The sequence below is a fragment of the Kitasatospora sp. NPDC006697 genome, assembly GCF_042869935.1.
In the GTDB taxonomy this organism is placed as follows: domain Bacteria; phylum Actinomycetota; class Actinomycetes; order Streptomycetales; family Streptomycetaceae; genus Kitasatospora.
In genome coordinates, this window is sequence record NZ_JBIAGU010000012.1 from 1 (window position 1) to 110,718 (window position 110,718).

The window sequence follows — 110,718 nt, forward strand, 5'->3', positions numbered from 1 at the left end:
TGGGGCACCCACACCCCCCCCCCGGCCGCCCCGCCGGCCGACGCCCCCGACACCGCCCCGGGGGGCGGGGGGGGGCGGGGGGGGCGCGGGGGGGGGGCGGGGGGGGGGCGGGGGCCCCCCCCACGGCCGTTGCCGTCACACTGTACTGACCGACCGTCAGACGTGAGCCGCGAAGACCGGCAGGAAGCCGCCGGCCTGGCCCGAGGAGTTCGGGTGGTAGCTCTCGTCGATCGGCAGCGTGGTGCTGTTCAGCCACTGGTCCAGATCGCCGCAGATCTCGTGGCCGGAGAAGGCGCTGCGCACGTCCGCGTAGGTGAAGCCGGCGTTGGCCGCCGCCTTGTTGATCACCGTGTCCAGCTGGTCCGCCGCGCCGTTGATCGCGGTGCGGGAGGTGTCGCTGATGCCGAACCAGCAGCTGCCCGGCACCTGGTAGAGGTGCGGGTAGCCGAGCACCACGACGTGGGCCGACGGGGCCTTGCTGTGGATCGCCGAGAACAGCTGGCTCAGCTGGCCGGGCAGGGTGTTGTTGGCGTAGCTCTCGGCGGTGGAGACCGCGCTCAGGCAGGAGTCGGTGCCGCTCAGCACGCAGGTCTGCATGGTGTTGCTGAACCCGGCGTCGTTGCCGCCGATGGTGATGCTGACCAGGCTGGTGCCCGAGTTCAGCGCCGACAGCTGGCCGTTGAGCACGTCACCGGTCTTCGCGCCGGAACAGGCCACGAAGTTGAAGCTGGACGGCGCGTGCTGCTGCTGCCAAAGCGCGGGGTAGGAGCTGTAGCTCCGCTTGCAACTGCCGCTGTTGCTGTCGTAGTTGCCTGCGCCGACCCCGGCGGAGTACGAGTCGCCGAGGGCGACGTAGTTTACGCCGGCCGCGTTGGCGGGGGCGGCCAGTACCAGGGTCGAAGCGGCGATGGCGGCGGCCATCAGGGCACCGGACAGCACACGGACAGGACGCATTGCGCCTCCATGGGACACGGGAGAGTGACGGGGGTTACTCAGTGGTACCAGTGCCCCAGGCGGACGGGAAGTGCCCATGCCAAAGTTGTTGACGCGAATTCTCGTGGCAGGTCCCGAAGTTGGCCCGAACGTCGAAATCGCGTCGCTTCAGCGGCGGTTCGACAACTAATCGTCACAAACGAGTTCGAGCTCAAATCCCTGACCGTCCACCAGGTGTACGGTCGCCCCGGTGTCCACCCGCAGCGTCCAGCCGGCCGCCAGCGCGGCGCTCACGGCCGCGCGCGAGCCGTGCACGGCGAGGTGGTTGAGCCCCGCGCGCATCCGGTCGTGTCCGCCGGGGCGCAGCGCCGGCGACTGCTCCATCACGAGGTAGCTCTCCCCCAGCCGCCAGCTCCGGCCGCACGCCCAGTCCTGGAAGAGCGAGCAGCCCAGCGCCTGCAGCACCGGGGACCACTGCTGTTCGGCGAGCCCCAGGTCCGCCACCCAGAGCTCGACGTGGTGGAACAGGCCCCTGCTCGACCCGGACATCCGGCTTCCCCTCTCACGAGCGCCCGTCGTGCCGACCCTAACCGACCCGGACGGGGTCGGGTCAGAGATCGGGGAAGACCTCGCAGCCGGCCGCCGGCAGCTCCTCGATCACCTCGTTGGCCGCCGCGGGCACCCCCAGCTCGGCCACCGCCACCCGCACCGCGGCCCGGGCCTGCCGCAGCCCCTGGCCGCCCCAGCCCAGCAGCTCCACGGCCAGGCCGGGCGCCACCAGCAGCCGCCGGTAGTGCCGCCCGGAGGCCGGGTCGGGCCGGCTCGGGCCGACCCGGCGCAGCGCGGCCGCCATCCGGACCCGGGCGCACTCGTTGCCGTTGTTGGCCGAGCCGACCCGGTCGTAGAGGTAGCCCAGGTAGTGCGCCGGGCCGATCACGGCCTGCGCCTCCTCGCCCGCCTCCCGGGCCAGCGCCGCGCCCGGGTCCCCGCCGTCCTCCGCCTCCAGTGAGCCCCCCGGCAGGCTGACCACGCCGTCCTTGGGGTTGACCAGGGTCAGCACCCGGCCGTCCGGGGCGAACAGCCAGCCCCAGGACTGCTTCACCGGCAGCCAGGCGGGCACCTCCTCGGCCGGCCGCCAGGGCCACCCGGCGGCGGGGCGGCGCCGGATCCGGCCGAGCAGTTCGGCGACCTCGGCGCTGTACTCGATCCGCTGCACGGGGGCCCCTCTCCGGTCTCGGTCCGGTCGCTCCGGCGGTTCTCTGGCAGGTCGGTCGGCGGTTCCGTCCGGTCGGCCGGCGCGCGGGCCGTTCGGGGCCGACGCGCAGGGTCCGACCTGTTGATCTTCCCCGAACAGGCGGTCGATGAACAGTCCTCACGCCCGCATGGGGCACAAGCCCGGAATCGTCCTGGGCCGGGTCTGTCCGCGCCGCCCGCTAGGGTCGGGTGCATGCGACTGCTGCACACCTCCGACTGGCATCTGGGACGAAGCTTCCACCGGGAGAGCCTGCACGAGGCGCAGCGGACCTTCCTGGACCACCTGGTCAAGGTGGTCGAGACCGAGCGGGTGGACGCGGTGCTGGTCGCCGGCGACGTGTACGACCGGGCGCTGCCCGGCCTGGAGGCGGTCGCGCTCTTCGACGAGGCGCTGCACCGGCTCGCCGACCTGGCCGTGCCCACGGTCTTCATCAGCGGCAACCACGACTCGGCGCGCCGGCTCGGGGTCGGCGCCGGGCTGATCGGGCGGGCCGGCATCCACCTGCGCACCGACCCCGGCTCGGTCGCGGCGCCGGTGCTGCTGGCCGACGAGCACGGCGAGGTCGCGGTCTACGGACTGCCCTACCTGGAGCCGCTGCTGGTCCGCGAGCGCTTCGGGCTGGACCGCGGCGGGCACGCGGCGGTGCTGGGCGCCGCGCTGGAGCAGGTCCGGGCCGACCTGGCCGGCCGGGCGCCGGGCACCCGCTCGGTGGTGCTGGCGCACGCCTTCGTCACCGGCGGCGCGGTCAGCGACAGCGAGCGGGACATCGCGGTGGGCGGGGTGGCGAGCGTGCCGGCCGAACTCTTCGACGGGCTGGACTACGTGGCGCTGGGCCACCTGCACGGCGCGCAGACCCTGGCACCGCACCTGCGCTACAGCGGATCCCCGCTGGCGTACTCCTTCTCGGAGGCCCGCCAGCGCAAGACCATGTGGCTGGTGGACCTGGCGGCCGACGGCTCGGTGGCGGCGGAGCGGATCGACTGCCCGGTGCCCCGGCCGCTGGCCTGCCTGCGCGGGACGCTGGAGGAGCTGCTGGCCTCCGAGCGGTACGCGGAGCACGAGGACGCCTGGGTGCAGGCCACCCTCACCGACGCCGTCCGCCCGGCCGACCCGATGGAGCGGCTGCGCCGGCGGTTCCCGCACACCCTGCAGCTGCTCTTCGAGCCCGACGAGCAGCCGGAGGACGGCCACGCCTCCTACGCCTCCCGGGTGCACGGCCAGGACGACCTGACCGTCGCCGAGAGCTTCGTCCGCCACGTCCGCCCGGGCACCGGCCTGGCCGGCCGCGAGCGCGACTGGCTGCGCGAGGGCCTGGAGCGCGTCCGCACCGACCAGCAGGACCGCGCGGAGCTGCCCCGATGAGCCCCCGCCACCCGGCGGCCGGCCCGCCGGCCCCGGGGCACGGCCGCGCGCCCGCCCCCGGAAGCCCCCGCGCCGTCCCCCCTCTCCTCTCCCCGGAGCTGCCCCGATGAGGCTGCACCAGCTCACCGTCACCGCCTTCGGCCCGTTCGCCGGGCGCGAGCAGGTGGACTTCGACGCGCTCTCGGCCGGCGGCCTCTTCCTGCTCCGCGGGGCCACCGGCGCGGGCAAGAGCAGCCTGCTCGACGCCGTCTGCTACGCCCTCTACGGCGAGCTGCCCGGCACCCGGCGGGCCAACCGGATGCGCAGCGACCACGCCGACCCGGCCGTGCTCACCGAGGTCCGCCTGGAGCTCACCCTCGGCGGCCGCCGGCTGGAGATCACCCGGCTCCCCGAGCAGCCCCGGCCCAAGAAGCGCGGCGCCGGCTTCACCCTGGAGAAACCCCAGACGCTGCTGCGCGAGTGGGTCGCCGACAGCGGCGACGGCACCCCCGGCTGGCAGGGCACCAGCAAGTCCCACCAGGAGACCGGCGAGGAGCTGCTGCGGCTGATCGGCATGAGCCGGGAGCAGTTCTGCCAGGTGGTGCTGCTCCCGCAGGGCGACTTCGCCCGCTTCCTGCGCGCCGACGCCGGCCAGCGCGCGGACCTGCTCGGCAAGCTCTTCGACACCGAGCGGTTCCGGCTGCTGGAGGGCTGGCTGGGCGAGCGCCGCCGGGAGCAGGAGGCCGCCGTCCAGGCCGACCAGCAGCGCCTGCGCGAGCTGGTCAGCCGCACCGGGCAGGCGGCCGGCGCCGCCTGGCCTGCCGACGCCGAGGACGGCGAGGCGCTGGGCTGGGCCGCCGTGCTGCGCGCCGACGCGGCGGAGGCCCACACGGTGCGCGCCGCCGCACTGGCCGCCGCCGAGCAGCGCCACGAGGCGGCGCAGGCCCGGCTGACGGCGGCCCAGGAGCTGGCCCGCCGTCAGTCCGAGCACGCCGCCGCCACCGCCCGGGCCGACCGCTTCTCGGCCGACGAGGCCTTCGAGGCCTCCGAGCGCGACCGCCTGGCGCTGGGCCAGGCCTCGCTCACCGTCGCCTCCGCCTTCCGCACCCACGCCCAGGCGGCCGCGGCCCACCAGGCGGCCCGCGCCGCCGAGGCCGCCGCCCGCGACCGGCTCGCCGCCACCGCGCACGCCGCCTCCCCCGCCACCGACCTGCTCGCCGCCGAGGCCGAGGTGCGCGCCGCCCTCGGGCGGCTCGACGCGGCCGCCGCCGACGAGCGCCGGGCCGCGGAGCTCGCCGCCGAGGAGCAGCGCGAGTCCGCCGAGCGCCGCCGGGCCGAGGAGAGTGCCGACGAGGCCGACCGCTGGCTCGCCGAACAGCAGGCGGGCGAGGCCGAGCGCCGCGAGCGCGAGGAGCGGCTGCGCACCGCCGCCCTGCGGGCCGACCAGCTGGCCGCCCGCCGCGCCGAGGCCGAGCAGCAGCACCAGGCCGGCCGGCTCCGCGACGAGCTGCGCACCCGGATCGCCGGGGACGACCTCGCCCTGCGCGGCCTCCACCAGGCCGCCCTGGACGCCCGCGAGCACACCCTGGAGCTGCGGGCCCGCCGGCTGGACGGCATGGCCGCCGAGCTGGCCGCCCGGCTCACCCCGGGGGCGCCCTGCCCGGTCTGCGGCTCCCCCGAGCACCCGGCCCCGGCGACCGCCCCCGCCACCCCGGTCGGCGCGGCCGACGAGGAGGCGGCGGCCGCCGCCCAGCAGTCCGCCGAGCAGGCGCACGCCCGCGCCGAGCAGGCGCTCACCGCGCTGCGCCTGCGGGAGGCGGCCGCCACCGCCACGGCCGGCGAGGACCCGCTGCCGCGGCTCGCCGGGCAGCTGGCCGAGCTGGCCGAGGAGCACCGCGACGCCCTGCGGGCCGGCGAGCAGCTCACCCTGCTGCTCCAGCAGAGCGAGCAGGCCGAGCACCGCCGGCGGGAGCGCACCGAGCAGTTGCGCGAGGCCCGCGAGCGGGTGGCCACCCGCACCGCCACCCTGGAGGCGCTGGCCGCCGAGCGCGCGGGCCTGGCCGCGCGGATCACCGAGGCCCGCGGTGACGCCCCGTCAGTGGCCGCCCGCACGGCCTCGCTGGCCCGGCTGGCGGAGGCCCTGGCGGCCGCCGCCCAGGCGGCCCGGGCCACCGAGCAGGCCGCGGCCCACCTGGCCGAGGCGGCCGGGGAGTTGGACCGCACCGTCGCGGCCGCCGGCTTCGCCTCCCCGGAGCAGGCCGCCGCGGCCGCCATGCCGCCGGCCGACCTGGACACCCTGCGCGGCCGCCTGGAGCAGCGCGCGGCCGAACGCCGAGCCGTCCAGGAGACCCTGGCCCGCCCGGACCTGGCCGCGGCGGCCGCCGCCCCGCCCGCCGACCCGACCGCCGCCCAGAGCGCCCTCGCCGCCGCCACCGACGCGCTGCGCACCGCCGCCGCGGCCGAGCACGCCGCCCGCGAACGGGTCGCCGCCCTGCGCGCGCTGGGCGGGCAGCTGGCCGCCCTGGCCCGGGAGGCGGCGCCCCGGCTGGCGGAGTTCGGCGAGATCAGCCGGCTGGCCCAGCTGACCGGCGGCACCAGCGGCGAGAACCGCCTGAAGATGCGTCTGGAGTCCTACGTCCTGGCGGCCCGCCTGGAGCAGGTCGCCACCGCCGCCAGCGCCCGGCTGCTCCGGATGTCCGGCGGCCGCTACACCCTGGTGCACAGCGACGAGCGCGGCCCGGGCGGCCGCCGCTCCGGTCTCTCGCTCCTGGTGGTCGACTCCTGGACGGGCACCGAGCGCGACACCGCCACCCTCTCCGGCGGCGAGAGCTTCTTCGCCTCGCTGGCCCTGGCCCTCGGCCTGGCCGACGTGGTCACCGACGAGGCCGGCGGCATGCCGCTGGACACCCTCTTCATCGACGAGGGCTTCGGCACCCTGGACGAGCAGTCCCTGGAGGAGGTCATGGACGTCCTCGACGGGCTGCGCGAGCGCGACCGGGCCGTCGGGATCGTCAGCCACGTCCCGGACCTGCGCCAGCGGATCCCGTCCCAGCTCCTGGTCCACAAGACCCGGCGCGGCTCCACGCTGCGGCCCACCACCCCCGAGGCGGGCTGAGCCCGGTCAGCCCGAGCAGGCCCCCCGCTGCGCCTCCAGCCAGGCGCAGGCCGGGCAGAGCGGCGCCGTCACCGCGGTGTCGGCGGGGTACTCGGTGGGCTCGCCGCAGCGGACGCAGGCGGCGCGCGGGGTGTCGGCGGGCAGCGGGGTGAGGGCGCGCACGGCCTGGTCGGCGGCGGGGAGTTCGCAGTAGGGCTTGGACTCGGTCATCGCGGTCAGCCCAGGAAGGAGAGGCGCAGGGTGCGGCGGGGGTTGTCGCCGTTGGTGTCGACCAGGACGACGGACTGCCAGGTGCCCAGCGCCATCCGGCCGGAGATCACCGGGAGGGTGGCGTGCGGGGCGACCAGGCCGGGCACCACGTGGTCGCGGCCGTGGCCGGGGCTGCCGTGGCGGTGGCGCCAGCGGTCGTCGGCCGGGAGCAGGTCGCGGAGCAGGGCGAGCAGGTCGTCGTCGCTGCCCGCGCCGGTCTCCAGCACGGCCACGCCGGCGGTGGCGTGCGGCACGAAGACGTTGAGCAGGCCGTCCCGCCCGGTGGCGACCTCGTCGAGGAAGTCGGCGCAGCGGTCGGTGATGTCCAGCGCGACTTCGCGGTCGCCGGTGGTGATCTCGAGCAGCCTGCTCTGGAAGGTGTCGGCCATGCTGCCATCCTGCGCCGCCGCGGGGTCCGGGGACAACCACCGACCGGTCCTCGGACACGCCGATGACCCGATGGGCGGATCGCACCACCGGGTCGGGCGGGCGGCGGTCAGCCGCGGCTGCCGAACAGGCTGCGCTTGAGCCGGCGGAGCGGTGCGAGCAGCCGGATCCGCGTGGTGCTGCGGCGCGGCGTGGCCGGGGTGCTCACGCCGCGGGGCGTCAGCTCCCTTATCAAGCCGAGCGCCTCCGCGGTGTCCACCGAGGAGAGTGCGGGCGCGCCGAGCACCGAGAGGTGGCGGTCGATCCGCCGGCCGGTCGCTCCCGTGCTGCACTGAATGGCCGGCACGCGCGGCCTGGGCCGCACTTGCATGTGTTCCATGACTGATTCCCACCCCTACGAGGCGCCAGGGCCGTGAGGCGAAGACTATCCGTGCGAGACGGTCCTCACGCAACCGTCCTGGTGTTCTGCCACCGTATCGTGTGATGACAACTCACGAGGCATCAGGTCCCCCCGACTACGTCACGACTGCGCATCGATGCGCGGACTCGGGCCTTGCTGACGGACTGTCAGCCAGGGGCGGTCCCCTCGGGTCGTCCCCTCCCCCCTTATCCGCGCCCCGTGCGCCCCTCGTTGCATCCCCCGCCACAGGTGCGGCGACACCTGGAGCCCACCATTCAGAAACTGAACGCAAACAGGGGATTGACTCAGGCGTTACATCCAAGCAGTATCTGATCCAACGCGAAAGCATCGCGAGAACGCTGGCCACGAGCCCGCTTCCTTGTTCGACAGCGTTCGATATGTGAACACATAGCGTGATGACATAGATGATGTGATTGCTTCCACCACTTCCTGGAACCAACTGTCCGGCCGCCTCGACGCTGCGGCGGCCAGGCTTCAGGCGGTGGAGGATCGGCGGCAGGCCGTTGAGGGTCGGCCGAGCTGCCACAACCGACTGCCGGTGCCGACCGCCCCCCGGGCGCGGCACCGGCGGTCGCCGTTTCCGGCGCTTGCGGCCCCGCGGGTTCGAGGCCGCCGCGAGCGCTCCGGCAGGCGCACTAGAGTGGGCCCCGCCCGAGCCCGCGGAGAACAGGAAGACCGTGCCAGCCCTCCTCAGCATCGTCATCCCCGTCCACGGCGTCGAGGAGTTCCTCCCCCGCTGCCTGGACTCCGTGCTGGCCGCCGGCGCCGCCCGGCCGGGCGAGATCGAGGTGGTCGCCGTCGACGACCTCTCCCCCGACGGCTGCGGCGCGATCCTGGACGAGTACGCGGCCCGCGACCCCCGGCTGCGGGTGCTCCACCTCACCGAGAACCAGGGCCTGGGCGGCGCCCGGACCGCCGCGCTGCCGCAGCTGACCGGCGAGTTCGTCTGGTTCGTGGACAGCGACGACTGGCTGCCCGAGGGCGCGCTGGCCGCCGTGCTGGCCGAGCTGCGCACCGAGCAGGCCGCCTCGGTGCCGCTGGACGTGCTGGTCACCGGTTTCAACCACGTCTACCCGGACGGCAGCACCGAGCCCAACCCCTGGCGCCACCTGCTGGCCGGCTCCCCGCTGGAGTCCGCCACCGGCAGCACCCTGCGGGCCCACCCCGCGCTGCTGCGCACGGTGCTCTCGGTCTGGAACAAGGTCTTCCGCCGCGCCTACCTGGCCGGTCTGGAGGTCGCCTTCGGCCGCGGCTACTACGAGGACATCTCGGTCACCTACCCGGCCCTGATGGCCGCCGGGCGGCTGCGCTACCTGGACACCGCCTGCTACAACTACCGGCGCAACCGCACCGGCGCGATCACCGCCACCGCCTCGGCCAAGCACGCCGACGCCTTCGCCCAGTACGACGCGATCTTCGGCTTCCTGGACCGCCGGCCGGAGCTGGCCGACCTGCGCACCCTGGCCTTCGAACGGACCGTCAAGCAGGCGCTGACGGTCTACGACTCCCCCGGCCTGGTGCCCGAGGAGCTGCGCCGCGACTTCTTCGGCCGGATCACCGCCCACTTCGCCGCCCACCGCCCGGCCGAGTACCGGTTCCCGGGCGGGGTGGCGGGCGTGCAGTACCGGCTCGCGGCCCGCGGCAGCCGGCGCGGGTACGACGAACTGCGCCGGGCCGGGAAGCTGCTGCGCGGCCGCTGAGCGGCACCGCGGCCGCCGGCCGCCGTCCACCCCTCGGTCCGCCGGTGCCCCGGCGCCGGGTGCGGATGATATGAAAGTGGCTTCGACGAAGTGACCGGCCGGTAACGCCGGTGCGGGCCGCGGCCCGGACCGGACCGGCCCCGGGGAGGGACAGGATGATCAAGCTCATCACCAAGCTCGTGCTCAAGCCGCTCTCCAGGGCGGTCTACCGGCCTGCCATCGAGGGCCTGGAGAACGTGCCGCGCAAGGGCGGGGTGATCCTGGCCAGCAACCACTTCTCGTTCATCGACAGCGTGGTGATCCCGCTGACCGCGCCGCGGCCGATCAGCTTCCTGGCCAAAGTCGAGTACTGGCAGATGAAGGGCTTCAAGGGCCGGGTGCTGCGCGGCTTCTTCGACGCCATCGAGGCGGTGCCGGTGCGCCGCGGCGAGATCCACCTGGCCCAGGCGGCGCTGGACTCGGCGCTGGAGGTGCTGAACGACGGCAAGGCCTTCGGCATCTACCCCGAGGGCACCCGCTCGCTGGACAACCGGCTCTACCGCGGCAAGACCGGCGTCGCCTGGCTGGCGCTGACCGCCGGCGTGCCGGTGGTCCCGGTCGCGCTCTCCGGCACCGCCGAGATCCTGCCGGTCGGCTCCCGCCGCCCCCGGCTGCGCAAGGTCACCGTGCGGTTCGGCGAGCCGCTGGACTTCTCGCACCTGCACGGCCAGGCCCGCAACGCCCGGGTCCGCCGCCAGGTCACCGACGAGGTGATGGCGGCCATCCACGCGCTCTCCGGCCAGGAGCTGGCCGAGGTCTACAACGAGGCGCCCAAGGCGGCCTGAGCGGCCATCGGGGCCCCGGCGGCCGTGCCCTCCCGGCGCAGCAGCGCCGCGTAGCGGCCGCCGAGCTCCACCAGCTCCCGGTGGGTGCCCAGTTCGGCCACCCGGCCGTGGTCCAGCACGGCGATCTGGTCGGCCTGCCGCACGGTGGAGAGCCGGTGCGCGATGGTGATCGTGGTCCGGCCGACCGCCAGCGCGTCGATCGCCTGCTGCACGGCCCGCTCGGTCTGGTTGTCCAGCGCGCTGGTGGCCTCGTCCAGGATCAGCACCGGCGGGTTGCGCAGGATGGTCCGGGCGATCGCCAGCCGCTGCTTCTCGCCGCCGGAGAACCGGTAGCCGCGCTCGCCGACCATGGTGTCGTAGCCGTCCGGCAGGCCGGCGATGTGGTCGTGGATCTGGGCCGCGCGGGCGGCGGCGACCAGTTCCTCATCGGTCGCGTCCGGCTTGGCGAACCGCAGGTTCTCGGCCACCGAGGCGTGGAACAGGTAGGTCTCCTGGGAGACCACGCCGACGGCGGCGGCCAGCGTGGCGAAGGAGAGCTCGCGCACGTCCACCCCGTCCAGGGTGACCCGGCCGCCGGTCACGTCGTAGAGCCGGGGCACCAGGTAGCTGAGCGAGGTCTTGCCGGAGCCGGTCTCGCCGACCAGGGCCAGCGAGCCGCCGGCCGGCACCGTTAGGTCGATCCCGGCCAGGGTGCCGGCGGGCCGCTCGGGGTCGTAGCCGAAGTCCACCCGCTCGAACCGCACCTCCCCGCGCACCCGGTCCAGGGCGACCGGCTCGGCGGGCTCGTCGATCTCCACCGGCAGGTCCAGGTACTCGAAGATCCGCTGGAACAGCGCCATCGAGGTCTGCACGTCCACGCCGGTGGAGAGCAGCGAGACGGCCGGGCGGAAGAGCTGCTGCTGCAGCGAGACGAAGGCGACCAGGGTGCCGATCGAGACCAGCGGCGCGCCGTGGTCGGCGGTCAGCCCGGCGGCCCAGTAGATCAGCGCGGGCATCGCGGACATCACGATGCCGATCACGTTCATCCGCCAGCGCCCGGCCATGCTGGAGCGCACCTCCAGCTCGGCGAGCTGGTCGGACTGCTCGGTGAACTCCCGGGAGAGCGAGCCGGAGCGGCCCATGGTGCGGCCGAGCAGGATGCCGCTGACCGAGAGCGACTCCTGCACCGCCGAGGACATCACGGCCAGCTGCCGCTGCCGCTCGCCGGTGATCTTCTTGCGCTCCCGGCCGACCCGGCGGCTGATCCAGACGAAGAGCGGGAGCAGCAGCAGCGAGACCACGGTGAGCCGCCAGTCCAGCGCCGCCATGGCGACCACGGTGGCGACCACGGCGGTCAGGTTGGAGACCAGCGAGGTGGCGGTGGAGGTCACGGTGGACTGCATGCCGCCGATGTCGTTGGCGATCCTGGACTGCACCTCGCCGGTGCGGGTCCGGGTGAAGAAGGCCAGCGACATCCGCTGCAGGTGGGCGTAGACGGCGGTGCGCAGGTCGTGCATCACCCGCTGGCCGACGGTGGTGGAGATCAGCGTCTGCAGTACGTTGAAGACGCTGTTCACCACGGCGGCGCCGATCATGCCGAGCACCAGCAGGCTGAGCAGGCCGGTGCGGCCCTGCGGAATCGCGGTGTCCAGCACGGCGCGCAGCAGGAACGGGGTGACCACGGAGACCACCGCGGAGGCGGCCACCAGCAGGCCGACCACGGCCAGCCGGCCGCGGTAGGGCTTGAACAGGCGCAGGATGCGCGGGATCTGGGACGGGGGCCTGGGCTCGCCGGGCTCGCGCGCGGGCGGCGTCCAGTCGATGTGGTCGGGCCTCACGACACCTCCAGGCGGGAACGGGTGCGGGGGCGCGTGGCGCGGCCCCAGCATGGCGAGCATAGCTCATTGTTAGCGATGCTAATAATGAGCTAGCCACCCCGTTTGTTCCCGACCGGCGCGCACCGGGAGCTACTTGTACTCCCGGCCCGCCTTGCTGGAGACCTTGCCGAGCCGCCCCGGGGGCAGCAGCCGGGCCAGCGCCACCACCAGCCGGTAGCGCCGGCTGGGCACCGAGAGGCTGCGTCCGCGGGCCAGGTCGCGCACCGCCTCGTCCACCACCCGGTCCGCGTCCAGCCAGGCCCACCCCGGGATGTTGCCGGTACCCATGCCGGCCCGCTGGTGGAACTCGGTGTGCACGAAGCCCGGGCAGAGCGCCATCAGCCGCACCCCGCTGCCGGCCAGGTCGCGGGCCACGCCCTGGGTGAAGCTGACCACCCAGGCCTTGCTCGCCCCGTAGGTGCCGCGCGGCAGGAAGGCGGCCACCGAGGCGACGTTCACCACGCCGCCGAAGCCGCGCTCGCGCATCCCGGGCACGGCGGCGCCGGTCAGCCGCAGCACCGCCTCGACGTGCACCTTGAGCATGTCCAGCTCGGCCTCGAGCGGCACCTCCAGGTAGGCGCCGCGATTGCCGAAGCCGGCGTTGTTGACCAGGATGCCGACCGGCCGGGCGCCGTCCCGCAGCCGCTCCTCGACCGCGCCGATGCCAGTCTCGGCGGCCAGGTCGGCGGGCAGCACCTCGACGGCCGCGCCGTACCGCTCGCGCAGCTCCCCGGCGGTGCGCTCCAGCCGGGCGGCGTCCCGGGCGACCAGCACCAGGTCGTGGCCGTCCCGGGCCAGGCGGCGGGCGAAGGCGGCTCCGAGGCCGGCGGTGGCGCCGGTGATGAGGGCAGTTGTCATGCCCCCGAACCTACCGGAGCCGACGCCCCGTCAGGAGGGCCGCCGGACGCCCCCCGCCGGACGGTCCGTCAGGACGGCTGGTACGGCGGCGGAACCGGCACCGGGCGCGGGCCGGACTGCCGGGCGGCCGCCTTGCGGGCCCGCCGGTAGAGCCGGTGCACCCGCTGCAGGGCGACCAGCTCGTCCATCCGGTCCGACAGCGTGAGCTGGTACTTGAGCTTGGCCGGGCCGCTGCTCAGCCCCGCGATCCGCTCCACCCCGATCTCCCGCAGCAGCCGGCTGACGTGCTCCTGGTAGAGCTGCCGGTAGGCCTTGTCGCCCTCGGGCAGCCACCAGAAGAACATCGGGATCTCCTCGACCAGGCAGTTGTGGTCGTAGGAGTCCAGGTAGCCCCGGAACTTCGGGTCCTCCTGGGCGAGCAGCCACTCCCGGACCAGCTCCATCGAGCGGACCCGGTCCACCAGGCCCCTGGGGTTGGTGTGCCCCTGGGTGATCGAGACCTCGCCGACCTCGCGCTCGCGCCAGTGGTAGATGTGGTCGCCCAGCACGTCGACCTTGGCGGCCAGGTAGTGGTGCGGCACGCTGACCGGCGCGTCCTCGTAGAGGATGCCCTCCGGGTAGAGCAGGCCGGCGCCGTCGAAGAAGCTGCGGCGGTAGACCTTGTTCCAGGCGGTGCGGTCGGTGACCAGCGCGGGCAGCTCGGTGACGTGGGTCTCCAGCCGGGTCTCGCGGAACGGCTTGAGGTGCGCGCCGGACTGGTAGTAGCCGATCGAGCGGAACCGCAGCACGTTGCCGGTGCAGAAGTCGGAGCCGGTCCGCTCCAGCGTCTCGGTCATCAGCTGGTAGGCGTGCGGCGGCACGGTGTCGTCGCTGTCCACGAAGGTCAGGAACCCGGTGCCGTCGGCGAGGTTGCGCCAGCCGGTGTTGCGGGCCGCCCCCAGGCCCTGGTTCTGCTGCCGGACCAGCCGGAACCGGCGGTCCCTGGCCGCGTAGGCCTCGGCCAGTGCGGCGCTGGAGTCGGTGGAGCCGTCGTCCACCATCACGCACTCGAAGTCCTCGAAGGTCTGCGCGGCGATCGAGTCGAGGCACTCCTCCAGGTAGCGCTCGACGTTGTAGACCGGGACGACGACGGAGAGGCGGGGGGCCATCGGCGGGGCGGGCCTTTCGATCGGGAGCTGCCGTGCGCGGCGGGGCGCACCGGGCGGAATCCTACCGCCCGGCCCGGTGCGTCCCCGCTGTTCAGTAGCGCCCTACTGCCGAGAGGTCCGGCGGGCCGAGTCGTCGGCCGCGCCGCCCGCGCCCACCGGGCGCAGCCGCTCCCGCGCGGTGGCCGCCAGCCGCGGCGCCATCTTCGCCACCTCGCGCGAGCCGACCGCCGCCACCAGGGCCGGCAGCACCCAGCGCACCGGCTGCATGCCGCGCAGCCAGGCCTGCGCGTAGACGTGCGCCGAGCGCCGGGCCAGCCCCGCGACCAGCCGGTCCACGGCCGGGCCGATCGGGTAGGTGCGGTTGGCGGGCCAGGGCAGCTTGGACCGCATCTCGCGCATCACGTCGTCCTGGTCCGCGCCGCGCACCATGTCGGTGTCGGTCCAGCTGAGGTAGCCGACGCCGACCTTGACGCCCTGGTACGCCACCTCGGCGCGCAGCGCGTGCGCGAACGCCTCCACGCCCGCCTTGCTGGCGCAGTAGGCGCTCATCAGCGGGGCGGGGGTGATCGCGGCCAGCGAGGCGATCTGCAGGTAGTAGCCGCGGGATTCGGTCAGCGCGGGCAGGAAGGCCCGGGCGGTGGTGGCGCTGCCCAGCAGGTTGACCTCGACCACCCGGTTCCAGGCGGTCGGGTCGCTGTCCAGCAGCGGTCCGCCGATCGCGATGCCGGCGTTGGCCACCACGGTGTCGATCCGCCCGTACCGCTCCTTGATCCGCTCGGCCGCCGCGGTCATCGACTCCAGGTCGGTGACATCGGCCTCCCAGTAGCCGGCGCCCGGGCCGCAGAGCGCGGCGGCGGCCTTCAGCTCCTCGGGCTCCAGGCCGACCAGCGCCACCTTGGCGCCCCGGTCGGCGAGCTTGCGGGCCATCAGCGCGCCCAGCCCGCGGGCTGCGCCGGTGACCACCACGACCTGCTGGTGGAGCGGGGGAACGGCGGTCATGCGACTTCGGTCCTCTCGGTGGTGAGGTGACGGGTCACCAGGCGGCGGATCTCGGCGGCCACCTCGACGGGGCGTTCGACGGGTGACATGTGGCCGGTCCCGGGCAGCCGGAGCAGCCCGTCCGGTCGGGCCAGGGCGGCCTGCATCAGTTCGGCGTGCGGCGGCGGGGTCAGCTTGTCCTGCTCGCCGACCACGATGGCGGTGGGCGCGCCGATCCGCTCCAGACCGTCCCGCACGTCCAGCCGGTCCAGCACCCGGGCCCAGCCGGCGCGCACCCCGGTCGGGCAGGCGAAGACGATCTCGGCGGTGGCCCGCACCTGGTCCGGGCGGCTGTCGGTGCCGAGCACCGCGTAGCGCAGCACGGCCCTGCTCGGCGCGGTGACCGGGCCGAGCGGCAGCCGGGAGAGCAGGATCCGGCGGTGCAGGAACCGGCGCGGTCCGGCCGGCACGGCCTCCGGCAGCACCCGCAGCCGCTCGACCAGGTGGGCCGGGCCGGTGCTGCAGAGCAGCACGGCGGCGGTGCGGTCGGCGACGGCCGGGCGGTCGCCGGCGGCCATGATGGTCATGCCGCCCATGCTGTGGCCGGCCAGCACGGCCCGCTGCCCGTCCGGGACGGTGGCGGTGAGCACCGCCTCCAGGTCCTCGGCCAGCGCGGTGGCGGTGTAGCCGCGCTGGGCGGGCGGGATGTCGCTGCGGCCGTGGCCGCGCTGGTCGTAGGCGATGAGGCGGTGGTCGGCGGCCAGCCGGTGGATCACCGGGGCCCAGAACCGGGTGGAGCAGGTCCAGCCGTGCGCGAGCACCACGGTGGGGGCGTCGGCGGGGCCGTAGCTCTCGACGTTGATCCAGTGGCCGTCGGCGGAGCGGACCCGGCGGCGCTCGGCGGGGGCGGGGAGCTCGAAGTCGTTCACGCGGTCACCCGCCGCTTCTCCGCCGGTGCGGGCTGGCGCTTGATCAGCTCGTACTCCGTCAGGTCGATCCGCCGGGTGGCGCGGCGGTAGGAGCTGGTGGAGCCGGGCCACAGGGTGGTGTTCTTGCCGTCCTCGGTGAGGTACCAGCTGCGGCAGCCGCCGGTGGTCCAGACGGTGCGGGCCATCTTGTGCTGCAGCCGCTGGTTCCAGTGCCGCTGGGCCCGCTCGGTGGGCTGCAGGGCGGTGGCGCCGACCGACTGCAGGGTGGTCAGCGCCTCCACCAGGTAGGCGACCGAGGACTCGATCATCAGGATCATCGAGCTGTTGCCCAGGCCGGTGTTGGGGCCGATCACGAAGAACAGGTTGGGGAAGCCGCGCACGGTGGTGCCGCGCAGCGCCTCCATGCCGCCCTCCTTCCACTCCTCGGCCAGGCTCTGGCCGCGGTCGCCGAAGACCCGGCCGGCGATCGGCATGTCGGTGACGTGGAAGCCGGTGCCGAAGACGATCACGTCGGCCTCGGTCTCGGTGCCGTCGGCGGCCACCAGGGTGGAGCCGCGCACCTCGCGCAGGCCGGCGGCGACCACCTCGGTGTTGCCGGCCGCCAGCGCCGGGTAGTAGCTCTGGCTGAGCAGGATGCGCTTGCAGCCGATCCGGTAGTCCGGGGTCAGCTTGGCCCGCAGCGCCGGGTCCTTGACCTGCTGGGCGAGGTGCCGCTCGGCCATCCGCTGGACCAGCTTGAGCAGGCCCGGGCGGCGGACGAAGGCGTCCACCTGCAGCTCCCGGGCGGCGAACAGCGCGGCCCGGCGCAGCGCGGTGGTGGCGGGCACGGCCCGGTGGATGCGCTTCTCCAGCTCGCTGATCGTCCGGTCCACCTTGGGCAGGACCCAGGCGGGGGTGCGCTGGAAGACCGTCAGCTTGCCGACCTTGGGCTGGATGGACGGGACGATCTGGATCGCCGAGGCGCCGGTGCCGACCACGGCGACCCGTCGGCCGGCCAGGTCCAGGTCGTGGTCCCAGCGGGAGGAGTGGAACACCTGGCCGGGGAAGTCGGCGAGGCCGGGGAGGTCGGGCAGCTGCGGGTCGGAGAGCGGGCCGGTGGCGGAGACCAGCGCGTCGCAGGTCCAGCTGCCCTGGGTGGTGGTGACCCGCCAGCGGGTGTGCTCGGGCTCCCAGCGGGCCTCGGTGACCTCGTGCCGGAACCGCAGGTGCGGGCGCAGGCCGTGGCTGTCGGTGACCCGCTCCAGGTAGGCGCGGATCTCCTGGTGGCCGGAGAAGCTGCGCGGCCAGTCGGGGTTGAGCGCGAAGGAGAAGGAGTAGAGGTGCGACGGGACGTCGCAGGCGCAGCCGGGGTAGCTGTTGTCGCGCCAGGTGCCGCCGACCGAGTCGGCCCGCTCCAGGATGACGAAGTCGGTGATACCGGCCTGGCGCAGGCGCACCCCGGCGCCGATCCCGCCGAAGCCGGATCCGATCACGACGGCCCGCAGGTGGGGGGCGTCCGCCGGGTTCGCTGGGTCCACGGCTGTGCGTGAGGCGCGCGGAGTGGGGGTTCGGGCGGCCATGCGGGTCCTCTCTCGGGGGGCAGGGCGAGCGTAGAGGAGGTGGGATCGCGCCAGTGATTACTGGCATGGTTGGCAGAGTAGCTGTTGACACTGATTCTTGTAAGGGGGTCCGCAAGGCCGAATTCCCGGCGCCGCAGCCTATGCTGAGCTGCGTGGCGATGATCGGGAACGGCGGCGGGGCGGACTCGGACTCCGGCATTCGGCCGGGTCGGGAGTACCGGGTCGAGGAGCTGGCCGAGGCCGCCGGCATCACCACCCGCACGCTCCGCTTCTACCGCGAGCGCAAGCTGCTGCCGCCGCCGCGCAAGGAGGGCCGGATCGCCTGGTACGGCGAGGCCCACCTGGCCCGGCTGCGGATGATCGCCGAACTGCTGGAGCGCGGCCACACCCTCGGCGGCATCGCCGAGCTGATCGGAGCCGGCGAGAGCGGGCGCGAGGTGGCCGAGCTGATCGGGCTCGCCGACGCGATCACCTCCCCCTGGTCGGACGAGACGCCGGTCTCGCTCGGCTGGTCGGAGCTGGCCGCCGCCTTCGGCGACCAGCTGACCGAGGCCAACACCGCCGAGTCGCTCGCCCAGGGCTACATCACCGTGCACGAGGACGGCATCACCCACGTCAGCCGCCGGCTGATGGACGCCACCGTCGCCCTGGTCCGGGAGGGCATCCCGCTGGCCGCCGTGCTGGACGCCTCCCGCAAGGCGCAGGAGTACGCCGACGCGGTGGCGGAGGTCTTCGTCGGCCTGATCCGCGACCAGCTGCTCGGCGCCCTCGCCGACGAGCGCCCGCTCGCCCCGGGCGAGGCCGCCCGGCTGACCGAACAGCTGCACCGCGTCCGACCGCTGGCCCGCACCGTCGCGGACGCCCAGTTCAGCCTGGCGCTGGACCACCGGGTGCACAGCGAGTACGACGAGGTGCTGCGGCGCCGCCGCTGAGGGCGGGACGACCGAGGGCGGGAGGACCGAGGGCGGGGCCGCGAACCGAGCGCACCCCTCACGGCGTCTCCAGACGTACTCGATCGACGACCGCGCAAGGAGTTCTGACGGTGTCCCAGGAAGTTCCGGCCTACCTCTCCGCCATCGCCCGCGCCTTCCCCGCGGTCTCCTGCGTCGTCACCGACCCGCAGGGCCGGGTGCTGCTCGTCCGCAACTTCAACCGCGAGCCCTGGGGCTGCCCGGGCGGGGTGATCGACGCCGGCGAGTCGCCCGAGCAGGCCGCGGAGCGGGAGCTGCTGGAGGAGACCGGGCTGCGCCTGACGGCCGGACGGCTGCTCCACATCGCCTGGGCCACCGGCGACGCCGGCGACCTGCCGAACATGCCCGGCGTCCAGTTCTACTTCGACCTCGGCACCGTCCCCCTCCCCCACCCGCCGCTGCGCCTCCAGGCGGACGAGATCCGCGACGCCGCCTGGGTCGACCCCGCCGACCTCCCGGCCTACATGGGCGCGCTGCGGATGTCCCGGCTGCGCGCCGCGCTGGCCGCCCGCAGCGGGGGCGAGGTCCGGGTGCTGTCGGCCACCCGCGCCGAACTGGGCGCGGACGCGGCGGCGTACACCGCGGCCGTGCGGGGCGGGCCGCACGGCGGGGACGGCGCTCCGGTCACGCCGCTGCCGCGTCCGCCCCGGCCAGGAACGGGCGCAGCAGCGCGAGCAGGGCGTGCGGCCGGTGCAGCGGAATGATGTGGCCGCAGTCCTCGATGACGTGTCCGACGAGATCGTCGGCGACCGGGCGCAGTTGGCGTTCCAGCGCGGCGCCGACGGGCCGGGCGCCCAGCGCCATCGTCGGCACCGCCAGGCGGGCGGTGGCGACCGCCTGCTCGATCTGCGCCGCGCTCTCGGGCAGCGCCCGGTAGTACGCGAACGCCCGGCTCAGCGCCTGGCGGCCGGTGTAGGCGCGGACGAACGCGTCCCGCAGGGCGGGGCGCACACCGTCGCCGAGCGTGCCGGTGTCGAGGAACCAGTCGACGTAGGCGGCCTCGTGGCCCTCCAGCACGGTCTCGGCGAGCCCGGGCGCGGCGCGGTGGAAGCCGAACCACCACGGCGGCCCGTCGGCGAGGAAGCCCTCCGCACCGGGCAGCCTGCCCAATAGGGACTCCATGAGGACCAGGCGTCGGACGAGACCGGGGCGGCGCATGGCGAGGAGGAAGGCCGGCGCGGCGCCGGCGTCGATGCCGGCCACCGCGGCGGAGTCCACGCCGAGCGCGCCGAGAAGCGCCGCGGCGTCCTCGGCCAGGGTGCCCGCGTCGTACCCGGAGGCGGCCCGGCCGCTCGCGCCGAACCCGCGCAGGTCCGGCGCGATGACGCGGTAGCGGTCGGACAGCTCGGCCATGACGTCCGTCCACAGCTCCCAGGTGTGCGGGAAGCCGTGCAGCAGCAGGACGGCGGGGCCCGATCCGGCGAGGGCGACGTTCAGTTCGACGCCGTTGGCCAGGACGCGTCGCAGCTCGGGCACGGCAGGACTCCAGGGGTGGTGAGAGATGGTGACCAGGTCACGCTAGGGAACTAGGCTGGTCGGCCCAAGACGGCACTTTCCCTTCAGGTGGTGAGCTCCAGGTGACCACGTCGACGCCCGGCGGACCCGACCGGCGACCCGGTGAGCGCGGTGACCTGCTGGATCCGCTCTGCCCGACCCGCCGGCTGCTCGACCGCATCGGCACCAAGTGGACGTCGATGGCGGTCAAGGTGCTGGCCGAGGAGGACCCGGGTGAGCTCCGCTTCGCGGAACTGCGGCGCCGCATCCCCGGCATCTCGCAGAAGATGCTCTCCGTCACCCTGCAGAGCCTGGTCCGCGACGGTCTGGCCGCGCGCCGCGTGGAACCCACCGTGCCGCCCGCCGTCCACTACCGGCTCACCGAGCTCGGCCGGTCCCTCGAGGGACCGCTCTCCACGCTGCGGATCTGGGCCGAGACGCACATGCCGGAGGTCGACCGCAGCAACCGGCTCGCCGACGGGTCGGCCCCCGGCTAACCGTGCCGGCCGCCGCCGCCCGTCGCCGCCACCCCGTCAGCTGTCGAACCGCCAGGTGTGGGCGGCCGCCCACCCCTCGAAGGTGTGCCAGGCGATGCCGGGGCTCTCCCGGTGCAGGGCCTCGGCGTCCAACTCCAGGCCCACCTCCTGGAAGTAGCGGAACATCGTCGCCAGGTCGGGCGAGTAGGTCGCGGCCACGGCCAGCGGCACCTCGCGGGCGGCGATCGGGCGGCCGGTGGCGGCCGCGATGGCGGCGGCCAGCCGGGAGGGCGTGCTCCACTGCGAGGCCAGGTCGATCCGGCGGCCCGCGAACCGCTCCGGCTCGGCCAGCGCGAGCGCGGCGAAGGCGCCGATGTCGGCGGCGGCGACCACCGGCAGCGGGTGGTCCACCGGGAGCGGGATGGCGAGCTCGCCCGCGCGCAGCGAGCGCATGGTCCACTCGTTGGCGTAGTTCTCCATGAAGGCGGCCGGGCCGAGCACCGTCCAGGGCAGGCCGAGGCCGGCGAGGTGGCGCTCGATCAGGTACTTGCTCTCGAAGTGCGGGATGCCGGTGCCCCGGTCGGCGTTGGCGGCCGAGCTGAGGACCACGTGGGCGACGGAGCCCGCCGCCCGGGCGGCGTCCAGCAGCGCGATGCCCTGCCGGGTCTCGGCGGCGAAGCCGGTGCCGAAGGGCGTCGACATCGCGAAGAGCGCACCGGCGCCGGTGAGCGCGGAGCGCAGCGAGCCGGGGTCCTCGAAGTCGGCCCGGACGACTTCCGCGCCGAGCGCGCGCAGCGCGTCGGCGGCGGGCGAGCCGGGGGTGCGGGTGAGCGCCCGCACGGGCCGGCCGGCGGCGAGCAGGGCGCGGGTGGCGGCGCCGCCCTGGGCACCGGTGGCACCGGTCACGGCGACCGGCGCAGAGTAAGATATCTGCGTCATGCAGATAACGTACGAGGCATTGCCTGCGTCGCGCAACTAATTTGAGAGGCATCACGATGACCCCGAGCCGTGCCGCCCTGCTGGCCGACCTGCGCGACGAGTCCCGCCGCTACGTCGCCTCCTACGTGCTCTTCAACCAGGCCATCGCCGACCACCTGGGCCTGCACCCCACCGACGTGCAGTGCCTCAACCTGCTCTCGCTGGAGCCCGGGTCGGTCACCACCGGCCAGATCGCCGAGCTGACCGGCCTCACCAGCGGGTCCGCCACCCGCCTGGTGGACCGCCTGGTCAAGGCCGGCTACGTGCGGCGGGAGCGGGACGCGCAGGACCGCCGCCGGGTGCTGGTCCAGCTCGACCCCGCCGCGATGGCCCGGTTCGGCGCGCTCTGGCGGGAACTGGCGGTGGACTGGGACGCGCTCTTCGACCAGGACACCGAGGCCGAGCTGGCCCTGCTGATCCGGCACATGCGGCGCACCACCGCCCTGGGCCGCCGCCAGGTCGCCCGCCTCGCGGCCCGCGGCCCGGCGGCCGGCATCGAGCACTGACCCGGGCCGCGCCTCACCGCCTGCGACCGCCCGCCCCGCGCAGCGTCACCCCCGGCCCGGCCCCCGCCCGGCCCCCGCCCGCGCCTGCCGGACAGTCAGCACCCGGACCACGCCTGCCCCGCCGCTCCCCGCCCCCGCCCGTGCCGCCAGCCGGGTGGCCGCCGCAGGTCGCATCACCAGGGCCGTGCGAGAGTGGTAACGAGCGAAGGGAGCGTGCCGGCGTGCTCATGGAGAAGGTGGCGGAGATCCTCACCGAGGCGTCCGCCCAGGCCGTCGAGCCGCGGTTCCGTGCCCTGGCGGCCGGCGAGGTGATGGAGAAGGCCCCCGGCGACCTGGTGACCGTCGCCGACCGCGAGGCCGAGCAGATCATCACCCGCCGGTTGCGCGAGCTGCTCCCGGTGCCGGTGGTCGGCGAGGAGGCGGTGGCGGCCGATCCGGCGCTGGCCCGGGCGCTGCACAACGAGCCCGCCTGCTGGCTGGTCGACCCGGTCGACGGGACCGCCAACTTCGTCGCCGGCCGCCCGGACTTCGCGGTGATGGCCACGCTGATCCGGGACGGCGAGGCGGTGGCCTCCTGGATCTGGCAGCCGATGACCCGCACCAGCTACATCGCCGAACTCGGCGCGGGCGCCTGGCGGGACGGCCACCGGCTGGTCCGGCCCCCGGCGGCGGGCGGCCCGGAGGAGTGGCGCGGCTCGGTCAAGCACTACCTGCGCCGCCCCGGCCTCTTCCCCGGCCTGGACACCCGGATACCGGCCTTCGGGCAGCTCACCGCCGGCCGCCGCTCGGCCGGCATGGAGTACCCGCTGGTGGCCGACGGAGACCTGGAGTTCCTGCTCTACTGGCGCACCCTGCCCTGGGACCACGCCCCGGGCTCGCTGCTGGTCCGGGAGACCGGCGGCGTCTCGGCCCGCCTCGACGGCGCCCCGTACCGCGCCGACCCGCCGGGCGGCATCGACGGCCTGCTGGTCGCCTCCGACCCGCACGCCTGGGAGCGCACCCGGGCGATCCTGCTGGGCCTGCACGAGTAGCGGCGGCGGCGGCCGGCGGCGACAACGTCCGGCGGCAACGGCGAGGGCGGGCACCCGGTTCGCCGGGTGCCCGCCCTCGCCGTCAGGCCTACCGCTTACCGGCGCCCGGTCGGCTGGCCGGTGGCCGGGTCGAGCAGGAACGGACGCGCGTTCGGGGCGTCGTCCCCGTCACCGCGGCCGTGGCCCTTGCCGCGCGGGAAGTCGAACAGGTTGTTCAGGCTGCCCGCGACCGCGTCGGTGCTGCCGGGGATCCGCGGCAGGGTCCAGTTGTCCTCGACGAACTTGGTGATCGAGGACTGGTCGGTCAGCGTGTGGTCGACCGAATTGCGCTTCGCCCAGGGCGAGATGACCACCAGCGGCAGGCGCGGGCCGTAGCCGCAGCGGCCGTTCTGGCCGGCGATCGGGGTGCCGCTGCCGCAGGCACCGGTGCCCGAGAGCGAGTCGGCGGCCGAGGCGGACGGGTTGGTCACACCGGAGTACGCGTGGTCGTACCAGCCGTCGGAGTCGTCGTAGGCGATGACGACCGCGGTGTCCTTCCAGTCCGGCGTGTGCTGCAGCGCGTTGATCTCGTCGACGATGAACTTCTGCTCGTCGTACGGGTCCGAGTACGCGGCGTGGCCGTCCTGGTAGCCGGGGGCCTTGAGGAAGCTGACGGCCGGCAGCGCCGAGCCGGGCAGCTGGCCGTGGCCGATCGCCGTCACCAGCTGGTCGAAGTCACTGGTGTCGTACTGGTGGTTCGGGGTGTCGAACTGCGGCTGACCGCCGGCGTAGTGCTGGGTGTCGGTGCCGATCGAGCGCAGCCCGGCGCGGGTGTCGCGGCCGTTCGCGTCGGTGGGCAGGGTCAGGTGGTGCGGGTTGGCGGTGGAGGCGTAGTACTGGAACGGCTGGTGGTGCGGGATGTAGTCGTCCTTCCAGCCGTACTGGCCGGTGCCGGTGGCCAGCGGGGCGGCCAGGCCGGTGCCGACCGGGTGGACGGCGTCGCACAGGCCCTGGTTGGAGGAGTGCGGCACGGCGTTGTTGAGGCCGGCGCTCTTGAACTCGTCCGCGAGGAAGGTCGAGGTCGGCTGCCCGGCGTGGCCGGTGGCGGCGGCCGCGGCGTCGAAGGTGGTGGTCGGCCGGAAGCCGCCCTCGAAGAAGCCCCAGGACAGACCGGCCGCGTTCAGCTCGTCGCCGACGTTCCTGCCGCTCAGCGCGACCGCGTCGCGGGTGGAGCAGTCGTCCCAGTACGGCTGGGCGTCGCTGGTCAGCGAGTAGCCGCCCCGGCCGTCCGCGGTGAGGTCGGCGTTGGGCTTGGCGGCGGTGGCGACCGACGGGTTGTTGGCGGTGTGCGACATGTCGACGCCGCCGGTGTTGCCGGAGATCAGGTTGACGGCGCCGGGCGACGACGGACCGAAGGTGGTGCCGTAGGAGTTGTCGCTCATCGCGTACCGCTGGGCGTAGTTCCACATCGCGGTGACGGTGTTGCCGTCGTAGTAGTTCATCACGTCGCCGGCCACGCAGGGCGTGCCGGTCGGCGAGACGCCGCTCTCGTTGCCGACGGTCTGCGGGAACCGGTCCATCCTGCCGCCGTCGAAGGCCTGCTGCTCGTCGGCGTAGTTGTGGTCCTGGTCGCAGGTCAGCACGTCGCCCACCGCGTTCGGGGCGTAGCGGCGCGGGTTGACCCCGTTGGGGTTGGCGGTCAGCAGGCTGGTGGTGAGCCCGTTGACCTTGGGCGTGCCCGGCTTGGCCGTGAACGCCTGCCCGGCGGTGTTCGCGGCGTTCGGGTAGGTGCCGAAGTAGTGGTCGAAGGAGACGTTCTCCTGGTAGATGACCACCAGGTGCTTGATCGGCGACTGGGTGTGGCGGGCAGGCTGGGCCACCGCCTCGCCGGGCGTGGCGGCGACCGCGGAGAGACCGGCGGCGACCGCCGCCGCGCCGGCCAGCAGACGCTTGGTGCGATGCACTCGATGCATGGAAGCCTTCTTGCCAGAGAACGACGGGACGGGGGCGAGCGAACCGCACCCAGGAGACGGTGAACCGACGTCCGGTCAAAGGTCCGGTGCCGACCGTGCGAACGGCATCCCGCTGCGCACCGGCGGGCGACGGCCGAGGGGTGGGGCCTGCCGGCATCCGGGCTTCATCAAGCGGCTACTGGAGCACCGGCAGCCGTTCCGGCACCCGCTTGACGAAGCCCGGGCGCCAGGCCGGTTGCTCCACCGGCAGGGCATGTCCGGGGCACCCGGCCGTGCGGGCGCCCCGGGTTCCGGAGCGCCGTCAGCCGAGGTCGCGGGCGGCGCGCAGCACCTCGTCGAGCACCCGGTCCAGTGCGGCCTCGGTGGTGTGCGGGTTGAGCAGGGTCAGCTTCAGCCAGACCTCCACCGCACCCGCCGTGCCCGCCGGCGCGTCCGGCGCGGGCAGTTCGGCCCGGCCGAGGACCGCCCGCCCGGCGGCCAGCAGCCGCCGCCGCAGTTCGGCGTTGAACGCGTCGCCGCCGTCCGCCCGCCGGACCCGGAACACCACCGTGGTCAGCGCCGGCTCCCCGTGGAGCTCCAACTCCGCCTGCTCGCGCACCCGTCCGGCGGTGTACCGGGCCAGCTCGTGGCAGCGGTCCACCAACTGCCCGAGCCCGGCCCGGCCCAGCGTGCGCAGGGTCACGGCGATCGGGAAGGCGTCGGCCCGCCGGGTGGTGCGCAGCGAGCGGCCGAGCAGGCTGGGGTAGCCGGCCGCCTCGTCGTCCGCCGGGTTGAGGTAGGCGGCGCGGCGGGCCAGCGAGGCGTAGCTCTCGGCCCGGCGGACCAGGAACACCCCGGCGGCGACCGGCTGCCAGCCGAGCTTGTGCCAGTCCAGGCTGACCGAGTCGGCGAGCTGCACGCCGTCCAGCAGCGGCGCCAGCCGGTCGGAGAGCAGCGCGCCGCCGCCGTACGCGGCGTCCACGTGCAGCCAGGCGCCGTGCTCGGCGGCCAACTCGGCGCAGGCGGGCAGCGGGTCGATCGCACCGGTCTCGGTGGTGCCGGCCGTGGCCACCACCGCCACCGGCGTCTCGCCGGCAGCCCGGGCCGCCGCCAGCGCCCCCGCCAGCGCCCGCGGGTCCATCCGCCCGGCGCCGTCCACCGCCACCGGGACCACCGCCCGCTCCCCCAGCCCGAGCAGTGCCGCCGACCGCTGGACGGAGAAGTGCGCGGCGGCGGAGGCGAAGAACCGCGGGCGCCGGGCCGGGTCGACCCCGTCCAGCTCGACCCGGCGGTCCGGGCCGGCCAAGACGGTGTCCCGGGCCAGCATCAGCGCCATCAGGTTGGACTCGGTGCCGCCGGAGGTGACCACTCCGGCCGCCTCCGCCCGGCGGTAGCCGACCAGTTCGGCCAGCTCCCCGATCAGTTCGGTCTCCAGCACGGTGGCGGCGGGCGCCTGGTCCCAGGAGTCCAGCGAGGGGTTGAGCGCACTCACCGCCAGGTCGGCGGCCACCGCCACGGCCAGCGGCGGGCAGTGCAGGTGGGCGGCGCAGGCCGGATCGGCGGGGTCGGCGGCGCCCTGCGCGAGCAGCCGGGTGAGCGAGGCGAGGTCGGGCCCGGCGGCCGCGGCGATCGCCTCCCGCACCGCCGCCGCCTGCTTCTCCGGCTCGCCCGCCGCCACCGGCCCGCCGCGCGCGGCGGCGCCGTCGGCCAGCGCGGTCAGCACCGTCTCCAGCAGCGGCCGCAGCGCCGCCGGCCCGTCCGTCCCTCCGGCCAGCGCCGTCGCGTCCCCCACCGCACTCCCGGTTCCCTGCCCCAGCACTCCGCCGGCCTCCTGACCAGATGCTCCGTCATTCACCCCGTGACCCTGCCACGGACTCGATCGCATCGGCCAACCGGTCCAGCACCGCCCGGACCTGCTCGTCCGTGATGGTCAGCGGCGGCAGCAGCCGCAGCACCGCGTCCTGCCGCCCGCCCAGCTCCACGATCAGCCCGCGCGCCAGGCAGGCCTCGCGGACCCGCAGCGCCAGCGCCGGATCGGCCGGCCGGGCCCCGCACTCGTCGGCCTCGGCCGCGGCGTCCACCAGCTCGACGCCGATCATCAGCCCGCGCCCCCGGACGTCACCGATCACCGGCAGCCGCCCGCGCAGCCCGTTCAGCTCCGCCAGCAGCAGCCGGCCCACCTGCGCGGCGCGCTCGGCCAGCCCGTTGGCGGCCACGTAGCGCAGGGTGGCCGCGCCCGCCGCCATCGCCAGCGTGTTGCCGCGGAAGGTGCCGGTGTGCGCGCCGGGCCGCCAGCCGTCGTACTCCTCCCGGTAGACCAACACGGCCAGCGGCAGGCTGCCGCCGATCGCCTTGGAGAGCACCATCGCGTCGGGCATGATGCCGCTGTGCTCGACGGCCCACATCGCGCCGGTGCGGCCGAGGCCGGTCTGCACCTCGTCGACGATCAGCGGGATGCCGCGCTCGGCGGTGATCCGGCGCATCTCGCGCAGCCAGCCGTCGGGGGCCGGCACCGCGCCGCCCTCGCCCTGCACGGCCTCCACGATCATCGCGGCGGGCCGCACCACACCGCCCGACGGGTCGTCGAGCAGCCGCTCGGTGTAGCGGGCGGCGACCCGCTCGCCCGCCTCGCCGCCGAGGCCGAACGGGCAGCGGTAGGAGAAGGGGTAGGGCAGCCTGGTCACCTCGCCGCCGGCCGGCAGCGCCTCCTTGGCGGCCACGTTGCCGGTGACGGCGAGCGCGCCGGCCGTCATGCCGTGGTAGCCGCCGGTGAAGGCGAGGGTGCCGCGCCGGCCGGTGGCGGTCTGCATCAGCTTCAGCGCCGCCTCCACCGCGTCGGTGCCGGCCGGCCCGCAGAAGTGCACCTTGGCCCGGGCGGCGAACTCGGCGGGCAGGGTCTCCAGCAGCGCGGTGGTGAACTCGTCCTTCTCGGCCGTGGCGAGGTCGAGCAGGTGCAGCGGCGCACCGCTGTCCAGGGTGCGGCGGATGGCGGCCAGCACCACGGGGTGGTTGTGGCCGAGCGCGAGCGAGCCGGCGCCGGAGAGGCAGTCCAGGTAGCGGCGCCCGTCGGCGCCCTCCACGGTCATGCCGGCGGCCCGGACGGGGACGATCGGGAAGGAACGGGCGTACGTCCGGGCGGCGGACTCGCGCACCCGCTGACGGCGCAGGATCGCCTCCCCTGCTGTGGCGGGCTCCGCGTTGGGTGCGGCGGTGAGGGTCACGACACCTCCAAAGTTAGGTAAGCCTAACCTTAGCTCAGCTGTCATGCGGCTCAGCGCTCCACCCGGCCCAACGAGGGGGCGACCGTCGGGTCACGGCTGACGGGTGCTCATTTGTTGACATATGGTCATATCGCCAGCTGGTCAGATCGATCTGACGAGTCAGTCGGCGCTGCCGGGGGTGACCAGCCCGCTCTCGTAGGCGAGCACCACGGCCTGGGCCCGGCTGGAGACGTTGAGCTTGGCCATCGCCCGGTTCAGGTGGGTCTTCACGGTGGCCACGCTGACCAGCAGCCGCTCGGCGATCTCGGGATTGGACAGCCCCCGGCCGACCAGCCGCAGCACGTCCACCTCACGGCTGGTCAGTGGATCGAGCACGGGCGGCGCGACGGCCACCCCCGGGGCGCCGGGGCCGCCGGCGTAGGCCTCGATCAGGCGGCAGACCACGCTGGGCGAGAAGAGCATGTCGCCCGCGGCCACCGTCCGCACCGCGGCCAGCAGGCGCTCCGGCGGGGTGTCCTTGAGCAGGAACCCCGCGGCCCCGGCGCGCAGCGCGGCGTAGACGTACTCGTCCAGGTCGAAGGTGGTCAGGATGATCACCCGCGGCGCGGGCTCGACCGCCTCGGCGAGGATCCGCGCGGTGGCGGCGATGCCGTCGATGGCCTCGGGCTCGTCCCGGACGGGCTGGCCCGGCTCCCGGCGCGGCGGCAGCATCCGGATGTCCATCAACACGATGTCCGGCCTGGTCTCGGCCGCCAGCGCCACCGCCTCGACCCCGGAGGCGGCCTCCCCGACCACCTCCATCCCCGGCGCGGCCCTGATCAGCGCGGCCAGCGCGCCACGGATCAGCGCCTGGTCGTCCACCACCAATACCCGTGTCACGCCCGCGGTCCTCCCCCAAGCCAGCCGCACTGTCGGCGATCCCCACCTTACTTAGAGGATCCACCAATCCCTCGCCCAGCCCACCGCGCACCGCAAACGGCCCACCAACGGACCGACAACGTAGGAACGGTAAGCGCAGGTCAGGGCACCAGCGGGCGGTGGGTGCCCGGCGGGGGCGCTAGCCGGCCGGGCCGAGGCCGCCACCTGGGGCGCCGCTGACTGGAAAGCCTGAAGGCCGAAGGCCCGAAGAGCCCCCACCCCCCTCAGTCGTAGTCGCACCCGCTCACCACCCACGCCAACCCGCTCGCCGGGTCCTCCAGCGCCAGGTGCAGGTGCCAGATCTCGTCCGCCGGCTCGCACCACGTGAAGCACCGCATCCGCGCCACCAGCGCGTCGACCTCCGCCGCCGTGGCCCGGCCGCCCGGGTCGGCGATCGCGGCGAGCGCCCGCCAGACGGCGAGGCGGCCGCGGGCGGCGCCGCTGGAGCGGCGGTGTGCGCCGGCGCCGGAACCGGCGCGGACCAGGGCCGGGTAGACGGCCGCGAACGGCAGGTAGCCGCCCGTCACCGGGCCGCTGCGGGCGGCCGGACAGAGCAGGGCGGCCGCCTGCGCGGCGGTGCCGCGGGCGCATCTGACGTCGAGCCAGTCGCAGAGCGCGGCGAGCGCCGCGGTGGCGGGCCGGACCGGGCCGGTGAGCGGGAGGGCGGGGGCGGGCAGCCGGAGCGGGGCGAGGCCTTCGCGGCTGTCGGGCAGCGAGTGGTGCGCGGTGGCGGCCCGGCCGTCCGGGCCGTAGACGGTGACCCGGCCGGACGGCTCCCAGCCGGCCGTCTCCCACGGGCGCAGCCGCAGCGGCACGGGGTCGGCCGGGTGCTCCTCCGGGAGCCGGTCGCCGAGCAGCGCCCGGGTGTGCGCGACCAGGGTGCGGACCGGCTCGGGCAGCGGCAGCGGGGCCAGCACCTCCCAGCCGTGGCGGCGGGCCAGCACCTCCCAGAGCGGGCCGACCCAGCCGTCCTGCTCGCCGGCCGCGCCGGTCCCGGCGGCCGGGTCGAAGAGGGCGGCGGCCAGCGGGGCGGGGGCGCCGAGCGCGATCTCGTGGCCGAGCGGGGCCGCGGACCGGCCGTGGTCGCCGGGCGCGGCGGCCCGGCTGCGGCGGTAGCTGCCGAGCAGGGCGGCCCAGTGCTCCGGGCTGCGCGGTCCGGTCTGCCGACCGTGCTGACGCGTGATCATATTTGTCAGCGTACGGTCCAGATCGGCCACACTCCGTCAGCAGACCACTCCGGTGCGTCGCCAGCACCCCGCCTCCGGCCCCGTTCGCACAGCCCGGCCTCCCCTCCCCCGGGTTTCGGCTGTGCAAAGGAACAGGGGATTTCAGGCTTGCATTTGCGGCACTATGATCGCCACGGCGGTCGCACCTGCGAGCCCCCAGGAGCACCAGCCGCCACCAGGGCCGCTCCCTTCCGCCGCACCGCGCGGCGGACCGGCCCGCACCTGACCGCACCGCCGGTGCCCACCGGGCCCGGCAGGAGGGGAACCGCACATGATCACCGCCCCGACCCGGGTCGCCGCCGCGACCGCCGCCGTTCTCGCGCTGGCCGTCGGCCTCACCGCCTGCTCCAGCAGCGCGAAGTCGTCCTCCGGCAGCCCGTCCACCGGCACCTCGGCCGCCTCGGCCGCCGCACCCGCGCTCTCCGGCACGATCACCGTCTTCGCGGCCGCCTCGCTCCAGGGCACCTTCACCGACCTGGGTAAGAAGTTCGAGACCGCCCACCCGGGCACCACGGTGAAGTTCAACTTCGGCGGCAGCTCCCAGCTGGCCCAGAGCATCGTCAGCGGCGCCCCGGCCGACGTCTTCGCCGCCGCCTCGCCGGCCACCATGAAGACCGTCACCGACGCCAAGGGCACCGCCGAGGACCCCCGGGTCTTCGTCCGCAACACCCTGGAGATCGCCGTCCCCAAGGGCAACCCCAAGCACGTCGCCGCTCTGAGGGACCTGGCCGCCCCGGGCGTCAAGGTGGCGCTCTGCGCTCCGCAGGTGCCCTGCGGCGCGGCCGCCCAGACCGCGCTCAAGGCCGGCGGCGTCACCCTCACCCCGGTCACCCAGGAGCAGGACGTCAAGAGCGCGCTGACCAAGGTGGAGCTGGGCGAGGTGGACGCCTCGATCGTCTACCAGACCGACGTCAAGGCCGATGCGGCGAAGATCGACGGAGTCGACTTCCCGGAGGCGGCCAAGGCGATCAACGACTACCCGATCGCCGATCTCGCCAAGGCGCCCAACCCGTCCGCGGCCAAGGCCTTCGTCGCCTTCGTCGAGTCGGCCGAGGGCGAGCAGGTGCTGACGGCCGCCGGCTTCCAGCAGCCCGCCGCGACGGCCTCCCCGTCGGCCTCCTCTTCGTGAGCCGCCGCGCCTCCCGGAGCCGGGTCCCGGTCGCGCTGCTGCTGCCGGGGCTGCTCGGGCTGCTCTTCCTGGTACTGCCGCTGGTCGGCCTGCTGGTCAGGGCGCCGTGGCGGTCGCTGCCGGAGCAGCTCACCAGCCCGGACGTCTGGGAGGCGCTGAAGCTCTCGCTGTTCTGCGCCACCTCCGCGACCGCCGTCTCGCTGCTGCTCGGTGTGCCGCTGGCCTGGCTGCTGGCCCGCACCGAGTTCCCGGGCCGCGGGCTGGTCCGGGCGCTGGTGACGCTGCCGCTGGTGCTGCCGCCGGTGGTCGGCGGCGTCGCGCTGCTGCTGGTGCTGGGGCGCAACGGGATCGTCGGCCGCTGGCTGGACTCGGCCTTCGGCTTCACCCTGCCGTTCACCACCACGGGTGTGGTGGTGGCGGAGGCCTTCGTCGCCATGCCGTTCCTGGTGATCAGCGTGGAGGGCGCGCTGCGCGCCGCCGACCCCCGCTACGAGGAGGCGGCCGCCACCCTGGGCGCCTCCCGGCTCACCGCCTTCCGCCGAGTCACCCTGCCGCTGGTCGCCCCGGGCGTGGCGGCCGGCGCGGTGCTGGCCTGGGCCCGGGCGCTCGGCGAGTTCGGCGCCACCATCACCTTCGCGGGCAACTTCCCGGGCCGCACCCAGACCATGCCGCTGGCGGTCTACCTGGCCATGGAGAACGACCCCGAGGCGGCGATCGCGCTCAGCCTGGTGCTGCTCGCGGTCTCCGTCGCCGTGCTGGCCGGCCTGCGCGGCCGCTGGATGAGCACACCATGACGGAGGCCCCCCGCATGACCGGACTCGATGCCGAACTGCGCATCCGGCGCCCCGGCTTCGCCCTCGACCTGGCGCTCACCGCCCGCCCCGGCGAGGTGGTGGCGCTGCTCGGCCCGAACGGCGCCGGCAAGTCCACCGCACTGCGCGCCCTGGCCGGCCTGCTGGAGCTGGACGGCGGCCGGCTGCGGCTGGACGGCACCGTGCTGGCCGACCCGGACGCCGGCGTGCACACCCCGCCGGAGCGCCGCCCGGTCGGCGTGGTCTTCCAGGACTACCTGCTCTTCCCGCACCTGAGCGCGCTGGACAACATCGCCTTCGGGCTGCGCTGCCAGGGCCGCGGCAAGGCCGCCGCCCGGGCCGAGGCGGCCGGCTGGCTGGACCGGCTGGGCCTGGCCGACCACGCCGCCGCCCGCCCGGGCCGGCTCTCCGGCGGGCAGGCGCAGCGGGTGGCGCTCGGCCGGGCGCTGGCGGTGCGGCCCCGGCTGCTGCTGCTGGACGAGCCGCTGGCCGCGCTGGACGCCCGCACCCGGCTGGAGGTGCGCTCGCAGCTGCGCCGCCATCTGGCCGGCTTCGAGGCGGTGGCGGTGCTGGTGACGCACGATCCGCTGGACGCGATGGTGCTGGCCGACCGGCTGGTGGTGATCGAGGACGGCCGCGAGGTGCAGTCCGGCACCCCGGAGCAGGTCTCCCGGCACCCGCGCACCGACTACATCGCCCGGCTGGTCGGCCTGAACCTCTACCGGGGCGAGGCCGCCGGGCACGAGGTGCTGCTGCCGGGCGGGGTCCGGCTGGCCACGGCCGACGAGGTGTCGGGCCCGGCCTTCGCCGCCTTCCCGCCCGCCGCAGTCACCCTGCACCGCGCCCGCCCCGAGGCCAGCAGCGCCCGCAACCGCTGGGAGCTGACGGTGGCCGGACTGGACCTGCACGGCGACCTGGTCCGCGCCGAACTGTCCGGCCCCCTGGAGCTGGCCGCCGACCTGACCCCGGCCGCCGTGCACGAGCTGGACCTCTCCCCCGGCACCCGCGTCTGGGCCACCGTCAAGGCCGCCCAGACCCGCGCCTACCCGGCCTGACAGGGGCCGGCCGCGCCCGCTCAGCCCTCGGAGCGGGCGGCGCGGGAGCCGAGCCGGTCGGCGAGCGCGGTGACGAGGTCGCGGAGCCGATCGGGGCGCTCGATGACGAACGGCCGGTCGAGCGCGGCGAGCACCGCAGGCAGCCAGTCGAGCCGTTCCACCCGCAGCTCGACCCGCCGCCACCGCTCGGCCGCCGGATCGGTCTCCTGCTCCTCGAGGCGTGCGACGGCGGCGGGCAGGTGCGCGCGGACCTGCTCGACCGTGCCGTGGATCCGCAGGGTCACCTCGTGCCGGTACTCGGCCGTGGCGAACCCGGAGAGCAGGCGCTCCGCCGGACCGGGGCCGGCGGGCACTTCGAAGGAGCCGGGCAGGGTCCTGGCGTCCGCGATGCGGTCGAGCCGGAAGGTCCGGTCCTGGTCGCTCCGGGCGTCCCGGCCCGTGACGTACCACTGGCCCGCGTGCGCGACGATCCCGTACGCGTGCAGGGTGCGGTCGCTGCGCCGTCCGTCGCGGTCGGTGTAGCGGATCGCGACCGGCCGGCGGTGGCGCACGGCGTCGGCGAGGGTGAGCAGGATCCCGGCATCCGGCGGGTCGAGCTCGCCGGGCCGGTCCGTGAGGACGAGGGCCTCCAGGAGTGCGTCGAGCCGGCGGGCGAGGTGCTGGGGCAGCACCCGCCGGATCTTCGCCGCCGCCGTCTCGCTCGCCGTGTGATCCGTCGTCAAGCCCGCCCGGCGGCCGGCGAGCAGGCCGAGCAGCACGGCCAGCGCCTCCTCGTCGTTGAGCATGAGCGGGGGCAGGCGGTGCCCGGGGGCGAGCCGGTAGCCGCCGTAGCGGCCGCGCACCGACTCCACCGGCACGTCCAGGTCGATCAGCTGGTCCACGTACCGGCGCACGGTGCGGCCTTCGACGCCGAGCCGGTCGGCGAGCTCGGCCACCGTCCGGGTGCCGCCCGACTGCAGCAGCTCCAGGAGGGTCAGCACGCGGCCGGTGGGTCGAACCATGTTTCGCAGCCTAGCCCGAATACCGGACCGATTCTGTCCACTATTTCTCCTAGCCTGCGAGGTGCCCGCCTCCCGCAGAGCCAAGGAGAGTCCCGTGCAGTTCGTCTCGATCCGCATCATCACCGGCGACATCGCACGCCTGGTCGACTTCTACGAGCGGGCCACGGGGGTGCGGGCGACCTGGGCCACCGAGGACTTCGCCGAGCTCAGGACCGCGGGCGCCACCCTCGCGATCGGCAGCACCCGCACCGTCCCGCTCTTCGCCCCGGGCTCCGCCCGCCCGGCGGAGAACCAGAGCGTGATCACCGAGTTCCTGGTCGAGGACGTGGACCTCGTCCACCGGAACCTCACCGGCTTCGTCACCGACTTCGTCGCCGGGCCCACCACCATGCCCTGGGGCAACCGGTCGCTGCTGTTCCGCGACCCCGACGGCAACCTCGTCAACTTCTTCACCCCCGTCACCCCGGAGGCCGTCCAGAAGTTCGCGGCCGGCCACGGGGTCAGCTCGTGAGGGTCCCGATCAGGATCGAGGTCCACCAGGCGGCCTGCGACACGACCGCCGAGCAGCCGGCCCGCCACAGGACGGAGGCGGGCAGGTCCTGCCAACGGCCCGCCGCCGTCCCGGCGGGGAGGGTCCGTCGCAGCCGGTTGGCGAGGACCCCGTTCACCGCGGCGACCAGGGCGGCGGTCAGGTTGACGGCCGTCCACCGGCTGCCGAAGTCCGGCTGCAGGGCCGTGCCGGAGACGGCGAGGCCGAGGAAGCCGGCCCAGATCAGCCACTCGGCCCGGGCCGAGAACGCGAGCAGGGTCGACAGCCTGCTGCGGCCCGCGAGCACCGCCAGGCCCAGCCCGTCCACGGCGAGCACCGCACCGAAGCCCACCGCGAGGCTCACCAGGTGGACGCCGAGCGCCGCCGAGCGCAGGCCCGGCCCCGGATGCGCGTGCTGGGACGCCAGGATGACGGCGTACCAGCCGATGCAGACCGCGGCGATACGCCAGACGGTTCGCTGCAGGTGCTCGGCGCCGCAGCCGCAGTGGTGGGAGGTCGAAGCGTTCACGCCGAGATATTAGCTTAGCCTTGCCTAAGCCACTCCGGCCGCCGGCCTCGCCCGCGCGGCCTCAGTGCCGCAGGGCGACCGCGAGCGCCTCGGCCAGGGGCACGGGCGGGCGGCCGATCAGGCGCCGCAGATCGCCGGAGTCGGTGTACATCTCGCCGCGGCTCATGCCGCGGTCGGCGTCGGCGAGGAGCTCCGCCAGCTCGGCGGGCACGCCCGCGGCGGCCAGCACCCGGGCGAACTCGGCCATCGGGAGGTCCGCGTAGGCGACCGGCTGTCCGGCCGCGGCGGAGATCGCGGCGGCGAGCTCGGCCAGGGTGAAGGACTCGTCGCCGCCCAGCTCGTACACGGCGCCGGTGTGGCCTTCGGCGGTGAGGACGGCTGCCGCGGCCTCGGCGTAGTCGGCGATGGGCGCGGCGCTGATCCGCCCCTCGCCCGCGGCGCCGGCGACGGCGCCGTTCTGCAGGATCTGCGGCAGCTGGCCGGTGTAGTTCTCCAGGTACCAGCCGTTGCGCAGGACCACGCTGGGGATTCCGCGGTCCCGCAGGTACTCCTCGGTCTCGCGGTGCGTGGTGCCGATGACGGTGGTGGCCGTGTCCGCGTGCGCCGCACTCGTGTACACCACCAGCGACACGCCCGCGGAGGCCGCGGCGTCGATCACGCGGCGGTGGTGGGCGACCCGCTCGACCAGGGGTACCGAGGCCGAGATCAGCAGCAGCCGGTCCGCCCCCGCGAACGCCTCGGCCAGGCCGTCGGCATCCGCGAAGTCGGCGCGGCGCACCGTGATGCCCCGGTCGGCCAGATCCTTGATCTTCGCGATGTCCCGGCCGGTCGCGATGATGTCCGCGGCCGGGATCCCGCGCCGCAGCAGTGCCTCGACGGTGAGCCTGCCCAGCCGGCCGGTGGCTCCGGTGACGACGATCGACATGGCGGTCGTTCCTTCCTTCCACGCGTGCCTCGCACGCCTGCCGCGGTCCGTCCGCGGCGGGATGGAACCCAGAATGACCTGGATGCTTTCCATTGGGGAGTAGCCACTTCTTGGTAGGGTACTTACCTAGCCGAAAGCATCGAGGTGAGCCGCATGACCGCTGTCGAGAACGCGACCGGGCCCCTGCCGCCCTTCGATCCGTACGCACGCGGCTGCCCGTCGCGGGACCTGCTCGACCAGATCGGCAGCAAGTGGGCGGTCCTCGTGCTGGGCGAGCTCGGCCGGACCGGGACCTCCCGGTTCAGCCGGCTCCGGCAGGCGCTGGGGGGCGTGAGCGAGAAGATGCTCACCCAGACGCTGCGCACCCTCGAACGCGACGGGCTGGTCGGCCGGACCGTCTACCCGGAGGTGCCGCCGCGCGTGGAGTACGAACTGACCGCACTCGGCCGGACGCTGCGGGGACCGCTGAAGGCGCTCACGGAGTGGTCCGTGCTGCACATCGAGGAGGTCATCTCCGCCCGCGAGGCGTACGACGACCGCACCGGGCGCCCCCGGTAGCCGGCGGTCACCGCTCAGGATGCCGCCGCGTGGCGGGGATCAGCGCGCGGAACGCCTCGGCGGGCTGACCCGCCGCGGCCTCCGGGGCGGCGGCCAAGCGCTCACGGGCGCCGGAGGCGCGGGGTGGGGCAGTAGCGGGTGCCGCCTTCGACGGCGACGGTCGGCCCGGGGGCGATCTCGGTGAACCCCGCGTCCCGCACCACCGGGAACGGACCGCTCATCAGCTCGGCCCACCGCTCGGCGGGTGCGGTGCGCACGGCGAGCGCGAAGCCGCTCGCCTCCCACTCCTTGCGCTGCGCCTCGTCCAGCCGCCACCAGGCGAGCTGGGCGGCGTGGCCGGTCTGCGCCATGGTCTTGCCGGCGCTCATCGACACCTCCGGGTTGAGCCAGAGCACCGGCACCTCGGGGTCGGGCTCGGGCGCCTCATAGCCCTCCGGGTCGTCCAGTTCGGTGCCGGAGACCTGCAGCTTGGCCAGCTCCTTGGGCCAGCCGTCCAGCGGGATCGGCGGGAAGACCCGCACCTCGGCGGCCTGGCCGGTCACCGTGATGCCGGGCAGCTCACCGGTCCTGCGCCACTCCCCGCCCCGGGCCCGCCGGACCACCTTGCGGATCCGCGCGTCCTCCCAGGCGTGCACGGCCGCCGCCCACTCGCCCTCGCCCACCGCCCGCGGATCGGCGAGCAGCGTGAGCACGGCGCGGGCCGAGGTCTCCAGCGCGTCGGTCCGGGCCGGCGGGTCGGTCTTCTCCAGGTGCACGACCAGCGGCAGCACGTACTGCTGCTTCTCGTCGCGGTCGTCCGGATCGGTGGTGAAGGGCGAGGGGGAGGCGGGAGCAGTCACCGCGCCAGCCTAACCAACCGGCTACCTGCGGTACCCGCGCCCCGGTTCGCGCTCCTCGGCCTCCTCGTAGCTGAGGAACCAGCCCTCGGGGTGGGTGGCGGCGAGCAGGGTCTCCAGCCGGGTCTCGCTGTCCTCCTCCGGGTCCTGGCCGGCCATGTCGTAGACGCCCAGGAGCTCGTCGGAGCAGCCCTCCCAGTCGTAGTCGTAGAGGTCGGCGGGCAGGTCTCCCATCAGGTCGGCGACGGCCTGCGGCTGGGCGCAGAGCAGCCCGCGGGCGTCGGCCAGGGCGAGCCGCAGGGCCAGCTCCTCGCCGGGGCAGCGGGGCAGCGGCCACTCGCCGAGGCCCAGGTCCTCGGCGAGGTCGTCGAAGGCCCGGGCCATCGCCCGCCGCCAGGAGCGGTGCAGCGGCCAGCTGGCCTGCGGGAGGCGGGCGAAGATGGCCCAGTCGTGGTCCTCGCCGGCCACCACGGGCTCGTCGCCGTGCTCCTCGAGGTCGTCGTAGGCGGCGTCGGCCAGCGCCAGCAGCTGGGTGTGCAGCAGGCAGGCGGTGCGCGGGGTGAGGGTCCAGTCGCCGGCCTCCTCGTCCTCGCCGTCCAGCGGGAAGAGCTCGGCGAAGTCCGGAGCGAAGTCGTCGGTGGTGCTCAGCTCCAGCGTGCCGCCCAGCGCCTCGATGCCGGGCAGCGCGCCGATCAGCCGGTCCGGGTGCAGCAACGCGCCGAGCGCGGCGTGCGGGTCCTCCTGGACCTCGCGCAGCAGCTCGGAGCGCTGGCCCGCCGCGTCGATCCCGTCGAACTCCAGTGCCTCGACGGCCGCGACGGCCGCCGCCCGCAGCGCCGGCCAGTCCGTCACCCGGAGCCCGAGCACCACGGTCGCCTCGATCTCCAGCGCCCCCGGATTGTCCGTCGCGCCCGACCCCTGCGGATGATCCCTACGCTCGCCCATGCGCCTACGGTACGGCCTTTCCCGGCCGGGCTCACCGCCCCGGTACCGGTTTTCGGGCGCGTTTGCCGCCGTCCCGACGGGGCCCGTCGCAGGATGGGGGGATGACCAATATCGCGGATTACGGCGGCGGGCTCCCGGCGGACAGCGGAGTGCTGGTGGTGACCACCAACGACGTGCCGGGCTACCGGGTGGACCGGGTGATCGGGGAGGTGTTCGGGCTCACGGTGCGCAGCCGCCACCTGGGCACGCAGATCGGCGCCTCCTTCAAGTCGATGCTCGGCGGCGAGCTGAGGGGGCTGACCAAGACCCTGGTGGAGAGCCGCAACCAGGCGATGGAACGGCTGGTGGAGCAGGTGAAGGCGCGCGGCGGCAACGCGGTGCTGATGATGCGCTTCGACGTCACGGAGGCCGCCGACCTGGGGACGGAGATCTGCGCCTACGGCACCGCCGCGGTGATCAGCCCGGTGGGATGATCCGCCCGGCCGCCGGTGTTTCACCGGCGTGACCGTTGAAACTGCAACAGACGTCGTGGTGATCGGTGCCGGCCAGGCGGGCCTGTCGGCCGCCTACCACCTGCGCCGGCGCGGGTTCGAGCCGTACCGCGGTTTCCTGGTGCTGGACGCGGACCCGGCGCCGGGCGGGGCCTGGGCGCACCGGTCCCCGTCGCTGCTGATGGCGACGGTGAACGGCTTCCACGACCTGCCGGACTTCGAGCTGCCGGTGCCGGACCCCCGGGCGCCGGCCCGCGAGGTGGTGCCGGGCTACTTCGCGGCCTACGAGGCGAAGCACGCGCTCCCGGTGGTCCGCCCGGTCCGGGTCACGGCGGTGCGCGACCTCGGCGAGCGGCTGCTGGTGGAGTCCGCCGCGGGCAGTTGGACGGCGCGGGCGCTGATCAACGCCACCGGCACCTGGACCCGCCCGTTCGTCCCGCACTACCCCGGGCACTTCGGCGGCCGCCGACTGCACTACGCGGACTACCGCGGCCCGGCGGAGTTCGCCGGCCGCAGGGTCGTCGTCGTGGGCGGCGGCGCCTCGGCGATCCAGCTGCTCTCCGAGCTGGGCGAGGTGGCCGAGACGCTCTGGGTGACCCGCCGTGAGCCGGAGTACCGGGACGGCCCGTTCACCCCGGAGGCGGGCCGGGCCGCGGTGGCGCTGGTGGAGCAGCGGGTGGCCCAGGGCCTGCCGGTGCGCAGCGTGGTGAGCGTGACCGGGCTGGGCCCCTCCGTGGCGCTGCGCCGGGCCGAGCAGCTGGGCGTGCTGGACCGGCGCCCGATGTTCGACCGGCTGACCGAGCGCGGGGTGGCCTGGGGCGCCGCGGAGGAGCCGGTTGACGTGATCATCTGGGCCACCGGCTTCCGCCCCGAGGTGGGCCACCTGGCGCCGCTGGGGCTGCGCGAGCCGGGCGGCGGCATCCGGCTGGACGGCACCGCGGCCGCCGCCGACCCCCGGGTGCACCTGGTGGGCTACGGCCCGTCGGCCAGCACCGTGGGCGCCAACCGGGCGGGCCGGGCGGCGGTCAACGGGATCGTGCGGCTGATCGGGTCGCCGCGCCCGGCGGTCGCTCAGGCGTCGTAGTCGACCGTCACCCGGTCCGAGACCGGCCGGGCCTGACAGGTCAGCACGTAACCCGCCGCCAGCTCCTTCTCCTCCAGCGCGAAGTTGCGCCGCATCTCCACCTCGCCCTCGGTGACCTGGGCCCGGCAGGTGCCGCAGACCCCGCCCTTGCAGGCGAACGGCAGGTCGGGGCGGGAGCGCTGGGCACCGTCCAGCACGGCCCGGTCCCGGGGCAGCCGCAGCACGCTGCGCCGCCCGTCCAGCACCAGGGTGACCTCGCTCAGCTCGCCGGCCGCCGCCTCCGGCTCGGCCGGGCGCTCGGCGACCGGCTCGTCCTCGGCGTGGAAGAGCTCCTGGTGCACCCGCGCCGGGTCCACGCCCAGCCCGGCCAGCAGCTCCCGGGCACCGGCCACCATGCCGAACGGCCCGCAGAGCCACCAGTGCCCGACCGAGCCGACGTCCACCAGGGCGGTCAGCAGCGCCCGGACCCGCTCGGGGTCCAGCCGGCCGCTGAGCAGTTCGGCGTCCCGGGCCTCCCGGGAGAGCACGTGCACCAGCTCGAACCGGTCGAGGTAGCGGTCCTTCAGATCGGCCAGCTCGTCGGCGAACATCACCGTGTCGCTGCTGCGGTTGCCGTAGAGCAGGGTGACGGTGGCCCCGGGGTGGGCGGCCAGCACGGTGGCCGCGATCGACACCATCGGGGTGATGCCGGAGCCGGCCGCCAGCAGCACGTGGTGCGCGGGCACCGTCAGGTCGGCGGTGAACAGGCCGCCGGGCGGCAGCACCTCCAGGGTGTCGCCGACGGCGGCGCGGCGCACCAGCTGGCCGGAGAAGAGGCCGCCGGGCACCTCGCGCACGGCGATCCGCAGCGGGCCGCCGGCCGGGGAGCAGATCGAGTAGGAGCGCCGTTCGTCGGCCCCTTCGACCTCCTGGCGCAGGGTCAGGGTCTGGCCGGCCCGGAAGGCGTACTCCTCGGCCAGCGCCCCGGGCACCTCGAAGGTGACGGCCACCGCGTCCTCGCAGAGCCGCTCCAGCGCGGCGATCCGCAGGGGGTGGAACTGCGCGCGGCGGGCGGCCATCAGATCTCCTTCATGCGTTCGAACGGCTCCCGGCAGGCGCGGCAGCGCCAGAGCGCCTTGCAGGCGGTGGAGCCGAACCGGGACAGCTCCTCGGTGTCGCCGGAGCCGCACTGCGGGCAGTGCACCGCGCGGCGGGTGGGCCCGAGGGTGAGCAGCCCGGGCGGGCCGGCCGGCCCGGGCGGGGCGATCCCGGCGGCGGCGAGCTTGGCCCGGCCGCCCTCGGTGATCGAGTCGGTGCTCCACGGCGGGTCGAGCCGCAGCCGCACCTCGGCGCCGGCCACGCCGGCCGCGCGCAGCCGCCGGTCCACGTCGGCGGCCATCTCGGCGATGGCCGGGCAGCCCGAGTAGGTGGGCGTCAGCCAGACCGTCACGCCGTCCGTGCGCTCCTCGACGCCCGCCAGCACGCCCAGCTCGGCCAGCGTGAGCATCGGCAGTTCGGGGTCCGGCACGGCACCCGCGATCTCGGCGACAGTGGCTACCACGTCGCCCCCGGGTGCTCGCGGGCCACGCACTGCAGCTCGGCGAGGAGCAGGCCCAGCGCCTCGGTGTGCACGCCCTCGCGCCCGCCCCGGCCGCCGACCCGCGCCAGCGGCGCGCCCTGCGGCACGGCCAGTCCGGCCCCGGTGATCAGCCCGGCCAGCTCGGCGAGCACCGGCTCGCGCAGCTCGGCCGGGTCGAGCCCGAGCCGCAGCTCGCTCTCGTGGGCGGTGAACAGCTCGTCCAGCAGCGGCCAGAGCGCGTCCAGCCCGGCCTGCATCCGCTCGGCCGAGAGGGCGGTGCCGCCGCCGAGCCGGACCAGCCAGTCGGCCGCGTACTCCTGGTGGTAGGCGAGCTCCTTGACGCCGCGGGCGGCCACCGCGCGCAGCACCGCGTCCGGCGCCCGCTCGGCGAGCCGGGTGTAGAGCGCCCGGCGGGCGGTGGCGAAGAGCAGCAGCCGGGCCACGCAGTGCCCGAAGTCGCCGTTCGGCAGCTCGACCAGCCGCACGTTGTGGAACTCGTGGTCGGCCCGCCAGTAGGCGAGGTCGTCCTCGGTGCGGCCGCTGCCGTCGGCCTGGCCGGCCCGGGTGAGCAGCAGCCGGGCCTGGCCGAGCAGGTCCAGCCCGAGGTTGGCGAGCGCGACCTCCTCCTCCAGCTCGGGCGCGTGGGTGCACCACTCGATCAGCCGCTGGGCGAGGATCAGCGCGTCGTCGCCGAGCAGCAGGCAGTAGCGCGAGAGGTCGGCCCCGTCGACGTCCGGTGCCAGGGTGGTGTCCACCCCGAGCAGCGGGTCGGCGAACCCGGTGCCGTAGGCCCAGCGGGCCTCGGCCTCGTGGTCCTCCTGGGCCAGTGTCAGGTAGACGTGATCGTCCGTCATCTCGGTCCCCGTCAGATGTGCGGGACATCCTCGGGGATGTCGTAGAAGGTCGGGTGGCGGTAGACCTTGTCCCCGCTGGGCTCGAAGAAGGGGTCGCGCTCGTCCGGGGTGGAGGCGGTGATCGCGCTGGAGCGCACCACCCAGAGGCTGACGCCCTCGTTGCGGCGGGTGTAGAGGTCGCGGGCGGCGAGCAGCGCCTTGCGGTCGTCGGGCGCGTGCAGCGAGCCGACGTGCACGTGGTTGAGGCCGCGCCGGGGGCGCACGAAGACCTCGTAGAGCGGCCAGGAGGCGTCAGACATCTTCCCGTTCCTTCTGCTTGCGCGCGTACTCCGCGGCGGCCTCGCGGACCCAGGCGCCGTCCTCGTGGGCGGCCCGCCGGACGGCGATCCGCTGGGTGTTGCAGGGGCCGTCGCCCTTGATCACCCGCATCAGCTCGGACCAGTCGGGCTCGCCGAAGTCCCAGCCGCCGCGCTCCTCGTTCCAGCTCAGCTCCGGGTCGGGCAGGGTGACTCCGAGGTGCTGCGCCTGCGGCACCGTCATGTCGACGAAGCGCTGCCGCAGCTCGTCGTTGGTGTGCCGCTTGATCCGCCAGGCCATCGACTGCGCGGTGTTGGGCGAGTCGCCGTCCGGCGGGCCGAACATCATCAGCGAGGGCCACCACCAGCGATCCACCGCGTCCTGCACCATCCGCCGCTGGCCCTCGGTGCCGCGCATCATGGTCATCAGCAGCTCGTAGCCCTGCCGCTGGTGGAAGGACTCCTCCTTGCAGACCCGCACCATGGCCCGGGCGTACGGGCCGTAGCTGCAGCGGCAGAGCGGCACCTGGTTGCAGATCGCGGCGCCGTCCACCAGCCAGCCGATCACGCCGACGTCGGCGTAGTTCAGCGTCGGGTAGTTGAAGATCGAGGAGTACTTCTGCCGGCCGCTGATCAGCTTCTCGGTCAGCTCGGCCCGGTCCACGCCCAGGGTCTCGGCGGCGGCGTAGAGGTAGAGGCCGTGGCCGGCCTCGTCCTGCGCCTTGGCGAGCAGGATCGCCTTGCGCCGCAGCGAGGGCGCCCGGGTGAGCCAGTTGCCCTCGGGCTGCATCCCGATGATCTCGGAGTGCGCGTGCTGGGCGATCTGCCGGATCAGGGTGGCCCGGTAGGCGTCCGGCATCCAGTCCCGCGGCTCGATCCGCTGCTCGGCGTCGATCACCGCCTCGAACCGCTCGGTGAGCTCGGGGGTGCCCGGGGGCTCCGCCGTCTGCACTGGGACCATCACCACTCCTCCCGACTGACCATTCGGTCGGTACCATTGTGTAGCGAAGGCCCTACGGATGACAAGGACCACCGGAAGCCCGAACCTGCTGAACGCCGGAAGGGGGCGGGTCCACGGGACCCGCCCCCTTCCGGTGTTCCGGTTATCTGCGGCCCAGCTGCCCCAGCGAGGCGGGCAGCGGCGCCGCCAGCAGCCCGGCCAGCAGCGCCAGCCGCGGCGCCAGCTGGGCGGTGCTGATCCGCTCGTCCCGGGCGTGCGCGCCCGCGCCGACCGCGCCCAGGCCGTCCAGGGTGGGCAGGCCGCGGGCGCCGGCCAGGTTGGTGTCACCCGCGCCGCCGGCCGGCGAGCCGTCCAGCTGCTGGCCGAGTGCGGCGGCCAGCGCCCGGACATGCTGCAGCAGCAGGTTGTCCTCGTGCCGCTCGGGCCAGGCCGGCCGGCTGGACAGCACCTCGGTGGTGACCAGCGCACCCGGCCGCAGCGCGGTCAGGTGGGCCAGTGTGTCCAGCGTGCTGGCCTGCGCCTCCGGCGTCGAGAAGCGCAGCCCCAGCTCGGCCTCCGCCGACCCGGCCACCACGTTCGCCCGGGTCCCGCCACGGATCCGGCCGGTGTTCAGCTCGGTTCCGGGCTGGTGGCCGAGCTCGTTGCGGATCTCGACCAGCTGGTCGACCAGCTCGTCCACCGCCGAGGTGCCGTCCTCCGGGTGGCTGCCGGCGTGCGCCTCGTGGCCGGTGACCATCAGCCGCACCCGGGTGGAGCCGCGGCGGGCGGTCTTCAGGCTGCCGTCCTCGTGCGGCGGCTCCAGGCCCAGCACGGCGGCGGCGCCGCGCAGCTGGCGCTCCACCACCCGGCGGCCGTCGGGGCTGCCGATCTCCTCGTCCGCGGTGATCACCACCCGGACCGACCGGTGCGGGCGCAGGCCCAGGTCGCCCAGCAGCCCGAAGGCGCCTTCCAGCAGCGCCAGGCCGGCCTTCATGTCCAGCACGCCCGGGCCGGTCAGCACGCCGTCGTGCTCGGCCACCGGCCAGTCGGCCAGCGTGCCGGCCGGCCAGACGGTGTCGTGGTGGCCGACGAAGAGCAGGTAGGGCAGGCTCTCGTCCTGCCCGGCCCACTCCAGCAGCAGGTGGTCCCCCGCCTTGCCGGGTTCGCGCCGGACGGCGGCGCCGACCGCCCGGTAGCCGGCCTCGAGCTCCTCGGCCAGCCGGTTGAGCCGCTCGGCATCCCCGCTCGGTGACTCGATCTCGGCCAGCTCGGCGCAGCGGCGGCGGACCGCCCCGGTCAGCGTGCCGGCCCTGGCGGTGAGGCTGCCCGGGAGGCCGGGGACCGCCTCGGCCCTGGGGAGCGGATCGCCTCCCGGCTCCGCGGGCGCGGCCGGCGCCGGCGGGGTCTCCAGGGTCCGGGCCTGCGGTCCGGGCGCCGGGCTGGTGGTGTTCGTCACCGGACACCTCCGCACTGGCTGCTCGTACTCAGCACACCGTCGCACGGCGCGCCGGCCGCTCGGCCGGGTGCGGCCGGTGGCAGCTGGGTGCGTGGTGCGATGGAACGGCTGGTCGACATGTACGTCCTCCTCGCTCGATCCGGGTGGTCCCGACTCGACCGGGACCCCCGTGGGCTGCGCCTCCGGCTGGCGGCGCGGGTGTCACCGTGGCAGGGGAAGCCGATGTGAGCCTAGAAGAACGGTCCCGTTCCAGGCGAGGTGGCCCTGCCGGCGAACCCGGGCGGACCGGCGCTGCCGTGCCTGGCGGCGGTCGGATACGGGCGGCCGCCCGGCCGGGCCGCGAGGAGCGCGCCCACCCCTCCACGATGGACCCGCGGGGCCGCTTCGGCCCGGTGAACCGCCTGTTGGGCGCCGATCCGCGCCGGACGGGTGACGGCCGGACGGCGGTCGGCGCCGTCCGGCCGCGGTGCGCTGACGCCGGGTCAGCCGGCGGTGACGAGCCGCCAGCTCTGGTTGGCGCCGCCGTTGGCCGGCCACTGCACCACGCGTGCGCCCGGCGCGGACGAGGCGCCCTCGACGTCCGCCAGATCGCCGTCCGAGCGGGCCTGCAGGGTGTAGCGGCCCTGGCCGGCCGGGACGAGCCGCCACTGCTGCTCGGGGCCGCCGGTGGGCGGGGCGAGGCGCAGCTGGGTGCCGGGCACGGTGCTGGCCTGCGGCACGGTGAGCGCCCGGCCGCCGTCGGCGGTGCTGACGGTGTAGTAGCCGTCGCCGGTGCCGGTCAGGCGCCAGGTGACGGGCTGGTCGCCCTGGACCAGGGCGTCCGAGTCGGCGGCCAGCTGCCGGCCGCTGGCGGCGTTGACCAGGCGGTAGCTGCCGTCCAGCCGGGCCGGGACGCCGTTCGGGGTGATGGTCAGGCCGCTGAACTGGGCGGGCTGGTAGCCGCCGGTGCCGAGCCCGATCTGGCCGGCGCCGAGCGTGTCGTCGGTCGTCTCGGCCAGCACGGCGCCGTCCAGGCTGGCCGTCAGGGCGGTGCCGCGGAAGGCGAGGGCGAGGTGGTGCCAGCTGTTCAGGCCGGGCGCGGGGGCGGTGCCGGCGGCCAGCGGGTGCGAGCCCCAGGCGGTGTCGGTGCGCAGCAGCGTCCAGTGCCCGTCCTGGTCGAGCCGCAGGTGGTAGGCGTCCAGGCCGTTGTTGTTGCGGCCCTGGGTGCCGACCCGGCCGAGCAGGTCCACCGTGCCGGGCTGCTCCAGCAGGGCGTCCACGCCGACCGTGTAGTCGGACCAGCCGAGGTCGCCCAGGATGGCGTAGGGCTGGTCGTTGCTCTCGTCGGTCCACCGGACCGGGGTGCCCTGGGCCTGCTGGCGCAGGCAGTCGCCGGGGCGGCCGCCGGCGCAGGGGACGGTCCGGAAGGCGCCGTTCATGGCGCTCAGGTAGCGGACCTCGCCGCTGGGGCCCGCCCCGGTGCCGTCCAGCGGGTCGGCGTACGGCAGCGCGAGCGGGGCGCGCTGCGGGGAGAGGGCGCCACCGGCGCCCTGGCCGGTGGTACTGGTGGCGGTGTAGACCCGCCCGGGCTCCAGTGTGAGCCGGTAGCCGCCCTCGGTGCGGACGGGGTCGGGCTCGCGCACCAGGTGGGCGGTGGCGGTGGGCGAGGAGAGGTCGGTGGACCAGAGGTGCGGCGGCCCCTCCGGCAGGCCGCCGGCCGTGCGCAGGGTGACGGTCTGCTCGGCGCGGGCGGTGGTGGTCTCCAGCACGGTGGACCAGGCGGAGCGGTCGGGCGCGGCGTAGCTGACGTAGCTGCCGTTGGCGCGGTCGCCGCCCAGGTAGCCGGAGGCGGTGTCCAGGTACTGCCAGCCGGGGGCGGTGAACTGCGTGGTCTGGGCGGTGACCCAGGCGGAGCGGCCGACGGTGTAGGCGCCGGACCAGGGCTGGTTGGCCGTCACCAGGCCGTCGGTGCTGAAGCCCAGGTTGGGGTAGAGGGCGGCGACCAGCGGCCAGTTGATGAAGGCGGTCATGGCGCCGTCCAGGTAGCCGCGGTTGATCGCCCGGGCCATCGGGGCGGCGCCGCTCTCCGCGTCCTGCGAGCCGTTCTCGCTGGCCCAGAGCCGCTTGCCGGTGGCGCGGGCGTCGGCGGTGCTGGGGCAGCTGGTCATCGCCGACAGGTAGCCGCACGGGTAGTGGGTGCCGACGATGTCCACCGCGCCGGCCAGGCCCGCGTCGGAGCGCATCGCGCCGGCGATCGCCCAGGTGTCGTCGGCGCCGACCACCTGGGTGGCGCCGTAGCCGCGGGCGGCGAGGGCGGCGTGCAGGTCCTGGTACCAGGACGAGTCGTAGCCGCGCTCGTTCCAGCCGCCCAGGTAGTCGATGGCCAGGCCGTGCTGCTTGGCGCAGCCGAGCCAGTCGGTCAGGTAGTCGACGGTGCCGTGCGACCAGAACGTGCCGTCCGCGGTGCCGGCCCAGCCGGGGGCGCCCCAGGAGAGGGCGTACAGCTTGATCGCCGGGTTGCGGGCCTTGGCCTGGGCCATCAGCCACCACTCGTAGCCCGCGTCGCAGTCGATCGCGCCGCGGGTGTGCTCGATCGAGGCCTCCGCGCCGTCGGTGGAGTTGGTGTCGCCGCCGATCTCCACCTTGAGGATCTGCAGCGCGGCGCCCTGGCCGGGGCTGAAGAGCTGGTCGAGGATCCGGCTGCGCTGCGGCTCCGGGTAGTCGAGCAGCAGGCGGGTGTTGCCGCCGCCGCCGCTGATCGCGCCGACGCCGTCGAAGGTGCGGCCCGGGGAGGTGCCGTCGACGGTGATCGAGGTGGTGGGCGTGTCGGCGGGGGCCGGGGTGGCCGCGGGCAGGCCCAGGAGGAGGACGACGAGCGCGAGCAGGGCGCGGGAGTGGGTTCGCATTTGCGACAAAAGGTATGAATCCTCCGATCCGCCATCAAGGCAGCGCGCGGAAGGCCACCCCGTTCGGCGGAGGGGCCGCCGAGTGGAGACGACTGACAGAAATTGAAATCTGTCAGTCGTCATGCCATAGTTGTCACCGTCAGCCCCGGCCCCAGGCCCCTGAAGGGAGCCCCCCATGACCACCGTCCCCACCCGCCGCCTCGGCGCCACCGGCCCCACCACCTCCGCCCTCGGCCTCGGCGCCATGGGCATGTCCGACCTCTACGGGCCGGCCGACGAGGCCGAGAGCATCGCCACCGTGCACGCCGCCCTGGACGCCGGCATCACCCTGATCGACACCGGCGACTTCTACGGCATGGGCCACAACGAGCTGCTGATCCACGACGCGCTGCGCGGCCGGGACCGCGACGCGGTGCGGATCTCGGTGAAGTTCGGCGCCCAGCGCGGCCCGGACGGCGCCTGGCTCGGCTACGACGCCCGGCCCGCCGCCGTGAAGACCGCCCTCGCCTACACGCTGCGCCGGCTGCGCACCGACCACGTCGACATCTACCGTCCGGCCCGGCTCGACCCGCAGGTGCCGGTCGAGGAGACCGTGGGCGCCATCGCCGAGCTGGTGCAGGCCGGCTACGTGCGCCACATCGGCCTCTCCGAGGTGGGCGCCGAGACGCTGCGCCGGGCCGCCGCGGTGCACCCGATCAGCGACCTGCAGATCGAGTACTCGCTGCTCTCCCGCTCCCCCGAGGCCGAGGTGCTGCCGGCCGCCCGCGAACTGGGCATCGGCGTCACCGCCTACGGCGTGCTCTCCCGCGGCCTGCTCAGCGGCCACTGGTCGCCGGACCGCGAGCTGCACGGCTCGGACTTCCGCGGCCACAGCCCCCGGTTCCAGGGCGAGAACCTGGCCCACAACCTCGCCCTGGTCGAGGAGCTGCGCCGGATCGCCGGAGCGAAGGGCGCCAGCACCGCCCAGGTGGCGATCGCCTGGGTCGCCCAGCGCGGCGAGGACATCGTCCCGCTGATCGGCGCCCGCCGCCGGGACCGGCTCACCGAGGCCCTCGGCGCCCTCGACCTGCGCCTCGACCAGGCCGACCTGGCGGCGATCGAGGCCGCCGTGCCGGTCGGCTCGGCGGCCGGCGACAGGTACGCTGCCGCACAGATGGCCTCCCTGGACAGCGAGCGGCACTCGGCCTGAGCACCGCCGGCCGTCCAGGCCTACGCAGCGAAGGACGTACCTCCCCCGTGACCACCGAGAGCGCACTCACCCCCGAGCAGATCCTGGGCGCGGCGGAGGACGTCCTGCGGCGGTTCGGCCCGAGCAAGGCCACGGTGGTGGACATCGCCCGCACGCTCGGCGTCAGCCACGGCAGCGTCTACCGGCACTTCCCGAGCAAGGCGGCGCTGCGCGAGGCGGTCACCCAGCGCTGGCTGGACCAGGCGCACGACAGCCTCCAGGCGGTGGCCGAGGAGAGCGGCCCGGCGGGCGAGCGGCTGCACCGCTTCCTGGCCACCCTGTTCGCCGCCAAGCGGCGCAAGGCGCTGGACGACCCGGAGCTGTTCGCCACCTACCTGGTGCTGGTGGCCGAGCACAGCGGCACGGTCGCCGCGCACCTGGAGGTGCTGACCGACCAGATCGCCCGGATCGTCGCGGACGGCGTGCGGCAGGGCGAGTTCGCCGACCTCCCGGTGGAGGGCACCGCCCGGGCGGTCTTCCAGGCCGCCGCGCACTTCCACGACCCTTCGCACGCGCCCGAGTGGGCCGACACCGAGCGTTCGGATGCCGACTTCGCGGCACTGTGGCGGCTTATCAGCGACGGGTTGCGCCGGCCCTGACGGAGCGTGAACAGTCCGACCGGCTGCCGTGGTTGCGGATTGCGGGCAGGTGAAACCTCCGTGGAGTGCCTTGCCGCCCGCAGTTGAGGGATCTACGCGCTCGCCGCGCACAACCTCGACCCGGGCGACACCTCCAGCGGCATCTCGGCCGGCATCCAGGCCAGCGACTTCATCGTCAGCCTCGGCAGCTTCACCAACCAGGTCGGCAGCACCGACGAGCGGGCCGGGACCTTCATGCACGAGCTCGGCCACAACCTCGGCCTGCGTCACGGCGGGAACCAGGACCTGCCGAACAACAAGCCGCAGTACTACAGCGTCATGAACTGCTCCTACCAGATCGGCCTTTCGTCCAACGGAACTACCGGCGTCGTCGACTGCTCGCGGCAGAGCCGCTCGCTCGACGAGACCGCGCTGAACGAGAACACCGCGCCCGACAGCGGTGACCGGAAGTACGACACCGACGACAACCAGACCACCGCCCTCACCGGCAACGACGACTGGTCCGGCATCCAGCTGCGCGGCGGCTCCATCAGCCGCCCGGGTGCCCCGGCCGGTGTCCCCGAACCCACCCCGATCGACGAGCTGACCCCGCAACAGGCCGCCCAGATCCTCCCGGTGGACACCGTCGCGCCGCTCACCACGGCCACCCAGGCCCCGCCGGCGAACGCCAACGGCTTCGACAACACCGACGTGACGGTCACCCTCAGCGCGACCGACGACTCCTTCGGCGTGGCCCGCACCGAGTACGACCTGGACGGCGGCGGCTGGACCGGCTACACCGCGCCGCTGACCCTGACGGCCGAAGGCACCCACACCCTGCTGTACCGCTCGACGGACCGCGCGCAGAACCCGGTGACGCCCGGCCAGTACGTCCGCGGGCGGTCGACCGACGCCGGCTCGGGAGTCGACCACGTGGTCGTCACCTACACGCCCTACGACGTGACCCTCGGCCGACCCTCACCGTCACCGCCGAGCTGCACTGCGAGGACTCCGGCCGGCACAGCTGCACCTGGCGTGCCCCGCTGCCGGAGGGCATCGGGCCGTTCCACGTGACGGCGACCGCCACCGACCTCGCGGGCCACGACGAACCGCGCGGCCCGCGGATCCACGTCCTGCTGGACCGGGAGGCGCCCGGCTTCGACTGATTCACCGCATGACCACGCGCAGTCGGTCGGCCATGCCGACCAACTGCGCGGTCGGCAGCGGCGGATCCGCCACCAGCGCGTAGCTCCGCACCGCCCCCTCCGCATCCCGCTGCTGCCAGGCGATCCCACCGGGCCCGACCCGCGCCAGGCGCCCCTGGACCACGACCAGCGGCGCCACCCCGCCCCCCGGCCAGCCGTCCGGCCAGTGGCGGCCGTACTCCACCACCAGCCAAAGGCGCGCCGTGCCCGCGAGGAAGAGTTCCGAGGCGGCCGGACCCCACTGGCCGGCGGAGGCGGTCCCGAGGTACCCCGGAGCGTCATAGGCGTGCCGGTACCCGGGCGGCAGCGGTCCGACGGCCGGCAGGTCCGCCGCGCGGAAGTACGGCACCGGTGCGCCGCCCCCCGCATCGCGCAGCGCGCGGGTGCCGAGCGGGGCGGCGAGGCGCGCCGACCAGACCGTCAGCTCGGCTCCGCCGTAGCAGTCCGGGGTCGGCGGGTCGTTGCGGAAGTCGAGCAGGACGGCGGACGGCGTCTCGCGGGCGCGCAGTTCGCCCGTGCCCAGGCACTCGCCGCTGCGCGCGACGCTGAGCTCCCGCCCGTCCGCGGAGAGCAGCACCGTGGTGACCGCGGCGCGGGGCAGGTCCGGGCCGCCGGCCGCCCGGTCGCCGGCCAGGGCGGCGAGCGCGAACGCCGCCACCACCACCCACCGGTGGCTCACCGGACGGTCCCCGCCTCGGCGAAGGCCTGGGTGCAGAGCTGGTCGATCGTGGCGTCGGGGCTCGCCTCGCGGTCGAGCTCCAGTTCCTGCGCCGTCCCGGCCTCGGTCCACTCGACGACGGCTTCGTAGGCTCCGTCCACGCAGACGGCCGGAACGCCGTTCAGCACCGTGCGCTGCTTCACCCGGTCCGCCGGGCCGGTGGGATCCGGGGCCACCGCGTCGAGGGACTGGGAGAGCGACCAGGTGAGCTTCCGGGAGGTGTCCAGGTAGTGGCGGATCAGGGTCACCGAGCCCAAGCAGTCGCTGGGGTTGGGGAGCTGGTGCTCCACGCACAGTTCGCTGCGCTGCTCGGTCTGATCCGGGTCGCGCGGCCGCGGCAGGTCGGCCTCGGCCACGGTCCGCAGCGGCCGTCCCTGACTGTCCGTCAGTGCACGCGAGCCGAGGGCGTGCGGGAGTTGGCGCAGGATGCCGCTGGCCACCGCGCAGGAGCCGGTGACCCCGCCGCCCTGGTGCGGGGCGCTGCGCAGGTGGAAGTGGACGGCCACCCGGCCGGCCTGCTCCTCGGCCACCAGCGCGACGGTGAGGTTGCCGGTGCAGTCGCCCGGCATCCAGGCCGGATCGGGCACGCCGGGGAAGGTGAGGGTCTTCCCGTCGGCGGAGACCAGCACCGGCCCCTGGGCGTCCACGTCCCACTCCTTGACCGGCCCGCCCGTCCCGGAACACCCGACCAGCGCGCCCGCCAGCGCCACCCCCAGGCCAGCCAGCAGAACCCGCCTCCCGCGCACCCGTCCTGACCCCATGCCCGTCCCCCTCGGTGTCGGCCGAACGAAAACCCGTTGCCCACCCCCTCTCCCCCGGCCATCGTGACCGCATGCCCGATCTCCTCCACCGCATCACCGCGTTCCGCGCCGCCTTCGCCCGCCGCCAGGCCGCCGAACTGGTCGAGCTGCCCGGTGCCTTCGCCGTCCGCGACCCCGGCTTCTTCCGCTCCCAGGAGCACAACCAGCTGATCGTCGACGCACCGGACGCCGACCCGGCACTGCTAGCGGAGCTGGCAGCGCAGACCCTCGGCTCACAACGGCAGTACCGCATCACCGTGTTGGACGAAGCACTCGGCGAGCACGCCACCCCCACACTGGAGGCGGCCGGGTACACCCGCGAGACCGTCCTGCTGCTCGCCCGGGAGACGGCGGGGTGCATCCCGCCCGACCCCGCCGCGCACCCGGTGGCGCTGGCCGGCGAGTTGCGGGCGGCCGTGCTCCGCCAGCAGCTGGAGTGGGGCCTGGACCAGGAGCTCGCCCGGCAGCTCACCGACCGCCGCACCGCCCGCCTGCGCGGCGCCGAGGAGGTGCTCCTGCTGGCCGCGCGCACGCCGGCGGGCGAGATCGCGGCCTGGGCCGACCTCTACCTCGACCGGTCGTCCGGGCTGGCCCAGCTGGAGGACCTGGTCACCGCCGGCCCGCACCGCGGGCAGGGCCACGGCGGCACCGTGCTGGCCACCGGCCTGGCGCTGGCCGCCGCGGCCGGCATCCCGGAGCTCTTCCTCCTCGCGGACGCGGTCGACTGGCCGCGCGAATGGTACGCCCGCCGCGGCTTCACCGAGTGCGGCCGCGGCCACTCCTTCGTCGGCGCACCTGACGGGCCCTGAGCAGCGCCATTGCTCACCCGAGTTGTTGATTAGGGCAGGTAAAGGATCCGTACGACGCCTTGCCGCCCGTAGTTAATGGACCCTAACCTCACCGTGCACCGACCCACCCCTCAGGGTCGGCGCAGGGGGTACCTCACACCGCGTCACCTGTCATGCACGGGTCACGACGGGCTGCCCTCTTCCCGCCCGGAACAGCGCACCAACCCCGGAACCACTCGACGACCCCCACGGAGGGTTCACCTTGCGCTCCCACTCCCCCAGCGGTCTGCGCGTACGCGCGCTGACCGCCGTGCTGCCGGCCGGCGCACTGACCGTGCTCGGCCTGCTCGCGCCCACCGCGCACGCCGCCGGCACCACCACCGCCGACCACGTGACGGTGAAGCGGTCCTGCGCCGCGCCGACCCACCCGGGTCAGATGGCCTGCCTCGCCCTGGTCCGCACCGACCTGGTCCAGCCGCACGCCCTCTCGCCGAACGCCACGCCGTCCGGCTTCGGCCCCTCCGACCTGCAGAGCGCCTACAACCTGCCGTCCAACGGCGGCGCGGGCCAGACCGTGGCGATCGTGGACGCCCAGGACGACCCCAACGCCGAGTCCGACCTGGCCGCCTACCGCAGCCAGTTCGGCCTGCCGGCCTGCACCACCGCCAACGGCTGCTTCAGCAAGATCGCCCAGGACGGAAGCACCAACTACCCGACCGCCGACACCGGTTGGGCCGGCGAGATCTCGCTCGACCTGGACATGGTCTCCGCGGTCGCCCCGAACGCCCACATCCTGCTGGTCGAGGCCACCTCGGCCAACATGGGCGACCTGGGCGCCTCGGTCAACGAAGCCGTGGCCAAGGGCGCCAAGTTCGTCTCCAACAGCTACGGCGGCGCCGAGGACTCGACCGACACCTCCTCGGACAGCCAGTACTTCAACCACCCCGGCGTGGCCATCACCGTCTCCGCGGGCGACTCCGCCTACGGCGCCGAGTACCCGGCGGCCTCGAAGTACGTCACCTCGGTCGGCGGCACCGCGCTCAGCCGCGCCTCCAACTCCCGCGGCTGGAGCGAGTCCGTCTGGTCGACCAGCTCCACCGAAGGCACCGGCTCCGGCTGCTCGGCCTACGACGCCAAGCCGACCTGGCAGACCGACAGCGGCTGCGCCAAGCGCACCATCTCCGACGTCTCCGCCGTCGCCGACCCGGCCACCGGCGTCGCCGTCTACCAGACCTACGGCGGCTCCGGCTGGAACGTCTACGGCGGCACCTCCGCCTCCTCCCCGATCATCGCCTCGGTCTACGCCGACGCGGGCACCCCGGGCGCGACCGACTACCCGGCCCAGTACCCGTACCTGCACACCAGCGCGCTGAACGACGTGACGACGGGCAACAACGGCTCCTGCTCCCCGTCCTACCTCTGCACCGCGGGCGCGGGCTACGACGGCCCGACCGGCCTCGGCACCCCGGCCGGCCTGGCCGCCTTCACCAAGGGCGGCAGCACCGGCGGCAACACCGTCACGGTGACCAACCCGGGCAGCCAGACCACCGCCGCGGGCGGCAGCGCCTCGCTCCAGGTCAGCGCGAGTGACAGCGCCTCCGGCCAGACCCTGGCCTACTCGGCCACCGGCCTGCCCACCGGCCTGTCGATCAACGCGAGCAGCGGCCTGATCTCCGGCACGGCGACCACCGCCGGCAGCTACACCGTGACCGTCACCGCCAAGGACGGCACCGGCGCCACCGGTTCCACCACCTTCACCTGGACCGTGACCGGTGCCGGCGGCGGCTGCGCCGGCGGCGGCCAGCTGCTCGGCAACGCGGGCTTCGAGACCGGCTCCGCCTCGCCGTGGACCGCCTCCTCCGGCGTGGTCGACAACTCCACCAGCGAGCCCGCCCACAGCGGCTCCTACAAGGCCTGGCTGGACGGCTACGGCAGCGCCCACACCGACACCCTCTCCCAGACGGTGACCATCCCGGCCGGCTGCAAGGCGACCTTCAGCTTCTGGCTGCACGTCGACACCGCCGAGACCGGCACCACCGCCTACGACAAGCTGACCGTCCAGGCCAACTCCACCACCCTGGCCACCTACTCCAACGTCAACGCCAGCACGGGCTACGTGCAGAAGTCCTTCGACCTGTCGAGCTTCGCCGGCCGGTCCGTCACCCTGAAGTTCACCGGCACCGAGGACTCCTCGCTGCAGACCAGCTTCGTGATCGACGACACCGCGCTGAACGCCTCCTGATCCAGCGCCGGTAGCGGCGGGCCCGGGAACCCGAGGGGTTCCCGGGCCCGTTGCGCGCCTCCCGGCACACCGCCCGCACACCTGAGTCCGGACGGCGCAGGGCCCGGTACGCGCGGACGCGTACCGGGCCCTGCGCCGCGGCGTCAGCCCGCGCAGTCGATGCAGATCGGCTGGCCGTTCCGGTCCTCGCCCGCCAACTGGCTGCGGTGGTGGACCAGGAAGCAGGTCATGCAGGTGAACTCGTCCTGCTGCATCGGGATGACCCGGACGGTGAGCTCCTCGCCGGACAGGTCGGCGCCCGGGAGTTCCAGGCCCTCGACGCCCTCCGGGTCGGCATCGACAGCGGAACTCTGCTTGTTCTCGCGCTGGCTCTTCAGCGCCTCGATGCTGTCGTCGCTGCCCTCCTCGCCCTTGTCGCGCGGGGCGTCGTAATCGGTAGCCAAGGCGGTGCCACTCTCCTCAAGATTCACTGACTCGCGGCGGGACGCGCCGGCGGCCCGCCCCGTTGACGCACCCACGATGCCATGAGCTGGGGCCTACGCGCGTCACCGGCGCATCGGCAGCCGCACCACCAGGTGCGCACCCCGGCCGCTCGGCGGCTCCTCGGCGGCCGCGGTACCGCCCAGTCCGGCGGCGATGGTGCGCACCAGGGCCAGGCCCAACCCCGCACCGCCGGCCGCCCGGTGGCGGGCGCTGTCGAGCCGGACGAACCGGTCGAAGACCCGTTCCCGGTCGGCGGCCGGGATGCCGGGACCGTCGTCGTCCACGGTCAATTCGGCCCAGCCGTCGGCCGTGCGCAGTCGGACGGTGACGGTCGTGGCGGCGTGCCGCACGGCGTTGTCCAGCAGGTTGCGCACCAGCCGGCCGACCAGCACCTCCCGCCCCGGCACCACGGCTTCGGCGAGTTCGTGGCGCAGGGCGGTGCGCGGGTCCGTGTGGGCGCGCTCGGCGAGCTGTTCCGCCACCAGGTCGTGCAGGTCCACCTCGCCCGCCGGGTCCGCCTCCTCGGCGCGGGCGAGCAGCAGCAGGTCGTCGGCCAGCTCCTGCAGCCGCTCGGTCTCCACCAGCGCGCCGGCCACCACCGCCGGCCAGTCGGCCCGCTCGGGGTGGGCGAGCGGCACCTCCAGCGAGTTGCGCAGCACGGCGAGCGGGCTGCGCAGTTCGTGCGAGGCGTCCGCGACCAGCCGGCGCTGCTCGGTGAGCGCCCGTTCCAGCCGGTCGAGCGTGGAGTTGGTGGTCTCGGCCAGCCGGGCGATGCCGTCCCGGGCCGCGGGGACGGGCACCCGCTCGTGGAAGGCGCCCTCGCCGATCCGGGCCATCCGCCGCCGGATCGACTCCACCGGGCGCAGCGCCAGCCCGGTGACCACCCAGGCGGTGAGCGCGACGACCAGCGCGGCGGCCGGGGTGAGGTAGCGCAGCAGGGCGATGATGGCGGCGGAGGTCTGCTCGGCCTGCCGGGGGTCGACCATCACGTAGACGGTGAGCGTCTGGGCGGGCAGGCCGCTGATGCCGGAGTACCGGGCGATCTGCTCGCTGGTCAGCGGGTTGGTGACGTCGCGGTAGAAGTCGAGGGTGCGGCCCTTGAGGGCGGCCGACTCCGGACCGGGGCCGAGGCCGGGCGGGAAGTGCATGGGGAACGGGCCGAAGGGGTTGAACGGACGGGTCGGGTCGGCGGCCAGCGCCAGGTTCATCCGGTCCTGGTCGGCCTCGGTGAACGGGACCAGGCCGGTTCCGTAGCCGCTGTTCCGGTAGACCTCGTAGAGCTTGTCGGAGCGCAGCCAGCGGCCGTCCTCGGTCATCACCACGTAGGTGGTGTCCAGGTAGGGCTCGTCGGTGCTGTCGGGGATCCTGGCGGACACGTTCTCCAACGCCGTGTAGGCCCGCTCCCGGGTCTGGGCGAGCAGCCGCTGGTGCACCACCTGGCCGATCCAGTAGCCGGCGGCCCCGAAGGTGATCAGCGCCGCGACCAGCGCGCCGAGCGCGGCCCTGGTCCGCACGCCCGGCCGCGGCAGCCGCCGCTCACGAGGCATGCGGCACCAGCCGGTACCCGATGCCGCGCACCGTCTCGATCGCGCAGCGCGCGCCCGTCCGGTCGAGCTTGCGGCGCAGCGCGCCGACGTAGACCTCCACGATGTTGACGTCGCCGCGGAACGCCGAGTCCCAGACCGAGTCCAGGATCTCGGTCTTCGGCACCGCCTGCCCGGCCCGCCGGGCCAGGCATTCGAGCACCCCGAACTCCTTGCTGGTGAGCCGCAGTTCCCGCCCCGCGACGGTGCAGCGGCGGGCCACCGGGTCGATCCGCAGGTCCTCGACGTCGAGCACGGTCGGCCGGGTGGCCCCGCCGCGGCGCAGCAGCGCGCGCAGCCGGGCGGTGAGCACGACATAGGAGAACGGCTTGCTGAGGAAATCGTCCGCGCCGTAATCCAGCGCCTCCGCCTCGTCGTACTCGCCGTTCTTCGCGGTGAGCATCAGAATCGGTACCGGATTCCCTTCCCGGCGCAGTTCCTGGCAGACCCGGAATCCATTGAGCCCGGGCAGCATCAAATCGAGTACGACCGCGTCGTAGTCGCCCTCGCGGGCGCGTTCCAGGCCGTACCGGCCGTCGGCGGCCAGGTCCACCGCATAGCCCTCGGCCCGCAGGCCCTGGCCGAGCGACTTGGCCAGCCGCTCCTCGTCTTCCACCAGCAAGAGTCGCACCGGTCGATGGTAGGTCAATTCAGGTTTACCGAAAACGGGGGTTGCCCGATCTGTCGAGAAGGTCCGTCCTGAGCTTTCCTCAGGTTCGTTCAGAATCCGTTCAGCGGGCCTTTCCTAGCGTCATCCGGGTGACTCACCCACATTTCTCCGACGCCCGCCGGCGGATTTCCCCGGCCGCCTGGCTCCCGGCGGTTCCCACCGTGCTCTACGGCCTGCTGCTCTCGCTCCCCCGCCACCGGCGGATGGAGACGACCGGGTTCGACCTCGGCATCTTCGAGCAGGCGGTGCGCGGCTACGCGGCCGGGCGGCCACCGGTGGCCACCCTGAAGGGGGCCGGGTTCGACCTGCTGGGCGACCACTTCAGCCCGGCGCTGGCGGTGCTGGCGCCGTTCTACCGGCTCTTCCCGGGCCCGCAGACCCTGCTGGTCGCCCAGGCGGTGCTGTTCGCCCTCTCGACCGTGCCGGTCACCCGCACCGCCACCGCCCTGCTCGGCCGGGCCGGCGGGCCGGCGCTCGGCACGGCGTACGGGCTCTCCTGGGGGCTGTGGCGGGCGGAGCTGTTCGACTTCCACGAGGTGGCGCTGGCGGTCCCGCTGGTCGCCTGCTCGGTGGCGGCACTGGCCCGGGAGCGGCACCGGGCGGCCCTCTGCTGGGCGCTGCCGCTGCTGCTGGTCAAGGAGGACCAGGGGCTGCTGCTCGCGGGGATCGGCCTGCTGCTCTGGTGGCGCGGCGAGCGCCGGCTCGGTGGTCTCGCGGTGCTGGCGGCCGCGGCGGGCACCCTGCTCGAGGTGCTGGTCCTGATACCGGCCGCCAACCCGGACGGGAGCTACGGCTACGGTGCGAACGGCAGCTGGCACGGCGATCCGCTGACCCGGCTGCTGCAGCCGGCCGACCTCAAGTGGCACACGGTGGCGGCGCTGCTCGCGCCCACCCTCCTCCTGGCGCTGCGCTCACGGCTCTGCCTGCTGCTGGTGCTGCCGCTGGCGGCGCGGTTCTGGACGCCCAACCCGACGTACTGGGGCTGTGGGGAGCACTACAACGCGGTGCTGATGCCGGTGCTCTTCCTCGCCCTGGCGGACGGCCTGCACCGGCTGCCCGCCCGCCGCCCCACCCGCTGGGCTCCGCCCCTCTGCCTGCTGCTCGCCCTGCACACGGCGCCGCTCCCCGACCTGGCCGGCCCCACCCCGGCGGTCCGGGCCGCCCGGCAGGCGCTCGCGGTGATCCCGGACGGCGCCACGGTGGCCGCCGCCAACCGGCTGGCCCCGCAACTGACCGCACGCTGCACGGTCTCGCTCTTCCCCGACCTCAGCCCTCCGGACGCCCCCGGCCCGCCCTCCCGACCGGTGGCCCACTGGGTGGCGGCCCTGGACGAGCCCGACGGCTTCCCGGTGCCCCGCTCCGAGCAGCTGGCGGCCCTGGCCGCCCTGCCCGCCGCCGGCTACCGGCCGGTGGCGGCCGGCGGCGGCGTCACCGTCTACGAATGGACCGCTCAGCGCCGCGAGTTGCCGAACAGCAGCCGGTAGGCGATCAGCAGCACCAATGCGCCGCCGATCGCCGCCCACCAGGTGGCCGGGTCGTAGAAGTTGCGGCTCACGTGGTGGTGGAACACGTGGACGGCCAGCCAGCCGCCGGTGAACGAGCCGGCGATGCCGATCAGGGTGGTGACGATCAGGCCGCCCGGGTCGCGGCCGGGCAGCAGGAACTTGGCGATCGCGCCGGCCAGCAGGCCGAGGATGATCCAGCTGAGAACGGACATTCTGTCCCCCTTCACTCACTGACTAGGACGTCCGACCCGGTGGACCGGGTTCCTCGGTTGCCCGGGTGTTGCGGAGTCCTGACCATTTCGATGAGAAAACTCTCATCCGACCATGGCACCGTGCCCCCATGGTCAGCACCGAACACCTCGGACAGGTCCTGGTGGTGGACGACGACGCCACCATCCGCCGCTCGCTGGAGCGCGGGCTGCGGCTGAGCGGCTTCGCGGTGCGCTCGGCCGGCGGCGGGCTGGCGGCGTTGGAGGCGGTGGCGGCGCAGGCGCCGGACGTGCTGGTGCTCGACGTCTCGATGCCCGACCTCTCCGGCACCGAGGTGTGCCGGCGGCTGCGGGCGCAGGGCTGCGACCTGCCGGTGCTGATGCTCTCCGCGCTGGACGAGCTGGCCGACCGGGTGGCCGGGCTGCAGGCGGGGGCGGACGACTACCTGGTGAAGCCGTTCGCCCTGGAGGAGCTGGTGCTGCGGCTGCGGGCGCTGCTGCGCCGCCGTCCGCCGGCCGGCGACGGGGTGCTGCGGGTCGGTCCGCTGGAGATCGACCCGGCGACCCGGGAGGTGCGCCGGGACGGGCGGCCGGTGCAGCTGACCCGCCGTGAGTTCGAGCTGCTGGAGCAGCTGGCCCGCAACGCCGGGCAGGTGCTGACCCGGGACCAGCTGCTGGACCGGGTCTGGGGCTACGACTTCGAGGTGCGCACGGATGCCGTGGACACCTTCGTCAGCTACCTGCGCCGCAAGCTGGAGGAGGGCGGCCGGGAGCGGCTGGTGCACACCGTGCGCGGCGTCGGCTTCGTGCTCCGGACGGGGGCGCCGCGATGAGGCTCGCCACCAGGATCGCGCTCTGGTCCGGCGCGGTGGTCTGCCTGCTGGTGCTGGGGGCGGGCGCGCTGCTGCTCGGGCTGGTCACCCGCGACCTGCGCGCCGAGCAGGACACCAGGCTGCAGGACCGGGCCGCCGCCGTGCTCCCCGACGTCCGCACCCTGCTCAACGCCGACCACCAGGGCCGCAGCCAGGTCGCCCAGAACCAGCACCGCAAGCTGCTGGAGGCCGCACTGGACGTCGGGATCCGGGTGGAGGACGCCGCCGGGCAGCCGGTCGCCTCCGGCGGCCCGATGCCGAGCGCGCTGCCCGCCGCCGCGGCCGCCGCCAGACCGCTGACCGTGCGCGCCGACGGGCGCGGCTGGCGGGTGCTGGCCCGTCCGGTGGGCGGCGCCGATCCGGGCACGCTCTGGGTGGCCGTGCCGGCCTCGGCGGCCGATCCGCAGGTCAGCGCGGTGCGCGGGCGGGTCCTGCTGGTGGCCGGCCTGGCCGCGCCGATCGGCGGGCTGCTGGCCTTCGCGGTGGCCCGGCGGGCGGCCGCGCCGCTCAGCCGGCTCGGGCGGCAGGCGGCGGCGCTGGATCCGGGCGCCGGAGCGGCGGGCTTCCGGCACCGGCCGAGCGGGATCGGCGAGGTGGACGAGCTGGCGGCGGCGCTGGCCGGCGCGCTGGCCCGCTACGACCAGCAGGCGGCCCGGACGGCGCAGGCGCTGGAGACCGCCCGCTCGTTCTCGGCCGCCGCCTCGCACGAGCTGCGCACACCGCTGATGGGCCTGCAGACCAACCTGGACGTGCTCTCCGCCCACCCCGACCTGCCGGAGCCGGACCGCTCCGAGCTGCTGGCCGACCTGCGCGACGACCACCGCCGCCTCCTCGACCTGCTCACCGCGCTGCGCACGCTGGCCCGCGGCGACCTGGTCGAGGAGGAGGCCTTCGGGCCGGTGGACCTGGCCGAGCCGCTGGCCGCCGCGGTCGCCGAGCTGCGCCGCCGCCGGCCGGAGCTGCAGCTGGACTGCGTCCAGGACCCGGACCTGCGGGTCTTCGGCTGGGAGGCGGGGCTGCGGATCGCCTTCGACAACCTGCTGGCCAACGCGGCGGTGCACGGCGCCCGGCCGGGCGAGCCGGCCCGGATCACCGTCGGGCTGCGGCGGGTCGGCGGCGAGGCGGTGCTCACCGTGGACGACCGGGGCCCCGGCATCCCGCCGGCCGAGCGGGCCGCCGTCTTCGACCGCTTCCACCGCCGCCCCGGCAGCCCGGGCTCCGGCCTGGGCCTGACCCTGGTCGCCCAGCAGGCCGCCCTGCACCGCGGCACCGTCACCGCCACCGCCCCGCCGGCCGGCCAGGGCAGCCGCTTCGAGCTGCGGCTGCCGCTGGTGCTCCCGCACGCGCCGACGCTGTCGCTGCCGGCCCGGCCGGAGTGGTTCACGCCCGCCCGCTGATGACGGCGGGTCAGCGGACGAACTCCTCCTCGCTGTAGCGCACCTCGGCCCTGCTCCAGTCCACGCCGAGCGACCGGGTGAACCGCTGCGCCAGCGGCAGGTCGGCGACCGGGGCGATCAGGACCAGCCGCCCGTCCAGGGTGGTGGAGCCGCCGCCGAGCTCGTCGCGGGCCTCGGGGTCGGCGAGCAGCGCGTCGTGCAGCCGGGTGGAGTCGACGCCGGGGGCCTGGATCTCCACGGCGCCGGCCTGCGGCGCGTTCCGGGGCAGGCAGGGGAAAGTGAGCACCGACTCCTGGTGGTACTGCTTGGCGACGACGTCGGCCAGGTGGTGCAGCCCGTCGCGGCTGACCCGGTTGACGTCGAACTCGCGGGAGCGCTCGTAGGTGGCCTGCTTCAGGTCCGCGGACCAGAAGACGCCGTCGAGCAGGGTGGAGCCGCCGGGCCGGGCGCCGTTGGCGGCGATGATGGCACGCACCTCGTGCTCGAAGCGGGTGAGGCGGGTCCGCAGCCGGGGGTCGGCGGGATCGGTGATGATCGCCGTGTTGCCGGTGGCGAAGAGCTGTCCGGTCGGACAGGACGGGGCCGCCGGCGCGGCCCGGGCGGTTCCGGTGCCGAGAGCGCCCAGGGCCAGGGCGGCGGCCGTGATCACGAGCCGCACCCGACGACGGTGCATCAGATTCGTCATGCCTTGGTTCAACGAGCGGGGACGGCGGATGGCGGGCCGGATCACAGGGTTTCCACAAAGAGCCTCCCTACCGTGCCGGTCAGTCGGGCGGAACGCCGCCCGCGCCGCACTCCCCTGGAGGACTTCGCCATGCTCTCCTACCGCAAGGCCGGCGCCGTCGTCGGCACGCTCGCGATCGGTGGCGCGCTGCTCGCCGCCGCCGTCCCCGCCCAGGCCGCCACCGCCGCCACCGCGCCCAAGAGCGACGGGGCCAACGGCATCTGCAAGCGGCTGCCGAAGACCGAGCAGCGCGTGCAGAAGGCGCTCGACCGGCTGAACGGCCCGGCCACCGAGCCGGGTTCGATCGCCCGGCTGGAGCAGCGGGTGGACGACGCGAAGAGCGCCGGCCACACCGCCGTCTACACCTACCTCAACGACCGGCTGACCTTCCGCAAGACCCTGGTGCCGACCCTGACCACCCGTCAGGACGACCTGAAGGCCGTGGCCACCTGGTGCACCTCGCAGGGCCTGGGAACCGCCCAGTGAGGCGGGTGCTCGCCACGGCCGGCGCGGTGCTGACGGCCGCCGTGCTGCTGACCGGGTGCGGCGGCTCGGCCGGCTCGGGCAACGCCGCGCCCGCCACGCCCGCCGCCCAGCCCGGCGGCTCGGCCGACCCGCAGCTCGCCGGCATGCAGCAGAAGGTGGACGCCGCCGACAGCGCCGCCGCCGCGGCCGACTCGGACGCCGCCCAGGACGCCTCGCAGAGCGCGGCGCCCGGCAACTGAGCCACTGAGCCGCTGAGCCACGGCCGCCCCCTCGCCAGCCCCCGGGAACCGCCTTCCCCGGGGGCTGCTCCGGCTGTCCGGGACCGGTTGTTGCGGCTTGTTGCGGCCGTGTGTCCGGCTTGACGGGCCCCGCGCCGGTCCACCACTATCAGCGGCATGGAGCACGGCACCGACCTCGTCTGCCGCCTGCACGTCGACCTGCGACGTCAGGCGAGCGACATGTGTGCCCGCTGAGCAGCTGAGACCTGCCCCCGAGCCCGGCTGACCGGGACCCCGTGGAGTGCTCCGGGGCCGACCGGTCCGGGCGCCCGCATCCGCACCGCCCGGCACGCCCGCCGCGTGTCCGCCGCGCCGTCCGCGCGCACCGCCGCACGCCCGCTCCGTTCCCGTCGAGGTCCGCCATGCCCGCCGAACTCGCCACCACCGCCCCGACCGCCACCGCCCTGGCCCCCACCACCCTGACCCCCGCGGCCCTGACCCCCGCCGAACTGCGCAGGATCGTCGCCGAGCTGGCCGAGCGCCCGCAGGAGTGGATCCACCTGGTCCGGCTCTCCGCCGAGGACCGCTGGTACCAGCGGCTCGCCCTGACCGAGGAGCACGAGGTCTGGCTGATCAGCTGGCTGCCCGGCCAGTCCACCGGCTTCCACGACCACGGCGGCTCGCGCGGCGCCTTCACCGTCGCGCTCGGCGAGCTGGAGGAGCTGTCGCTCGGCGGCGAGCAGGGCGCGCTGCACACCCGCCGGCTGCCGGCCGGCGCCGTCCGCGCCTTCGGCCCGGACTACCTGCACGACGTGCGCAACACCGCCAACGGCCCCGCCGTGACATTGCACGCCTACTCGCCGCCGCTGGGCGGCATGACCAGGTACGAGCTGCGGGCCGACGGCCTGCGGCAGACGGCCGTGGAAGGACCGGAACAGTGGTGACCGTCGACGACCTCGTGACCCGCTCGCGCGCGGGCGTGCACCGCCCCGACCCGCACCAGGCGCACGCCGCGCACCGCGCCGGCGCGCTGCTGGTGGACATCCGCCCCGTGCAGCAGCGCGCCGAGGAGGGCGGCATCCCGGGCGCCCTGGTGATCGAGCGCAACGTGCTGGAGTGGCGGCTCGACCCGGCCGGCAGCCACCGGATCCCGGAGGCCACCGGGCACGACGTGGAGGTGGTGCTGGTCTGCTCCGAGGGCTACGCCTCCAGCCTGGCCGCCGCCTCGCTGCGCGAGCTGGGCCTGCACCGGGCCACCGACCTGGACGGCGGCTTCCGCGCCTGGGCCGCGGCCGGCCTGCCGACCGAGTCGGTCACACTCCCGGGCGCTCCGGCGCGCCCCCATAGCTGACACGATGAAATCTGACAATATGCCAGATCCTGCGGAGTGTCGGTTCCATCAACGATCCGGATCGGGGGTTTCCCTCGGTGCCGACACGGGCAGGCAGCCACGGGTGCCCGTCCGGACGCCCCGTCAGCCGGACCCGCTCCGGACCGCAGACGGACCCCATAGACCGGTGCCCAGGCACCCCGGCCAGGAACCTCCACGTGATCAGATTCGACGGCGCCGCCAAGCGCCACCCGGACGGCACCCTCGCCGTCGAGGGGCTTGACCTCACCGTCCCCGACGGCCGGACCACCGTGCTGGTCGGCCCGTCCGGCTGCGGCAAGACGACCATCCTGCGGATGGTCAACCGGATGGTGGAGCCGACCTCGGGCCGGGTACTGCTGGACGGCACGGACGTCGCCCAGCTGGACGCCGCCAGGCTGCGCCGCGGCATCGGCTACGTGATCCAGCAGGCCGGCCTCTTCCCGCACCGGCGGGTGGTGGACAACATCGCCACCGTGCCCCGGCTGCTCGGCTGGGACCGCAGGCGGGCCCGCAAGCGCGCGATGGAGCTGCTGGAGCTGGTCGGCCTGGCCCCCGAGACGGCCCGCCGCTACCCGTTCCAGCTCTCCGGCGGCCAGCAGCAGCGGGTCGGCGTGGCCCGGGCGCTGGCCGCCGACCCGCCGGTGCTGCTGATGGACGAGCCGTTCAGCGCCGTCGACCCGGTGGTCCGGGCCGGGCTGCAGGAGGAGCTGCTGCGGCTGCAGGCCGAGCTGAACAAGACGGTGCTCTTCGTCACCCACGACATCGAGGAGGCGGTCCGGCTCGGCGACCAGATCGTGGTGCTGCGCGAGCACGGCCGGATCGCCCAGGTGGCCGACCCGGCCACGCTGCTCGCCGCGCCCGCCGACGCCGGTGTGGCCGCCTTCCTCGGCCGGGACCGCGGGCTGCGCGGCCTGGCGCTGCGCCCGGCGGCCGGCATCCCGCTGCGGCCGGCCGACGTGCCCTACGAAGGCTGGACCCTGACGCTGGACCAGGACGGCCGCCCGACCGGCTGGCGCGGGCCCGGGGACACCGTCACGGACGCCGGCGGCGAAACGATCCACCAGGTCGCCGTCTACCGCCCGGGCACCGACACCCTGCGCACCGCCCTGGACAGCGCCGTGCTCTCCCCCGCCCGGGCCGCCGTCGCGGTGGACCAGGACGGCCGGGTGCTCGGCCTGGCCCCGCGCGCCGCCGTGCTGGACGCGCTGGACGCGGCCGGGCCGGAGGCCACCGCGGGGATAACGCCGCTGGGGGTCAGCGATGGGCGATGAACCGCTGGTCCGCTGGCACTGGGTCAACACCCACCTGGGCTACCTGCGCGGGCTGCTGGTCGACCACGCCGTGATCGCGCTGCTGCCGGTGCTCCTCGGGCTGCTGATCGCGCTGCCGCTGGGCCTGCTCTGCACCCGCTACGGGCGGCTCTACCAGCCGCTCGCCGCGGTCTTCAACGTGATCTACGCGCTGCCCGCGCTGGCGGTCTTCGTGGTGCTGATCCCGTACACCGGGCTGGCCACCCAGGCCACCGTGATGATCCCGCTGACCTGCTACGCGCTAGCCGTGCTGCTGCCCACCACGGTGGACGGGCTGCGCGCGGTGCCGGAGCCGGTGCGCCAGGCCGCCACCGCGCTGGGCTACGGCCCCTGGCGCCGGCTGGCCGCCGTGGAGCTGCCGGCCGCCGTGCCGTACCTGGTGGCCGGGCTGCGGGTGGCGGCGGTCTCCAGCATCTCGCTGGCCAGCGTCGGCGCGCTGGTCGGGCGCGGCGGCCTGGGCTACCTCTTCCTGGACGGCTTCCAGCGCACCTTCCCGACCCCGATCGTGGCCGGGATCGTGCTGGTCGCACTGCTGGCGCTGGTCACCGACGCGGTGCTGCTGCTGGCCCGCCGGCTGCTGGCGCCCTGGGCCCGGCGGGAGGCGGTCGGCAAGTGAACCTCTTCTCCTGGCTCTCCGACTTCTTCGGCTCGCCGGACCGGCAGCACGGCCCCGACTCGATCCTCCACCGGATCGGCGAGCACCTGCTCTTCTCCGCCGAGGCGCTCGGCTGGGCGGTGCTGATCGCCGTGCCGCTGGGCCTGCTGCTCGGCTACACCGGAAAGGCGGCCGGTCTGGTGACCGCACTGAGCGGTGCGGCCCGGGCGCTGCCCACCCTCGGCCTGGTGACGCTGGCGGTGCTGCTCGCCGGGGTCGGCGACACCGCCGTGCTGGTGCCGCTGGTGGCGCTGGCCGCCCCGGTCCTGCTGGTGGCCGCCTGCGAGGGCGTGCGCTCCACCGACCCGGAGCTGCGCGACGCCGCCCGGGGCATCGGCCTGACCCACCGCCAGGTACTGCTGGAGGTGTGCGTGCCGTGGGCCCTGCCGGCCCTGCTCGCCGGGCTGCGCACGGCGGCGGTGCAGGTGATCGCCACCGCCACGGTCGCCGCCTACGTCGGCCTCGGCGGCCTGGGCCGCTACGTGGTGGACGGGCTGGCCACCCAGGACTTCGCCCTGACCTTCGGCGGCGCCCTGCTGGTGGTGCTGCTGGCCGTCCTCACCCAGGTGCTCTTCGCCCTGCTGCTCCGCTACGCGCTGCCCGCCGGGCTGCGCAAGCCGCGCGGCTGACCCGGTCCCCCGCTTCCGCTTCCCGTTCTGATCATTCCGAAAGGACCACCACCGATGTTGTCCACGCGCACGCTCACCGCTGCCGCCGTCGCCGCCGCTGCCGCGCTCTCGCTCACCGCCTGCTCCTCCAGCGACCCGCTCTCCGGCAAGGTCGTGATCGGCTCGGCCAACTTCCCGGAGAACGTGCTGCTCGCCTCGATCTACTCGCAGGCACTGCAGGCCAAGGGCGTCAAGGTGACCGAGCAGTTCAACATCGGCAGCCGCGAGGTGCTGTACGGCCAGCTCAAGGACGGCAAGCTGACCATACTGCCGGAGTACAACGGCGGTCTGCTGAGCTATCTCGATCCCAAGTCAACCGCGGCCAGCGCGACCGACGTCAACGCCGCGCTGGCCAAGGACCTGCCGAGCTCCCTGGAGCTGCTGAACTCCTCCGCCGCCGAGGACAAGGACACCCTGACGGTCGGCCAGGACACGGCCGCCAAGTACAGCCTGAAGTCGATCGCCGACCTGGCCGCGGTGGGTGCCCAGTTCACCGTGGGCGGCCAGCCGGAGTTCAAGTCGCGGCGCGAGCAGCAGTTCAAGGACGTCTACGGCGTCTCCTTCAAGGAGTGGAAGCCCACCGCCGACACCACCGCCAACGCCATCAAGGACGGCACCGTCCAGGTCGGCGACGTCTTCACCACCGACCCGCGGATCACCTCGCTGGGCCTGGTCCCGCTGGACGACCCGAAGAACCTCTTCGGCGCCCAGAACGTGACCCCGGTGGTGTACAAGTCCAAGGCCGACAGCAAGGTCACCGACACCCTGAACGCCGTCTCCGCGAAGCTGGACACGGCCGGGCTGCTGGCGATGATGAAGAAGGTCAGCGTGGACAAGGACGACCCGTCGCAGGTGGCGAAGGACTGGGTGAAGGCCAACGGCCTGGGCTGAGCAGGACGCACCGCGGCCCCCGACGGAAGAACTCCGTCGGGGGCCGCGGTGCGTCCGGGGCCGGGGGCGCCGATCAGTACCAGTGGTGGGCCTGCCACCAGGTCCAGGCGGCGTTCGGGCTGCCGTAGCGCTCGTTCATGTAGTTCAGGGTCCACTTGATCTGGGTGACCGGGTTGGTCTTCCAGTCCGAGCCCGCCGAGGCCATCTTGCCGGCCGGCAGGGCCTGGCCCAGGCCGTAGGAGCCGGAGGACGGGTTCGTCGCCTGGAAGTTCCAGCTGCTCTCGTGGTTGACGATGTTGTTGAACGCCGCCCACTGGCCGGCCGGGACGATGCTCTGCGCCAGGGCGCGCAGGCCGCTCGGGCTGGTGTCGGTGGCGGTCAGCGCGGCGCGCTGCTGGGAGCGGGAGGCCGCCTGGTCGTTGTTCGGCTGCGGGGCCGGGGCGGGCGCCGGCTGCGGAGCCGGAGCGGGCTGCTCGGCGGGCGCGGGCGCGGCCACGGGCTGCGCCTGCTGCTGCGGCGCCGGGGCGGGCTGCTCGGCGGCCGCCGGCTTCGCCTGCTCGGTCTGCTCGGCCTTGTACGGCGCGGTGAACGCGTTGTTCCCGCCCTTCGCACCGTGCGTCTGCAGGTACGGGGCGTTCTCGATCTTGGCGGTGTCACCGGCGGCGGCCAGCGTGGTGGCGCCCCCGGTGGTCCCGTGGTGCGAGAGCTTGAGCTCGGCGGGCGCCGCGTGCCCGGCGTCGGCGGTGACGACGGTGGCGGCGTCGGAGGGGAGCGCGAAGGCCACGGCGGAGGCGGCGACGGCGGCGGTCAGGCCGGCGGTGGCGAGGACCACGGAGGATCGTCGGCCAACGGTGGTCATCAGGGCGCTGCGCATACTGCTTCTACCTCTTCGGTCTTGCCGGTCCCGGGGCGCACGGCAGTACCGCGCGGCGCGGGGCCGCAGGGTGCTGCTCGGGTGCGTCGGAGACCGTGGGGCCCGCCGTTGCCGGTCGGTGCCCGTACGGAAAGCGCTCCACCTGGACAGGCTCTCGGGCGTTTCATCCCGGTAAGGCGGTTCGCTTGGCGACTCGTCCAGGTTTAACCCGGTCCTCATCGGGGGAGCAAAGACACCCACTACGACGCTCGGTAGTACTTACGCCGACCCCTGCCCGGTCCCTGCCCCTCAACCCCGGGCCACCCCGCCCACTACGCCCCCTCGTACTCCCGAATCGCCTGTGGGGATGCTCACCAGCCGCGCCACGCTCCGTGACCGCCGCGAAACGCAGTTGCACCCGTTCGGCCCCGCGCGCCAGGCTCCAGTTCCATGAGCTACTCCCTCGCCCCCGAAGTCCGCGCCTACTACGACCGCGGCCGGGAGCCCGACCGCCTCTGCCGGCCGGAGAACCGCCTGGAGTACTGGCGCACCCAGGACGTGCTGCGACGCCTGCTCGCCGCCCACCGCCCCGGCCCGCTCCGCGTCCTCGACGTCGGCGGCGGCGCCGGCGTGCATGCCGAGTGGCTGGCCGGCGACGGCCACACCGTGCAGCTGGTCGACCCGGTGCCGCTGCACGTCGACCAGGCCTCCCGGCTACCCGGAGTGACGGCCGTTCTCGGTGACGCCCGCTCGCTCGACGCCCCGGACCACTGGGCCGACGCGGTCCTGCTGCTCGGCCCGCTCTACCACCTGCCCGACCCGGCCGACCGCCTGCGCGCCCTCGCCGAGGCCCGCCGGGTGGTCCGGCCGGGCGGCCTGGTGGCCGCGGCCACCATCAACCGGTTCGCCGGGCTGCACGACACCATGCGCAGCGGCAGCTACTTCCTCCCGGCCAACCGCGCCGCCACCGACGCCTGCGTGGCGACCGGCGAGCTGCGGCCGGCCGCCGAGCACTCCCTCTTCACCACCGCCTACTTCCACCTGGCCGCCGAGGTGCCCGCCGAGTTCGCCGCGGCCGGGCTGACCGCGACCGGCCAGTACGGCCTGGAGGGCGCGGCCTGGCTGCTCGGCATCGACGAGCGGCTGGACGACCCCGAGCAGCGCGAGCAGGTGCTGGCCGCGCTGCGCACCGCCGAGTCGGAGCCCTCGCTGCTGGGGATCAGCGGGCACCTGCTGACGGCGGGCCGCAGCTGAGCCGGCGCGGCGGCCGCGGGCGCCGGCCCGGCTGACGGCGGCTCAACCGCGCCTTAAGGGCGTCCGAGGAGCGGGACGGGACCGGCCGACGGATTGTTAGGTCTCTTGACAGATAACTGGTCTAGTCCAACGATATGACTCGTCCCCCTTCACGTTCGCGCGGACGCGGAGGGAGCCCGTGACCGGGATGCACTGTGGGGGTGTGACCACCGGCCGGCGGGGATTCGCCCTGCTCTGACCGCCTACCGCCCCTACCACCCTGCCCGCGACCACGACCGACGCCCGATGCCCCGTTCCGAGGCGCGCCGGACGCCCGTCCGATCCCCGACGAACCGACGCCTCCGCGCAGGTCGTTGTCATGTGCAAATCCTGTTCGTGCGCAAATCCCGTTGGTGAGCCACCGCTCGTGCACCACCGTCCCCCATATCCCCCATCTGCTGGAGCACACTGATGCGTCTTCACAGGTCCGTCCGGGCTGCGCTGGCCGCCGGCGCCACCCTGGCCGCCTCGGCCGCGCTGCTGGCCGGCGTCGGCGGCAACGCCAACGCCGCCCCGGCCGCCACCGGCACCCCACTGCCGGCCCACGTCTTCGCGCCGTACTACGAGGCCTACACCCCCGGCAGCCTGTCCGGTCAGGCCACCGCGTCCGGCAACAAGTTCCTGAGCATGGCCTTCGTCCAGGCCGCCACCAAGGGCTCCTGCTCGGTCTACTGGGACGGTGACACCACCACCCCGATCGCCGCCTCCTCCTACGGCAGCGACATCGCCTCCCTCCAGGCCGGCGGCGGCAACGTCATCCCGTCCTTCGGCGGCTACGCGGCCGACAACGGCGGCACCGAGATCGCCGACAGCTGCACCGACGTGAACCAGATCGCGGCGGCCTACGAGTCGGTCATCACCACCTACAACGTCAGCCGGATCGACCTCGACACCGAGGACAACTCGCTGACCAACACCGCCGGCATCGACCGCCGCAACAAGGCCGTCAAGCTGGTCGAGGACTGGGCCGCGGCGAACGGGCGCAACGTCCAGTTCTCCTACACCCTGCCGACCACCACCAGCGGCCTGGCCTCCAGCGGCCTGGCGGTGCTGAAGAACGCGGTCACCAACAACGCGCGGATCGACGTCGTCAACATCATGACGTTCGACTACTACGACAACGCCTCGCACGAGATGGGCACCGACGCGGAGAACGCGGCGACCGGCCTGGAGGGCCAACTCGCCAAGCTCTACCCGTCGAAGACCGCCGCCCAGCTGTGGGCCTCGGTCGGCATCATCCTGATGCCGGGCATCGACGACTTCGGCGCGGGCGAGACCACCACCGTCGCCGACGCGCAGAACGTCCAGAGCTGGGCCACCGCCAAGGGCGTCAACACCCTGTCGTTCTGGGCCCTGCAGCGTGACAACGGCGGCTGCACCGGCACCGCCGGCTCCGACACCTGCTCCGGCATCGCCCAGGGCACCTGGGACTTCAGCCACGCGCTGGAGCCCTTCACCTCGGGCGGCGGCACCACCACCAACGACTTCTCGCTCAGCGACTCGCCGGCCGCCGGCTCGGTCGCGGCGGGCGGCTCCACCTCCGCCACCGTGAACACCGCGGTCACCTCGGGCAGCGCGCAGTCCGTCGCCCTGTCCGTCTCCGGCGCCCCCGCCGGCGTCACCGCCTCGTTCAGCCCGGCCTCGGTCACCGCCGGCGCCAGCTCGACCCTGAGCATCGGCACCACCTCGGCCGTCGCCCCCGGCACCTACCCGCTGACCATCACGGGCACCGCCGCCTCCGGCAGCCACACCGCCACCTACAACCTGACGGTGACCGGCGGCACCACCACCAACGACTTCTCGCTGACCGCCTCCCCGGCCGCCGGCTCGGTCCAGGCCGGCTCCGGCAGCACCGCGACCATCGCCACCGCGGTCACCTCGGGCAGCGCGCAGTCCGTCGCCCTCTCGGTCTCCGGCGCCCCCGCCGGCGTCACCGCCTCGCTGAGCCCGGCCTCGGTCACCGCCGGCGCCGGCTCGACCCTGACCGTCAGCACCACCTCGGCCACCGCCGCCGGCACCTACCCGCTGACCATCACGGGCACCGCCGCCTCCGGCAGCCACACCGCCACCTACAACCTGACCGTCACCACCCCGACCACCGGCGGCACCCTGGCCAACGGCGGCTTCGAGACGGGCAGCCTGAGCCCCTGGACCTGCCAGACCGGCGGCGCCGTGGTCTCCACCCCGGTCCACTCCGGCAGCCACGCCCTGCAGGTCGTCCCCACCGCCGGCACCACCGGTGAGTGCGACCAGACGGTCACCCTGCAGCCGAACCACTCCTACACCCTGACCGCCTGGGTCAACGGCCCCTACGCCTACGCCGGCGTCAGCGGCGGCGCCACCGCCTCCAGCTGGGCCAACGGCACCACCTGGACCCAGCTGACCGTCCCGTTCACCACCGGCGCCTCCGGCACCGTCACGGTGTACCTGCACGGCTGGTACGGCCAGGGCAACGTCTACGGTGACGACTTCGCCATCAACTGACGCCTGACAGGACGGTCTTGAGGCCCCGTCGGGCCGGTTCCCCGGAGCCGGCCCGACGGGGCCCCGGCGTTCATCCGACCAGCTTCCCGGGGTTCATGATCCCCAGCGGATCCAGTGCCGCCTTCACCGTGCGCAGCAGTTCCAGTTCCAGCGGATCCCGGTGGGCGGCGAGGGCCTCGCGCTTGAGCACGCCGATGCCGTGCTCCGCGCTGATCGAGCCGCCGCGCTCCGCGACCAGGCGGTAGACCAGTGCCGATGCCTCGGCCGCCCGCTCCGGCGGGAGCAGCACGTTGAGGTGGACGTTGCCGTCCCCCACGTGGCCGAAGGCGTTCACCCGCACTCCCGGGAAGGCCGCGGCCAGCTCCCGTTCGGCCGTGGCCATGAACTCGCCGACCGCGCCCAGCGGCACGCTGACGTCGTGCTTCACCGCTCCGCCCGCGCGCTTCTCGGCCTCCGGCAGTGCCTCGCGCAGCGCCCAGAAGGTGCGGGCCTGCGCGGGGTCGAGGGCCGGCAGGGCGTCGGCGGCCAGGCCGCGGTCCAGCGCCTCGGCGAGGAAGGCGTGCGTCTCGGCGTCGGTGGCCTCGGCCTCCAGGAGGAGGTAGCGCGGGTGCGGGCGGTCGAACGGGTCGCGGGCGCCCGGCACGTGCCGGGTGAGCAGTGCGAGTCCGGTGGCGCCGAACAGCTCCAGCGCCGTGAGCCGGTCCGCCAGCGATTCACGGGCCAGGGCGAGGAGGGCGCCGAGCCCGTCCATGCCCGGCAGGGCGAGCAGGGCGACGGCCCGGTGGCGCGGCCGCGGGAAGAGCCGCACCGTCGCCGCGGTGACCACGCCCAGCGTGCCCTCGGATCCGATCAGCAGCTGCTTGAGGTCGTAGCCGGTGTTGTCCTTGCGCAGGCGGCGCAGCCCGTGCCAGATCCGGCCGTCCGGCAGCACCGCTTCGAGACCGAGTACCAGCTCCCTGGTCATGCCGTAGCGCAGCACGTTGCTGCCGCCGGCGTTGGTCGCCACCGCGCCGCCGAGCCGGGCGCTGCCCTCGGAGGCCAGCCGCAGCGGGAAGGACAGCCCTGCCTGTTCGGCGGCGTGCTGAACGTCCGCCAGGACACAGCCCGCCTCTGCCGTGAGCGAGAAGTCGGCCGGGTCGACGCTGCGGATCCGGTCCAGCCCGCGGACGCTGAGCACCACCTGCTCGCGCTCCCCCAGCGGCACCGCGCCGCCGACCAGCCCCGTCCCGCCGGCGAACGGCACCACCGGCACCCGGTGGCGGGCGCAGAGGGCGACGGCGGTGGCCACCTCCGCGGTCGAGCGCGGGCGGAGGACGGCGGCCGGACGGGCCGTCAGGATCCCGCGCTCGTCCTGGACGAAGCCGGCGACCGGATCGTCGCCGTCCAGCACGGCGCCCGGGCCGAGCACCGTGCGCAGCTCGTCGAGGGCGGCGGTCAGGGGTGAGGGCTGGACCATGCCCACCACGGTATCCCGGCGCCGCCTCCCGCCCGCGGCCGCTCAGCCGTTCCCCACCGCCAGCACCGACGCCACCGCCGCACCGGCCGCGCCCGCGCCGTGGCCGCCGCCCTCCACCTCCGCGGCGACGGCGAGGTCGCCGCGGTAGCCGATGAACCAGCTGTTGGGCGCCGCCGCGCCGTCCACGTCCGCCGTGCCCGTCTTCGCGCCGACCTGGCCGCTCAGGCCCGCCATCGCCTGCTGGGCCGTGCCCGAGGCCGCGGCCCTCGCCATCATCGTCCGCAACTGGGCGGCGACCGCGGCGGGCAGCGGCTTCGCCGTGGTCACCTGCGGCTGGCCGGGCAGCAGGATCGGCTGCCGGAACGTCCCGCTCTGCACCGTCGCCGCCACCGAGGCCATCGCCAGCGGGTTGGCCACGACGGTGTACTGCCCGATCGCCTCCGCCGCCGCGTCGTCCGAGCTCTGCGGGGCGGGCACGACCGCGTCGAAGTTCTCCACCCCGGGCGCCGTCGACCAGGTCAGCCCGAGGCCGAACTGCTGCAGCGCGACCGCCGGCAAGGTCCCCGGAGCCAGCTTCGACTGGCTCTCCCGGATGAAGGCGGTGTTGCAGGAGTGGGCGAAGTCGTCCGCCAGCGTGTAGTCGGGGTGGGACCCGTCCTCGTCGTTGTGCCACAGCCGCGGCGAGTTGGCGGTGTCCGGGCAGGGCACCGGCGTGTCCGGGCTGTCGCCGGCCTCCAGCAGCGCGGCCGCCGTGACCACCTTCAGCGTCGAGCCGGGGGCGACCTTGGCCAGGAACGCCTGGTTGAACCCGCCGGCCGGGGCGTTGGCCACCGCCAGGATGTCGCCGGTGCTCGGCTCGATGGCGACCAGCCCGGCCGGCTTGCCGCTCGCCGACTGCGCCGCCACCGCCGCCTCGGCCGCCCGCTGCACATCGGCGTCCAGGGTCAGCCGCTGCTGCGGCGCGGCCGACGGCTGGGAGATGACGTAGAGCTGCTGGGCGTGCCCGCCGGGGTTCTCCGTGAGCACCACGGCGCTGCCGTTCCCGCTCTGCTGCTGACCGTCGCCGGTGCCCGGCGAGGAGTCGTCGGCCGGGTGCAGTGCCGCCAGCAGCGGTGGGAGCGACGGGAAGCCGGCCAGCGACCGCCCCTTGCGGTCCACCGGCACGGCGGCCGACGGCGAGACGGCGCGCAGCGCGATCGACCTGCCCCCGGTCAGCGCCGGGTTGATCACCGTGGAGTCCCAGTGCACCACCGGCTTTCCGCCGCCGCCGGACTGACGGACCGTCAGCGACCCGTCGTACGTCCACGGTGCCTGGTTCGCGCCGGCCGCCGGAAAGGCGACGGTGGCCTTGAACTTCACCACGGTCTCGGGGGCGGCCTGCCGGGGTGCCACCACCGCGCTGCCGACGGTCAGCGCCAGCGAGCTGAAGGCCAGCTTCTGTTTGAAGTCGGCCAGCCGGGTGGCCGCGGTGTAGGGGTTGTCGGTCAGTGCGCCGGCCGCCGTCGCGTCGCCGCCCGCCCAGGCGGTCAGGAACGCCTGCGCCGCGGCCGTCGCCTGGGCGGCGTCGGGCGGGGCGGTCGGGGTGGTGGCGGTCGTGTGGTCGTGGGCAGGCGGCCCGCCGAACACGGCCGAGCCGAGGTTGTAGACGGCGATGCCGCCGACGGCCAGCAGCACCGTGAACACCACCGCGCTGCCGATCAGCAGCGCCCGGCGGCCGCTTCGGCGGGCGGGGTCGGGGTCTTCCGCGTCCTCGGGGGTGTCGTCGAACTCGCCGTCGAACTCGTCGTCGGGTCGGTCGTCAGGTTCGTCGGTGAGTTCGTTGGTGAGTTCGTCGTCGAGCGGCGCCGGCTGGGGGTCGTCCGACCACAGCCAGCCTTGCGACTTCTCGGCCTCTTCGGGCATTTCTCGTCCCCCCTGATCGTCCATCACTTCCCCCACTCCGGGTTCAACACCACAGCACGCGCCTCGTCCGGACTGAGCACCAGCGGGTGCGTGGCGTCCGGCGCGCTCTCCAGGAGGCGCACCTCACGGCCGTCCGGATGGAACGCCACCACCACCCAGTGGTACAGCGCCGTACCGTCCGGCGGGGCCAGGTCCTCCTGGACGACGGTGCCGTCCGCCAGCGTCCGGCAGTTCGCGGCGGGCCAGTTCTTGCAGTTGTGCAGGGCGGGCTCGGGGTGCTGGTCCAGCACGCCGAAGACCACGTGTGTCGTGCCCCGCGCGTCGGTGAAGTCCAGCGTGCCGCCGACGGTGAACCCGGGGTTGTTCGTGACCGGCGTGTGATCGGCTCTGACACCGCCGAAGCCTTCCAGCCCGCTCACCGTTCCGCGCTCGGGCAGCAGTTGCGCGAGCGCCTGCTGCGTCGGGACGAAGTCCGCCTGGTTCGTGGACGGCGCCGGCGTGGGCGAAGGCGTGGGCAACGGCGGTTCCGGCGTCACCTGGGGCGGTGCGGCCGGTGCCGGTCTCACCGCCCCGCCTCCGTCCGCCGCCCCCGGTACCGTCAGCAGCCCCGCGCCCACCAGCAGCAGCGCCGCCACCCCGCTCAGTTGCGCCTGGCGGACCCGGCGCTGCCGTCGGCCGCGCGTCACCGCCCGGGCCACCAGGTCCGGGCGGTGCGTGGGGAAGCATCCGGCCGCCTCCTCCAGCGCGTCCGGCAGCAGCCGCGCGGTGTGCGCGAGGTGCGGGGGCACCGCGTCCTGGCTGCCCGTCATCCGGTCCACCGTCACCGCGTCCGCACCCCCAAGTCCTGCAACTCCTCGCCGAGCACGGCCCGCAGCCTCTCCAGCGCCCGCAGGCTGCGCACCCGCGCCGTGCCCGGGGAGACCCGAAGCACCTGGGCCGTCTCCTCCACCGAGCGGTCCTCCCAGTAGCGCAGTACCAGCACCGCCCGGTCCTTGGGCGTGAGTTGGGCGAGCCCCTGGAGCAGGGTGATCCGCAGCTCGGGCTCCTCCTGCGGCTGGGGCGTCTCCGGCAGCGCGTCGACCGGGCGTTCGCGGGTGCTGAGCCGGCGGCGGTGGGAGAGGAAGGTGCGGAAGAGCACGGTCTGCGCGAAGGCGGCCGGCGAGCCGACCTGCTGGTCGATCCGGTGCCAGGAGCGGTAGAGCTTGGCCAGCGTCTCCTGGACCAGGTCCTCGGCCAGGTGCCAGTCACCGCTCAGCAGGCAGGCGGTGCGGAACAGGTGACCGCTGCGTGCGTGTGCGAACTCCAGGAAGTCCCCGGCCTCCTCCCCCACCTGCCCGCCCTTCCCCCGGTTCCATGTCACTTCTCTTACGCCGCGGGAACCGTCCGCGTTACACGCCGGACGGGATCGTTATCGTGCGGGTGCGGGGCCTCTCCCCCGTACCCGCACCGTGTCAGGTTCCCGCCGCCGCGCAACTCACTGGCCCATGACGTACTTCACCGTCGGCCCGGTGGTCCAGCCGCCGTCCACCGCCAGCTCCGCGCCGGTGATGTAGGAGGACTGGTCGGAGAGCAGGAAGAGCACGGCGGAGGCGATCTCGGGCGCCTCGCCGACGCGGCCCATCGGGGTGTTGGGGTAGTTGCCCTCGCCGCGCGCGATGCCGGTCGCGGCGGTCATCGGGGTGTAGGTCATGCCCGGGTGCACCGAGTTGACCCGGATCCGGTCGGTGCCCAGCTCCACCGCGCCGATCTTGCTCAGCCCGCGCACGCCCCACTTGGACGCGCCGTAGCCGGCGGTGAGCGCCAGGCCCATCAGGCCGGCGGCCGAGGAGATGTTGACGATCGAGCCGCCACCGGCCGTGCGCATCGCGGGGATCACCGTCTTCATGCCGATGAACACGCCGGTCAGGTTGACGTCCACCACCTTGCGGAAGAACTCCACGCTCTCGTCGGCGAGGAAGGTGCCGCTGGCGATGCCCGCGTTGTTCACCAGTCCGTCGATCGACCCGAACTCGGCGAGCGCGAAGTCGGCCACCGCCTGCCAGTCCTCGACCGAGGTGACGTCGTGCCGGACGAACCGCGCCGACGCCCCGAGTCCGGCGGCGGTCGCCTCGCCCTCCTCGACCAGGAGGTCGGTCAGGACGACGTTCGCACCGGCGGCGACGGCCAGCCGGGCCGCCTCGGCGCCGAGACCCCGGGCGCCGCCGGTGATGATGACGGTCTTTCCGGTGAGGGAGGGGGTGATGGTCTCGGGACTGATGCTTTCGGGGGCGGTGGCGTCGGGGGCGGTGGGGTTGCTCATGGGGATCACTGTTCCCTGCGCGAGTCGGGGGTCGCCCGACTCCTCTGTTCAGGTCTGGCCGGGTTGTCGAGCCGTCGGGGTGCTCAGTTGTCGAGCTGGGCCGCTGTGCCGTTCGTTCAGGCGGCCGCGCTTGTTCAGCGCGCCGGCGGCGGCGCCTGGAGCAGGGCCGCCGCCATCCCCGCCAGGTCGGCGAGGAAGAACGGTTCGTCGGTGAGCGGCTGCTCGCCGTCGGTGTACTGCCGGGCCCGGTCGGCCAGGGCGGCGCCGATCAGGGTGAGCACCAGGTCGATCCGCTCCAGCCGGGCCGGCTCCGGCAGGCCGGGGACGCCCGGCGGGGCGGCGAGCCACTCGCTGACGCGGTCGAAGAGGTTCCAGTAGCCGCCGCCCGCGAGGGTGGGATGCGGGGTCCGGGTGCGGATGCCGCTGCGGTGGCTGACCTGGGCGGAGATCCGCAGCGCCGCGCGGCCGTGCTCGGTGCGCAGTTCGGTGGCCTCGGCCTCGATCAGGGCGGTCATCAGCTCGGGCAGGTTCATCCCGATCAGTTCGGGCACCCGGGGAGCTAGTGCCTGCTCGACCCGGTCCTGCCGGGTCCGCATGATCTCCTCCAGCAGGCCGGCCCGGGACCCGAAGTGGTACTGCACCGCGGAGGGGTTGGCCTGTCCGGCGAGCTTGACGATGTCCCGGGTCTGGGCACCGTCGACGCCCTGGGTCGCGAAAAGCTGCTCCGCCGCGTGGAGCAGCTTCTCGCGGGTGTCGCTTCGTCCTGTGCTGCGTGCCATGGCACCAACGTTAATACTGCCCATTATTAATGTCGAGCATCAGGCCGTCGCATCTGGCGCTGCGCCCACTGCACCCGCTGCACCCCGTGCGGTCGGCCGAGCGAGTCGCCTACGGTGATCTCGCCCGACTTCTCGGTCGCGAGTGACCGTTAACGGCGAGTAATAACGAGCATTACTTAATGGTGGGCATTAATGAACAGGGGATCACTTATGTTCGAGAACGTGCACCTGGTAGCACCCGAAGGCCTGACACCCGGCAATGGCTACAGCCACGTGGCCTGGGGAACCGGTCGCACCATCGCCGTCAGCGGCCAGGTCGCGCTCGACGAGCACGGCGCCCTGGTCGGCCCGGAGGACCCCGAAGCCCAGGCGCGCCAGGTCTTCGAGAACCTGCGCCGGGCCCTCGCCGCCGCCGGCGCCGGCTTCGCCGACGTGATCAAGCTGACCTTCTACGTCACCGACCGCGACCAGCTCCCCGCCGTGCGCGCGGCCCGCGATGCCGTGATCGACACCGAGCGCCCGCCGGCCAGCAGCGCCGTCGTGGTGGCCGGGCTCATCCGCCCCGAGTTCCTGGTCGAGGTGGACGCCCTCGCCGTGATCCCCGCCGCCTCCAGCGCCACCACCGGCACCGCCGCAGCCACCGCCACGACGGCAGCCACAGCCACAGCCACCACCACAGAAGGGAGCACCGCCGCATGACCGCCGCCGAGCCCGACTTCCTGGCCAACACCCGCGACTCCTACGACGCCATCGCCGCCGACTACACCGCCCGGTTCGCCGACATACCCGACATCAAGCCGCTCGACCGCGCGATGCTCACCGTCTTCACCGACCTGACCCGCGCCGCCGACCTCGGCCCGGTCGCCGACCTCGGCTGCGGCCCCGGCCGCCTCACCCGCCTGCTGAGCGAGCTCGGCCTGGACGCCTTCGGTATCGACCTCTCGCCCCAGATGATCGCCCAGGCCCGCCAGGCGCACCCCGGCCTGCACTTCGAGGTCGGGTCGATCACCGATCTCCACCTCCCGGACAACAGCGTCGGCGGAATCCTCGCCTGGTACTCGCTCATCCACCTGCCGGACGACCAACTCCCGCGAGCGCTGGCCGAGTTCCACCGCGTGCTGATCCCCGGCGGCGAGCTGCTGACCGCCTTCCAGGTCCGCGAACAGCCGCACCGCCGCGAGGAGTTGTTCGGCCGCCCGGTCAATCTCGACTTCCATCCCCGGACCGCCGAGACCATGATCGACGCCCTCGCCGCGGCCGGCCTGCCGGTCCACACCCGCCTGGTCCGCGCCCCGGCCGCCGACGGCACGGAGTCCGTCCCGCAGGCCCTGCTGCTCGCCCGCAAGCCCGCTCCGCTGAAGGCCTGACAACACCCCAGGGTCCCGCCCGGCCACTCCCCGGCATCCCGACCGTCCCGGCACCGCAACCCACCGACTCACCGAATCACCAACTCGCCGGCTGCCGGGCCGGACCCTGGCCTCAGCGGAGCACGGGATCGGCGAGGTCCAGCACCAGCCGATTCCCCCAGTCGTTCAGGAACACGGCCAGGTCCCCTTCATGACGCACCCCGACGAACGGGTTCGAGTAGGTCATCGACGCGATCCACCGCACCGAGCGGTCGCCGTCGAGCCGGGCCAGGAACCCGATGTTCCCCATCCCGCCACCCCCGCCCGTCAGCCACCCCGACCCGTCGGGCAACGGGCTCTCGAAGTACGTGTCCACCTCGTCGGCGCCGTCCTCCCGCACCGCCCGCGCCACGTCCAGCGGCGCGCCGATCCGGAACGGGATCGGCTGCCCGGCGTCCGGGTGGTACGCGCCCGGGCCTTCGACGTCCAGTTCGAAGCCGGTGTCGTCCGCCCGGTACAGCCCGTCCCGCCCGGGCATCTCCCCAGCCGCCCAGAGTCCCGCGATCAGACCCATCGCCGGCCCACCCCCCTGTCCCGCCCATCTCCGGCCGCTCGCCAGGACGGAGGATAGCGACCACCCGGCGCCGCCGCCCCGCCCCCGTCGGCCCCGGGGTCGCGGCGAGTGCGTGACCTATGATCGGGATAACCATCGGGGCCGGTCGGGCCACGGGCAGACCGCTCCGGGCGGGCGCGAGCGGAGTGGAGCGGAAGGGCCTCATGGCGGAGCCGACAGGCTGGGAACCGGTACCCCGCTCGCGCACCTTCGAGTTGGTGCTGGACCGGATCGAGGAGCAGATCCTGGCCGGCAAGCTCCGGGTCGGCGACCGCCTGCCCCCCGAGCGCGAGCTGGTGGAGCTGCTCGGCGTCAGCCGGGCCGCGATCCGCGAGGCGCTGCGGGTGCTGGAGGCGCAGGGCGTGGTGCGGGCGAAGGTCGGCACCGGCCCGGACTCGGGCAGCGTGATCGCCGCCCTGCCGACCGCCGGCCTGACCCAGCTGCTCCGCTTCCACCTCGCGCTGGCCAACTTCCCGCTGCCCGACGTGGTGGACACCCGCGCCGCCCTGGAGCGCTCCAGCGCCCGACTGGCCGCCGAGCGCGCCGCCGCCGGCCGGGCCACCGATCAACTGACCGCGCTCGGCGAGCTGTTGGCCCGGATGGACGACCCGGCACTGACCCGCGAGCAGTTCAACGACTGCGACACCGCCTTCCATGTGGCGATCGCCGAGGCCGGCGGCAACCGCCTGATGGCCGACCTGACCATCGCGGTCCGCAACGCCGTCCGCCACCCGCTGCTCACCGCCTTCCACCGCATCACCGACTGGCCGGCCGCCGCCGCGACCCTGCGCGCCGAGCACCACGCGATCCACACGGCCATCACGGCCGGGGACGCCGAGGCGGCAGGGGAACTGATGGAGGCCCACATCCACCGCTTCCACCACGAGGTGGCCCTCCCCGCCCTCGCCGCGGACGACGAAGACTGACGCCCCGCCACCGGCGGCCTGGCCACCGAGCCCTGCCGCGCCCCCTCGGCCCCGCGACCCACTGCCCGCCGCCTCGCCGCGCGAGGAGCCGGTGACGCCGCATACCCGAAGGAACACATCGTCCGGGCGCCCCGGGGCCCGGCTCTCACCAGCCACCCAGCGTGCACCCCCACCCAGCCGACCCTCCCGCCACCCTCCCCTCCCCGCCCTCCGAGGTGTATGGTCTGACCAAAGAATGGCCGACCCGAGGACTCCCATGCGTGTCGCACTCTTCCTGACCTGCGTCAACGACGCCCTCTATCCGGACACCGGCCGCGCCGTGGTCACCGTGCTGGAGCGCCTCGGCGTCGAGGTGGACTTCCCGATCGGCCAGACCTGCTGCGGGCAGCCGCAGTACAACACCGGCTACCGGCGTGAGACCGAGCCGCTGGTCCGCCGGATGGCCCGGGTGTTCGCCGACTACGACCACATGGTCACCCCTTCCGGCTCCTGCGCGGCGATGGTGCGGGACAACTACCCCCGGATCGGCGCCAAGGCACGTGCGGAGGGGCGCGGCACGGCGCTGGAGCGCGCCGCCGGCGAGGTGGTCCCCAAGGTGTACGAGCTGACCGAGTTCCTGGTGGACGTGCTGGGCGTGACGGACGTCGGCGCCTCCTTCCCGCACACCGTGACCTACCACCCGTCCTGCCACGGGCTGCGGATGCTCGGCCTGGGCGACCGGCCGCGCCGGCTGCTGCAGGCGGTGAAGGGGTTGGAGCTCGTGGAACTGCCGGGCGCCGATGAGTGCTGCGGGTTCGGCGGCACCTTCGCGGTGAAGAACGCGGCGGTCTCCACCGCGATGGGGCAGGACAAGGTGCGCAACGCCCGCTCCACCGGCGCCGAGGTGCTGTGCGGCGCCGACAACTCCTGCCTGATGCACCTGGGCGGCCTGCTGCACCGCCAGGACGAGCCGATGCGCGCGCTGCACATCGCCGAGATCCTGGCCGCGACCGAGGAGTTGGCGGTGCCCGCATGAGCCGCACCTTCGTCGGCATGCCTGCCTTCCCGAAGGCCGCCGCCGTCTCCACCCAGGACCGCAGGCTGCGGGCCAACCTCACCCACGCCACCCACACCATCCGCGACAAGCGCGCCAAGGCCGTCACCGAGCTGGACGACTGGGCCGAACTCCGGCTGGCCGGCAAGGAGATCAAGGACCGCACGCTCGCCGAGCTGGACCGCTACCTGCTCCAGGCCGAGGCGGCGGTCACGGCCGCCGGCGGCACGGTGCACTGGGCCGCCGACGCGGCGGAGGCGAACCGCATCGTGGCGGAGCTGGTCAAGGCGACCGGCGAGCGCGAGGTGGTCAAGGTCAAGTCGATGGCCACCCAGGAGATCGAGCTCAACGAGGCCCTGGCGGCCGAGGGCATCACCGCCTACGAGACGGACCTGGCCGAGCTGATCGTGCAGTTGGGCGACGACCTGCCCTCGCACATCCTGGTCCCGGCGATCCACCGCAACCGCGCCGAGATCCGCGACATCTTCGCCCAGAACATGGCGGATTGGGGCCGCCCGGCACCGGACGGCCTGACCGACACCCCGGCCGAGCTGGCGGAGGCGGCCCGGCTGCACCTGCGGGAGAAGTTCCTCCGGGCCAAGGTGGCGGTCTCGGGCGCCAACTTCCTGGTGGCGGAGACCGGAACGCTGGTGGTGGTGGAGTCCGAGGGCAACGGGCGGATGTGCCTGACCCTGCCGGAGACCCTGATCTCGGTGGTGGGGATCGAGAAGGTGGTCCCCACCTGGCGGGATCTGGAGGTCTTCCTCCAGCTGCTGCCGCGCTCCTCGACCGCGGAGCGGATGAACCCGTACACCTCCACCTGGTCGGGCACGACCGATGGTGACGGTCCGTCAGCCTTCCACCTGGTCCTGCTCGACAACGGCCGCACCGACACCCTCGCCGACCAGGTGGGGCGCCAGGCGCTGCGCTGCATCCGCTGCTCGGCCTGCCTGAACGTCTGCCCGGTGTACGAGCGGGCGGGCGGACATGCCTACGGGTCGCCGTACCCGGGGCCGATCGGGGCGATCCTCTCGCCCCAACTGCGGGGCCTGCAGAGCGAGGTGGATGCATCGCTGCCCTATGCGTCCTCGCTCTGCGGCGCGTGCTACGAGGTCTGCCCGGTGGCGATCGACATCCCGGAGGTGCTGGTCCACCTGCGCGAGAAGGTCGCGGAGAAGGGCGGCGCGGGGCACCGGTTGGAGCGGGTGGCGATGAAGTCGGCGAGCTGGCTGCTGGACCACCCGGCGGCGTACTCGATGGCGCTGCGGGGAACGGGACTTGCCCGTGGAGTGCAGCCGCGCCGGGTACCGATCCCGGGGGCCGCGAAGGCGTGGACGGACAGCCGGGACCTGCCGGCCCTGCCGGAGCAGTCGTTCCGGGCCTGGTGGAGCAAGGGAGAGAACCGATGACGACGGGATCGCGCGAGCAGGTCCTGGCGAGGATCCGCGCTGCACTGGCCGACCACCCGGTGGCGCCCGAGCCCGCACGGGGATACCGGTCAGCGCACGTGGAGTCGGAGCCGGCGGCGCTGCGCGATCTGCTGGCCGAGCATCTGGCGGACTACCGGGCGGTGGTGCACCGGGCCACGTCAGTCGAACTGCCGAAGGTGATCGCCGAGTTGCTGACGGCCCGGGGAGCGCGGAAGGTCGCCGTCCCGACCGGACTGCCGGCCGCCTGGACCATCGACCTCGCCGAAGCCGCAATCGAAATCCTGCACGACAGCGAGGAGTTGACCCCCGAGCGGCTTGAGCAGGTCGACACCACCCTGACCGGCTGCGCCCTGGCCATCGCGGAGACGGGCACGATCGTGCTGGACGCCGGCCCGGACCAGGGCCGCCGGCGGCTCACCCTGGTCCCGGACCACCACATCTGCGTGATCCGGGCCGACCAGGTCGTCGCCTCCGTCCCGCAGGCGCTGCCGCTCCTCGACCCGCGGCGCCCGCAGACCTGGATCTCGGGCCCGTCGGCGACCAGCGACATCGAGTTGGAGCGGGTCGAGGGCGTGCACGGCCCGAGGCGCCTGGAGGTCGTGATCCTCGCCGACTGACAGTGGTCAGCCGGTCTGCCCCAGCGCTGCCAGCACGTCGGCCTTCCGGGGCGGGCCGCTGGCGCGCTGGACCACGCGACCGTCGGTGTCGAGGACGAGCACGGTGGGCGTGCGCAGGACCTGGAACCGCCGGACCAGGTCCAGCCGCTGCTCGGCGTCGATTTCCAGGTGGATCACGCCGGGCTGCTGCGCGGCGACCTCGGAGAGGAGCCGGCGGGTCGCACGGCAGGGCTGGCAGAACTCGGTGGAGAACTGCACGAAGGTCGCGCGCGCTCCCAGTTCCGCCCCGTTGCCCAGGTCGGCGGCCGTGAGCACCGCCGCGTCGGCCGAGTCGTCCGGGCGGAGCCGTCCGTCACGCCGCTTCCTGGTCAGGCCGGCGACGGTCGCCAGCGCGAGCACCAGCGCGCACACTATGAGTCCGGTCATGCGCTCCAGTGTGCGGCACGCGTCCAGCCCTCGGATGTGCCTTGGCCGCCGTGAGCCGCGGAGCTACCATCGCGGCGTGGACATCGCAGGCACCGAGCTGACGCGCCGCAGGGTCATCGACCTCTGCCGGGCGTCCGCCACGCGCTGTCGCTGAGGCACTGCCCAGCGCCCTGCCGTACCGCCTTCCCGGAGTCCACCCGTGCAGATCGACCCTCGCGGGCCGCGCTTCGCCGCGTCCCTGACCACTCTCGTCCTCGCCGTCGTGCTGGTCACCGGCAGCGGCTGGCTACTCGCCGCGCAGACGCTGGTCTTCGCCCTAGGCGCCTCCGACCTCGGCCGTTCGCCTTACGGGTGGCTGTACCGGCGCTTGGTCCGCCCCCGCCTCGGCCCACCCCAGGAGCTGGAGGACGCCCGCGCCCCGCAGTTCGCGCAAGCGGTCGGCCTGGTCTTCGGCCTGCTCGGCACGGTCGGTTATCTGGCCGGCCTCACCTGGCTCGGCCTCGCCGCGACTGGCTGCGCTCTGGCCGCTGCGTTCCTGAACTCGGCCTTCGGGTACTGCCTCGGGTGCGAGCTGTACCTGTTGCTGCGCCGCGGGCAGGCACGGGTGAGCGGCCACCAGGACTGACGCCGCTGCAAGTGCAATGACCCCGGCCTGCGGGCCGGGGTCATTTACATGTCATAGGGCTCACGCTTCACCGCGCACGCCCCCAGCGTGCACCTTCGCCAGGAACGCGTTCCAGGCGCCGGGGGCGAAGACCAGTGCGGGGCCGTGCGGGTCCTTGCTGTCGCGGACGGGGACGGCGCCAGGCACGGCAATGGCAACCTCGACACACTCGCCGTTCCCGTCACTGAACGACGACTTGCGCCACACCGTAGCCGTCAGATTCATGGTCACTTCCCGTACTCCTTTGCAACCTCGCGCAACCAGAGAATCGATTTCTCAGGCTGCATCGCGGAAGCCATCAGCCGCTCAAAAACGTTCTGGTGATACTCGGTGTCTGCGGGCTTCTCCGTATAGACGCTGCTTGTCGGCGCCTCGGAATAGGCAATGTTCCCCGGGATATCCCTGAACGAGAGCAGAGTAAAGGCCTACCCATGGCCTCGTGCGCACCAGCACTGAACGGCAGCACCTGGATGGTGATGTTCGAGCGCTCATCGGCCAACTCCGCGAGGCGGTCAAGCTGCAAGCGCATGACCTCAGCGGAACCCACTGGCCGCCGCAGGACAGCTTCGTTAATGATCGCCCAGAGCGTCAGCGGGTTAGGACGGGAAAGGATCTCCTGACGCTGCATCCGCAACGCGATACGGCGCTCCCCTTCACCTTCCTCCTCGTACCTCAGCGGCACCGAGGCTCGGACGATCGCGCGAGCATACTCCTCGGTCTGCAGCAGCCCTGGGACGATCTCCGACTGGTAAGTCCGAATCGTAGCCGCATCAGCTTCCAGCCCCACATACGCCTTGAACCAATCTGGCAGTGCATCGCCATAACTCTGCCACCAGCCGGGCTGGCGACTCTTCCGAGCGAGCGATGTCAACTGCTTGATGTCCTCTGCGCCCGTCACCCCGTAGAGTGCCAACAGCGGCCGCACATCCCGCTCGCGCAAGCCCACTTCGCCGCTCTCGATGCGGCTGACCTTGCTGGGTGACCAATCGAGCGCTTCAGCAACGTCCTTACCAGTGAGTCCCGCCCGATTTCGCAACTCCCGCAGCTCCGAACCGAGACTACGACGCAGCACGGTTGGACTGTCCACCCGTCACCCTCCCTGGTCGCTTGCGTGGATACACGGTCTGCCACCCCCTCCCGAGCGATCGAACCGCCTAGCGATTTCCGGAAGTGCAGCAAATCTGCACTTACAGACGATCACGAGACGGGAGCATGCTACTCGCCGTGGAGACCTCCACACGGATCGTGAGCATGACGGCCCGTCACCGGGCATTCCCATGCCCTCAGGCCGCCGGACATCCAACTGCATCTCTCCAAGGGAGCTTTGCCAGGCCTGAAACCCCCGACCAGTCGCCCGAGCCCACCCTCCAGGAGCAGTACTGGCTCCCCAAGAGCCGACGCTCGCCGAGCCTGGCCAGGCGACAGCTCCGCGACTTCCTCGCCAAGCTCCCCGACGGCCACCGCTACACCGAGACCGCCCAGTTGCTGACCAGCGAGCTCGTCACCAATGCCCTCCTGCACGGCACCACCCGCGACCACCTCATCAAACTCACCCTCGAATCCGACGGCGAACGCCTGACCATCTCGGTGGATGACGCCTCCGCCTCGCCGCCCAAGCCCGGAATCCTGTCCAACGGCGAATCGGGCCACGGCCTCCAGCTCGTACACAAGCTCTGCGAGGACTGGGGCCGGGGCCCGCGCGAGGGCATCGGCAAGCGCGTCTGGTGTGTCTGCGCCCCGAGCACGCTGTGAGCAGCGGCCCCTACACCAGCGGCCCGGTGATCGTGGAACTCACCGGGATCACCTGCCCGGCCCGCTTCCCCTCCCTCACCACCGCGCTCACCGCAACCTGGGAGTCGATGAAGCTGCTCCCCCTCGACGCGGCCCACCGGGACGCGTTCGGACTGATCCTCAACCGCCCCCGCTCCGCCGCCTACATGCTCGAACGCCTCGCCCACGAGCCCGTCGTGACGATCACCTTCACCCTCCCCGACGGCCCACACCTCCTGCGGCTCCACCTCAGCCCGCAGTAGCCGCCGGCCCTACTGATGGAGTCCCACGGGTCCGCCAAGAACCCATCCACATACCAGGACGAACGCCCGCACCCCTGCTATCGTGCACCGATGTCAGCGATCAAGAAGTTCCAAGTCACCTTCGACTGTGCCGAACCCGAGCGCCTGGCCCGCTTCTGGTGCGAGGTGCTGGGGTACGTCGTACCGCCGCCGCCCGGGGAGTTCGCCAGCTGGGACGAGTACAAGGCCGCGCAGCCGCCCGAGGAACGGGACTCCTGGTTCGCCTGCGTGGATCCGACCGGCGAGGGCCCGCGGCTGTACTTCCAGCGCGTACCCGAGGGGAAGGCCGCCAAGAACCGGGTGCACCTCGATGTCCGGGTCGGCACCGGCCTGGTGGGCAAGGAGCGCCTGGCCGTGCTGGAGGCGGAGTGCGCGCGCCTGCTGCCGCTCGGCGCGGTGCACGTGCAGACGCTCTACGACGGCACCGACTCCTGCATCCCGATGCAGGACATCGAGGGTAACGAGTTCTGCATCGACTGAGCCCCCTTCGCCGGCCGACCCGCGTCCGGCCGCAGCCGGGGGCCGCACCGAGCCGCGGCTCAGGCGACGGCGTTCCAGTAGTCGACCAGGTAGAGCCCGGCCAGCCCGCCGAGGGAGAGCGCCGACCACAGCGGCCGGCGCCCCCGGTGCAGGGCGATACCCGCCGAGCCCACCAGCCAGATGGCGGGGACGCCACACCGCCGGCCGACGCCCCGCCCCGCCCCGGCCCGCCCCCGGGCCTTGTCCGCGCATCAACTCCCCACCCGGAAGGGCAGATTCAGGCCAGCTTCCGCCATGCGTCCGCGCCCGGCACCGGACCCCCGCATACTGTGCACATCAGCTCACGCAGTGTGATCTGACTGGGGCGTTCCGACCAGAGCCTCCACTTCCACCGTTCCCGGATGGGAGCCGAAATGGCACGACGACCACACGTCCGCTCGCGCGTGCTCATCCCCTTGCTCGGCATACTCCTGGCCACCCTCGCCGTTCCCCGGGCCCCGGCCGCCTGGGCCGACGCCTCCTCGGTGGCCTCCCCCCAACAACCGCCCCCCGCGCGACTGGTCGGGATGGACCGGAACGGCGATCTGGAGGCGTTCGTCCGCTCGCCCGACGACGGTGCCGTCTGGCACGCCAGCCAGCAGCAGCCCGGCACCAACTGGAGCGACTGGAGCTCGCTGGGCGGCGCCACGGACACCGACCCGGTGGTGGCGACCAACTCGGACGGCCGCCTCGAGGTCTTCCTCCTCAAGAACGGCGTCCTCACCTCGCAGGCCCAGGCCGGCGACGGCACCTGGGGAACGACCTGGACCCAGCCCCAGCCGGGGCACCTCGACAGCGACATCGCGGTCGGGGCGAACGTGGACGGGAGCCTCCAGGTCTTCGGCGTCGCGGCCGGCGGCCTGTGGACCGTCGCCCAGACGGTGCCCGGCAGCGTGCAGGGCGAGAATTGGGACCCTTGGACCACCACGGGCTTCCCCGGTCCCGGCGTGACCCTGGTCGGCCGCCCGGCGGTCGCGCAGAACGCCAAAGGCCAGTTGGAGGTGTTCGTCCGCGGCAGCGACACCGAGCTCTGGAGCATTACCGAGACCAGCGCGAACAGCAAGGAGTCCTGGGGTCCCTGGACGCCCATGGTCGGGAGCTTCGAGAGCGACCCGGCCGTGGCCTCCAACAAGGACGGCCGGCTGCAGGTCTTCGGCACCGGCCTGGACCGCAACGTCTGGTACAACACCCAGACGAGCGACCAGACGGGATGGACGGGCTGGAGTGAACTGGCCGGCGGCGGAACCCCGTTCGGTGCCATGGTCGGCGCCCCGACGGTGGCGACCAACGCCGACGGACGGCTGGAGGTCTTCGCCTACCTGTCCGACGGCAACATCTGGCACACCAAGCAGACCCAGCCCAGCAGCACCACCTCATGGAGCGTGCGGACCAACCTGGGCCCCGGGGGCGGCGACCCGAGCGCGGTCGCCAACCAGGACGGGCGCCTGGAGTTCTTCGACCTGCAGAGCGACAACACCCTGGGGCACCGCGCACAGAACGAGCCGAACGCGCCCTCGCCACCCACCGACGACTGGACCGACTGGGACAACCTCGGCTACGGCTACGACCCCTGCCGGGGCAATGGCACTCCGGTCTGCCTGAGCATCCTCAACTCCGGCTACGGCACCGCCCTGGCCCCCGAGAACACCACCGACGCGAGCCCGTGGGTCGACTCGGCCCCCGCCCAGAGCGGCACCGCCGCCCAGCAGTGGACGATGGTCCGGGACAGCAGCGGAAGCGGTCTCTTCCAGCTGCGGAACCGGGCGCTGAGCAAGCTCTGCCTCGACACGGCCTTCGACGTCGGACAGGCGGCCTGGCGCACCAACCTGGTGGCCTGCAACAGCCAGGACGTCGGCCAGCAGTGGTACGTCGAACCCGGCGGCACACCGGGGACGTACCAGATGAAACAACTGAGCGGCAACGAAGGCCTGGTGGCCTCCGACCCCGATCCCACCACCGGCATGGACACCGTCGAGATGGGCGACTCCGCCAAGGCTTACGGGGGTTACAACGTCTGGAAGCCGGGCACGTCCGCCGGCGTCATGACCGGCATGAGCCAGCTCGCCGCCCAGTACGGCCTCACCCTCTGCGCCAAGGACAGCAGTACCTGCAGCTTCAGCGTCGACAAGAGCCTGCCGACGGCCTACTTCGAAGGCCGCAGCTGCCTCAAGGGCACGCTGTACTACAACGCCAGCAACGTGCCGCAGACTCCGTTCGCCAGCGTCACCGACACCACCGGGTGGGAGAACACCGTCGGCGGATCCCTCACTCTCGGGGGGGTCGTGGGCACCGGTCCCCAGTCCACCATCACCCTCCAGGTCACATCCTCGGTCACGGCCTCCTACTCGCACAGCTTCCTCAGGTCGGAAGCGATCCAGTACTCCTCCTACCTCAATCTCCAACCAGGACAGTACGGATGGCTGGAGACCGCGACCGTCACCAAGAGGGTCACCGGCACCTGGTCCTTCGACAGGAACCGGGTCGCCTGGAGCACCCCGGGCCAGAGCACCGTCCACGCCCTGGACGGCACCGACAACGCCGGCAGCACCGTGAAGATCGTCGACACCTCGACGCTCCCGCCGAGCAACTGCTGATCCCGGGCTGCCGCGGTGGGGGGGGGGGGGGCCCCCCCCCCCCGGGGGCGGCCCCCCCCCCCCCCCCCCCCCCCCCCCCACCGGCGGCCCCGGGGGCGGCGGGGGGCGCCCCCGGCCCCGCCGCGCCCGGCCCCCCCACCACTCCCCCTCGGGCCGGCCCGTCCGCACACGGATAGACTCCCGGCAGCGGAACTCCCCATCCCGAGAGGCGCGATCATGCCCGGCACCGCACATGAGCTGTCCTCCCCCTGGGAGGCTGTCCTCCTCGAACCGCACACACCCAACGGTGCGGCCGTCATCGTGCTCAGCGGCTCCAGCGGCCGCATCGACCGGCAGCGGACCGAACTCCTCGCCGAGCAGGGGTTCCTCACCCTCGCCATCCGCTGGTTCGGCGGCCCCGGCCAACCGGCCGGCATCTGCGAGGTACCGCTGGAGACCTTCGTCGCAGCCGTCGACCTGCTCGACTCCCGTGGCGCGCGACGGATCAGCATCCTCGGCTGGTCCAAGGGCGCCGAGGCGGCTCTGCTCACCGCCGTCCACGAGCCACGGGTGGACGCCGTGGTGGCGGTCTCGCCGACGGCCCTCACCTGGTGCAACCTCGGTCCGGGCCTCGACGGGCGGCAGCGGCCCTACCGCTCGGGGTGGACTTGGCAGGGGCAGCCGCTGCCCTTCGTCCCGCTCGACGACACCTGGTTCGAGGCCGATCACGGCGAGGGCCCGGTGGCGGTGCGCAGCTCCTACGACTTGAGCGAGCGCACCTTCGCCGACCGGCTCGCCACCGCCGCCATCCCCGTCGAGCGGATGAGCGCCGACCTGCTGCTGATCGCCGGCGGCGATGACGAGATGTGGGGATCGCTGCGCTACGCCGAGCAGTTGGCCGCCCGCCGCCGGGCAGCCGGCCTGCCGGTGCGGCTGGTGGCCCGCGCGGACGCGGGCCACCGGGTGCGCTTCCCGGGCGAGACGCCCGCCCCGCCCTCCCCCGTCTACCTGTACGGCGGCACGGACGAGGCCAACGCCCGCCTGGGTGCGGCGGCCTGGGAGCCCATCCTTTCCACGCTAGCCCTGCCGTAGCGCGGGCATCGGCACCGGCACCGAGAGTGCCGTCGCGCCGGCGCCCACGCCGCCCTCGCAGCTGTTCGGCGGGTCCGTGGTGACGCCCCGGCTGGACGGCTGCTCGGCGGCCCAGAACATGTAGCCCAGCATCCCGGGTGTGCTGCCCGCGCCCGCCGGGGCGGCCGACTGGAGCCACGAGCTGCTGGAATTCTGCACCGAGGAGGAGAAGTTGGTGCATTCGGGCCGGACCGACGAACCCTCGGCGATGTAGAGGCCGCCGGTGAACTTGGCGGGGGCGAGCGGCGGGATCGGGGGGCTGTAGGTCGGCTTGCCGGTCAGGTGCTCCTGCCAGTTGCTCTCCGCGGTGGCGGCGGAGGGCTGCTTGCTGGGCACCATCGCGTTCGCGTAGTCCAGCACCGGGGCGCTCGTGGTCAGCCAGTTGGCGGTGGCGTACTGGTCGATGCCGGTGAGCCAGCGGTCGCCGGCCGCGACGTCGATGGTGAACCGGGCGGTCGGGTCGGCACCCGTCGCATCGTACGGGTGGGCGGCGCGGTAGGCCGAGACGAAGGCCTGGAGGCCCGTCAGGTTCGGGCTGGAGGCGTTCTCGTAGTCGATCTCGATGCCCACTCCCAGGCTGCTCGCCAGCGCGGCCGCCTTCTGCCCGAGCAGGGTGGGGTTCTGGCCGAGTGCCGTGTCCCAGTCCCCGGCGTAGGTGATGCCGCCGATCGAGAGCATCACCCGGATCCCGTGGCCGGTGAAGTAGTTGACGATCGCCGGGGTCATCCCGACCGGCACGCCGTTGGCATCACCCGCGTCGTTGGTGCCGTTCAGCAGCCGCAGCGGGTTGACGAAGCTGAGCACCACCAGGTTGACCGAGGGGCGCCCGTCGCCGCGGTCGATCAGCCAGTGGTTCTGGTGGTCGAAGTCGGCCATGTCCCGCACGCTGCCCCAGAGGCAGGCGTCGTTGGAGCAGTGCCAGGCGCCGTACACCTGGACGGGGGTCGACGCGGCCGGGGCCGCGGCCACCGCGGGTGCGGTGAGCGCGGCCAGCAGCAGTCCGGCCGCGCCGAGCAGGGCGCTGAACGGTCGGAGTCGTACGGGGAACGCGCGCATGGATGCCTCCTGAGCGGCAGGTGGGTCCCCGGGCACCGCACAGCGTGCGGTGCCGTCCGCGTCCTGTCAATGGTCCACACCATTTCCGCGGCCCGCCCGCCGAGACGCCTCCACGGGCCGCCCGGCCGCCCGGCCTAGGATCAACCCGGGGACGAACGGGTTTCCCTGATCGACCATCACCTCCAGAGGAGTCGAGCATGAACGTCGGATTCGTCGGCCTTGGCGCGATGGGACGGGCGATGGCGGGGCAGCTGCTCGCGGCGGGGCACCGGGTGCAGGTCTGGAACCGCTCGCCGGAGCCGGTCGAGCAACTGGTGGCGCAGGGCGCGGTGGCCGCCGGGAGCGTCGCCGAGGTGTTCACGGCCAACGAGGTCGTGGTCTCGATGCTCGCCAACGACGCGGCGGTGGAGGCCCTGCTGCTCGACGAGGAGCTGCTGGCGGGCGCGACCGCCGGGGTGCACGTCAACATGGCCACCATCTCCACCGAGCTCGCCGTCCGCGCGACCGAGCTGCACCGGCGGCACGGCCTCGGGTACGTCGCCGCACCCGTGCTGGGCCGGCCGGACGCGGCGGCGGCCGGGAACCTCGCCATCCTGGCGGGCGGACCGGAGGAGCTGCTGGACCGGGTCGCGCCGGTCTTCGCCGCCGTCGGCCGCCACACCTACCGGCTGGGCACCGAGCCGCAGCAGGCCAACCTGTGCAAGATCAGCATCAACTTCATGCTCTTCTCGGCGGTGGAGGCCTTCGCCGAGGCGGCCGCGCTGGGCGAGTCCGGCGGCCTGGCGGCGGCCGACCTGCTGGAGGTGGTGACGGGCACCCTCTTCCCCGGGCCGGTGTACGCGGGCTACGGCGGTGCGATCGCCGCCGAGCGCTACGAACCGGCCGGCTTCCGGGTGGAGTTGGCCCTCAAGGACGTCAGCCTGGCGCTGGCGAGCGGCGCCGCCAACGCCGTCCCGCTGCCCCTGGCCAGCCTGCTCCGCGACGCCTTCCTCGACAACATCGCCCATGGCGAGGCCGCGCTCGACAGCTCCGCCCTCGGCCGGACCGCCCGCCGCCGCGCCGGCCTGGACGAGCGCAAGAGCTGAACCCGTTGAAGGGCCGGCCGACGGCTGCGATGATCGTCCTCATGCCGACCACCCCCGCACCCACCGCCGAGGCCTGGCTGCGCGGCGTCGCCGCCAACCCGGCGGCCCCGGCCGGGGTGCTGCTGCGACTGCTCGCCGCACCGGCGGCGGTCGCGGTCCTGCCGATCCTCTGCGGGCAGCGCACGCTGCCCGCAGAGGTGGCCGAGGCGGTGCTCGCCCACCCGGACCCGGTCGCCCGCCTCGCCTTCGCCCGCAACCCGCACGTCGACCCGGCACAGCGCGGCCGCCTGGCCGAGGACCCGGACGGGATGGTCCGCGCCTCCCTGGCGAGCGGCCCGCACCCCAGGCCCCAACTGGCCCGGCCGCTGCCCGATGAGGTCCTCGACGCGCTGCTGACGGCCGAGGACCGGCCGGGCCTGCTCTCCGCGAACGAGATCCGGCACGAGTTGGCGTTCTCCGGGCAGATCCCGCACTCCTTCCGGCGCCGGATGCCCGAGCACCCGGACGCCCGGCTGCGGCGCGACTCGACCGTCTTCTGGTTCTGGCTGACCCCTGCCCAGCGCAGCGCGCTGCTCGCCGACTCCGACCCCGCGGTGCGCGAGGCCGCCCGCCGCGAGCAGCAGCCGGTCGACCCGGCGAGCCTGCCGCAGCTCTCCGAGCGCAGCCGGTACACCGTACTCACCCACTACGCCGTATCGCTCACACTCGCCGAGCGCTGTCTCGCGGAGCGCCGCGACCTGGACGCGCTGGCCCGCAACCGGCGGATACCGGAGCCGGTGGTCGCCCGCCTGGTCCGGGATCCGGACCCGGAGATCCGCGAACGCATGGCTGACCGCGGAGATCTGACGGTCAGTCAGCTGACGGCGCTGATCGCCGACCCCGACCCCGCCGTCCGCACCCGTGCCGAACTGCACGGCACGGCACCCCACACCTGGCCCCAGTGCCTCGCCGTCAACCGCGTGCTCGGCGGCAGCGCCGAGCAGATCGGCCCGGTCGGCGAGCTGTACCGCGAACCCGAGACCGCCTGGTACGCGGCCTGCGCCGACTCCCCGCACGCCGCCCTGCGCCGGACCGCCGCCACCTGCCCCCTGCTGCCCGAACAGCTGGTGCACCGCCTCGCCATCGACCCGGACCAGGACGTCCGCGACCTGCTCGCCTACAACCACCCGAAGGCACCACCCACCCTCCTCCTCGACGCCTTCCTCTCCAGCCCGAGCCGCCGCGCCCACCTGCTCACCCTCCCCCGCCTCCCCCGCACCGGCCTACACCACCTGCTGGACCACCCCGACCCGCAGGTCCGCACCCTGGCCGCCGCCGACCCCACCCTCCCGAGCCCGCCGATCCCCCAACTCACCGACACCGCGGACACCGTGCGCCACGCTGCGGCGGCCAATCCACTCCTCCCGCCCGCCCTGCTCGAAGAGCTGCTACTCCACCCCGAGCTCGCCGAACCGGCCGCCGCCAACCCGGCGCACTCCGTTGCCCGGCTTCACCAACTGCTCGACGCCTCGGGGGCGTGACTGTCGGCCCGCGGTGGGATGCTTCAGCTCGACCACACCGCACGCCCCGAACGCGGAGGCCCCCCACCCATGAGCATCGACTTCGAACCCATCTGGTACGCAACGGACTTGGGCGACTACCGGCCCAGCGGACACACCTACCTGGGCTACCCGTACGCCTCCCTCCCGCCGCTCGACGGGAGCCGCTTCTCCGGCGCCTTCGACTGGCTCGGCGACCGCAGGCCGGGCCCCGATCTCTCCGAAGACGCCGTGCGGATAGCGGAGTTGGGCAAGCAGCTGGCCGCCGAGGGGATCGAGCTGCCGGCCGACTTCATCACCTTCCACCAGGCGGCCGCCTGCGCCGGCGTGCTGGACGAGGTGTCGGTGACGGCCTGCTGGAGCAGCCTCTCGGACCCGCTGCCCAGCCCGGTGGAGCCGGGCGCCTTCCTGGTCCGGTTCTACCGGGACCAGCAGGACTGCCTGCTCTGGTACCTGTACCTGCGGCCCTCCGGCGAGTCCTTCGTGGTCTGCTCCTACCTGGACTACGAGTACGAGTACCAGGCGCGCGACTCGGCAGACCCGGACGAGGAGCCGGAGAGCGACCTCGATGACGCCGACGCCCAGCGGGCCGCCATCGTCTGGTGCGCGCCCACCTTCGAGCAATTCGCCTACCGCTGCTGGCTGGAGAACCGCATCTGGCACCAGCTGCACAGCAGCGGGGGCGAGGCAGCCGACCGACTGGACGCCGAGATGCTCGGCTACCTCGCCCACTACCGGAAGGCTCGCTAGGGCTGCAGCCGCCCGGCGAAGCGGCGCTCGAAGCCGTCGCCGGTGTCGGCGGTCACCGTGTAGTCGTACCGCCCGGCAGAGGTGGGCGCCAGCTGCAGCTGCGCGCTCCCGCCGGCCGCGACGGTGACCGTCTGCACGGCCGAACCCGCGGCCCCGAAGGCCGAGTTGGCGCCTACGGTGAAGACCGCGGCCCGGCCGCCCCGGTTGCTGAGGCTGAGCTGAACGCCCGCCGGGGACTCGACCGCCGCGACCTCGGGGTGGGCCTTGGCCGGGTCGGTCCAGGTGCGGACGTCGCCCTTGAAGCCGCGCAGGAAGCCGTCGGGGCCGTGCGCGTCGATGTCGTAGGGGCCGCCGCTGACGCCGAGCGCGCTGAAGAAGTCGCTGACGCTGCCGCCGACCGGCAGGGTGTAGCGCCAGGCGCCGAACTGGCGGTGGTTCACGGTGTACATCGACAGGCCCGCGCCCAGGGTGCCCAGGTTGTCGATGGTGATCCAGAGCTGCCCGGTGGCGGTGTCGGTCCGCGAGGAGGAGCCGAACCGGTAGCCGGTCGGCAGCGCCGGGCGGTCGCCGGACTCGACCTGCGGGGCGTGCTGGATCAGCGGCGGGAAGATCGGCGGCAGCAGCAGCTTGTCCTGCTGGGCGAGGTCGGCCAGCAGCTGCTTGGTGTCGGGCAGCGCCGGGAAGGTCCGGTTGCTGGTGGTGAAGTCGAAGGCGGACATCAGGTCGCCGCAGACGGTGCGCCGCCAGGCGGAGATGTTGGTCTCCTTCACCCCGGTCCAGTTCTCCAGGAACCGCAGCACCGACGTGTGGTCGAAGACCTCGGAGTTGACCTTGCCGCCGCGGCTCCACGGGGAGATCACGATCATCGGCACCCGGGGGCCGAGGCCGATCGGCGCGCCGTTGACGAACTCGTCGGGCGTGCCGTCCGGCGCGACCGGCGGCACCACGTGGTCGAAGAAGCCGTCGTTCTCGTCGTAGTTGAGGAGGACGACGGTCTTCGCCCAGACCTCCGGGTTGGCGGCCAGCGCCTCCAGCACCACCGAGGAGGTGAAGTCCGCACCCTGGGCCGGCGGGTAGTTGGGGTGCTCGGACTGCGCGGTCGGCGCGACCACCCAGCTCACGGCCGGCAGCTTGCCGCCGGCCACGTCGTTGGCGAAGTCGTCGGCCCCGTACCGGGCCATGCCCTTCCGGTAGAGCGGCGAGGTGGTGGGCGCCTGCTGGAAGGAGGCGAACCAGGCCAGCGCGTTGTCGTCGTAGTTGTCCTGCTGCTGGTAGACCTTCCAGGAGATGCCCGCGGCCTCCAGCCGCTCCGGGTAGGTGGTCCACGTGAAGCCGGTCCTGCTGTTGTCGGTGGCCGGGCCGCCGTGGGTGCCGGCCGGGTCGATGGTGCCGGACCACAGGTAGAGCCGGTTCGGGTCGGTGGAGGTCATCGCCGAGCAGAAGTACTGGTCGCAGACGGTGAAGTTGTCGGCGAGGGCGTACTGGAACGGGATGTCCTGGCGGCGGTAGTAGCCCATGGTGTACCAGGTCTTGGCCGGGATCCAGTTGTTCCACTGGCCGTTGGCCCAGGCGCTGTGGGTGCCGTTCCAGGAGTGGTCCAGGTCGAAGATCCGCTGGGCGTCGCTGGTCGAGGTGTCCAGGTGCCAGGGCAGCAGGGTGGTGCCGCCGACCGTGCCGAGCATCCGCTGGCTCAGCACGTCCGAGCCGTTCGGGAACCGCACCCGCGAGGTGTCGCCGTAGCCGCGCACGCCGTTCAGAGTGCCGAAGTAGTGGTCGAAGGACCGGTTCTCCTGCATCAGGACCACCACGTGCTCGACATCGTCCAGGGTGCCGGGCGCGACCGGCGCGGCCAGCGCCTGCTGCACGGAACCGGGCAGGGCGCCGAGGCCGGCGGCGGCGCCGGAGGCCACGGCGGAGCCGAGCAGGGCGCGGCGGGAGAGCGGGGACACGGTGCCTCCAGGAGGTTGGCTGAGGGGTCGACAGCCCACACGGTTACTCGCGGGTATAGCAGCGAGGATGATTCCAGGGTTGTATGAACAACGGAAGACCGCGGCATGGCCGAAGATGCCAGCGAACCACCGCGCCGCTGGTGTTGAGTGGGCGTCAGCGTATCCGCCCGAGCCCTGTGAGGTCCCGTTGTCCATCAGAGGAACCGCCGCCCACCTCGCGGCCGACGACCTGCCCCCGCTGGTCCAGAAGGCCGTGGCCGCCGCGGAGGCGGCCGGCTTCGCCCACTCCTGCCGCCCGGAGCAGGGCCGGCTGCTGCACACCCTGGCGCAGGGCGCGGTTCGCTGGATCGGCGAGACCGGCACCGGCTGCGGGGTCGGGCTGGCCTGGCTGGTCAGCGGCGCACCGCCCGGAGTGCGGCTGGTGAGCGTGGAGCGGGACGAGGAGCGGGCGGCGGTGGCCGCCGCGCTCTTCGCCGGGCTGCCGCAGGTCGAGGTGGTCCGGGCCGACTGGACGGTCCTGCACCGGCACGGCGGCCCCTACGACCTGCTGGTGCTGGACGGCGGCGGCCAGGGCAAGCAGGGCGACGAACCGGCCGACCCGGAGCGGCTGTTGGCGCTCGGCGGCACGGTGGTGATCGACGACTTCACGCCCGCCGCCGGCTGGCCCCCGCTGCACGAGGGCCGGCCGGACGAGGCGCGGCTGCACTGGCTGGAGCACCCGGCGCTGGACGCCACCGAGCTGCGCCTGGCCCCGGACTTCGCCACGGTGGTCGGCCGCCGGCGCTGACCGTGCGTCAGCCGCTCAGTACCAGACGGTGATCCGCCGCTGCTCCCCGTCCACCCGGATCCGCCCGCCGATCGGCAGCGTCAGATGCGGGTCGGTGTGGCCGAAGTCCACGTCGAACACGGCCAGGGTGTCCGGCGCGTACTCGGCGAGCGCCCGCTGCACCGCCTCGCGCTGCGCGGTGCGGTAGGCCAGCTTCTCGGCGGGCGAGTTGCGGCGCTGGAAGTTCCACGCCTTGGCCCGGCCCATCAGCAGCGCCGGGAACTGCCGCAGCAGCCCGCGCTCGCCGAGGTTGCGCAGGATCCGGTAGACCTCGTCGCTGCTGGGCATCTCCTCGGAGGTCTCCAGCAGCAGCACCCCGCCGGCGTACTCCTCGACCGGGCGGATCTCCCGGTCGGCCATGGCCATCCAGGCCAGGATCTCCAGGTTGCCGCCCCAGCCGGGCCCGTCCACCACCCGCTCCGGCCCGTGCCAGAGCCAGCCGCCGCAGGGCTCGCTGACCGGCTCGGCGGTCATCGACTCCGGGTCCTCCCAGGGCGAGGGCTGATCGCCGCTGCGCTCGGTCTCGCACAGCTCGAACGGCTCCCCGGGCGCGCCGAAGAGCGCGGCCCGCAGCGAGGCGTCGGTCATCGGGTGCACCCGGCCGCCGCGGCCGAGCTCCACCATCACGGTGGCGCCGTGGTAGCCGACGATGCCCAGGTTGCGCAGCGCGAGCAGCAGGTTGGTGTTGTCGCTGTAGCCGTAGAAGGGCTTGGGGTTGGCCTGGATCAGCTCGCGGTCCAGGTGCGGCAGCACGGTGATCTGGTCCTCGCCGCCGATGGTGGCGATCACCGCCTTGACGGTCGGGTCGGCGAAGGCGGCGTGCAGGTCGGCGGCGCGCTGCTCGGGGGTGGCGCCGAGCAGCCGGGTGGTCGGGTACTCGACGGGCTCCAGGCCGTACTCCTCGCGCAGCCGGCGAACGCCCAGCTCGTACGGGTGCGGGAAGACGGCGGGCAGGCCGGCCGCGGGCGAGAGCACGGCGATCCGGTCGCCGGGGCGCGGCTTGGGCGGGGCGACGGCGGTCGGCACGGTCGCCGCCAGCCGCTCCAGTTCCTCGGCCCGGCGCAGGTCCTTGGGCCGGCCGACGGCGCGCCGCATCGCGATCAGGTCGGCGCGGCGCAGGTAGCGCAGCAGGGTGCCGTCCGCGCCCGGGGTGGTGAGCGCGCGGCCGGTGAAGCCGGAGACGTCGAGCGGGCCCCAGGGCAGCTTGGGCGTGCAGAGGTCGCCGGAGGCCCGCTCGGTCCGGAAGTCCAGCTTGCGGGCATGGAAGGAGTCGGCGGTGCACGGCACTTCGGTGCCGTCCTCGTCGTAGAGCCGGGCGCCGAGGGCGGCGAAGGCCTCGGCCATCGCGCCGGCCCGGGCCGGGTCGCCGTCCCAGAGCAGGTCGAGGTCGCCGGTCAGCTCGGTGGAGCCGTGCAGGATGCCGGCCACCTGCCCGATCACCACCACCACCGCGCCGCGCCGGTCCAGTTCGGCGAGCAGCGGCACCGGGTCGTAGCCGATCGCGCCGTCGGTGGCGATGGTGCCCTGCTGCTCGTCGGCATCGTCGTGGCTCAGCCCGGTGGCCGCACGGCCGCGCACCAGCTCGGCCGTGCGGTCCACGGCGCTGCGCAGTCGGTCGAGCGGGGTGGCGGGGCTCGGCGCCATACGGACCTCCGGTACGAGGGGACTTCGGGTTGCCGCGAGTCGATCATGCGGCGTGCGCGGGTGTCCAGTGCGTATCCGGAGGAGGCCGGACGCACCGGCGCCGCCCTCCCCTGGCGGGGGAGGGCGGCGCCGGTGCTGCCGATGGTGCGTTCAGTGCGTCAGTGCGCCATCACCGGGATGTCGGCGACCTCGCCGTCCGCGCCCGCGGGGGCGTGGTTCGCCTGGCCGCCGCCGTTCAGCAGGGCGAAGGCGATGACCGCGGCCGTGATCAGGAAGCCGAAGGACCACCAGATCGCGTGCGAGAAGCCGTGCACCTGGGCCTGCAGCAGGGTCAGCTGCGCCTGCGGCGAGTGCAGCTGGGCCGCGTGCGAGGTGAGGAAGGACTTGGTCGCCGCGGTCGCCACGGTGCTCAGCGCCGCGGTGCCGATCGCGCCGCCGACCTGCTGCGAGGTGTTGACCATCGCGGAGGCCACACCGGCGTCGGTCGGGCGGACCCGGAAGGTCGCCAGGCTCATAGCCGGCATGAACGCGGTACCCATGCCGAGGCCCATCAGGACCAGGCCGGGCAGGATCAGCCAGTAGGAGGAGTCCACCTTGATCTGGCTCAGGATCGCCATGCCGCCCGAGGCGACCAGGAAGCCGGGGCCCATCAGGAAGCGGGCCGGGACCCGGTTCATCAGGCGGGCGCCGATCTGGGTCGAGCCGGTGATCATGCCGACCACCATCGGCAGGAAGGCGACACCGGTCATGACCGGGCTGTAGTCCAGCACCTTCTGCATGTAGTAGGTGAGGAAGAGGAACAGGCCGAACATGCCGATCACGGCCAGGCCCAGCGCCAGGTAGGAGCCGCCACGGTTGCGGTCGAGCACCACGCGCAGCGGCAGCAGCGGGGAGCTGACCCGGCTCTCGACGATCACGAAGGCGATCAGCAGCACCGCGGCGGCGACGAACAGGGCGACGGTGCGGCTCGCGCCCCAGCTCTGCTCGGAGGCGTTGGTGAAGCCGTAGACCAGGGCGACCAGGCCGCTGGAGACCAGCAGCACGCCGGGGATGTCCAGCGGGTTGCGGTTGCGCGAGCCGAGCGGCTCACGGATCACGTAGACGGCGCCGAGCACGGCGACGATCGCGAACGGCACGTTGATGTAGAAGGTCCAGCGCCAGTTCAGGTACTCGGTGAGCACGCCGCCCAGGATCAGGCCGAGCGCACCGCCACCACCGGCGATGGCGCCGTAGATGCCGAACGCCTTGGCGCGCTCCTTGGCCTCGGTGAAGCTCACGGTGAGCAGCGAGAGCGCGGAGGGCGCGAGCAGGGCACCGAAGACGCCCTGGAGGGCACGGGCGGAGACCAGCATGGTGAAGTTCTGCGACAGACCGCCGATGGCGGAGGCGGCGGCGAAGCCGACCAGGCCGACGATGAAGGTGCGCCGGCGGCCCCACATGTCGGAGACCCGGCCGCCGAACAGCAGCAGACCGCCGAAGGCCAGCGCGTAGGCGGTGATCACCCACGAGCGGTTGGTGTCGGAGAAGGCGAGGTCGTGCTGCGCGGAGGGCAGCGCGATGTTCACGATGGTGGCGTCGAGCACCACCATCAGCTGGGCGAGCCCGATGAACGCGAGCGCCTTCCAGCGGTTGGGGTCGGCCTGGGGCACGACGGATTCTGACATGGGTGTACTCACCTAACGGCAGGAATTGGTGCGAATCGATCAGGCGCGGTCAGGATGCGCCCAGTAGTGCTTGGTGCCAGGTCCGGGCCGGCCCCTGGAGGGGGCCGTGGGGTTCCCGGGAGAGGTCAGCGGTGCCGCCGCAGTTCTTCCAGCAGGATCGGGCGGCCGGGCAGGACCGAGGGCGCGGGGGCCCGCAGTCCGTCCAGGAAGAGTTGGAGGTGGCGGTGGACGGTGACGGAGTGGTCCAGCGCCACGCAGTCGGCGCCGGGCATCGGGCGGGAGAGCCGCCCCAGCGCGACGAACAGGTCGCCCGGCCCCACGTCGGGCCGGAGCGTACCGGCCTCCCGGGCCCGGGCCATCAGCAGGCCGGTGAGCTCGTCGGTGTCGCCCTTGATCGCGAAGTACTCGGCTTCGGACTCGGGCGTGACGTGCTCGGACAGCATGGTGCACAGGGCACCGATCTTCTGGTCCGCGGCGTCGTGCACGAAGGCGCACAGCTCCGCGAAGGCATCGCCCTCGGAGGCGACCGCCTCGCGGGCCCGGTCCCGGATGCGCTCCATGATGGAGAGCGCGACCTGGTGGATCAGGGCGTTGCGGTCGGGGAAGTTCCGGTAGAGCGTGGCGTTGCCGACGCCGGCCCGGCGGGCGATCTCGTCCAGGGCCACATCGGCGCCCTCGTCGGCGAACAGCTCCCCGGCGGCGGCGAGGATGCGCTCCCGGTTGCGGATCGCATCGGCCCGCAGCCTGGGCGCGGCGGCGCAGACCTGCGCACCCGCGCTCTCGGCACCCTCGGCCGGGGTGGAACCGGGTGCGGCGGAACGCAGGGGCGTCGTTGCAGCGAGCGTGTCCATGACCGCACTCCTCTCCTCAGGGGCCCCGGGTGATCCGGGGAGTCTTCCCCCACTTCCTTCGACTGTACGGCAAACGGGGAGAGGGTCCCCACATATTTCCGCTCCGGCGGATTTCTCCTCGATGTGAGCCGCCTCACCCTCGGTCAGCCCGCTCACCCCGGCTGCCCCGTTCCCCCTCGGTTCCCACCCGGTTCCCGTCCGGTTCTCACCCGGTTGCCCGGGCCGGGCAGCGGGAATCCACCTCATACGACCGGACGCCCGGGCGACCGCGCGTGACCGGTCGCAGACTGGGAGCGAGCAGGTTCCCACCCCGCACCCGTCTGGTCACCGCCGCTGCAGCAGAGGACGTGATGCAGTTGAACGTCGCACGACCGTCGAGTTCCGCGCCCAGCTCCCCCGCCCAGGCACCACCGACCGTGACCCCGCTGACCGAGTCCACCGCCGAGGCCTACGTGGCCTCCACCTGTTTCAAGATCGGCCCGCCCGGACAGGTCGGGGTCGAGCTGGAATGGCTCGTCCACGACACCGCGCGGCCGGGCCTGGCGCCCGACCCCCGGCGGATCACGGCGGCGCTGGCCGCCCTCGCCCCGCCCCCCGCAGGTCCGGAGCACAACACTCCGGAACCCCCCGTGCTCCCGGCCGGCTCCCGGATCACCCGCGAGCCCGGCGGCCAGGTCGAGCTCAGCTCCCCGGCCGCCGACGGACTGGCCGACTGCGTGCGCACCACCGGCCGGGACCTCGCCGCCCTCCGCACCGCCTTCGCCGACCAGGGCCTGAGCCTGGCCGGCTACGGCGTCGACCCGCACCCGAGGGTCCGTCAGGTGACCCTGCGCCAGCCCCGCTACCTGGCGATGGCCGGCTTCTTCGACCGGGCCGGGCCGTGGGGCCGGATCATGATGTGCGTCACCGCCTCCGCCCAGGTCTGCGTGGACGCCGGCACCGACACCCCGGGCAGCGGCGGCTTCCGGCAGCGCTGGGACCTGGCCCACCGGCTCGGCCCGGTGCTGGTCGCCGCCTTCGCCAACTCCCCGCTGCTGGACGGGCGGCCGACCGGCTACCGGTCCACCCGGCAGGCCGTATGGTCCCGGATGGACCGCACCCGCACCCGGGCGCCCAGCGGCGCCGACCCGTGCGCGGCCTGGGCCCGCTACGTGCTGGACGCCCAGGTGCTCTGCGTGCGCCGGCCCGCCGGGCTGCCCTGGGACGCGCCCGCCGGGCTGACCTTCCGCGACTGGCTGCGCCGCCCGGAGGCGGACCGGCCCACCCTGGCCGACCTGGACTACCACACCACCACGCTCTTCCCGCCGGTCCGCCCGCGCGGCTACCTGGAGCTGCGGATGATCGACGCCCAGCCGGGCGACGGCTGGATCGTGCCGGCCGCGCTGACCGCCGCGCTCTTCGGCGACCCGCGGGCCACCGATGCCGCGCTGGCCGCGCTGGAGCCGCTGAGCGCGGCGCTGGCCGCGCCCGGCCCGCTCGGGCCCGCCTGGACCAGGGCGGCCACCCGCGGCATGGCCGACCCGGTGCTGCGCCGGGCCGCGCTGGGCTGCTTCGCCGCGGCCGAGGGGGCGCTGGCCAGGGCGGGGGTGGACAGCGCGATCCGCGCCGACCTCTCCGACTTCGCCGAGCGCTACCCCGCCCGCGGCCGATGTCCGGCCGACGACCTGCTGCCGCCCCCGGCCCGAGAGGACGCACCGTGCTGAACCCCGAACCCGGCGGACCCGACGCACACGGCGGGCCCGGCGACCTCGGCGAGCTCGGCGAGCTCGGCGACGAGGCGCTGCGCGAGGCGATCGCCGAGCAGCTGCTCACCGCCCGGGCCCGCACCGCGCTGCTCACCGACGCGGTGGACGACGCCGACCTGACCGCCCAGCACTCCCGCCTGATGTCCCCGCTGGTCTGGGACCTGGCGCACATCGGCAACCAGGAGGAGCTCTGGCTGCTGCGCAACGTGGGCGGCCAGGACCCGATGCACCCCGAGATCGACCCGCTCTACGACGCCTTCCAGCACCCGCGCGCCGACCGGCCCGCGCTGCCGCTGCTGCCGCCCGCCGAGGCCCGCCGGTACACGGCCGAGGTGCGCGGCCGGGTGCTGGACCTGCTGGACGGCGCGGAGCTGTCCGGGCCGCCGCTGCTGCGGGCCGGCTTCGCCTTCGGCATGATCGCCCAGCACGAACAGCAGCACGACGAGACCATGCTGATCACCCATCAGCTCCGTTCCGGCGGAGCCGTGTTGACGGCGCCGGCGCCCGCCCCCGCGCCCGGCGACCGACTTCCGCCCGAAGTCGTGGTGCCCGCCGGGCCGTTCACCATGGGCACCGACACCGAGCCCTGGGCGCTGGACAACGAGCGCCCGGCCCACCTGGTGGAGCTGCCCGCCTTCGCCATCGACACCGTCCCGGTGAGCAACGCCGCCTACCAGGCCTTCATCGACGACGGCGGCTACCGGCGGCCGGACTGCTGGAGCACCGAGGGCTGGGCGCACCGGCAGGAGGCCGGCCTCACCGCGCCGCTGCACTGGTTCGAGCAGGACGGCCAGTGGCTGCGGCGCCGGTTCGGCCGGGTCGAGCCGGTGCCGCCCGAGGAGCCGGTGCTGCACGTCACCTGGTACGAGGCCGAGGCCTACGCCCGGTGGGCCGGGCGCCGGCTGCCCACCGAGGCGGAGTGGGAGAAGGCGGCCCGGCACGACCCGGCCACCGGCCGCTCCCGCCGCTTCCCCTGGGGCGACGGGCCGCCCGGCCCCGAGCACGCCAACCTGGGCCAGCGCCACCTCCAGCCGGCCCCGGTCGGCAGCTACCCGGCGGGCGCTGCGCCGTGCGGGGCACGGCAGTTGATCGGCGACGTCTGGGAGTGGACGGCCAGCGACTTCGGTCCCTACCCGGGCTTCCGGGCCTGGCCGTACCGGGAGTACTCGGAGGTGTTCTTCGCGCCCCCGGGCCGGCCGGCCGAGTACAAGGTGCTGCGCGGCGGCAGCTTCGCGGTCGCGCCGGTGGCCTGCCGGGGCACCTTCCGCAACTGGGACTACCCGGTGCGGCGGCAGATCTTCGCCGGCTTCCGGACCGCCCGCGACCTGCCGGCGGAGGCCTGATGTGCCGTCACCTGGCCTACCTCGGAACGCCGTTGAGCCCGGCCGAGGTGCTGCTGGAGCCACCGTACGGGCTGCACCGGCAGTCCTGGTCGCCCCGGCTGCAGCGGTTCGGCACGGTCAACGCGGACGGCTTCGGCCTGGGCTGGTACGCCGAGGGCGATCCGCTGCCGGCCCGCTACCGCCGGGCCGGGCCGATCTGGGCCGACGAGAACTTCTCCGACCTGGCCCGGGTGGTCCGCACCCGGGCCTTGCTGGCCGCGGTCCGCTCGGCCACCGCCGGCACCGCCGCCGAGCAGAGCGCCGCCGCGCCCTACACCGGTGACGGCTGGCTGTTCAGCCACAACGGCGCGCTGGCCGGCTGGCCGGCCGGACTCTCCGCGCTGGCCGGGCTGCTCGACCCCGCCGAGCTGCTGGCGCTGGAGGCGCGCTGCGACTCGGCACTGGTCTGGGCCCTGCTGCGGCGCCGGCTGCGGGCCGGCCGACCGGTGGCGGAGGCGCTGGCCGAGACCGTGGCCGAGGTGGCCGGGCACACCGAGGCCCGGCTCAACCTGCTGGTCACCGACGGCCGGGTGATCGCCGCCACCACCTGGGGCGACACCCTCTTCCACCGCCTGGAGCCGGGCCGGGCCGTGCTGGTCGCCTCCGAGCCGGGCGACGACGGACCGGGCTGGACCCCGGTGCCCGACCGCTCCGTGCTGCTCGCCACCCCCGAGGCGGTGGCGGTCCGTCCACTGGACCCCGCCGTGAGCCGAAAGGAATCCCACCACCGATGAGCACCTTCGAGCTGACCCGACTGCTGCCGCCGGACCACTTCGCCCGGGCGCTGCGCGAGGACGTCCGGCGCGGGCTGACCTCCGCGCAGAAGTGGCTGCCGCCGAAGTGGTTCTACGACAAGCGGGGCAGCGAACTGTTCGAGGACATCACCCGGCTGCCCGAGTACTACCCGACCCGGGCCGAGCGGGCCATCCTGACCGCCCGGGCCGACGAGATCGCGGCCGTCACCCGGGCCCGGACCCTGGTCGAGCTGGGCTCCGGCTCCTCGGAGAAGACCCGGCTGCTGCTGGACGCGCTGGGCGCGCTCGGCACCCTGGAGGCCTACGTGCCGGTGGACGTCAGCGAGAGCGCGCTGCGCGAGGCCGGGCAGCGGCTGGCCCGGGACTACCCGGGGCTGACGGTGCACGGCGTGCTCAACGACTTCACGGCCGGCCTGGGCCTGCCGGGCGAGGTCCGGGCGCCCCGGCTGGTCGCCTTCCTCGGCGGCACCCTGGGCAACCTGGCGCCGGCCGAGCGGGCCGTCTTCCTCTCCGCGCTGCGGGCCGAACTGGCGCCCGGGGACGCGCTGCTGCTCGGCACCGACCTGGTGAAGGACCCGCGGGTGCTGGTCGCCGCCTACGACGACGCGGCGGGCGTCACCGCCGAGTTCGACAAGAACCTGCTCTACGTGCTGAACCGGGAGCTGGACGCGGGCTTCGACCCGGAGGGCTTCCGGCACGTGGCCCTCTGGAACACCGAGCGGGAGTGGATCGAGATGCGGCTGCGCGCCACCCGGCCGCAGCGGGTGGCGATCCCCGGGGTCGACCTGGTGGTGGACTTCGCCGAGGGCGAGGAGCTGCGCACCGAGATCTCGGCGAAGTTCCGGCAGTCCGGGGTGGCGGCCGAGCTGGCGGCGGCCGGGTTCGCGCTGCGGCACTGGTGGACCGATCCGGAGGGCCGGTTCGGGCTCTCGCTGGCGGAGCCGGTGGGCTGAGGCGCGGTCAGGCAGGCCGGGGCCCGCGCGGGCCCCGGCCTTTCCGTGTGCGCCGGCTCTTGATGAAGCACTGAATCACTGCTTCACTTCTTGCCGTGGCCTATCGGAAGACCCCCGCCGTCCAAGCCCGGCTCGACGCCCAGCGCGCCGCCGTGCTCGCCGCCGCGACCGAACTGCTGGCCGAACGCGGCTACGCCGCCTGCTCGGTGGCCGCCGTCGCCGAGCGGGCCGGGATCGCCACCGGCAGCGTCTATCGGTCCTTTCCCAGCAAGGCCGAGCTGGTCGCCGAGCTGTTCCGCAGCGTGGTGAGCCGGGAGGTGGCCGCCGTGCGGGCGGCCGCGGCCTACGGCGGCGACCTGCACGCCCAGGTGGCCTCGGTGATCGGCACCTTCGCCGGCCGGGCGCTGGGCACACCCCGGCTGGCCTACGCGCTGCTGGCCGAGCCGGTGGACCCGGAGGTGGAGGCCGAGCGCCTGGTCTTCCGCCGGGCCTTCCGGGACGTGATCGCGGCCGCCGTGGCCGAGGGCGTGGCGGCCGGTCGACTGCCCGGCCAGGACCCGGAGCTGACCGCGGCGCTGCTGGTCGGCGGGGTCGGCGAGGCGCTGGTCGGACCGCTGGCCGACGGCCGTGCGCCGGACGACCTGGTGCCCGCGCTGATCGCCTTCTCGCTGCGCGCCCTCGGCTTCCCCACCGGCGCCACACCCTCCTCCCCCACCGGAGCCGCCCCGTGACCACCCTGACCGACCCCGCCGCGGAGCCCGTCGACCCCGCCGACCCCGCCGCCGAACGCGAGCGGACCGCCGAGCGACTGCTGCGCGCCTCCGCCAAGCACTCCTTCGACCCGCTGACCGAGATCGACTGGTCGGCCCCGATCGACCCCGACCACTTCGCCCTGCCGCCGCACCGGGTCGCCCTCTACGGCACCCCGCTCTGGGACGGCCTGACGGAGCGCCGGCGGGCGCAGCTGAGCACCAACCAGTTCGCCAGCACCACCTCGGCCGGCATCTGGTTCGAGGTGCTGCTGATGGCCGGCCTGATCCGGCTGGTCTACGACGAGGACCTGACCACCCGGCACGCCCAGTACGCGCTCACCGAGGTGGCCGACGAGTGCCGGCACTCCACCATGTTCGCCCGCTACATCACCGCCACCGGCTACCCCTCCGCCCGGCCGTCCCGGCGGGCCCAGCGGCGCGGCCGGATCCACCTGATCGTCGGCGGCACGGCGCTGACCCTGGCCGGCGCGGTCTTCGTGGAGGAGTTCACCGACGCGATGCAGCGCGAGATGATCCGCGACGAGTCGCTGCAGCCGCTGGC

At 74.1% G+C, this 110,718-nt stretch carries 109 protein-coding genes and 1 pseudogene (1 of these 110 only partly in view); 56 read left to right on the plus strand and 54 right to left on the minus strand.

The annotated features are described in order from the left end of the window. Positions 1-156: 156 nt before the first annotated feature. The 3 genes from ACFYNO_RS18150 to ACFYNO_RS18160 all read right to left on the minus strand — a co-directional run bounded on the left by ACFYNO_RS18150 (position 157) and on the right by ACFYNO_RS18160 (position 2,149). On the minus strand, positions 157-954 hold the full coding sequence (locus ACFYNO_RS18150; RefSeq protein WP_388012595.1) for an SGNH/GDSL hydrolase family protein: 798 nt from the start codon (positions 952-954) through the stop codon (positions 157-159). A 165-nt stretch (positions 955-1,119) separates the two neighbouring features. Continuing rightward, positions 1,120-1,482, minus strand: coding sequence for a glyoxalase (locus ACFYNO_RS18155; RefSeq protein ID WP_388012598.1), 363 nt, complete (start codon positions 1,480-1,482; stop codon positions 1,120-1,122). A 61-nt stretch (positions 1,483-1,543) separates the two neighbouring features. Beyond that, positions 1,544-2,149 carry a hypothetical protein gene (locus ACFYNO_RS18160; protein ID WP_388012601.1) on the minus strand — a complete coding sequence of 202 codons (606 nt, stop codon included), beginning with the start codon at positions 2,147-2,149 and terminating at the stop codon, positions 1,544-1,546. Between the two features lie 231 nt (positions 2,150-2,380). Here ACFYNO_RS18160 and ACFYNO_RS18165 point away from each other — a divergent pair, with 231 nt between their 5' ends. Together ACFYNO_RS18165 and ACFYNO_RS18170 are read left to right on the plus strand one after the other, a co-directional pair. After that, on the plus strand, positions 2,381-3,550 hold the full coding sequence (locus ACFYNO_RS18165; protein WP_388012604.1) for an exonuclease SbcCD subunit D: 1,170 nt from the start codon (positions 2,381-2,383) through the stop codon (positions 3,548-3,550). Positions 3,551-3,656: 106 nt separating this feature from the next. Further along, complete coding sequence (locus ACFYNO_RS18170; RefSeq protein WP_388012607.1) at positions 3,657-6,644, plus strand: AAA family ATPase; 2,988 nt, start codon at positions 3,657-3,659, stop codon at positions 6,642-6,644. A gap of 6 nt (positions 6,645-6,650) precedes the next feature. On the opposite strand, the gene ACFYNO_RS18175 is transcribed toward ACFYNO_RS18170, so the two are convergent. The 3 genes from ACFYNO_RS18175 to ACFYNO_RS18185 all read right to left on the minus strand — a co-directional run bounded on the left by ACFYNO_RS18175 (position 6,651) and on the right by ACFYNO_RS18185 (position 7,659). Beyond that, a complete protein-coding gene (locus ACFYNO_RS18175) occupies positions 6,651-6,854 on the minus strand; it encodes a hypothetical protein (RefSeq protein ID WP_388012610.1) in 204 nt (67 codons plus the stop codon). A 5-nt stretch (positions 6,855-6,859) separates the two neighbouring features. After that, complete coding sequence (locus ACFYNO_RS18180) at positions 6,860-7,282, minus strand: secondary thiamine-phosphate synthase enzyme YjbQ (RefSeq protein WP_388012613.1); 423 nt, start codon at positions 7,280-7,282, stop codon at positions 6,860-6,862. Positions 7,283-7,389: 107 nt separating this feature from the next. Further along, on the minus strand, positions 7,390-7,659 hold the full coding sequence (locus ACFYNO_RS18185; protein ID WP_388012616.1) for a hypothetical protein: 270 nt from the start codon (positions 7,657-7,659) through the stop codon (positions 7,390-7,392). A gap of 719 nt (positions 7,660-8,378) precedes the next feature. Between ACFYNO_RS18185 and ACFYNO_RS18190 the strand changes: the two genes are divergently transcribed. Both ACFYNO_RS18190 and ACFYNO_RS18195 read left to right on the plus strand, forming a co-directional pair. Then, the gene (locus ACFYNO_RS18190) at positions 8,379-9,401 is read left to right on the plus strand and encodes a glycosyltransferase family 2 protein (protein ID WP_388012619.1); all 1,023 of its coding nucleotides are present in this window, start codon (positions 8,379-8,381) and stop codon (positions 9,399-9,401) included. Between the two features lie 155 nt (positions 9,402-9,556). Further along, entirely contained in the window at positions 9,557-10,225 is a 669-nt protein-coding gene (locus ACFYNO_RS18195) for a lysophospholipid acyltransferase family protein (protein WP_388012622.1), read from the plus strand. Here ACFYNO_RS18195 and ACFYNO_RS18200 read toward each other — a convergent pair. The 6 genes from ACFYNO_RS18200 to ACFYNO_RS18225 all read right to left on the minus strand — a co-directional run bounded on the left by ACFYNO_RS18200 (position 10,198) and on the right by ACFYNO_RS18225 (position 17,553). Then, positions 10,198-12,093, minus strand: coding sequence for an ABC transporter ATP-binding protein (locus tag ACFYNO_RS18200; protein WP_388013312.1), 1,896 nt, complete (start codon positions 12,091-12,093; stop codon positions 10,198-10,200). The two genes, ACFYNO_RS18195 and ACFYNO_RS18200, sit on opposite strands and share 28 nt — an antisense overlap. Before the next feature lie 78 nt (positions 12,094-12,171). Beyond that, entirely contained in the window at positions 12,172-12,939 is a 768-nt protein-coding gene (locus ACFYNO_RS18205) for an SDR family NAD(P)-dependent oxidoreductase (protein ID WP_388012625.1), read from the minus strand. A gap of 68 nt (positions 12,940-13,007) precedes the next feature. Further along, complete coding sequence (locus ACFYNO_RS18210; RefSeq protein WP_388012628.1) at positions 13,008-14,087, minus strand: glycosyltransferase family 2 protein; 1,080 nt, start codon at positions 14,085-14,087, stop codon at positions 13,008-13,010. A gap of 102 nt (positions 14,088-14,189) precedes the next feature. Then, entirely contained in the window at positions 14,190-15,086 is an 897-nt protein-coding gene (locus tag ACFYNO_RS18215; RefSeq protein ID WP_388012631.1) for an SDR family oxidoreductase, read from the minus strand. Next, positions 15,083-15,994, minus strand: a complete 912-nt coding sequence (locus tag ACFYNO_RS18220) for an alpha/beta fold hydrolase (protein ID WP_388012634.1) — start codon at positions 15,992-15,994, stop codon at positions 15,083-15,085. The genes ACFYNO_RS18215 and ACFYNO_RS18220 overlap by 4 nt, the downstream gene beginning before the upstream one ends. Beyond that, on the minus strand, positions 15,991-17,553 hold the full coding sequence (locus ACFYNO_RS18225) for a flavin-containing monooxygenase (protein WP_388012637.1): 1,563 nt from the start codon (positions 17,551-17,553) through the stop codon (positions 15,991-15,993). Before ACFYNO_RS18225 ends, ACFYNO_RS18220 begins: the two co-directional genes overlap by 4 nt. Positions 17,554-17,711: 158 nt before the next feature. On the opposite strand from ACFYNO_RS18225, the gene ACFYNO_RS18230 reads away from it, so the two are divergent. Both ACFYNO_RS18230 and ACFYNO_RS18235 read left to right on the plus strand, forming a co-directional pair. Further along, positions 17,712-18,485 carry a MerR family transcriptional regulator gene (locus ACFYNO_RS18230; protein WP_388013314.1) on the plus strand — a complete coding sequence of 258 codons (774 nt, stop codon included), beginning with the start codon at positions 17,712-17,714 and terminating at the stop codon, positions 18,483-18,485. 110 nt (positions 18,486-18,595) lie between these two features. Continuing rightward, positions 18,596-19,228 (plus strand): NUDIX domain-containing protein, encoded by a 633-nt coding sequence (locus ACFYNO_RS18235; protein ID WP_388012640.1) that lies wholly within the window; start codon positions 18,596-18,598, stop codon positions 19,226-19,228. Here ACFYNO_RS18235 and ACFYNO_RS18240 read toward each other — a convergent pair. After that, positions 19,149-20,000, minus strand: a complete 852-nt coding sequence (locus ACFYNO_RS18240; RefSeq protein ID WP_388012643.1) for an alpha/beta fold hydrolase — start codon at positions 19,998-20,000, stop codon at positions 19,149-19,151. The two genes, ACFYNO_RS18235 and ACFYNO_RS18240, sit on opposite strands and share 80 nt — an antisense overlap. Before the next feature lie 101 nt (positions 20,001-20,101). On the opposite strand from ACFYNO_RS18240, the gene ACFYNO_RS18245 reads away from it, so the two are divergent. Beyond that, positions 20,102-20,515, plus strand: coding sequence for a winged helix-turn-helix transcriptional regulator (locus tag ACFYNO_RS18245; protein ID WP_388012646.1), 414 nt, complete (start codon positions 20,102-20,104; stop codon positions 20,513-20,515). Positions 20,516-20,551: 36 nt separating this feature from the next. Here ACFYNO_RS18245 and ACFYNO_RS18250 read toward each other — a convergent pair whose 3' ends face one another. Further along, positions 20,552-21,433 (minus strand): NmrA family NAD(P)-binding protein, encoded by an 882-nt coding sequence (locus tag ACFYNO_RS18250; protein ID WP_388012649.1) that lies wholly within the window; start codon positions 21,431-21,433, stop codon positions 20,552-20,554. Between the two features lie 56 nt (positions 21,434-21,489). On the opposite strand from ACFYNO_RS18250, the gene ACFYNO_RS18255 reads away from it, so the two are divergent. Together ACFYNO_RS18255 and ACFYNO_RS18260 are read left to right on the plus strand one after the other, a co-directional pair. Beyond that, a complete protein-coding gene (locus ACFYNO_RS18255) occupies positions 21,490-21,978 on the plus strand; it encodes a MarR family winged helix-turn-helix transcriptional regulator (protein WP_388012652.1) in 489 nt (162 codons plus the stop codon). A gap of 227 nt (positions 21,979-22,205) precedes the next feature. Beyond that, positions 22,206-23,009: an inositol monophosphatase family protein gene (locus tag ACFYNO_RS18260; RefSeq protein ID WP_388013316.1), complete on the plus strand. Its 804-nt coding sequence runs from the start codon at positions 22,206-22,208 to the stop codon at positions 23,007-23,009. A 95-nt stretch (positions 23,010-23,104) separates the two neighbouring features. On the opposite strand, the gene ACFYNO_RS18265 is transcribed toward ACFYNO_RS18260, so the two are convergent. The 5 genes from ACFYNO_RS18265 to ACFYNO_RS18285 form a co-directional block, all read right to left on the minus strand. After that, the gene (locus ACFYNO_RS18265; RefSeq protein ID WP_388012655.1) at positions 23,105-24,961 is read right to left on the minus strand and encodes a phospholipase C; all 1,857 of its coding nucleotides are present in this window, start codon (positions 24,959-24,961) and stop codon (positions 23,105-23,107) included. 301 nt (positions 24,962-25,262) lie between these two features. After that, positions 25,263-26,759 carry a pyridoxal phosphate-dependent decarboxylase family protein gene (locus ACFYNO_RS18270; RefSeq protein WP_388012658.1) on the minus strand — a complete coding sequence of 499 codons (1,497 nt, stop codon included), beginning with the start codon at positions 26,757-26,759 and terminating at the stop codon, positions 25,263-25,265. 28 nt (positions 26,760-26,787) lie between these two features. Next, on the minus strand, positions 26,788-28,161 hold the full coding sequence (locus tag ACFYNO_RS18275; RefSeq protein WP_388012661.1) for a diaminobutyrate--2-oxoglutarate transaminase family protein: 1,374 nt from the start codon (positions 28,159-28,161) through the stop codon (positions 26,788-26,790). Positions 28,162-28,320: 159 nt separating this feature from the next. After that, entirely contained in the window at positions 28,321-29,040 is a 720-nt protein-coding gene (locus ACFYNO_RS18280; RefSeq protein WP_388012664.1) for a response regulator, read from the minus strand. Positions 29,041-29,303: 263 nt separating this feature from the next. Then, the gene (locus ACFYNO_RS18285) at positions 29,304-30,266 is read right to left on the minus strand and encodes a hypothetical protein (protein ID WP_388012667.1); all 963 of its coding nucleotides are present in this window, start codon (positions 30,264-30,266) and stop codon (positions 29,304-29,306) included. Between the two features lie 310 nt (positions 30,267-30,576). Between ACFYNO_RS18285 and modA the strand changes: the two genes are divergently transcribed. The 3 genes from modA to ACFYNO_RS18300 are packed head-to-tail and all read left to right on the plus strand — an operon-like array spanning position 30,577 to position 33,301. Next, on the plus strand, positions 30,577-31,434 hold the full coding sequence (modA, locus tag ACFYNO_RS18290; protein ID WP_388012670.1) for a molybdate ABC transporter substrate-binding protein: 858 nt from the start codon (positions 30,577-30,579) through the stop codon (positions 31,432-31,434). After that, a complete protein-coding gene (gene modB, locus ACFYNO_RS18295; protein WP_388012673.1) occupies positions 31,431-32,228 on the plus strand; it encodes a molybdate ABC transporter permease subunit in 798 nt (265 codons plus the stop codon). Before modA ends, modB begins: the two co-directional genes overlap by 4 nt. Positions 32,229-32,242: 14 nt before the next feature. Next, positions 32,243-33,301 (plus strand): ABC transporter ATP-binding protein, encoded by a 1,059-nt coding sequence (locus ACFYNO_RS18300; RefSeq protein WP_388012676.1) that lies wholly within the window; start codon positions 32,243-32,245, stop codon positions 33,299-33,301. A gap of 20 nt (positions 33,302-33,321) precedes the next feature. On the opposite strand, the gene ACFYNO_RS18305 is transcribed toward ACFYNO_RS18300, so the two are convergent. Further along, on the minus strand, positions 33,322-34,302 hold the full coding sequence (locus tag ACFYNO_RS18305) for a helix-turn-helix transcriptional regulator (RefSeq protein ID WP_388012679.1): 981 nt from the start codon (positions 34,300-34,302) through the stop codon (positions 33,322-33,324). A 94-nt stretch (positions 34,303-34,396) separates the two neighbouring features. Between ACFYNO_RS18305 and ACFYNO_RS18310 the strand changes: the two genes are divergently transcribed. Then, the gene (locus tag ACFYNO_RS18310; protein WP_388012682.1) at positions 34,397-34,813 is read left to right on the plus strand and encodes a VOC family protein; all 417 of its coding nucleotides are present in this window, start codon (positions 34,397-34,399) and stop codon (positions 34,811-34,813) included. Here the strand turns inward: ACFYNO_RS18310 and ACFYNO_RS18315 are convergent. Together ACFYNO_RS18315 and ACFYNO_RS18320 are read right to left on the minus strand one after the other, a co-directional pair. After that, positions 34,803-35,360 carry a hypothetical protein gene (locus ACFYNO_RS18315; protein WP_388012685.1) on the minus strand — a complete coding sequence of 186 codons (558 nt, stop codon included), beginning with the start codon at positions 35,358-35,360 and terminating at the stop codon, positions 34,803-34,805. The two genes, ACFYNO_RS18310 and ACFYNO_RS18315, sit on opposite strands and share 11 nt — an antisense overlap. Positions 35,361-35,421: 61 nt before the next feature. Then, on the minus strand, positions 35,422-36,285 hold the full coding sequence (locus ACFYNO_RS18320) for an NmrA family NAD(P)-binding protein (protein WP_388012688.1): 864 nt from the start codon (positions 36,283-36,285) through the stop codon (positions 35,422-35,424). 153 nt (positions 36,286-36,438) lie between these two features. Here ACFYNO_RS18320 and ACFYNO_RS18325 point away from each other — a divergent pair, with 153 nt between their 5' ends. Beyond that, positions 36,439-36,843 (plus strand): winged helix-turn-helix transcriptional regulator, encoded by a 405-nt coding sequence (locus ACFYNO_RS18325; protein WP_388012691.1) that lies wholly within the window; start codon positions 36,439-36,441, stop codon positions 36,841-36,843. A 101-nt stretch (positions 36,844-36,944) separates the two neighbouring features. On the opposite strand, the gene ACFYNO_RS18330 is transcribed toward ACFYNO_RS18325, so the two are convergent. Together ACFYNO_RS18330 and ACFYNO_RS18335 are read right to left on the minus strand one after the other, a co-directional pair. Then, positions 36,945-37,682 (minus strand): peptidyl-tRNA hydrolase, encoded by a 738-nt coding sequence (locus ACFYNO_RS18330; protein WP_388012694.1) that lies wholly within the window; start codon positions 37,680-37,682, stop codon positions 36,945-36,947. Positions 37,683-37,703: 21 nt separating this feature from the next. Beyond that, a complete protein-coding gene (locus ACFYNO_RS18335; protein WP_388012697.1) occupies positions 37,704-38,624 on the minus strand; it encodes a hypothetical protein in 921 nt (306 codons plus the stop codon). A gap of 101 nt (positions 38,625-38,725) precedes the next feature. Here ACFYNO_RS18335 and ACFYNO_RS18340 point away from each other — a divergent pair, with 101 nt between their 5' ends. Both ACFYNO_RS18340 and ACFYNO_RS18345 read left to right on the plus strand, forming a co-directional pair. After that, a complete protein-coding gene (locus ACFYNO_RS18340; RefSeq protein WP_388012700.1) occupies positions 38,726-39,097 on the plus strand; it encodes a YbjQ family protein in 372 nt (123 codons plus the stop codon). Positions 39,098-39,152: 55 nt separating this feature from the next. Next, on the plus strand, positions 39,153-40,199 hold the full coding sequence (locus tag ACFYNO_RS18345; protein ID WP_388012703.1) for an NAD(P)-binding domain-containing protein: 1,047 nt from the start codon (positions 39,153-39,155) through the stop codon (positions 40,197-40,199). Here the strand turns inward: ACFYNO_RS18345 and paaE are convergent. From paaE to ACFYNO_RS18380, 7 genes are all read right to left on the minus strand, one after another. After that, positions 40,187-41,257 carry a 1,2-phenylacetyl-CoA epoxidase subunit PaaE gene (gene paaE / locus ACFYNO_RS18350; RefSeq protein ID WP_388012706.1) on the minus strand — a complete coding sequence of 357 codons (1,071 nt, stop codon included), beginning with the start codon at positions 41,255-41,257 and terminating at the stop codon, positions 40,187-40,189. The genes ACFYNO_RS18345 and paaE overlap by 13 nt on opposite strands. Next, complete coding sequence (paaD, locus tag ACFYNO_RS18355) at positions 41,257-41,739, minus strand: 1,2-phenylacetyl-CoA epoxidase subunit PaaD (protein WP_388012709.1); 483 nt, start codon at positions 41,737-41,739, stop codon at positions 41,257-41,259. The genes paaE and paaD overlap by 1 nt, the downstream gene beginning before the upstream one ends. Further along, complete coding sequence (gene paaC / locus ACFYNO_RS18360) at positions 41,733-42,611, minus strand: 1,2-phenylacetyl-CoA epoxidase subunit PaaC (RefSeq protein WP_388012712.1); 879 nt, start codon at positions 42,609-42,611, stop codon at positions 41,733-41,735. The genes paaD and paaC overlap by 7 nt, the downstream gene beginning before the upstream one ends. A gap of 11 nt (positions 42,612-42,622) precedes the next feature. Beyond that, positions 42,623-42,910, minus strand: a complete 288-nt coding sequence (paaB, locus tag ACFYNO_RS18365; protein WP_388012715.1) for a 1,2-phenylacetyl-CoA epoxidase subunit PaaB — start codon at positions 42,908-42,910, stop codon at positions 42,623-42,625. After that, positions 42,903-43,868, minus strand: a complete 966-nt coding sequence (paaA, locus tag ACFYNO_RS18370) for a 1,2-phenylacetyl-CoA epoxidase subunit PaaA (protein WP_388012718.1) — start codon at positions 43,866-43,868, stop codon at positions 42,903-42,905. Before paaA ends, paaB begins: the two co-directional genes overlap by 8 nt. A 142-nt stretch (positions 43,869-44,010) precedes the next feature. Next, complete coding sequence (locus ACFYNO_RS18375; RefSeq protein WP_388012721.1) at positions 44,011-45,303, minus strand: M20 family metallopeptidase; 1,293 nt, start codon at positions 45,301-45,303, stop codon at positions 44,011-44,013. Positions 45,304-45,785: 482 nt separating this feature from the next. Then, on the minus strand, positions 45,786-48,188 hold the full coding sequence (locus tag ACFYNO_RS18380; RefSeq protein ID WP_388012724.1) for an RICIN domain-containing protein: 2,403 nt from the start codon (positions 48,186-48,188) through the stop codon (positions 45,786-45,788). A 175-nt stretch (positions 48,189-48,363) separates the two neighbouring features. Between ACFYNO_RS18380 and ACFYNO_RS18385 the strand changes: the two genes are divergently transcribed. The 3 genes from ACFYNO_RS18385 to ACFYNO_RS18395 all read left to right on the plus strand — a co-directional run bounded on the left by ACFYNO_RS18385 (position 48,364) and on the right by ACFYNO_RS18395 (position 51,068). Then, entirely contained in the window at positions 48,364-49,377 is a 1,014-nt protein-coding gene (locus ACFYNO_RS18385; protein WP_388012727.1) for an aldo/keto reductase, read from the plus strand. A gap of 47 nt (positions 49,378-49,424) precedes the next feature. Further along, positions 49,425-50,015, plus strand: coding sequence for a TetR family transcriptional regulator (locus tag ACFYNO_RS18390; RefSeq protein ID WP_388012730.1), 591 nt, complete (start codon positions 49,425-49,427; stop codon positions 50,013-50,015). Positions 50,016-50,168: 153 nt separating this feature from the next. Then, positions 50,169-51,068, plus strand: coding sequence for an OmpL47-type beta-barrel domain-containing protein (locus tag ACFYNO_RS18395; RefSeq protein ID WP_388013319.1), 900 nt, complete (start codon positions 50,169-50,171; stop codon positions 51,066-51,068). Positions 51,069-51,161: 93 nt separating this feature from the next. On the opposite strand, the gene ACFYNO_RS18400 is transcribed toward ACFYNO_RS18395, so the two are convergent. Then, positions 51,162-51,878 (minus strand): hypothetical protein, encoded by a 717-nt coding sequence (locus ACFYNO_RS18400; protein WP_388012733.1) that lies wholly within the window; start codon positions 51,876-51,878, stop codon positions 51,162-51,164. Continuing rightward, positions 51,875-52,564 (minus strand): hypothetical protein, encoded by a 690-nt coding sequence (locus ACFYNO_RS18405; RefSeq protein WP_388012736.1) that lies wholly within the window; start codon positions 52,562-52,564, stop codon positions 51,875-51,877. Before ACFYNO_RS18405 ends, ACFYNO_RS18400 begins: the two co-directional genes overlap by 4 nt. Positions 52,565-52,749: 185 nt before the next feature. Here ACFYNO_RS18405 and ACFYNO_RS18410 point away from each other — a divergent pair, with 185 nt between their 5' ends. Together ACFYNO_RS18410 and ACFYNO_RS18415 are read left to right on the plus strand one after the other, a co-directional pair. Beyond that, a complete protein-coding gene (locus ACFYNO_RS18410; RefSeq protein WP_388012738.1) occupies positions 52,750-53,526 on the plus strand; it encodes a GNAT family N-acetyltransferase in 777 nt (258 codons plus the stop codon). Between the two features lie 241 nt (positions 53,527-53,767). Then, positions 53,768-55,747: a putative Ig domain-containing protein gene (locus tag ACFYNO_RS18415; protein ID WP_388012741.1), complete on the plus strand. Its 1,980-nt coding sequence runs from the start codon at positions 53,768-53,770 to the stop codon at positions 55,745-55,747. A gap of 143 nt (positions 55,748-55,890) precedes the next feature. Here the strand turns inward: ACFYNO_RS18415 and ACFYNO_RS18420 are convergent, their stop codons facing one another. The 3 genes from ACFYNO_RS18420 to ACFYNO_RS18430 all read right to left on the minus strand — a co-directional run bounded on the left by ACFYNO_RS18420 (position 55,891) and on the right by ACFYNO_RS18430 (position 58,444). Further along, complete coding sequence (locus ACFYNO_RS18420) at positions 55,891-56,190, minus strand: DUF4193 domain-containing protein (RefSeq protein ID WP_388012744.1); 300 nt, start codon at positions 56,188-56,190, stop codon at positions 55,891-55,893. A gap of 102 nt (positions 56,191-56,292) precedes the next feature. Beyond that, on the minus strand, positions 56,293-57,777 hold the full coding sequence (locus ACFYNO_RS18425; RefSeq protein ID WP_388012747.1) for a sensor histidine kinase: 1,485 nt from the start codon (positions 57,775-57,777) through the stop codon (positions 56,293-56,295). After that, entirely contained in the window at positions 57,767-58,444 is a 678-nt protein-coding gene (locus ACFYNO_RS18430) for a response regulator transcription factor (protein ID WP_388012750.1), read from the minus strand. Before ACFYNO_RS18430 ends, ACFYNO_RS18425 begins: the two co-directional genes overlap by 11 nt. 128 nt (positions 58,445-58,572) lie before the next feature. Between ACFYNO_RS18430 and ACFYNO_RS18435 the strand changes: the two genes are divergently transcribed. Then, entirely contained in the window at positions 58,573-59,967 is a 1,395-nt protein-coding gene (locus ACFYNO_RS18435; RefSeq protein WP_388012753.1) for a DUF2079 domain-containing protein, read from the plus strand. Here the strand turns inward: ACFYNO_RS18435 and ACFYNO_RS18440 are convergent. Further along, complete coding sequence (locus ACFYNO_RS18440; protein ID WP_388012756.1) at positions 59,934-60,200, minus strand: GlsB/YeaQ/YmgE family stress response membrane protein; 267 nt, start codon at positions 60,198-60,200, stop codon at positions 59,934-59,936. The two genes, ACFYNO_RS18435 and ACFYNO_RS18440, sit on opposite strands and share 34 nt — an antisense overlap. Before the next feature lie 128 nt (positions 60,201-60,328). Here ACFYNO_RS18440 and ACFYNO_RS18445 point away from each other — a divergent pair, with 128 nt between their 5' ends. Both ACFYNO_RS18445 and ACFYNO_RS18450 read left to right on the plus strand, forming a co-directional pair. Further along, a complete protein-coding gene (locus tag ACFYNO_RS18445; protein ID WP_388012759.1) occupies positions 60,329-61,030 on the plus strand; it encodes a response regulator transcription factor in 702 nt (233 codons plus the stop codon). Further along, the gene (locus tag ACFYNO_RS18450; RefSeq protein ID WP_388012762.1) at positions 61,027-62,466 is read left to right on the plus strand and encodes a sensor histidine kinase; all 1,440 of its coding nucleotides are present in this window, start codon (positions 61,027-61,029) and stop codon (positions 62,464-62,466) included. The genes ACFYNO_RS18445 and ACFYNO_RS18450 overlap by 4 nt, the downstream gene beginning before the upstream one ends. 10 nt (positions 62,467-62,476) lie before the next feature. Here ACFYNO_RS18450 and ACFYNO_RS18455 read toward each other — a convergent pair whose 3' ends face one another. Continuing rightward, positions 62,477-63,124 (minus strand): hypothetical protein, encoded by a 648-nt coding sequence (locus tag ACFYNO_RS18455; protein ID WP_388012765.1) that lies wholly within the window; start codon positions 63,122-63,124, stop codon positions 62,477-62,479. A gap of 99 nt (positions 63,125-63,223) precedes the next feature. Here ACFYNO_RS18455 and ACFYNO_RS18460 point away from each other — a divergent pair, with 99 nt between their 5' ends. From ACFYNO_RS18460 to ACFYNO_RS18495, 8 genes are all read left to right on the plus strand, one after another. After that, a complete protein-coding gene (locus tag ACFYNO_RS18460; RefSeq protein WP_388012768.1) occupies positions 63,224-63,676 on the plus strand; it encodes a hypothetical protein in 453 nt (150 codons plus the stop codon). A 5-nt stretch (positions 63,677-63,681) separates the two neighbouring features. Further along, positions 63,682-63,915, plus strand: coding sequence for a hypothetical protein (locus ACFYNO_RS18465; protein ID WP_388012771.1), 234 nt, complete (start codon positions 63,682-63,684; stop codon positions 63,913-63,915). 401 nt (positions 63,916-64,316) lie between these two features. Continuing rightward, entirely contained in the window at positions 64,317-64,838 is a 522-nt protein-coding gene (locus ACFYNO_RS18470; RefSeq protein WP_388012774.1) for a cysteine dioxygenase, read from the plus strand. After that, positions 64,832-65,245: a rhodanese-like domain-containing protein gene (locus tag ACFYNO_RS18475; protein ID WP_388012776.1), complete on the plus strand. Its 414-nt coding sequence runs from the start codon at positions 64,832-64,834 to the stop codon at positions 65,243-65,245. Before ACFYNO_RS18470 ends, ACFYNO_RS18475 begins: the two co-directional genes overlap by 7 nt. Positions 65,246-65,442: 197 nt before the next feature. Further along, on the plus strand, positions 65,443-66,537 hold the full coding sequence (locus ACFYNO_RS18480; protein WP_388012779.1) for an ABC transporter ATP-binding protein: 1,095 nt from the start codon (positions 65,443-65,445) through the stop codon (positions 66,535-66,537). Continuing rightward, the gene (locus tag ACFYNO_RS18485; RefSeq protein ID WP_388012782.1) at positions 66,527-67,192 is read left to right on the plus strand and encodes an ABC transporter permease; all 666 of its coding nucleotides are present in this window, start codon (positions 66,527-66,529) and stop codon (positions 67,190-67,192) included. Before ACFYNO_RS18480 ends, ACFYNO_RS18485 begins: the two co-directional genes overlap by 11 nt. Next, positions 67,189-67,860 (plus strand): ABC transporter permease, encoded by a 672-nt coding sequence (locus tag ACFYNO_RS18490; RefSeq protein ID WP_388012785.1) that lies wholly within the window; start codon positions 67,189-67,191, stop codon positions 67,858-67,860. Before ACFYNO_RS18485 ends, ACFYNO_RS18490 begins: the two co-directional genes overlap by 4 nt. A 54-nt stretch (positions 67,861-67,914) precedes the next feature. After that, positions 67,915-68,790, plus strand: coding sequence for an ABC transporter substrate-binding protein (locus ACFYNO_RS18495; RefSeq protein ID WP_388012788.1), 876 nt, complete (start codon positions 67,915-67,917; stop codon positions 68,788-68,790). A 73-nt stretch (positions 68,791-68,863) separates the two neighbouring features. On the opposite strand, the gene ACFYNO_RS18500 is transcribed toward ACFYNO_RS18495, so the two are convergent. Then, entirely contained in the window at positions 68,864-69,664 is an 801-nt protein-coding gene (locus ACFYNO_RS18500; protein WP_388012791.1) for a transglycosylase SLT domain-containing protein, read from the minus strand. Positions 69,665-70,093: 429 nt separating this feature from the next. Between ACFYNO_RS18500 and ACFYNO_RS18505 the strand changes: the two genes are divergently transcribed. Together ACFYNO_RS18505 and ACFYNO_RS18510 are read left to right on the plus strand one after the other, a co-directional pair. After that, entirely contained in the window at positions 70,094-70,897 is an 804-nt protein-coding gene (locus ACFYNO_RS18505; RefSeq protein WP_388012795.1) for a class I SAM-dependent methyltransferase, read from the plus strand. Positions 70,898-71,347: 450 nt separating this feature from the next. After that, the gene (locus ACFYNO_RS18510) at positions 71,348-73,420 is read left to right on the plus strand and encodes a carbohydrate binding domain-containing protein (protein ID WP_388012798.1); all 2,073 of its coding nucleotides are present in this window, start codon (positions 71,348-71,350) and stop codon (positions 73,418-73,420) included. Between the two features lie 70 nt (positions 73,421-73,490). Here the strand turns inward: ACFYNO_RS18510 and ACFYNO_RS18515 are convergent, their stop codons facing one another. The 6 genes from ACFYNO_RS18515 to ACFYNO_RS18540 form a co-directional block, all read right to left on the minus strand. Continuing rightward, positions 73,491-74,876 (minus strand): FAD-binding oxidoreductase, encoded by a 1,386-nt coding sequence (locus tag ACFYNO_RS18515; RefSeq protein ID WP_388012801.1) that lies wholly within the window; start codon positions 74,874-74,876, stop codon positions 73,491-73,493. A gap of 42 nt (positions 74,877-74,918) precedes the next feature. Beyond that, positions 74,919-76,778 (minus strand): penicillin-binding transpeptidase domain-containing protein, encoded by a 1,860-nt coding sequence (locus tag ACFYNO_RS18520; RefSeq protein ID WP_388012804.1) that lies wholly within the window; start codon positions 76,776-76,778, stop codon positions 74,919-74,921. Positions 76,779-76,801: 23 nt separating this feature from the next. After that, a complete protein-coding gene (locus ACFYNO_RS18525) occupies positions 76,802-77,587 on the minus strand; it encodes a hypothetical protein (protein ID WP_388012807.1) in 786 nt (261 codons plus the stop codon). A gap of 11 nt (positions 77,588-77,598) precedes the next feature. Continuing rightward, positions 77,599-78,108: a SigE family RNA polymerase sigma factor gene (locus ACFYNO_RS18530; protein ID WP_388012810.1), complete on the minus strand. Its 510-nt coding sequence runs from the start codon at positions 78,106-78,108 to the stop codon at positions 77,599-77,601. Between the two features lie 144 nt (positions 78,109-78,252). Then, entirely contained in the window at positions 78,253-79,077 is an 825-nt protein-coding gene (locus tag ACFYNO_RS18535; protein ID WP_388012813.1) for a glucose 1-dehydrogenase, read from the minus strand. Between the two features lie 134 nt (positions 79,078-79,211). Further along, the gene (locus tag ACFYNO_RS18540; protein ID WP_388012816.1) at positions 79,212-79,856 is read right to left on the minus strand and encodes a TetR/AcrR family transcriptional regulator; all 645 of its coding nucleotides are present in this window, start codon (positions 79,854-79,856) and stop codon (positions 79,212-79,214) included. Positions 79,857-80,066: 210 nt separating this feature from the next. Here ACFYNO_RS18540 and ACFYNO_RS18545 point away from each other — a divergent pair, with 210 nt between their 5' ends. Both ACFYNO_RS18545 and ACFYNO_RS18550 read left to right on the plus strand, forming a co-directional pair. After that, a complete protein-coding gene (locus ACFYNO_RS18545) occupies positions 80,067-80,555 on the plus strand; it encodes a RidA family protein (RefSeq protein ID WP_388012819.1) in 489 nt (162 codons plus the stop codon). Next, positions 80,552-81,223 carry a class I SAM-dependent methyltransferase gene (locus tag ACFYNO_RS18550; RefSeq protein WP_388012822.1) on the plus strand — a complete coding sequence of 224 codons (672 nt, stop codon included), beginning with the start codon at positions 80,552-80,554 and terminating at the stop codon, positions 81,221-81,223. The genes ACFYNO_RS18545 and ACFYNO_RS18550 overlap by 4 nt, the downstream gene beginning before the upstream one ends. A 112-nt stretch (positions 81,224-81,335) precedes the next feature. Here ACFYNO_RS18550 and ACFYNO_RS18555 read toward each other — a convergent pair whose 3' ends face one another. Next, entirely contained in the window at positions 81,336-81,776 is a 441-nt protein-coding gene (locus ACFYNO_RS18555; RefSeq protein ID WP_388012825.1) for a hypothetical protein, read from the minus strand. 203 nt (positions 81,777-81,979) lie between these two features. Between ACFYNO_RS18555 and ACFYNO_RS18560 the strand changes: the two genes are divergently transcribed. The 4 genes from ACFYNO_RS18560 (at position 81,980) to ACFYNO_RS18575 (ending at position 85,821) form a co-directional block, all read left to right on the plus strand. After that, positions 81,980-82,741 carry a FadR/GntR family transcriptional regulator gene (locus ACFYNO_RS18560; protein ID WP_388012828.1) on the plus strand — a complete coding sequence of 254 codons (762 nt, stop codon included), beginning with the start codon at positions 81,980-81,982 and terminating at the stop codon, positions 82,739-82,741. A gap of 256 nt (positions 82,742-82,997) precedes the next feature. Next, positions 82,998-83,756, plus strand: a complete 759-nt coding sequence (locus ACFYNO_RS18565; protein ID WP_388012831.1) for a (Fe-S)-binding protein — start codon at positions 82,998-83,000, stop codon at positions 83,754-83,756. Then, positions 83,753-85,183, plus strand: coding sequence for a lactate utilization protein B (locus ACFYNO_RS18570; protein ID WP_388012834.1), 1,431 nt, complete (start codon positions 83,753-83,755; stop codon positions 85,181-85,183). The genes ACFYNO_RS18565 and ACFYNO_RS18570 overlap by 4 nt, the downstream gene beginning before the upstream one ends. After that, complete coding sequence (locus ACFYNO_RS18575) at positions 85,180-85,821, plus strand: lactate utilization protein C (RefSeq protein ID WP_388012837.1); 642 nt, start codon at positions 85,180-85,182, stop codon at positions 85,819-85,821. Before ACFYNO_RS18570 ends, ACFYNO_RS18575 begins: the two co-directional genes overlap by 4 nt. A gap of 6 nt (positions 85,822-85,827) precedes the next feature. On the opposite strand, the gene ACFYNO_RS18580 is transcribed toward ACFYNO_RS18575, so the two are convergent. Next, positions 85,828-86,247, minus strand: a complete 420-nt coding sequence (locus ACFYNO_RS18580; RefSeq protein ID WP_388012840.1) for a thioredoxin family protein — start codon at positions 86,245-86,247, stop codon at positions 85,828-85,830. Between the two features lie 199 nt (positions 86,248-86,446). On the opposite strand from ACFYNO_RS18580, the gene ACFYNO_RS18585 reads away from it, so the two are divergent. After that, positions 86,447-86,872, plus strand: coding sequence for a DUF4395 domain-containing protein (locus ACFYNO_RS18585; RefSeq protein ID WP_388012843.1), 426 nt, complete (start codon positions 86,447-86,449; stop codon positions 86,870-86,872). A gap of 60 nt (positions 86,873-86,932) precedes the next feature. Here the strand turns inward: ACFYNO_RS18585 and ACFYNO_RS18590 are convergent, their stop codons facing one another. Together ACFYNO_RS18590 and ACFYNO_RS18595 are read right to left on the minus strand one after the other, a co-directional pair. Next, positions 86,933-87,136 (minus strand): DUF397 domain-containing protein, encoded by a 204-nt coding sequence (locus ACFYNO_RS18590; protein WP_388013322.1) that lies wholly within the window; start codon positions 87,134-87,136, stop codon positions 86,933-86,935. Between the two features lie 2 nt (positions 87,137-87,138). Continuing rightward, a pseudogene (locus ACFYNO_RS18595) lies at positions 87,139-87,998 on the minus strand (helix-turn-helix domain-containing protein). Positions 87,999-88,135: 137 nt separating this feature from the next. Here ACFYNO_RS18595 and ACFYNO_RS18600 point away from each other — a divergent pair. The 5 genes from ACFYNO_RS18600 (at position 88,136) to ACFYNO_RS18620 (ending at position 93,167) form a co-directional block, all read left to right on the plus strand. Beyond that, entirely contained in the window at positions 88,136-88,663 is a 528-nt protein-coding gene (locus tag ACFYNO_RS18600) for an ATP-binding protein (RefSeq protein ID WP_388012846.1), read from the plus strand. Next, positions 88,660-88,944 (plus strand): hypothetical protein, encoded by a 285-nt coding sequence (locus ACFYNO_RS18605; protein WP_388012849.1) that lies wholly within the window; start codon positions 88,660-88,662, stop codon positions 88,942-88,944. Before ACFYNO_RS18600 ends, ACFYNO_RS18605 begins: the two co-directional genes overlap by 4 nt. A gap of 90 nt (positions 88,945-89,034) precedes the next feature. Beyond that, positions 89,035-89,463, plus strand: coding sequence for a VOC family protein (locus tag ACFYNO_RS18610; RefSeq protein WP_388012852.1), 429 nt, complete (start codon positions 89,035-89,037; stop codon positions 89,461-89,463). A 455-nt stretch (positions 89,464-89,918) separates the two neighbouring features. Next, positions 89,919-92,096, plus strand: a complete 2,178-nt coding sequence (locus tag ACFYNO_RS18615; protein ID WP_388012855.1) for a hypothetical protein — start codon at positions 89,919-89,921, stop codon at positions 92,094-92,096. A gap of 216 nt (positions 92,097-92,312) precedes the next feature. Beyond that, positions 92,313-93,167, plus strand: coding sequence for an acyl-CoA thioester hydrolase/BAAT C-terminal domain-containing protein (locus ACFYNO_RS18620; protein ID WP_388012858.1), 855 nt, complete (start codon positions 92,313-92,315; stop codon positions 93,165-93,167). On the opposite strand, the gene ACFYNO_RS18625 is transcribed toward ACFYNO_RS18620, so the two are convergent. Beyond that, the gene (locus ACFYNO_RS18625; RefSeq protein ID WP_388012861.1) at positions 93,153-94,262 is read right to left on the minus strand and encodes a hypothetical protein; all 1,110 of its coding nucleotides are present in this window, start codon (positions 94,260-94,262) and stop codon (positions 93,153-93,155) included. The genes ACFYNO_RS18620 and ACFYNO_RS18625 overlap by 15 nt on opposite strands. 2 nt (positions 94,263-94,264) lie before the next feature. Here ACFYNO_RS18625 and ACFYNO_RS18630 point away from each other — a divergent pair, with 2 nt between their 5' ends. The 3 genes from ACFYNO_RS18630 to ACFYNO_RS18640 all read left to right on the plus strand — a co-directional run bounded on the left by ACFYNO_RS18630 (position 94,265) and on the right by ACFYNO_RS18640 (position 97,635). After that, complete coding sequence (locus tag ACFYNO_RS18630; RefSeq protein WP_388012864.1) at positions 94,265-95,347, plus strand: NAD(P)-dependent oxidoreductase; 1,083 nt, start codon at positions 94,265-94,267, stop codon at positions 95,345-95,347. Between the two features lie 41 nt (positions 95,348-95,388). Beyond that, the gene (locus tag ACFYNO_RS18635) at positions 95,389-96,867 is read left to right on the plus strand and encodes a hypothetical protein (RefSeq protein ID WP_388012867.1); all 1,479 of its coding nucleotides are present in this window, start codon (positions 95,389-95,391) and stop codon (positions 96,865-96,867) included. A gap of 69 nt (positions 96,868-96,936) precedes the next feature. Continuing rightward, complete coding sequence (locus tag ACFYNO_RS18640; RefSeq protein WP_388012870.1) at positions 96,937-97,635, plus strand: hypothetical protein; 699 nt, start codon at positions 96,937-96,939, stop codon at positions 97,633-97,635. Here ACFYNO_RS18640 and ACFYNO_RS18645 read toward each other — a convergent pair. After that, entirely contained in the window at positions 97,632-99,584 is a 1,953-nt protein-coding gene (locus tag ACFYNO_RS18645) for a phosphocholine-specific phospholipase C (protein ID WP_388012873.1), read from the minus strand. The two genes, ACFYNO_RS18640 and ACFYNO_RS18645, sit on opposite strands and share 4 nt — an antisense overlap. Before the next feature lie 187 nt (positions 99,585-99,771). Here ACFYNO_RS18645 and ACFYNO_RS18650 point away from each other — a divergent pair, with 187 nt between their 5' ends. Then, on the plus strand, positions 99,772-100,371 hold the full coding sequence (locus ACFYNO_RS18650) for an O-methyltransferase (protein ID WP_388012876.1): 600 nt from the start codon (positions 99,772-99,774) through the stop codon (positions 100,369-100,371). 15 nt (positions 100,372-100,386) lie between these two features. Here ACFYNO_RS18650 and ACFYNO_RS18655 read toward each other — a convergent pair whose 3' ends face one another. The 3 genes from ACFYNO_RS18655 to ACFYNO_RS18665 all read right to left on the minus strand — a co-directional run bounded on the left by ACFYNO_RS18655 (position 100,387) and on the right by ACFYNO_RS18665 (position 104,569). After that, positions 100,387-101,436 (minus strand): S66 peptidase family protein, encoded by a 1,050-nt coding sequence (locus tag ACFYNO_RS18655; protein WP_388013325.1) that lies wholly within the window; start codon positions 101,434-101,436, stop codon positions 100,387-100,389. A 776-nt stretch (positions 101,437-102,212) separates the two neighbouring features. Then, on the minus strand, positions 102,213-103,718 hold the full coding sequence (locus tag ACFYNO_RS18660) for an MFS transporter (protein ID WP_388012879.1): 1,506 nt from the start codon (positions 103,716-103,718) through the stop codon (positions 102,213-102,215). A 125-nt stretch (positions 103,719-103,843) separates the two neighbouring features. Next, positions 103,844-104,569, minus strand: coding sequence for a TetR/AcrR family transcriptional regulator (locus ACFYNO_RS18665; RefSeq protein WP_388012882.1), 726 nt, complete (start codon positions 104,567-104,569; stop codon positions 103,844-103,846). 350 nt (positions 104,570-104,919) lie between these two features. Here ACFYNO_RS18665 and egtA point away from each other — a divergent pair, with 350 nt between their 5' ends. From egtA to ACFYNO_RS18695, 6 genes are all read left to right on the plus strand, one after another. Then, positions 104,920-106,272: an ergothioneine biosynthesis glutamate--cysteine ligase EgtA gene (egtA, locus tag ACFYNO_RS18670; protein WP_388012885.1), complete on the plus strand. Its 1,353-nt coding sequence runs from the start codon at positions 104,920-104,922 to the stop codon at positions 106,270-106,272. A gap of 77 nt (positions 106,273-106,349) precedes the next feature. Beyond that, positions 106,350-107,657: an ergothioneine biosynthesis protein EgtB gene (gene egtB, locus ACFYNO_RS18675; protein ID WP_388013328.1), complete on the plus strand. Its 1,308-nt coding sequence runs from the start codon at positions 106,350-106,352 to the stop codon at positions 107,655-107,657. Continuing rightward, on the plus strand, positions 107,657-108,430 hold the full coding sequence (gene egtC, locus ACFYNO_RS18680; RefSeq protein WP_388012888.1) for an ergothioneine biosynthesis protein EgtC: 774 nt from the start codon (positions 107,657-107,659) through the stop codon (positions 108,428-108,430). The genes egtB and egtC overlap by 1 nt, the downstream gene beginning before the upstream one ends. Next, a complete protein-coding gene (egtD, locus tag ACFYNO_RS18685; protein ID WP_388012891.1) occupies positions 108,427-109,404 on the plus strand; it encodes an L-histidine N(alpha)-methyltransferase in 978 nt (325 codons plus the stop codon). The genes egtC and egtD overlap by 4 nt, the downstream gene beginning before the upstream one ends. A gap of 95 nt (positions 109,405-109,499) precedes the next feature. After that, positions 109,500-110,135, plus strand: a complete 636-nt coding sequence (locus ACFYNO_RS18690; RefSeq protein ID WP_388012894.1) for a TetR/AcrR family transcriptional regulator — start codon at positions 109,500-109,502, stop codon at positions 110,133-110,135. Next, positions 110,132-110,718, plus strand: the 5' portion of a protein-coding gene (locus ACFYNO_RS18695) for a diiron oxygenase (protein ID WP_388012897.1). Its footprint extends 346 nt past the window's final position; the window shows 587 of its 933 coding nt (coding positions 1-587); its start codon is at positions 110,132-110,134; its stop codon lies off the right edge, out of view. The genes ACFYNO_RS18690 and ACFYNO_RS18695 overlap by 4 nt, the downstream gene beginning before the upstream one ends.

Coding starts and splice junctions, on each gene's coding strand:
- ACFYNO_RS18265 (WP_388012655.1), bottom strand. CDS start 24,961: ATGCATCGAGTGCATCGCACCAAGCGTCTGCTGGCCGGCGCGGCGGCG.
- ACFYNO_RS18560 (WP_388012828.1), top strand. CDS start 81,980: ATGGCGGAGCCGACAGGCTGGGAACCGGTACCCCGCTCGCGCACCTTC.
- ACFYNO_RS18320 (WP_388012688.1), bottom strand. CDS start 36,285: ATGTCGATCGTCGTCACCGGAGCCACCGGCCGGCTGGGCAGGCTCACC.
- paaA (WP_388012718.1), bottom strand. CDS start 43,868: ATGGTCCCAGTGCAGACGGCGGAGCCCCCGGGCACCCCCGAGCTCACC.
- ACFYNO_RS18660 (WP_388012879.1), bottom strand. CDS start 103,718: ATGTCAGAATCCGTCGTGCCCCAGGCCGACCCCAACCGCTGGAAGGCG.
- ACFYNO_RS18250 (WP_388012649.1), bottom strand. CDS start 21,433: ATGACGCAGATATCTTACTCTGCGCCGGTCGCCGTGACCGGTGCCACC.
- egtA (WP_388012885.1), top strand. CDS start 104,920: ATGCAGTTGAACGTCGCACGACCGTCGAGTTCCGCGCCCAGCTCCCCC.
- ACFYNO_RS18485 (WP_388012782.1), top strand. CDS start 66,527: ATGGGCGATGAACCGCTGGTCCGCTGGCACTGGGTCAACACCCACCTG.
- ACFYNO_RS18170 (WP_388012607.1), top strand. CDS start 3,657: ATGAGGCTGCACCAGCTCACCGTCACCGCCTTCGGCCCGTTCGCCGGG.
- ACFYNO_RS18175 (WP_388012610.1), bottom strand. CDS start 6,854: ATGACCGAGTCCAAGCCCTACTGCGAACTCCCCGCCGCCGACCAGGCC.
- ACFYNO_RS18625 (WP_388012861.1), bottom strand. CDS start 94,262: ATGCGCGCGTTCCCCGTACGACTCCGACCGTTCAGCGCCCTGCTCGGC.
- ACFYNO_RS18580 (WP_388012840.1), bottom strand. CDS start 86,247: ATGACCGGACTCATAGTGTGCGCGCTGGTGCTCGCGCTGGCGACCGTC.
- ACFYNO_RS18225 (WP_388012637.1), bottom strand. CDS start 17,553: ATGGCCGCCCGAACCCCCACTCCGCGCGCCTCACGCACAGCCGTGGAC.
- ACFYNO_RS18195 (WP_388012622.1), top strand. CDS start 9,557: ATGATCAAGCTCATCACCAAGCTCGTGCTCAAGCCGCTCTCCAGGGCG.
- paaB (WP_388012715.1), bottom strand. CDS start 42,910: ATGTCTGACGCCTCCTGGCCGCTCTACGAGGTCTTCGTGCGCCCCCGG.
- ACFYNO_RS18440 (WP_388012756.1), bottom strand. CDS start 60,200: ATGTCCGTTCTCAGCTGGATCATCCTCGGCCTGCTGGCCGGCGCGATC.
- ACFYNO_RS18425 (WP_388012747.1), bottom strand. CDS start 57,777: ATGCCTCGTGAGCGGCGGCTGCCGCGGCCGGGCGTGCGGACCAGGGCC.
- ACFYNO_RS18555 (WP_388012825.1), bottom strand. CDS start 81,776: ATGGGTCTGATCGCGGGACTCTGGGCGGCTGGGGAGATGCCCGGGCGG.
- ACFYNO_RS18335 (WP_388012697.1), bottom strand. CDS start 38,624: ATGGGCGAGCGTAGGGATCATCCGCAGGGGTCGGGCGCGACGGACAAT.
- ACFYNO_RS18445 (WP_388012759.1), top strand. CDS start 60,329: ATGGTCAGCACCGAACACCTCGGACAGGTCCTGGTGGTGGACGACGAC.
- ACFYNO_RS18505 (WP_388012795.1), top strand. CDS start 70,094: ATGAGCTACTCCCTCGCCCCCGAAGTCCGCGCCTACTACGACCGCGGC.
- ACFYNO_RS18590 (WP_388013322.1), bottom strand. CDS start 87,136: ATGAATCTGACGGCTACGGTGTGGCGCAAGTCGTCGTTCAGTGACGGG.
- ACFYNO_RS18410 (WP_388012738.1), top strand. CDS start 52,750: ATGCCCGATCTCCTCCACCGCATCACCGCGTTCCGCGCCGCCTTCGCC.
- ACFYNO_RS18520 (WP_388012804.1), bottom strand. CDS start 76,778: ATGCCCGAAGAGGCCGAGAAGTCGCAAGGCTGGCTGTGGTCGGACGAC.
- ACFYNO_RS18325 (WP_388012691.1), top strand. CDS start 36,439: ATGACCGCTGTCGAGAACGCGACCGGGCCCCTGCCGCCCTTCGATCCG.
- ACFYNO_RS18150 (WP_388012595.1), bottom strand. CDS start 954: ATGCGTCCTGTCCGTGTGCTGTCCGGTGCCCTGATGGCCGCCGCCATC.
- egtC (WP_388012888.1), top strand. CDS start 107,657: ATGTGCCGTCACCTGGCCTACCTCGGAACGCCGTTGAGCCCGGCCGAG.
- ACFYNO_RS18450 (WP_388012762.1), top strand. CDS start 61,027: ATGAGGCTCGCCACCAGGATCGCGCTCTGGTCCGGCGCGGTGGTCTGC.
- ACFYNO_RS18230 (WP_388013314.1), top strand. CDS start 17,712: ATGATCGGGAACGGCGGCGGGGCGGACTCGGACTCCGGCATTCGGCCG.
- ACFYNO_RS18630 (WP_388012864.1), top strand. CDS start 94,265: ATGCCTCCTGAGCGGCAGGTGGGTCCCCGGGCACCGCACAGCGTGCGG.
- ACFYNO_RS18635 (WP_388012867.1), top strand. CDS start 95,389: ATGCCGACCACCCCCGCACCCACCGCCGAGGCCTGGCTGCGCGGCGTC.
- ACFYNO_RS18620 (WP_388012858.1), top strand. CDS start 92,313: ATGCCCGGCACCGCACATGAGCTGTCCTCCCCCTGGGAGGCTGTCCTC.
- ACFYNO_RS18470 (WP_388012774.1), top strand. CDS start 64,317: ATGCCCGCCGAACTCGCCACCACCGCCCCGACCGCCACCGCCCTGGCC.
- ACFYNO_RS18610 (WP_388012852.1), top strand. CDS start 89,035: ATGTCAGCGATCAAGAAGTTCCAAGTCACCTTCGACTGTGCCGAACCC.
- ACFYNO_RS18185 (WP_388012616.1), bottom strand. CDS start 7,659: ATGGAACACATGCAAGTGCGGCCCAGGCCGCGCGTGCCGGCCATTCAG.
- egtD (WP_388012891.1), top strand. CDS start 108,427: ATGAGCACCTTCGAGCTGACCCGACTGCTGCCGCCGGACCACTTCGCC.
- ACFYNO_RS18215 (WP_388012631.1), bottom strand. CDS start 15,086: ATGACCGCCGTTCCCCCGCTCCACCAGCAGGTCGTGGTGGTCACCGGC.
- ACFYNO_RS18510 (WP_388012798.1), top strand. CDS start 71,348: ATGCGTCTTCACAGGTCCGTCCGGGCTGCGCTGGCCGCCGGCGCCACC.
- ACFYNO_RS18565 (WP_388012831.1), top strand. CDS start 82,998: ATGCGTGTCGCACTCTTCCTGACCTGCGTCAACGACGCCCTCTATCCG.
- ACFYNO_RS18570 (WP_388012834.1), top strand. CDS start 83,753: ATGAGCCGCACCTTCGTCGGCATGCCTGCCTTCCCGAAGGCCGCCGCC.
- ACFYNO_RS18305 (WP_388012679.1), bottom strand. CDS start 34,302: ATGGTTCGACCCACCGGCCGCGTGCTGACCCTCCTGGAGCTGCTGCAG.
- ACFYNO_RS18285 (WP_388012667.1), bottom strand. CDS start 30,266: ATGATCACGCGTCAGCACGGTCGGCAGACCGGACCGCGCAGCCCGGAG.
- ACFYNO_RS18540 (WP_388012816.1), bottom strand. CDS start 79,856: ATGGCACGCAGCACAGGACGAAGCGACACCCGCGAGAAGCTGCTCCAC.
- ACFYNO_RS18205 (WP_388012625.1), bottom strand. CDS start 12,939: ATGACAACTGCCCTCATCACCGGCGCCACCGCCGGCCTCGGAGCCGCC.
- ACFYNO_RS18550 (WP_388012822.1), top strand. CDS start 80,552: ATGACCGCCGCCGAGCCCGACTTCCTGGCCAACACCCGCGACTCCTAC.
- ACFYNO_RS18515 (WP_388012801.1), bottom strand. CDS start 74,876: ATGGTCCAGCCCTCACCCCTGACCGCCGCCCTCGACGAGCTGCGCACG.
- modA (WP_388012670.1), top strand. CDS start 30,577: ATGATCACCGCCCCGACCCGGGTCGCCGCCGCGACCGCCGCCGTTCTC.
- paaE (WP_388012706.1), bottom strand. CDS start 41,257: ATGGCCGCCCGCCGCGCGCAGTTCCACCCCCTGCGGATCGCCGCGCTG.
- ACFYNO_RS18340 (WP_388012700.1), top strand. CDS start 38,726: ATGACCAATATCGCGGATTACGGCGGCGGGCTCCCGGCGGACAGCGGA.
- ACFYNO_RS18200 (WP_388013312.1), bottom strand. CDS start 12,093: ATGCTGGGGCCGCGCCACGCGCCCCCGCACCCGTTCCCGCCTGGAGGT.
- ACFYNO_RS18495 (WP_388012788.1), top strand. CDS start 67,915: ATGTTGTCCACGCGCACGCTCACCGCTGCCGCCGTCGCCGCCGCTGCC.
- ACFYNO_RS18665 (WP_388012882.1), bottom strand. CDS start 104,569: ATGGACACGCTCGCTGCAACGACGCCCCTGCGTTCCGCCGCACCCGGT.
- ACFYNO_RS18255 (WP_388012652.1), top strand. CDS start 21,490: ATGACCCCGAGCCGTGCCGCCCTGCTGGCCGACCTGCGCGACGAGTCC.
- ACFYNO_RS18155 (WP_388012598.1), bottom strand. CDS start 1,482: ATGTCCGGGTCGAGCAGGGGCCTGTTCCACCACGTCGAGCTCTGGGTG.
- ACFYNO_RS18260 (WP_388013316.1), top strand. CDS start 22,206: ATGGAGAAGGTGGCGGAGATCCTCACCGAGGCGTCCGCCCAGGCCGTC.
- ACFYNO_RS18545 (WP_388012819.1), top strand. CDS start 80,067: ATGTTCGAGAACGTGCACCTGGTAGCACCCGAAGGCCTGACACCCGGC.
- ACFYNO_RS18210 (WP_388012628.1), bottom strand. CDS start 14,087: ATGGCCCCCCGCCTCTCCGTCGTCGTCCCGGTCTACAACGTCGAGCGC.
- ACFYNO_RS18575 (WP_388012837.1), top strand. CDS start 85,180: ATGACGACGGGATCGCGCGAGCAGGTCCTGGCGAGGATCCGCGCTGCA.
- ACFYNO_RS18640 (WP_388012870.1), top strand. CDS start 96,937: ATGAGCATCGACTTCGAACCCATCTGGTACGCAACGGACTTGGGCGAC.
- ACFYNO_RS18180 (WP_388012613.1), bottom strand. CDS start 7,282: ATGGCCGACACCTTCCAGAGCAGGCTGCTCGAGATCACCACCGGCGAC.
- ACFYNO_RS18500 (WP_388012791.1), bottom strand. CDS start 69,664: ATGCGCAGCGCCCTGATGACCACCGTTGGCCGACGATCCTCCGTGGTC.
- paaC (WP_388012712.1), bottom strand. CDS start 42,611: ATGACGGACGATCACGTCTACCTGACACTGGCCCAGGAGGACCACGAG.
- ACFYNO_RS18535 (WP_388012813.1), bottom strand. CDS start 79,077: ATGAGCAACCCCACCGCCCCCGACGCCACCGCCCCCGAAAGCATCAGT.
- ACFYNO_RS18525 (WP_388012807.1), bottom strand. CDS start 77,587: ATGACGGGCAGCCAGGACGCGGTGCCCCCGCACCTCGCGCACACCGCG.
- ACFYNO_RS18165 (WP_388012604.1), top strand. CDS start 2,381: ATGCGACTGCTGCACACCTCCGACTGGCATCTGGGACGAAGCTTCCAC.
- ACFYNO_RS18380 (WP_388012724.1), bottom strand. CDS start 48,188: ATGCGAACCCACTCCCGCGCCCTGCTCGCGCTCGTCGTCCTCCTCCTG.
- ACFYNO_RS18385 (WP_388012727.1), top strand. CDS start 48,364: ATGACCACCGTCCCCACCCGCCGCCTCGGCGCCACCGGCCCCACCACC.
- ACFYNO_RS18300 (WP_388012676.1), top strand. CDS start 32,243: ATGACCGGACTCGATGCCGAACTGCGCATCCGGCGCCCCGGCTTCGCC.